This window comes from Burkholderia sp. BCC1638, from assembly GCF_902833195.1.
Taxonomy (GTDB): Bacteria; Pseudomonadota; Gammaproteobacteria; order Burkholderiales; family Burkholderiaceae; genus Burkholderia; species Burkholderia diffusa.
Window position 1 is genome coordinate 1 of sequence record NZ_CADFEC010000021.1, and the last position, 110,765, is coordinate 110,765.

98 protein-coding genes, 2 tRNA genes, 2 pseudogenes and 1 riboswitch are annotated in these 110,765 nt (G+C 67.6%); of the genes and pseudogenes, 62 read left to right on the forward strand and 40 right to left on the reverse strand.

The features are described 5' to 3' along the window. The first annotated feature begins 205 nt into the window (after positions 1–205). Complete coding sequence (locus HWX22_RS22270) at positions 206–367, forward strand: hypothetical protein (protein ID WP_006476417.1); 162 nt, start codon at positions 206–208, stop codon at positions 365–367. Positions 368–526: 159 nt separating this feature from the next. Here HWX22_RS22270 and HWX22_RS22275 read toward each other — a convergent pair whose 3' ends face one another. Together HWX22_RS22275 and HWX22_RS22280 are read right to left on the reverse strand one after the other, a co-directional pair. Further along, on the reverse strand, positions 527–1,894 hold the full coding sequence (locus tag HWX22_RS22275; RefSeq protein ID WP_059815875.1) for an amino acid permease: 1,368 nt from the start codon (positions 1,892–1,894) through the stop codon (positions 527–529). Positions 1,895–2,195: 301 nt separating this feature from the next. Continuing rightward, entirely contained in the window at positions 2,196–4,487 is a 2,292-nt protein-coding gene (locus tag HWX22_RS22280) for an FUSC family membrane protein (protein WP_175916406.1), read from the reverse strand. Positions 4,488–4,668: 181 nt separating this feature from the next. Between HWX22_RS22280 and recC the strand changes: the two genes are divergently transcribed. The 4 genes from recC to arfB are packed head-to-tail and all read left to right on the forward strand — an operon-like array spanning position 4,669 to position 14,394. Next, on the forward strand, positions 4,669–8,007 hold the full coding sequence (recC, locus tag HWX22_RS22285; RefSeq protein WP_175916407.1) for an exodeoxyribonuclease V subunit gamma: 3,339 nt from the start codon (positions 4,669–4,671) through the stop codon (positions 8,005–8,007). Continuing rightward, positions 8,004–11,708, forward strand: a complete 3,705-nt coding sequence (gene recB, locus HWX22_RS22290) for an exodeoxyribonuclease V subunit beta (RefSeq protein ID WP_175916408.1) — start codon at positions 8,004–8,006, stop codon at positions 11,706–11,708. The genes recC and recB overlap by 4 nt, the downstream gene beginning before the upstream one ends. Further along, entirely contained in the window at positions 11,705–13,993 is a 2,289-nt protein-coding gene (locus tag HWX22_RS22295) for an AAA family ATPase (protein WP_175916409.1), read from the forward strand. Before recB ends, HWX22_RS22295 begins: the two co-directional genes overlap by 4 nt. Beyond that, positions 13,990–14,394 carry an alternative ribosome rescue aminoacyl-tRNA hydrolase ArfB gene (arfB, locus tag HWX22_RS22300; protein WP_044848015.1) on the forward strand — a complete coding sequence of 135 codons (405 nt, stop codon included), beginning with the start codon at positions 13,990–13,992 and terminating at the stop codon, positions 14,392–14,394. Before HWX22_RS22295 ends, arfB begins: the two co-directional genes overlap by 4 nt. 55 nt (positions 14,395–14,449) lie before the next feature. Here arfB and HWX22_RS22305 read toward each other — a convergent pair whose 3' ends face one another. The 5 genes from HWX22_RS22305 to thiC form a co-directional block, all read right to left on the reverse strand. Then, positions 14,450–15,730: an EAL domain-containing protein gene (locus HWX22_RS22305; protein WP_059815862.1), complete on the reverse strand. Its 1,281-nt coding sequence runs from the start codon at positions 15,728–15,730 to the stop codon at positions 14,450–14,452. Between the two features lie 438 nt (positions 15,731–16,168). Continuing rightward, the gene (locus tag HWX22_RS22310) at positions 16,169–17,095 is read right to left on the reverse strand and encodes a DMT family transporter (protein WP_059815859.1); all 927 of its coding nucleotides are present in this window, start codon (positions 17,093–17,095) and stop codon (positions 16,169–16,171) included. Positions 17,096–17,239: 144 nt separating this feature from the next. Further along, positions 17,240–17,488: a hypothetical protein gene (locus HWX22_RS22315; RefSeq protein ID WP_059523584.1), complete on the reverse strand. Its 249-nt coding sequence runs from the start codon at positions 17,486–17,488 to the stop codon at positions 17,240–17,242. 209 nt (positions 17,489–17,697) lie between these two features. Continuing rightward, positions 17,698–17,913 carry a glycine zipper 2TM domain-containing protein gene (locus tag HWX22_RS22320; protein WP_059449419.1) on the reverse strand — a complete coding sequence of 72 codons (216 nt, stop codon included), beginning with the start codon at positions 17,911–17,913 and terminating at the stop codon, positions 17,698–17,700. Positions 17,914–18,171: 258 nt separating this feature from the next. Beyond that, positions 18,172–20,103: a phosphomethylpyrimidine synthase ThiC gene (gene thiC, locus HWX22_RS22325; RefSeq protein WP_059815853.1), complete on the reverse strand. Its 1,932-nt coding sequence runs from the start codon at positions 20,101–20,103 to the stop codon at positions 18,172–18,174. A gap of 124 nt (positions 20,104–20,227) precedes the next feature. Further along, positions 20,228–20,344: riboswitch (TPP riboswitch) on the reverse strand. A 269-nt stretch (positions 20,345–20,613) separates the two neighbouring features. Here thiC and HWX22_RS22330 point away from each other — a divergent pair. The 3 genes from HWX22_RS22330 to HWX22_RS22340 all read left to right on the forward strand — a co-directional run bounded on the left by HWX22_RS22330 (position 20,614) and on the right by HWX22_RS22340 (position 22,419). Further along, positions 20,614–20,880 (forward strand): pentapeptide MXKDX repeat protein, encoded by a 267-nt coding sequence (locus HWX22_RS22330; protein WP_175916410.1) that lies wholly within the window; start codon positions 20,614–20,616, stop codon positions 20,878–20,880. 88 nt (positions 20,881–20,968) lie between these two features. Further along, a complete protein-coding gene (locus tag HWX22_RS22335) occupies positions 20,969–21,601 on the forward strand; it encodes a cytochrome b/b6 domain-containing protein (RefSeq protein WP_059523575.1) in 633 nt (210 codons plus the stop codon). A 29-nt stretch (positions 21,602–21,630) separates the two neighbouring features. Further along, entirely contained in the window at positions 21,631–22,419 is a 789-nt protein-coding gene (locus HWX22_RS22340) for a molybdopterin-dependent oxidoreductase (RefSeq protein WP_175916411.1), read from the forward strand. 39 nt (positions 22,420–22,458) lie between these two features. Here the strand turns inward: HWX22_RS22340 and HWX22_RS22345 are convergent, their stop codons facing one another. Further along, a complete protein-coding gene (locus tag HWX22_RS22345) occupies positions 22,459–22,731 on the reverse strand; it encodes an XRE family transcriptional regulator (protein ID WP_059523570.1) in 273 nt (90 codons plus the stop codon). Continuing rightward, positions 22,728–23,081, reverse strand: a complete 354-nt coding sequence (locus HWX22_RS22350; protein WP_175916412.1) for a type II toxin-antitoxin system RelE/ParE family toxin — start codon at positions 23,079–23,081, stop codon at positions 22,728–22,730. The genes HWX22_RS22345 and HWX22_RS22350 overlap by 4 nt, the downstream gene beginning before the upstream one ends. A 495-nt stretch (positions 23,082–23,576) precedes the next feature. Between HWX22_RS22350 and HWX22_RS22355 the strand changes: the two genes are divergently transcribed. Beyond that, entirely contained in the window at positions 23,577–24,758 is a 1,182-nt protein-coding gene (locus tag HWX22_RS22355; RefSeq protein ID WP_059815837.1) for an EamA family transporter, read from the forward strand. Positions 24,759–24,779: 21 nt separating this feature from the next. Here the strand turns inward: HWX22_RS22355 and HWX22_RS22360 are convergent, their stop codons facing one another. From HWX22_RS22360 to HWX22_RS22390, 7 genes are all read right to left on the reverse strand, one after another. Further along, on the reverse strand, positions 24,780–25,979 hold the full coding sequence (locus HWX22_RS22360) for an MFS transporter (RefSeq protein WP_175909621.1): 1,200 nt from the start codon (positions 25,977–25,979) through the stop codon (positions 24,780–24,782). 214 nt (positions 25,980–26,193) lie between these two features. Further along, positions 26,194–27,018 carry a phosphodiesterase gene (locus HWX22_RS22365; protein WP_175909619.1) on the reverse strand — a complete coding sequence of 275 codons (825 nt, stop codon included), beginning with the start codon at positions 27,016–27,018 and terminating at the stop codon, positions 26,194–26,196. A gap of 38 nt (positions 27,019–27,056) precedes the next feature. Continuing rightward, complete coding sequence (locus HWX22_RS22370) at positions 27,057–28,088, reverse strand: ABC transporter ATP-binding protein (RefSeq protein WP_059691138.1); 1,032 nt, start codon at positions 28,086–28,088, stop codon at positions 27,057–27,059. 24 nt (positions 28,089–28,112) lie between these two features. After that, a complete protein-coding gene (locus tag HWX22_RS22375; RefSeq protein WP_059691139.1) occupies positions 28,113–29,009 on the reverse strand; it encodes an ABC transporter permease subunit in 897 nt (298 codons plus the stop codon). A gap of 10 nt (positions 29,010–29,019) precedes the next feature. Next, on the reverse strand, positions 29,020–29,844 hold the full coding sequence (locus tag HWX22_RS22380; RefSeq protein WP_175916413.1) for an ABC transporter permease: 825 nt from the start codon (positions 29,842–29,844) through the stop codon (positions 29,020–29,022). Between the two features lie 16 nt (positions 29,845–29,860). Next, complete coding sequence (locus tag HWX22_RS22385; RefSeq protein ID WP_175916414.1) at positions 29,861–30,889, reverse strand: ABC transporter substrate-binding protein; 1,029 nt, start codon at positions 30,887–30,889, stop codon at positions 29,861–29,863. 64 nt (positions 30,890–30,953) lie between these two features. After that, positions 30,954–31,979 (reverse strand): substrate-binding domain-containing protein, encoded by a 1,026-nt coding sequence (locus tag HWX22_RS22390; protein ID WP_175909617.1) that lies wholly within the window; start codon positions 31,977–31,979, stop codon positions 30,954–30,956. 1,042 nt (positions 31,980–33,021) lie between these two features. Here HWX22_RS22390 and HWX22_RS22395 point away from each other — a divergent pair. From HWX22_RS22395 to HWX22_RS22435, 9 genes are all read left to right on the forward strand, one after another. Continuing rightward, positions 33,022–34,170 (forward strand): porin, encoded by a 1,149-nt coding sequence (locus HWX22_RS22395; protein ID WP_175916415.1) that lies wholly within the window; start codon positions 33,022–33,024, stop codon positions 34,168–34,170. A 200-nt stretch (positions 34,171–34,370) separates the two neighbouring features. Then, positions 34,371–34,997, forward strand: a complete 627-nt coding sequence (locus HWX22_RS22400) for a flavin reductase family protein (RefSeq protein ID WP_175916416.1) — start codon at positions 34,371–34,373, stop codon at positions 34,995–34,997. 406 nt (positions 34,998–35,403) lie between these two features. Beyond that, positions 35,404–36,636, forward strand: coding sequence for a 3-methyl-2-oxobutanoate dehydrogenase (2-methylpropanoyl-transferring) subunit alpha (locus HWX22_RS22405; protein ID WP_175909611.1), 1,233 nt, complete (start codon positions 35,404–35,406; stop codon positions 36,634–36,636). Positions 36,637–36,638: 2 nt separating this feature from the next. Continuing rightward, positions 36,639–37,682, forward strand: a complete 1,044-nt coding sequence (locus HWX22_RS22410; protein WP_059465554.1) for an alpha-ketoacid dehydrogenase subunit beta — start codon at positions 36,639–36,641, stop codon at positions 37,680–37,682. A gap of 1 nt (position 37,683) precedes the next feature. Next, positions 37,684–39,021 carry a dihydrolipoamide acetyltransferase family protein gene (locus tag HWX22_RS22415; RefSeq protein WP_175909609.1) on the forward strand — a complete coding sequence of 446 codons (1,338 nt, stop codon included), beginning with the start codon at positions 37,684–37,686 and terminating at the stop codon, positions 39,019–39,021. 5 nt (positions 39,022–39,026) lie between these two features. Continuing rightward, complete coding sequence (gene lpdA, locus HWX22_RS22420) at positions 39,027–40,418, forward strand: dihydrolipoyl dehydrogenase (protein ID WP_175916417.1); 1,392 nt, start codon at positions 39,027–39,029, stop codon at positions 40,416–40,418. Between the two features lie 152 nt (positions 40,419–40,570). Beyond that, positions 40,571–41,209: an NAD(P)H-binding protein gene (locus tag HWX22_RS22425; RefSeq protein WP_175916418.1), complete on the forward strand. Its 639-nt coding sequence runs from the start codon at positions 40,571–40,573 to the stop codon at positions 41,207–41,209. 131 nt (positions 41,210–41,340) lie between these two features. Next, the gene (locus tag HWX22_RS22430) at positions 41,341–42,018 is read left to right on the forward strand and encodes an SOS response-associated peptidase family protein (protein ID WP_175909713.1); all 678 of its coding nucleotides are present in this window, start codon (positions 41,341–41,343) and stop codon (positions 42,016–42,018) included. Between the two features lie 315 nt (positions 42,019–42,333). Continuing rightward, positions 42,334–43,764, forward strand: a complete 1,431-nt coding sequence (locus HWX22_RS22435) for a cytosine permease (RefSeq protein ID WP_059523535.1) — start codon at positions 42,334–42,336, stop codon at positions 43,762–43,764. 66 nt (positions 43,765–43,830) lie between these two features. Here the strand turns inward: HWX22_RS22435 and HWX22_RS22440 are convergent, their stop codons facing one another. Further along, a complete protein-coding gene (locus HWX22_RS22440) occupies positions 43,831–45,036 on the reverse strand; it encodes an MFS transporter (protein ID WP_175916419.1) in 1,206 nt (401 codons plus the stop codon). Between the two features lie 479 nt (positions 45,037–45,515). Further along, positions 45,516–46,427 (reverse strand): LysR family transcriptional regulator, encoded by a 912-nt coding sequence (locus HWX22_RS22445; protein ID WP_175916420.1) that lies wholly within the window; start codon positions 46,425–46,427, stop codon positions 45,516–45,518. Between the two features lie 172 nt (positions 46,428–46,599). On the opposite strand from HWX22_RS22445, the gene HWX22_RS22450 reads away from it, so the two are divergent. After that, positions 46,600–47,520 (forward strand): pyridoxal-phosphate dependent enzyme, encoded by a 921-nt coding sequence (locus HWX22_RS22450; protein ID WP_175916421.1) that lies wholly within the window; start codon positions 46,600–46,602, stop codon positions 47,518–47,520. A gap of 273 nt (positions 47,521–47,793) precedes the next feature. On the opposite strand, the gene HWX22_RS22455 is transcribed toward HWX22_RS22450, so the two are convergent. Both HWX22_RS22455 and HWX22_RS22460 read right to left on the reverse strand, forming a co-directional pair. After that, the gene (locus HWX22_RS22455) at positions 47,794–48,921 is read right to left on the reverse strand and encodes a DUF2242 domain-containing protein (protein WP_175916422.1); all 1,128 of its coding nucleotides are present in this window, start codon (positions 48,919–48,921) and stop codon (positions 47,794–47,796) included. 129 nt (positions 48,922–49,050) lie between these two features. Continuing rightward, on the reverse strand, positions 49,051–49,944 hold the full coding sequence (locus HWX22_RS22460) for a LysR family transcriptional regulator (RefSeq protein ID WP_175916423.1): 894 nt from the start codon (positions 49,942–49,944) through the stop codon (positions 49,051–49,053). 109 nt (positions 49,945–50,053) lie between these two features. Between HWX22_RS22460 and HWX22_RS22465 the strand changes: the two genes are divergently transcribed. After that, on the forward strand, positions 50,054–50,809 hold the full coding sequence (locus HWX22_RS22465; protein WP_059523522.1) for a TerC family protein: 756 nt from the start codon (positions 50,054–50,056) through the stop codon (positions 50,807–50,809). A 60-nt stretch (positions 50,810–50,869) separates the two neighbouring features. Further along, on the forward strand, positions 50,870–51,172 hold the full coding sequence (locus HWX22_RS22470; RefSeq protein ID WP_059523520.1) for a zf-TFIIB domain-containing protein: 303 nt from the start codon (positions 50,870–50,872) through the stop codon (positions 51,170–51,172). Positions 51,173–51,280: 108 nt separating this feature from the next. On the opposite strand, the gene HWX22_RS22475 is transcribed toward HWX22_RS22470, so the two are convergent. Beyond that, the gene (locus HWX22_RS22475) at positions 51,281–51,691 is read right to left on the reverse strand and encodes an Hsp20/alpha crystallin family protein (protein WP_175909595.1); all 411 of its coding nucleotides are present in this window, start codon (positions 51,689–51,691) and stop codon (positions 51,281–51,283) included. Between the two features lie 16 nt (positions 51,692–51,707). Beyond that, entirely contained in the window at positions 51,708–52,148 is a 441-nt protein-coding gene (locus HWX22_RS22480; protein ID WP_175916424.1) for an Hsp20/alpha crystallin family protein, read from the reverse strand. A gap of 251 nt (positions 52,149–52,399) precedes the next feature. Here HWX22_RS22480 and HWX22_RS22485 point away from each other — a divergent pair, with 251 nt between their 5' ends. Then, on the forward strand, positions 52,400–53,317 hold the full coding sequence (locus HWX22_RS22485; RefSeq protein WP_175909591.1) for a 3-hydroxyacyl-CoA dehydrogenase NAD-binding domain-containing protein: 918 nt from the start codon (positions 52,400–52,402) through the stop codon (positions 53,315–53,317). Positions 53,318–53,356: 39 nt separating this feature from the next. Here the strand turns inward: HWX22_RS22485 and HWX22_RS22490 are convergent, their stop codons facing one another. Both HWX22_RS22490 and HWX22_RS22495 read right to left on the reverse strand, forming a co-directional pair. Beyond that, complete coding sequence (locus tag HWX22_RS22490) at positions 53,357–53,635, reverse strand: DUF4148 domain-containing protein (RefSeq protein ID WP_059523512.1); 279 nt, start codon at positions 53,633–53,635, stop codon at positions 53,357–53,359. Positions 53,636–53,811: 176 nt separating this feature from the next. Beyond that, positions 53,812–54,660 (reverse strand): LysR substrate-binding domain-containing protein, encoded by an 849-nt coding sequence (locus HWX22_RS22495; protein ID WP_175916425.1) that lies wholly within the window; start codon positions 54,658–54,660, stop codon positions 53,812–53,814. A gap of 333 nt (positions 54,661–54,993) precedes the next feature. Between HWX22_RS22495 and madL the strand changes: the two genes are divergently transcribed. From madL to HWX22_RS22550, 11 genes are all read left to right on the forward strand, one after another. Then, positions 54,994–55,389, forward strand: coding sequence for a malonate transporter subunit MadL (gene madL, locus HWX22_RS22500; protein WP_059449382.1), 396 nt, complete (start codon positions 54,994–54,996; stop codon positions 55,387–55,389). Between the two features lie 11 nt (positions 55,390–55,400). Further along, entirely contained in the window at positions 55,401–56,168 is a 768-nt protein-coding gene (madM, locus tag HWX22_RS22505; RefSeq protein ID WP_059523510.1) for a malonate transporter subunit MadM, read from the forward strand. Positions 56,169–56,322: 154 nt separating this feature from the next. Then, positions 56,323–57,969: a malonate decarboxylase subunit alpha gene (gene mdcA / locus HWX22_RS22510; protein WP_059691157.1), complete on the forward strand. Its 1,647-nt coding sequence runs from the start codon at positions 56,323–56,325 to the stop codon at positions 57,967–57,969. 10 nt (positions 57,970–57,979) lie between these two features. After that, the gene (gene mdcC, locus HWX22_RS22515; protein WP_059691158.1) at positions 57,980–58,294 is read left to right on the forward strand and encodes a malonate decarboxylase acyl carrier protein; all 315 of its coding nucleotides are present in this window, start codon (positions 57,980–57,982) and stop codon (positions 58,292–58,294) included. Beyond that, positions 58,291–59,226, forward strand: coding sequence for a biotin-independent malonate decarboxylase subunit beta (locus HWX22_RS22520; RefSeq protein WP_175909588.1), 936 nt, complete (start codon positions 58,291–58,293; stop codon positions 59,224–59,226). The genes mdcC and HWX22_RS22520 overlap by 4 nt, the downstream gene beginning before the upstream one ends. Then, positions 59,213–59,920, forward strand: a complete 708-nt coding sequence (gene mdcE / locus HWX22_RS22525; RefSeq protein ID WP_175909586.1) for a biotin-independent malonate decarboxylase subunit gamma — start codon at positions 59,213–59,215, stop codon at positions 59,918–59,920. Before HWX22_RS22520 ends, mdcE begins: the two co-directional genes overlap by 14 nt. Further along, positions 59,907–60,575, forward strand: a complete 669-nt coding sequence (mdcG, locus tag HWX22_RS22530; RefSeq protein WP_175909584.1) for a malonate decarboxylase holo-[acyl-carrier-protein] synthase — start codon at positions 59,907–59,909, stop codon at positions 60,573–60,575. Before mdcE ends, mdcG begins: the two co-directional genes overlap by 14 nt. Next, entirely contained in the window at positions 60,572–61,438 is an 867-nt protein-coding gene (gene mdcB / locus HWX22_RS22535; protein ID WP_175909582.1) for a triphosphoribosyl-dephospho-CoA synthase MdcB, read from the forward strand. Before mdcG ends, mdcB begins: the two co-directional genes overlap by 4 nt. Beyond that, positions 61,435–62,367 carry a malonate decarboxylase subunit epsilon gene (gene mdcH / locus HWX22_RS22540; protein ID WP_175916426.1) on the forward strand — a complete coding sequence of 311 codons (933 nt, stop codon included), beginning with the start codon at positions 61,435–61,437 and terminating at the stop codon, positions 62,365–62,367. The genes mdcB and mdcH overlap by 4 nt, the downstream gene beginning before the upstream one ends. 150 nt (positions 62,368–62,517) lie before the next feature. Then, a complete protein-coding gene (locus HWX22_RS22545; protein ID WP_059523496.1) occupies positions 62,518–63,039 on the forward strand; it encodes a phospholipase D-like domain-containing protein in 522 nt (173 codons plus the stop codon). Positions 63,040–63,214: 175 nt separating this feature from the next. Continuing rightward, on the forward strand, positions 63,215–63,883 hold the full coding sequence (locus tag HWX22_RS22550; RefSeq protein WP_175909577.1) for a phosphoribosyltransferase: 669 nt from the start codon (positions 63,215–63,217) through the stop codon (positions 63,881–63,883). Here the strand turns inward: HWX22_RS22550 and phaZ are convergent. After that, positions 63,870–65,093, reverse strand: a complete 1,224-nt coding sequence (phaZ, locus tag HWX22_RS22555) for a polyhydroxyalkanoate depolymerase (protein ID WP_175916427.1) — start codon at positions 65,091–65,093, stop codon at positions 63,870–63,872. The two genes, HWX22_RS22550 and phaZ, sit on opposite strands and share 14 nt — an antisense overlap. Before the next feature lie 145 nt (positions 65,094–65,238). On the opposite strand from phaZ, the gene HWX22_RS22560 reads away from it, so the two are divergent. Both HWX22_RS22560 and HWX22_RS22565 read left to right on the forward strand, forming a co-directional pair. Continuing rightward, complete coding sequence (locus HWX22_RS22560) at positions 65,239–65,868, forward strand: glutathione S-transferase (RefSeq protein WP_175916428.1); 630 nt, start codon at positions 65,239–65,241, stop codon at positions 65,866–65,868. 342 nt (positions 65,869–66,210) lie between these two features. Then, positions 66,211–66,408: a hypothetical protein gene (locus HWX22_RS22565; protein WP_044844954.1), complete on the forward strand. Its 198-nt coding sequence runs from the start codon at positions 66,211–66,213 to the stop codon at positions 66,406–66,408. 109 nt (positions 66,409–66,517) lie between these two features. Here the strand turns inward: HWX22_RS22565 and proP are convergent, their stop codons facing one another. Further along, positions 66,518–68,005 carry a glycine betaine/L-proline transporter ProP gene (gene proP / locus HWX22_RS22570; RefSeq protein WP_175916429.1) on the reverse strand — a complete coding sequence of 496 codons (1,488 nt, stop codon included), beginning with the start codon at positions 68,003–68,005 and terminating at the stop codon, positions 66,518–66,520. A gap of 539 nt (positions 68,006–68,544) precedes the next feature. Between proP and HWX22_RS22575 the strand changes: the two genes are divergently transcribed. Continuing rightward, positions 68,545–68,877, forward strand: coding sequence for a YnfA family protein (locus HWX22_RS22575; protein WP_175916430.1), 333 nt, complete (start codon positions 68,545–68,547; stop codon positions 68,875–68,877). Positions 68,878–68,911: 34 nt separating this feature from the next. Here HWX22_RS22575 and dnaQ read toward each other — a convergent pair whose 3' ends face one another. The 3 genes from dnaQ to HWX22_RS22590 are packed head-to-tail and all read right to left on the reverse strand — an operon-like array spanning position 68,912 to position 70,937. Beyond that, complete coding sequence (gene dnaQ / locus HWX22_RS22580; RefSeq protein ID WP_175916431.1) at positions 68,912–69,646, reverse strand: DNA polymerase III subunit epsilon; 735 nt, start codon at positions 69,644–69,646, stop codon at positions 68,912–68,914. A 38-nt stretch (positions 69,647–69,684) separates the two neighbouring features. Continuing rightward, positions 69,685–70,128 (reverse strand): ribonuclease HI, encoded by a 444-nt coding sequence (gene rnhA / locus HWX22_RS22585; protein ID WP_059815751.1) that lies wholly within the window; start codon positions 70,126–70,128, stop codon positions 69,685–69,687. Continuing rightward, positions 70,125–70,937 (reverse strand): class I SAM-dependent methyltransferase, encoded by an 813-nt coding sequence (locus tag HWX22_RS22590; RefSeq protein WP_059523482.1) that lies wholly within the window; start codon positions 70,935–70,937, stop codon positions 70,125–70,127. Before HWX22_RS22590 ends, rnhA begins: the two co-directional genes overlap by 4 nt. Positions 70,938–70,955: 18 nt before the next feature. On the opposite strand from HWX22_RS22590, the gene gloB reads away from it, so the two are divergent. The 8 genes from gloB to HWX22_RS22630 all read left to right on the forward strand — a co-directional run bounded on the left by gloB (position 70,956) and on the right by HWX22_RS22630 (position 81,483). Continuing rightward, complete coding sequence (gene gloB, locus HWX22_RS22595; protein ID WP_059523480.1) at positions 70,956–71,762, forward strand: hydroxyacylglutathione hydrolase; 807 nt, start codon at positions 70,956–70,958, stop codon at positions 71,760–71,762. A gap of 152 nt (positions 71,763–71,914) precedes the next feature. Further along, a complete protein-coding gene (locus HWX22_RS22600; protein WP_175916432.1) occupies positions 71,915–73,501 on the forward strand; it encodes a transglycosylase SLT domain-containing protein in 1,587 nt (528 codons plus the stop codon). A gap of 163 nt (positions 73,502–73,664) precedes the next feature. After that, the gene (locus tag HWX22_RS22605) at positions 73,665–74,897 is read left to right on the forward strand and encodes an MFS transporter (RefSeq protein WP_175916433.1); all 1,233 of its coding nucleotides are present in this window, start codon (positions 73,665–73,667) and stop codon (positions 74,895–74,897) included. A 361-nt stretch (positions 74,898–75,258) separates the two neighbouring features. Further along, positions 75,259–76,404 (forward strand): glutamine-hydrolyzing carbamoyl-phosphate synthase small subunit, encoded by a 1,146-nt coding sequence (carA, locus tag HWX22_RS22610; RefSeq protein ID WP_175916434.1) that lies wholly within the window; start codon positions 75,259–75,261, stop codon positions 76,402–76,404. A gap of 37 nt (positions 76,405–76,441) precedes the next feature. Next, entirely contained in the window at positions 76,442–77,101 is a 660-nt protein-coding gene (leuE, locus tag HWX22_RS22615; protein WP_175916435.1) for a leucine efflux protein LeuE, read from the forward strand. A 59-nt stretch (positions 77,102–77,160) separates the two neighbouring features. Next, the gene (gene carB / locus HWX22_RS22620; RefSeq protein ID WP_124667607.1) at positions 77,161–80,415 is read left to right on the forward strand and encodes a carbamoyl-phosphate synthase large subunit; all 3,255 of its coding nucleotides are present in this window, start codon (positions 77,161–77,163) and stop codon (positions 80,413–80,415) included. Between the two features lie 118 nt (positions 80,416–80,533). Beyond that, positions 80,534–81,010, forward strand: coding sequence for a transcription elongation factor GreA (gene greA, locus HWX22_RS22625; RefSeq protein WP_021163362.1), 477 nt, complete (start codon positions 80,534–80,536; stop codon positions 81,008–81,010). A gap of 14 nt (positions 81,011–81,024) precedes the next feature. Then, positions 81,025–81,483 (forward strand): DUF4149 domain-containing protein, encoded by a 459-nt coding sequence (locus HWX22_RS22630; RefSeq protein ID WP_059523468.1) that lies wholly within the window; start codon positions 81,025–81,027, stop codon positions 81,481–81,483. A gap of 58 nt (positions 81,484–81,541) precedes the next feature. Here HWX22_RS22630 and HWX22_RS22635 read toward each other — a convergent pair whose 3' ends face one another. Continuing rightward, positions 81,542–82,069, reverse strand: a complete 528-nt coding sequence (locus HWX22_RS22635) for a YhbY family RNA-binding protein (protein ID WP_059523466.1) — start codon at positions 82,067–82,069, stop codon at positions 81,542–81,544. 193 nt (positions 82,070–82,262) lie between these two features. Here HWX22_RS22635 and HWX22_RS22640 point away from each other — a divergent pair, with 193 nt between their 5' ends. The 11 genes from HWX22_RS22640 to phoR all read left to right on the forward strand — a co-directional run bounded on the left by HWX22_RS22640 (position 82,263) and on the right by phoR (position 94,503). Beyond that, complete coding sequence (locus HWX22_RS22640; protein ID WP_059523464.1) at positions 82,263–82,925, forward strand: RlmE family RNA methyltransferase; 663 nt, start codon at positions 82,263–82,265, stop codon at positions 82,923–82,925. A 166-nt stretch (positions 82,926–83,091) separates the two neighbouring features. Further along, on the forward strand, positions 83,092–84,987 hold the full coding sequence (gene ftsH / locus HWX22_RS22645; protein WP_059465595.1) for an ATP-dependent zinc metalloprotease FtsH: 1,896 nt from the start codon (positions 83,092–83,094) through the stop codon (positions 84,985–84,987). A gap of 28 nt (positions 84,988–85,015) precedes the next feature. Then, a complete protein-coding gene (folP, locus tag HWX22_RS22650) occupies positions 85,016–85,957 on the forward strand; it encodes a dihydropteroate synthase (protein WP_175916436.1) in 942 nt (313 codons plus the stop codon). Positions 85,958–85,993: 36 nt separating this feature from the next. After that, on the forward strand, positions 85,994–87,349 hold the full coding sequence (gene glmM / locus HWX22_RS22655; RefSeq protein WP_059523459.1) for a phosphoglucosamine mutase: 1,356 nt from the start codon (positions 85,994–85,996) through the stop codon (positions 87,347–87,349). Positions 87,350–87,804: 455 nt separating this feature from the next. Continuing rightward, positions 87,805–88,839 (forward strand): phosphate ABC transporter substrate-binding protein PstS, encoded by a 1,035-nt coding sequence (pstS, locus tag HWX22_RS22660; RefSeq protein WP_175916437.1) that lies wholly within the window; start codon positions 87,805–87,807, stop codon positions 88,837–88,839. Positions 88,840–88,933: 94 nt separating this feature from the next. Further along, positions 88,934–89,917, forward strand: a complete 984-nt coding sequence (pstC, locus tag HWX22_RS22665; RefSeq protein WP_059815732.1) for a phosphate ABC transporter permease PstC — start codon at positions 88,934–88,936, stop codon at positions 89,915–89,917. Then, a complete protein-coding gene (pstA, locus tag HWX22_RS22670; protein ID WP_175916438.1) occupies positions 89,914–90,807 on the forward strand; it encodes a phosphate ABC transporter permease PstA in 894 nt (297 codons plus the stop codon). The genes pstC and pstA overlap by 4 nt, the downstream gene beginning before the upstream one ends. A gap of 15 nt (positions 90,808–90,822) precedes the next feature. Then, on the forward strand, positions 90,823–91,671 hold the full coding sequence (gene pstB, locus HWX22_RS22675) for a phosphate ABC transporter ATP-binding protein PstB (protein ID WP_059815729.1): 849 nt from the start codon (positions 90,823–90,825) through the stop codon (positions 91,669–91,671). A gap of 18 nt (positions 91,672–91,689) precedes the next feature. Continuing rightward, a complete protein-coding gene (gene phoU / locus HWX22_RS22680) occupies positions 91,690–92,394 on the forward strand; it encodes a phosphate signaling complex protein PhoU (protein ID WP_059523442.1) in 705 nt (234 codons plus the stop codon). Positions 92,395–92,424: 30 nt separating this feature from the next. Further along, complete coding sequence (phoB, locus tag HWX22_RS22685; RefSeq protein WP_006750313.1) at positions 92,425–93,126, forward strand: phosphate regulon transcriptional regulator PhoB; 702 nt, start codon at positions 92,425–92,427, stop codon at positions 93,124–93,126. 57 nt (positions 93,127–93,183) lie between these two features. Then, positions 93,184–94,503 (forward strand): phosphate regulon sensor histidine kinase PhoR, encoded by a 1,320-nt coding sequence (phoR, locus tag HWX22_RS22690; RefSeq protein WP_059815725.1) that lies wholly within the window; start codon positions 93,184–93,186, stop codon positions 94,501–94,503. A gap of 120 nt (positions 94,504–94,623) precedes the next feature. On the opposite strand, the gene ppk1 is transcribed toward phoR, so the two are convergent. Next, positions 94,624–96,687: a polyphosphate kinase 1 gene (ppk1, locus tag HWX22_RS22695; RefSeq protein ID WP_059815721.1), complete on the reverse strand. Its 2,064-nt coding sequence runs from the start codon at positions 96,685–96,687 to the stop codon at positions 94,624–94,626. Positions 96,688–96,966: 279 nt separating this feature from the next. Between ppk1 and ppx the strand changes: the two genes are divergently transcribed. After that, positions 96,967–98,481: an exopolyphosphatase gene (gene ppx / locus HWX22_RS22700; RefSeq protein WP_059523436.1), complete on the forward strand. Its 1,515-nt coding sequence runs from the start codon at positions 96,967–96,969 to the stop codon at positions 98,479–98,481. A gap of 52 nt (positions 98,482–98,533) precedes the next feature. On the opposite strand, the gene HWX22_RS22705 is transcribed toward ppx, so the two are convergent. Both HWX22_RS22705 and HWX22_RS22710 read right to left on the reverse strand, forming a co-directional pair. After that, positions 98,534–98,974 (reverse strand): hypothetical protein, encoded by a 441-nt coding sequence (locus HWX22_RS22705; RefSeq protein ID WP_175909557.1) that lies wholly within the window; start codon positions 98,972–98,974, stop codon positions 98,534–98,536. Positions 98,975–99,134: 160 nt separating this feature from the next. Then, positions 99,135–99,211 (reverse strand) — tRNA-Pro (locus HWX22_RS22710). 161 nt (positions 99,212–99,372) lie between these two features. On the opposite strand from HWX22_RS22710, the gene sixA reads away from it, so the two are divergent. Beyond that, a complete protein-coding gene (sixA, locus tag HWX22_RS22715; protein WP_175916439.1) occupies positions 99,373–99,834 on the forward strand; it encodes a phosphohistidine phosphatase SixA in 462 nt (153 codons plus the stop codon). A 159-nt stretch (positions 99,835–99,993) separates the two neighbouring features. After that, positions 99,994–100,800 carry a GNAT family N-acyltransferase gene (locus HWX22_RS22720; RefSeq protein ID WP_059523434.1) on the forward strand — a complete coding sequence of 269 codons (807 nt, stop codon included), beginning with the start codon at positions 99,994–99,996 and terminating at the stop codon, positions 100,798–100,800. Positions 100,801–101,006: 206 nt separating this feature from the next. On the opposite strand, the gene HWX22_RS22725 is transcribed toward HWX22_RS22720, so the two are convergent. Continuing rightward, positions 101,007–101,177 (reverse strand): hypothetical protein, encoded by a 171-nt coding sequence (locus HWX22_RS22725; protein ID WP_162840567.1) that lies wholly within the window; start codon positions 101,175–101,177, stop codon positions 101,007–101,009. Between the two features lie 136 nt (positions 101,178–101,313). Here HWX22_RS22725 and HWX22_RS22730 point away from each other — a divergent pair, with 136 nt between their 5' ends. Beyond that, positions 101,314–101,499: a hypothetical protein gene (locus HWX22_RS22730; protein WP_059523432.1), complete on the forward strand. Its 186-nt coding sequence runs from the start codon at positions 101,314–101,316 to the stop codon at positions 101,497–101,499. A 25-nt stretch (positions 101,500–101,524) separates the two neighbouring features. On the opposite strand, the gene HWX22_RS22735 is transcribed toward HWX22_RS22730, so the two are convergent. The 5 genes from HWX22_RS22735 to HWX22_RS22755 form a co-directional block, all read right to left on the reverse strand. Further along, on the reverse strand, positions 101,525–102,895 hold the full coding sequence (locus HWX22_RS22735) for an MATE family efflux transporter (RefSeq protein ID WP_175916440.1): 1,371 nt from the start codon (positions 102,893–102,895) through the stop codon (positions 101,525–101,527). A 10-nt stretch (positions 102,896–102,905) separates the two neighbouring features. Next, positions 102,906–103,232 (reverse strand): DUF2288 domain-containing protein, encoded by a 327-nt coding sequence (locus HWX22_RS22740; RefSeq protein ID WP_175909553.1) that lies wholly within the window; start codon positions 103,230–103,232, stop codon positions 102,906–102,908. An 88-nt stretch (positions 103,233–103,320) separates the two neighbouring features. Next, on the reverse strand, positions 103,321–104,940 hold the full coding sequence (locus tag HWX22_RS22745; RefSeq protein WP_175916441.1) for an acyl-CoA synthetase: 1,620 nt from the start codon (positions 104,938–104,940) through the stop codon (positions 103,321–103,323). Positions 104,941–105,319: 379 nt separating this feature from the next. Further along, positions 105,320–106,012, reverse strand: a complete 693-nt coding sequence (locus HWX22_RS22750) for a peptidoglycan DD-metalloendopeptidase family protein (RefSeq protein WP_059523424.1) — start codon at positions 106,010–106,012, stop codon at positions 105,320–105,322. A gap of 136 nt (positions 106,013–106,148) precedes the next feature. Further along, positions 106,149–107,060 carry an aldose epimerase gene (locus tag HWX22_RS22755; protein WP_175909549.1) on the reverse strand — a complete coding sequence of 304 codons (912 nt, stop codon included), beginning with the start codon at positions 107,058–107,060 and terminating at the stop codon, positions 106,149–106,151. A gap of 484 nt (positions 107,061–107,544) precedes the next feature. Between HWX22_RS22755 and HWX22_RS22760 the strand changes: the two genes are divergently transcribed. The 3 genes and pseudogenes from HWX22_RS22760 to HWX22_RS22775 all read left to right on the forward strand — a co-directional run. Continuing rightward, a complete protein-coding gene (locus HWX22_RS22760; protein ID WP_059506104.1) occupies positions 107,545–108,375 on the forward strand; it encodes an undecaprenyl-diphosphate phosphatase in 831 nt (276 codons plus the stop codon). A 173-nt stretch (positions 108,376–108,548) separates the two neighbouring features. After that, positions 108,549–108,625, forward strand: a tRNA-Arg gene (locus HWX22_RS22765). Positions 108,626–109,059: 434 nt separating this feature from the next. Next, positions 109,060–109,587 (forward strand): annotated as a pseudogene (locus HWX22_RS22775) (IS3-like element ISBcen21 family transposase); the annotation flags it as partial. A 27-nt stretch (positions 109,588–109,614) separates the two neighbouring features. Here HWX22_RS22775 and HWX22_RS22780 read toward each other — a convergent pair. After that, a pseudogene (locus tag HWX22_RS22780) lies at positions 109,615–110,093 on the reverse strand (transposase); the annotation flags it as partial. Positions 110,094–110,765: the final 672 nt, after the last annotated feature.

The following is a 110,765-nucleotide window of genomic DNA, read 5'->3' on the forward strand; positions in this document are numbered from 1 at the left end:
CGATCACCAGCCACCCACCAGGCCCGGTGACAACACCCCCCGGATCATGACTGCGACTGGGGGCGAGAATCATGCCGGGCCTGGCTGGCCAAAGCCCCGATTATCGGGGCACGAAGATAGTAACGGGTGGCTACCGGGGCGTCGCAGCGCAGGCGCAAGCGCGTAGAATGCCCGCTTCAACGAAATCGACGGAGCCGTACCGACCATGAACGATCAGCGCAAGAAGAACCCTGTCCGCAACGTGAGCATCCTGATCGTCGTGGCCGTGCTGCTCGTGATCGGGACGATCCTGTATAACGCGATCTCGCAGAAGCACGCGTACGACGAGGCCCATCCGGCCGAGGCCGCGAGCGCCGCGTCGCACTGACTCCGGCGCGGATGCGCATGATCGCTGCACGGCCCGGTCGGGCCGCCAGCGATGCGCAGGAACGGCAGGAAGAGTGGAAGCGGTGGGCGGCGCGAGGCGTCGCGCCGCGATAGATGCGGGCGCCGAAGCCCGCGCGCCGCGTGGAAGGTCAGTCGCGCGTCAACGTGACGCAGGCGCAAATTTCGGGCGGATTCGTGCGTAGAACACGAGCGCGAGCAGCGCGAGCCATGCCGCGCCGACGTAAAGCGCGACGCGCGTATCTTCGAACCAGCCGAGCATCACGATCACGAAAGCCATGAACGCGATCGTCAGCGCGGGTGCGACGGGCCACAACGGCACCTTGAACTTCAGCGCCGCGACCTCCGTGCTTGACAGGCGGCGGCGCATCGCGACCTGCGACAGCAGGATCATCAGCCACACCCACACGGTCGCGAACGTCGCGATCGCCGCGACCACCAGGAACACGTCCTTCGGCATCAGGTAGTTGAGCAGCACGCCGATCAGCAGCGCGCCGGCCATCACGAGCACCGTGACCCATGGCACGCCGTGCCGCGACGTCGCCATCAGCACGCGCGGCGCCTGGCCCTGCCGCGCCATCCCGAACATCATCCGGCCCGCGCCGAAGATGTCGCTGTTGATCGCGGAGATGGCCGCGCTGATCACCACGAGGTTGAGAATGGTCGCGGCCGACTTCACGCCGAGCGCCGAGAAGATCTGCACGAACGGGCTGCCGTCGCTGCCGACGCCCGTCCACGGGCTGATCGACATCAGCACGACCATCGTCAGCACGTAGAACAACAGGATGCGCGCGGGCACCGCGTTGATCGCGCGCGGAATCACGCGCTCAGGATCCTTCGCCTCGCCGGCGCTCATCCCGATCACCTCGATGCCACCGTACGCGAAGATCACGACCGACAGCGACGCGATCAACCCGCCGATCCCGTTCGGGAAGAAGCCGCCATGGTTCCACAGGTTCGCGAATGTCGGCACGTCGGCCGAATGGCCGAAATGCATGCCGGTCAGCAGGATCGCGACGCCGCCGCCGATCATCGCGACGATCGCGCCGACCTTGATGATCGACAGCCAGAACTCGAGCTCGCCGAACACCTTCACATGGCACAGGTTCAGCCCGCAGATGATCGCGACGACGCCGAGCACCCAGATCCATTGAGGGACATCCGGAAACCAGAAGCCCATATAGATGCCGAATGCCGTGATGTCGGCGATCGCGACGATCACCATTTCGAGCGTGTAGGTCCAGCCGGTGACGAAGCCCGCGAACGGGCCGAGGTTTTCGGTTGCGTAGTGGCCGAACGAGCCGGCGACGGGCTCGCGCACGGCCATCTCGCCGAGCGCGCGCATCACCATGTAGACAGCCGCGCCGCCCAGGATATAGGCCAGGATTACCGCCGGGCCCGCGAGCTGGATCGCGGACGCCGAGCCGTAGAACAGGCCGGTGCCGATCGCCGAGCCCAGCGCGAGAAAGCGGATGTGCCGCGCGCTCAGATGGCGCTGCAAGTTCTTCATCGAGTCTCCGATATCGTTATGCGACGGACCGGGCGAACGGGGCCGGCCCGGTTGGCTCAAGTTGTATATACAACTTGAAGATGTCGGAATGATAACAAGCCGGAGCCAGCGACCGGAATCGGGTATTCCCTGACTGGCGCAACCGGTGTAATCGGAGGTGGGGCCGTCGCGCGGCGGACGCGTCGGCCGTATGTGGCGTGCGGGTCATGCTTCGGGAGGGAGTTGCGGGAGCGGGGAGCGCCGCCGGCCGGCCCGCTTGCGTGCGTGCGCGGGCGGCCGGCGGCGGAACGACGTCAGGGCCTCATGCGGGCAGGCGGATGACGCTCGCGTCCTTGCGAATCAGCAGCGACGACGCGAGCATCTGCTTGCACTGGTGCGCGAGCACCTTCAGGTCGTGCGTGAGCTCGGCGCCCACCGCGTCGGATTTTTCCGCGGACACGACCATTGCGTCGAGGTCGCGGGTGATCTGCTTCGTCGTGTCGAGCTGGTCGGCCGGCGGCGGCTCGCCGGCTTCCGCCTTCTCGAGGTTCTCGAGCACGGCGGACAGGCCGCGGCGCAACGCATCGTCGTGGACGATGTTCTCGTCGGCCGCGCACGCGCTGCGGATCAGCGGCGCGGCGGCTGTGATCTGGGCACCGAGCACGTGCGTCTGCACGAGCAGGTCGTTCAGCTCCGGCACGAAGCGCTGGTGCGCCTTTGGCTCGATCATCATTCGCTGGAACGCCTGGCCGAGGTTCGCGAACGCGATGTGCACGTCCTTGCGTGCGAGGCGGTAGCGGTAGTCGTCGTCGAGGGCGGTGGCCGGCGTCTCGATCGCCGCGGCGACGACCGGCACGACCGCTGCGCCGTCGGCGGCCGGCACGGGCGGCGGCGACACGCCGCGCCCGGCGCGCCACACGGCCTCGAAATACTTGCGGGTCGAGGTCAGCATGTCGGTGACGAGCTTGCCCATCAGCCGGTATTCCCAGTACGGGAACAGGCGGCTCGCTGCGATCGCGATCATGCAGCCGACCACGGTGTCGATCGCGCGCTCGCCGATGATCCGCATGCTGCCCGGCGCGAGCAGGTGGAACATCAGCAGCACGTAAGACGACGTGAACACGACGCTCGCCGCGTAGTTGAACAGCAGCAGGCTGTAGCTCATCACCATCGACCCGAACATGATCGCGATCAGCAGGTGCGGCTCCTTGACCGTGTAGATCAGCGCAATGCTCGCCGCGCAGCCGATCAACGTGCCGACGATACGCTGCGCGTTGCGCTGCTTGGTGAGCGAGTAGCCGGGCTTCAGGATGATGATGGTCGTCATCACGATCCAGTAGGCGTTCGTGAGCGGCAGCAGCCGGCCGAGCCAGAAGCCGACCGCGACCGCGATCGTCACGCGCAGTGCGTGGCGAAAGCTCGGCGAGCGCATGTTCAGGTTGGAGAAGATCAGCAGCGGCGACATCCGGCGCCGCTGCAGGAAGCGCGCGAGCGCCTTGTCGATCTTCAGTTCGGTCTGCTGCGGGTCGGCATGGCCCGACAGGTTGCGGCGCATCCGGTCGATCAGGCGCGTCGCGCTCCAGATGCGCCGGAACGTCGCGAGCACGGCTGCGTAGGCTTCCGCGTTGGTGGCGGGGAAGTTCTTCTTGCGCATCAGCTCGATCTCGTACTCGATCGCGCGCAGTTCGGCCTTGACGCTGATTCGCGAATGCGGCGCGCGATTCTCGAGCACGGCGAGGCCGATTTCCTCAAGGTCGCGGGCCGCCTTGCGGATCAGGTCGCGATAGAAAATGATCAGGTCGGAGCCGCCGAACGTGTTGCGCACGAGCGGGTAGTCGGTGTGCGCGCCGACGAACAGCTCGTGCAGGTCGACGCTGTTGATGAACAGGTTGTACATCGTCGTACGGCCGGGGTCGAGCTTGCCGCGGCGCAGCTTCGGCAGGTTGCGCAGCACGATGTCGCGCGCGGTTTCCTGCGTTTCGACCGCGGTGATCTGCTTCGCGACGAGATTGCGATAGCACTCGTCGAGATCGGCATCGAGATCGTAGAACTGCGCACGCGCGAGCAGGTAGTCGGCGCACGCGAACAGGCTTTCAGCGAGCGCCTGCTGTTCGATCCGGCGCGCCTGCCATTGCGACACGAGCGTCGCCCAGTACGTGTACCAGAGGCCGCCCGCGAGAATCCAGCCGGCATTGACGAACGCTTGCAGCGGCGTGAACTTCTCCTCGAGCGTCATTACCATCATGAACAGCGTCGCGAAGCTGATCTGCGGCCAGCGGTTGCCGTAGACGACGATCAGCGACAGCACGAACGTGAGCGGCACGATCGTCAGCCATAACGCGAAGATGTTCGGCGTGGCGAGGCCGGTCGCGAGCGCGGCCAGGAAGCCGATCACGCTGCACGCGAGCATTTCGTTGTGCTTGTACTTCAGCGGGCCCGGCATGTCGACGACGCACGCGCCGAGCGCGCCGGTCGAGATCGTGAAGCCGAGCTCCCGGTTGTGAAACACGATCAGGCACAGCACGGCCGGCAGCGATACGCCGACCGCGATCCGCAGGCCACCGAAAAAGTACTGGCTGTAGAAAAACTTTCTGATTTCGACCGAATAGCGCATCGATGGGCTGAATGACAGACGAAGACGCCCGGGGCGGCGTATTGACTGGCGACGAGTCTATCGTATTTCGTGGTCCGCAAAACCTGGCCTTTCGGACGAGGTTCGCCGCGACGGTCCTTTTGCTATCCTTGGTGCTCCCGTTCGCACGGCTTGGCCGGCGCGAGGCTCCGACACCCGCTTCATGCTCCATCTCTTCTATTCGAACCGTCACGAAACGCTGGCCGACGCGCTGCTCGACGACCTGGCCGCGTTTCCGGCCCGCAACGGCCCGTGGGCGCCGCAACAGGTCATCGTGCCGAGCGCGGCGCTGCGCCGCCGTCTGGAACTCGACATCGCCGTGCGCCACGGCGTGTGCGCGAACGTCGAGTTTACGTATCTCGCGCAATGGCTGTGGGCGCAGATCGGCCGCGTGCTGACGGTGCCCGCCCGCTCGCCGTTCGCACCGGACCGCCTCGTGTGGCGCTGCTACCGGCTGTTCGCGCAGCGCGCGAGCGGCGCGCCGTGGCTCGCGTCGCCGCGGCTGGCTGCGTATCTGTCCGCGTCCGACGACGCGATGCGCTACGAGCTCGCACAGCGCGTCGCGGCCGTGCTCGATCATTACCTGACCTATCGGCCCGAATGGCTGGCCGCATGGCAGGCCGGCGAGTCGGTGCTCGCGGGCGACGTCGCGCCGCGCGGAATCAGCGATGCCGCACGCGACGACGAGCACTGGCAGGCGGCGCTGTGGCGCGCGCTGCTTGCGGAGCTGAGCGACAGCGGCACGCCGCCCGCGCATCGCTTCCTCGTGGAGGCGCGCAACCTCGATCCCGAAACCGTCGCGCGTGCCGACTGGCCGGAATCGGTCAGCGTGTTCGCGCTGCCGACGATGCCGCCGCTGCACGTCGCGCTGCTGCGCGAGCTGTCGCGCTGGATCGACGTGCGCGTCTATGCGCTCAATCCGTGCCGCGAATTCTGGTTCGACATCGTCACCGCCGCGCATGCCGAGGCGCTCGACGCGGCCGGCCGGCTGGACTATCAGGAAGTCGGCCATCCGCTGCTCGCGGAGTGGGGCCGGCAGACGCAGGCGCAGCTGCACATGCTGCACGAACTGACTGAAAGCGCCGCGTCGGGCGATGCGTCGCGTTTCGTCGGGAATCCCGCGCCGACCTGGCTCGCGCGCGTGCAGAATGCGATCCTCGACCTGCAACCGGAGGCGGAGCTCGGCGAAGCGCCGGCCGAGCGCGGGATCGAGGTGCACGTATGCCACAGCCTCGCGCGCCAGCTCGAGGTGCTGCATGACCGCCTGCTCGCGTGGTTCGATGCGGACGCGACGCTGCAGCCGTCCGATGTGCTCGTGGCGGTCGCCGATCTCGCGGCGGCCGGGCCACTGATCGATGCCGTGTTCGGCACCGCGGGCGCCGGCGGCGCGCGCGTGCCTTACCGGATCACCGGCCTGCCGCCGTCGCAGGCGAACCCGGTCGCGCGCGTGCTGCTCGAATGGCTCGCGTTGCCGGAACGGCAGGTCGGCGCGCCCGAGTTGGTCGAATGGCTGCGCGTCGACGCGGTGGCGGCCCGTTACGGCATCGACGCAACCGCGCTCGAGACGGTTCAGACCTGGCTCGCGGCCGCCGGCGCGCGGCGCGGGCTGTCGCCGACGGTGAGCGACGATGCGGCGGTGCCTGCGCCGCGCCATACGTTTTCCGATGCGCTCGCGCGGCTCTTCCTCGGCTATGCGATGCCCGAGGGCGCGGCACCGGTCGGCGCGTGGCTGCCGATCGAGGCGGCCACCGGCAGCGAGGCCGAACTGCTCGGCCGGCTCGCGCGCTTCACGGACGATCTCGACGGCTTCTCGCGACGGCTCGCCGACGCGCACACGCCACGCGCATGGAGCGAACTGTTCGCCGACACGCTCGCGCGGTTCTTCGACTCCGGTGCCGCGTATGCCGATGCGCTCTCGGGCGTGCGCGACGCGCTCGACGCGATGCTGGCCGCGATGACGGAAGGCGCGCCCGACGAAGCGTTGCCCGCGGCCGTCGTCCGCGCGGGGCTGGCAGCCGCGCTCGACGATCCGGCGCGCGGCGGGGTGCCGTGGGGCGGCGTCACGTTCTCGTCGCTGACGAGCCTGCGCGGGCTGCCATACCGCGTCGTGTGCCTGCTCGGCATGGACGACGGCGTGCTGCCTAGCCTCGCGCGCGCAGACGAGTTCGACCTGATGGCCGTGTTGCCGAAGCTCGGCGACCGGCAGCGTCGCGACGACGAACGCAACCTGTTCCTCGACCTGCTGCTCGCCGCGCGCGACCGGCTGCTGATTGCCTATACGGGGCGCAGCATTCGCGACAACGCGCCGTTGCCGCCCGCGGCGCTCGTCGACGAACTGCTCGACCATCTCGCGCTCGTCACGGCCGGCGAGGATACCCCACCGGACGCGGTCGATGCCGCGCGGCGCGCGTTCATCGTCGAACATCCGCTGCAACCGTTCGCGGCCGAGTATTTCCGGCCCGGCAGCGAACTGGCTTCGTACGACGCCGAGCGCGCGACGCTGGCGTCGCTGCTGGCAGCCGAAGCCGCGCGCGACGCGACGCGCGAGCAGCCGTTCTTCACGCAGCCGCTGCCGGCCGAGCCGGTCGAACCTGTTGCGTTCAGCGAATTCGAACGGTTCTGGCGGCATCCGGCCCGCGCGCTGCTGCGTGCGCGGCTCGGCATCGTGCTGTCCGACGCGCAGGCCGAACTGCTCGACACAGAGCCATTCGCACTCGACTTTGCGGGCAGCGACGCGCTCGCCGAGCGCGTGCTGCCGCTCCTGATCGAATCGGACGAAGGCGGCGTGCACGATCATGCGCTGCGCATCGCGGACGCCAGCCCGGAACTACCGGGCGGCGCGACGGGCGCGGTCTGGCGCGACCAGGCGCTCGGCTCGATGACGCAGCTTGCGTCGAACGTGCGGCGTGCGCTGGCCGACGGCATGGAACGGCGGCCGTTCACGCTCGCGATCGCGCCTGCCTGGCCCGACACCGAACAGGCGCTGTTCGGTGCCGATGACGCGATGCTGTCGAGCGATGCGGTGAGTGCGCCGCTCGAACTGCACGGCATGCTGAACCGGCTGACGCCGGCAGGCCAGATCATCTATCGCTATGCACGGCCGAGCGCGCGCGACTACCTGTCCGCGTGGCTCGCGCACCTCGTCTACTGCGCGGTGGAGCCCGACGGTCCGCGCCGCACGCTGTGGTTCGGCAGCGGCGGCGCGTTCGAGCTCACGCCGGTCGCGGCACCGCTCGAGCGCCTCGCGCCGCTCGCCGCGCTGTTTCGCGCGGGGCGGCGCATGCCGCTGCGGTTCTTCCCGCGCAGCGCGTGGGCGCGCATTTCCGACGGCGAGGCGAAGGCGGCGAGCGTCTGGATCAACGAGCGCGTGGTGAGCGAAGCCGACGATCCGGCGATCGCGATCGCATGGCGCGGTGCGCATCCTTCGCTCGACGAGCCGTTCGGCACGCTCGCGCGGCTCGTGTTCGAGCCGATGCTGGAACATCTGAAGGAGGTCGCATGAGCGCCGCATCCCAGCCGCAGGCGGCGCTCGAACTCGATGTTTTCGCGTGTCCGCTCGACGGCGTCAACCAGATCGAGGCGTCGGCCGGTACCGGCAAGACGTGGAATATTTGTGCGCTTTACGTGCGCCTGCTGCTGGAGAAGGATCTCGGCGCGGATGAAATCCTCGTCGTGACCTTCACGAAGGCGGCGACGGCCGAGCTGCACGAGCGGATCCGCGGGCGGCTGGCGCAACTCGCGCATGCGCTCGATACCGGCGACGACGGCGGCGATCCGTTCGTCGCGCGCCTGCTCGAGACGACGCTCGGCGAAGCCGGCGCGCTCGACCCCGAGACCGCCGCGAAGCGGATCCGGCGCGCGCTGCGCGCATTCGACCAGGCGGCGATCCACACGATCCACGCGTTCTGCCAGCGTGCGCTGCAGGAAGCGCCGTTCGCGGCCGCGATGCCGTTCGCGTTCGAGATGCAGGCCGACGATGCGGCGCTGCGCTTCGAGCTCGCGGCGGACTTCTGGCGCACGCGCGTCGAGCCGATGGCCGCGCGCTGGCCCGGCTTCGCGACGTGGCTCGTCGATTCGGGCGCGGGCCCGGCCGCGCTCGACGCCCAGCTCGCGCGGCGGCTAAAGAAGCCGCTCGCCGCGCTACGCTGGGACGGCGTCGTCGAACCGGACGCCTCGGCGGAGGCCGCTGCCGTCGAATGCTTCGCGGAGGCCGCGCGGATGTGGGCCGACGAGCGGGAGGCGATCGACGCGCTGCTGCGCACCGCGCAGCCCGTGCTCAATCAGCGTTCGCACAAGCCCGACGCCGTCGCCGATGCGCTCGGCGCGTGGTCCGCGCATTTCGCGCAAAGCAATGCCGCCGCCGCGCTGCCGAAGGCGGCGCTCAAGCTCACGCGCACGGCGCTCGCGAAGGCGACGAAAAAGGGTGGCGCGACCCCCGAACACCCATTCTTCGACGTCGCCGACGCGCTCGAAGCGGCGGTGGCCGCCGCCGAGGCCACGCAGCGCGCGCGCTGGCTCGCGCTGGTCGCCGACTGGCTCGACACCGCGCCGGGCGAGCTGGCCGAACGCAAGCGTACGCGCCGCGTCGTGTCGTTCGACGATCTGCTCGCGAACCTGTATCACGCGCTGCATGCGCATCCGTGGCTCGCCGAGACGCTGCGCGCGCGCTATCCGGCCGCGCTGATCGACGAATTCCAGGATACGGACCCGCTGCAGTTCGCGATCTTCGACCGGATTTTCGCACCGGGCGGGCCGCTCTTTCTCGTCGGCGATCCGAAGCAGGCGATTTACAGCTTCCGCGCGGCGGATCTGCATACGTATCTCGCCGCGCGGGCAAGCGCGAGCGCGTGCTATACGCTCGCGGTCAACCAGCGTTCGACGCCGGCGATCGTCGATGCGTGCAACCGCTTCTTCATGTCGAACCCGCGCGCGTTCGTGCTCGACGGGCTCGACTATTACGCGGTGCGCGCCGGCACGCGCGTGCGTGCACCGTTCGTCGACGGCGCCGACCCGGCCCCGGGCGGCGATTTCCGGATCTGGGCGCTGCCGGGCGGCGACGGCACGCTGCTCAAGCGCGACGCGCAGGCACAGGCCGCCCAGGCGTGCGCGGCCGAGATTGCCCGGCTGATGCGCGGCGCGCGCGAAGGACATGTGCGGCTCGGCGATACGCCGCTGTCGCCGGGCGACATCGCGGTGCTGGTGCAGACGCACCGGCAGGGGAGTCTCGTGAAGCGCGTGCTTGCCACGTGGGGCATCGGCAGCGTCGAGCTCGCGCAGGCGTCCGTGTTTTCGACCGGCGATGCGGAGCAGCTCGAGCGCGTGCTCGCGGCGATCGATGCGCCGGGCGACCTGCGGCGCTTGCGCGCGGCGCTGGCCGCCGACTGGTTCGGCCTCGATGCCGGGGCGTTGTGGCGGATGGAGCAGGGCGACGGCGATGTGTCGCGTGCAGCGGCCGACAGCGCGGACGCGATGAGCTGGGTCGAGCGCTTCTCGCGCTATCGGCTGTTGTGGCGCGAACGCGGCTTCGCGGTGATGTGGCGCACGTTCACGCGCGAGCTGCGGATCGCCGAGCGGCTGATGGCCGGCGCGGACGGCGAACGCCGCGTGACCGACATCAACCATCTGGCCGAACTGACGCAGGCGCGCGCGTCCGCGCAGCCGGGCATCGCGCCGACGCTGCGCTGGCTCGCCGCGCAACGGCTCGACGGCGGCGGCGAGGAAGCGCAGCTGCGTCTCGAGTCCGATCGCAACCTCGTGCAGATCGTGACGGTGCACAAGTCGAAGGGCCTCGAATACGCGGTCGTGTTCTGTCCGTTCCTGAACGACGGCGGGCTGCGCGAGCCGCCCGCGTCGGCGCTGCCCGACGCGCGCGAGTATCACGACGATGCGGGCGACGCCGTGCTGCATTACGGGTGCGACGACGAAGCCGCCGAGCATGCCGCGCGCCAGGCGCTGCGCGAGCAGGCGGCGGAACGCGCGCGGCTCGTCTACGTGGCGCTCACGCGCGCGGTCTATCGGTGCTATCTCGTCGCCGGGCTTTATCTGTCGTCGCGCTCGACCCGCGAGGCGCGGCGCAGCGTGCTGAACTGGCTCGTGGCCGGGGCCGGCCAGTCGTTCGACGCGTGGCTCGACGAGCCGCCCGACGAAGCGGTGCTCGATGCTGCGTGGCAAGCGCTCGCCGGTGGACCCGTGAGCGTTGCACCGTTGCCGGTGCCGGCGCGCCGTGAGCGGCTGGCTGCCGGCCACGATGCATCGCAGACGCTCGCCGCCCGCCATGCGACGCGCGTGCTGCGCGACGCGTGGCGGATGGCGAGCTTCAGTTCGCTGACCGCGTCGATGGCGCGCGAGGAGGCGGGCGTCGCGGTCGTGCCGGACGACGAGCTGCGGCCCGATCACGATGCGCTTGCCGCCGTCGCGCCGGACGGCGCGCTTGCCGTGGACGACACCGTCGCGGTCGAGCCGCCGGACGACGACATCCTCGTGTTTCCGCGCGGCGCGGCAGCGGGCGAGTGTCTGCACCGCCTGTTCGAACTCAGTCGGTTCACCGAGCCCGATTCATGGCACCAGGCGGCGCTCGGCGCGCTGCATGACCGGCCAGTCGAGGCCGAGCCCGAACTCGCGACGCGCCTGCCCGCGATGATGGCGCGGCTCGTCGACGATGTCGTGCGCACGGAGCTCGTGCCGGGCATGCGGCTTGCGGATCTCGATCCCGCCAAGCGGCTCGACGAAATGGGTTTCCTGTTCCCGGCGCCGTCGCTCGAGCTGGGCGCGCTGCGCCGGCTGCTGGTCGCACACGGCTATCCGGACGTTGCGCTAGACGCTGGCGTGCTCGCCGGTTTCATCAAGGGTTTCATCGACATGATCGTCGAACACGACGGCCGCTTCTGGATCGTCGACTGGAAGTCGAACCATCTCGGCAATACGCCGGACGCTTACGGCCCGCGCGCGCTCGACGTCGCGATGGCCGATCATGCCTATCACCTGCAGGCGCTGCTCTATACGGTTGCGCTGCATCGCTATTTGCGCGGGCGGCTGCCCGACTATGACTACGACACGCATATCGCGGGCTATCTGTACCTGTTCGTGCGTGGCGTGCGGCCGGACTGGCGCAGTGCCGGCGAACCGGCCGGCGTGCATGCGCGGCGGCCCGCGCGCGAACTCGTCGACGCGCTCGACCGGATGATGGAAGGGGGCCGCACATGAACGTGTCCGACGATACGCTCGAATTCACCGGCGGCCTCGTCGCGCGCCTGCCCGAGCCGGCTGATTTCGGCATCGCGCTCGCGGAAGGGTTCGCGCGACGCATCGGCGACCTGTCGCGCCGTGCGGGTGCGCCGGCCGCGGCCGCGCGCTGGGCGGCGCGTGCCGCGTTCGCGACGAGCCGGGCGACCGCGGGCGGCCACGTATGCGTGTCGCTCGGCGCGCTCGCGCAGCGCTACGAGGAACCGGTCGACGACGTGCGCGCGGCGCTTGCAGCAAGCGGCGTGGTGGCGTTCGGCACGCTCGCGCGCGGCGACGAGCGGCCGCTGATCGTCGACCGGCACGACCATCTGTATCTGTCGCGCTATTTCGACTACGAACGGCGGCTCGCCGATGCGCTCGTCGCGCAGGCCGGCGTCGCCGCGCCGGGCGACGTGCTGTCGCCCGACCGGTTGCGCGACAGTCTCGCGCGTTACTTCGGGCCCGCGACGGGCGAAATGGACTGGCAGCGCGTCGCGGCGATCGTTGCGCTGACAGGACGCGTGACGATCGTCAGCGGCGGCCCCGGCACCGGCAAGACGACGACCGTCGTCGGCGTGCTGGCTTGTCTGCTCGACGCGCATCCGGGGCTGCGCATCGCGCTGGCGGCGCCGACCGGCAAGGCCGCGCAGCGGATGCAGGAAGCGCTGCACGCACGGGCGGGCGACCTGCCGCCGGAACTTGCCGCGCGCCTGCCCGACACGTCGTACACGTTGCATCGCCTGCTCGGCGGCGGCGGGGCGGCGGGCTTTCGCCATCAGCGCGACAATCCGTTGCCGTACGACCTGATCGTGGTCGACGAGGCGTCGATGATCGACGTCGCGCTCGCCGCGCATCTGCTCGATGCGCTCGCGCCGGGTGCACGGCTCGTGCTGCTCGGCGACAAGGATCAGCTTGCCGCGGTCGAAGCCGGCGCCGTGTTCGCCGAACTCAGCGCACGGCCGACGTTCACCGCCGCTGCGCGCACGCGCATCGCGGATGCGCTCGGGATCGACGAAGCGGCTTTCGTCGCGGCCTTGCCGGTGCCGGACGGCGAAGTGGCGGGGGCGGTTGCTGTTGCGGCTCAAGCCCCGGCCCCGGCTTCCGCGCCATTGTCGGCGAGCGCGGCGCGCAAGCCGCCCGCACGGCGCAACGTGGATACGCGACAGGCGTCGCTGTTCGATGACGACCCGCAGGACGAAGCGGTTTCCCCGGCTGATGCGGTGCCTCTGGCCGCTCCGTCGTCACCTGCACCGACAGACCTCGCTAGCGCATCCGCGGCCACCGATCCTGCATGGATCGAGGCCGACGAACTCACATGGCTCGACGCCGTCGAGCTCACGCCGCTCGATCAGGCCCACGCGGGAGGTTCGGCAACACGGGTGTCGACTGTTGCAACGGTGGCCGACGACATCGCCGCCGCGTCGCCCGCACCGCTCGCAGACTGCGTCGTGTGGCTCGAACGCAATTACCGTTTCGGTCTCGATTCGCCGATCGGCCGCCTGTCGCTCGCGATCCGCCGCGGCGACGTGCAGGGCGCGCTCGACGCGCTGCCGGCCGACGATGCCGCTGCCGCGTCGTTTCACGACGACGCGGGCGAGACGCTTGCGGCGTCAACGGTCGAGCGGCTCGCGCGCCGGTTCGGCGCGTACCTCGATGCGTTGCGCACCGCGTTGTCCGGGCCGGCGCCCGATCCGCTGCCGTTGTTCGATGCGCTCAACCGCTTCCGGATCCTCTGCGCGACGCGCACAGGATCGCGCGGCGCCGAGCACGTCAATGCGCTGGTGGCCACGCACGTGCGGCATGCCGCGCGCGTGCCGCTCGCGGTCGGCGCACACTGGTTCACCGGGCGGCCGATCATGGTGACGCGCAACGACTATGCGCTCGGGCTGTTCAACGGCGACATCGGCATCGCGTTGCCGGACGCGCAGGGCGTGCTGCGCGTATGGTTCCGCCGCGCGGACGGCACCGCGCGCGCCGTGTCGCCCGCGGCGCTGCCGCCGCATGAAACGGCGTTCGCGCTGACCGTCCACAAGTCGCAGGGCTCCGAATTCGACGAGGCCGCGCTCGTGCTGCCGGCATCGTTCGGCCGTGTGCTCACGCGCGAACTCGTCTACACCGCGGTCACGCGTGCGCGCACGCGCGTGCAGGTGATCGGCCCGCGGCGCGTGCTGGCGCAGGCGGTCGCGACACGTACGCAACGCGATTCGGGCCTGGCGGCCCGCGTCGACGAGGCGCTCGCGCGGCGCCGCAAGGAGACGTCGCGATGATGATCCGCTACACGCTCGATCCGGCCGAAGTCGAATGGACCGCCGTGCGCGCGCAGGGCGCCGGCGGCCAGAACGTCAACAAGGTGTCGAGCGCGATTCATCTGCGTTTCGACATCCGCGCGTCGTCGCTGCCGCCCGTCATCAAGGAACGGCTTCTCGCGCTGTCCGACCAGCGCATCACGCGCGACGGCATCGTCGTGATCAAGTCGCAGGAATACCGCACCCAGGAGAAAAATCGCGAGGCAGCACTCGCGCGGCTCGATGCGTTGATCGGCAGCGTCGCGTTCACGCCGCGTGCGCGGGTCGCGACACGGCCGACACGCGCATCGAAGGAGCGGCGGCTCGAACACAAGTCGCGCCGCAGCGTGGTGAAGTCCGGAAGAGGGAAGGTGATCGACTGATGAAACGAATCGCCGGCCGGCCTGCATGGCGGGCGGCGTCGTGCCGCCGTATGCGCTACCGCATCACGGTGCCCGCGCTGTCGAGCACGAAGTCGACGCAGAACACGACGAGACGGTTTTGCGCGCGAATCGCGACGGCTGCCGTGTAGCAATCGCGGCCTTCGGTCAGCGAGAAGTGCGGGCCCATGAGCGCGACGCGCCCCGGCGCCGCGATCGCGCGCTGGAAGTACGGGCGCCGCGACCAGTTGCTGTGCGTCTCCGGGAACAGCGGCGAGAGTCGCGTGCCGCTCGTCTGGCCGTCCTCGGGACGCGCGCCGATCGACGGCAGGAACTGTTCGCCGATCTCGTCCGTGACGAACACCCGGCGTGCGGCCGGCACCACGAATACGCGCTGCGCGGCGTCCTGCAGGCTGCCGCTCGCGGAAAACGCGGCCGCGCCGGCGAGCACGAGCCGCTCGATCGCGTCGAAGCCCGGCTGCTCGGCGATCGCCGGCGTATGCCGGTGGGCGATGTAGCGTTGCCACGCGGCGTCGAGCATCGCGGGCGCCGCGGCGCTCGCGTGCGCGATCGATGCGTCGGGCTGGCCGAACTGGAAACCCTGGACGAAATCGATATCGGCCTCCATCAGCGTCTGCAGCGCGTCGTCGCTTTCGACGCCCTCGGCGAGCACCATCGCGCCGGCCTGGTGGAGCATCGATACCAGGTGATGCATGATGCGGCGATCGTCGGCCGACGCGTTCGCGCGTTCGACGAGCGATCGATCGAGCTTGACGATATCGGGCCGTGCGCGCCACACACGGTCGAAATTGGAGAACCCGGTGCCGAAATCGTCGATCGCGATCAGGAAGTCCCGGTGCTGGATCATGTCGATCGTGCGGGCGAGCGCGGCTTCATCGCGCGCCGGCTGCTCGACGACTTCCAGCACGATGCGGTTCGGCGGCAGCGCGAAATGACGGCACAGCGCCTCGACGAATTCGCGCTGCACGAGGCCGGAATCGAGCACGCGCGGCGTCACGTTCAGGAACAGCCAGCCGTCGCCGATGCCTTGCGCGACGAAATTGGCCGTATGCAGGCAGCGGGCGAGCCGGTCGAGCAGCAACGCGTCGGCAGCGGCACGCGTCCTGTCGAATAGCGCGACCGGCGAAACCAGCGCGCCGTTCTCGTCCACGACGCGCAGCAGCGCTTCGTAGCCGACCACGCGCTTGTGCGTGATCGACAGCACCGGTTGAAACACGCTGCGCAGCGTCGTTTCGCGATAGGTGGCGATCCAGCCGCTGGGCGTCGGCGTGAGGCGTTCGAGCAGGGAGTCGAGCGAGAGGTCGCGGGAGGGCTTCATGTCAACGGTGCCCTGGGGCGATCGGGGGGCGGTATCGTGCGCGCCACGCAGAAGCCGTCGCACGCGCAGGTGGACGCGAAAGAACGTGGTGCATCGTAACCGCCTTCTGCGGATGAGTGATCCGAGTGTAACGGGAATGGTGCGGCGCGCGTATCAGGGTAACTCCAGACGCAAACGCTACACCGACGGCTGGAAGGGGCCGCCCGCCCGGCGCGTGATACGCAAGGACCACCGGCCGTGTATGCGGCGACGGCTCCAAATATGCCGCGTGCATCGCGTGCGAAGAATGCGGCAAAGCGGCAAAGCCGGGCGGTTGCATCGCCATCAGGCGAAATTCGCTATGCGCCGTCGCGCACCGGTCGACCCGCGGCGCTCGCGGATTGGGGGGCGGCGCGTCGCGGGCAACCCGCACCGGCGGGTGCCGGCCCCGCCTGCCGCTCAGGCCGCTTCGCCGCCGCGCGGGCGCAGCCCGGGAATCCGCTTGATCACGCCGGTGGCGAGCGCGGTGCCGACGAGCACGATCGCGCAACCTTCGATCATTACGAGCGATACGTGTTCGCTGAGGAACAGCGCGCCCCACAGCAGGCCGAACACCGGGATCACGAACGTCACGGTAATCGCGCGGGCCGGGCCGATGTGCGCGATCAGGTGGAAGAAGATGAAATACGCGATGCCCGTGCAGGCGATGCCGAGCGCGAGCACGGCGCCCCACGCATGCGCGCTGACGGCCGCGGCGGGCCAGGTCGCGATCGCGAACGGCGCCAGCAGCACGGTCGAGCCGATCATGCTGCCGGTCGCGTTGACGAGCGGATCGACGCCGCTGAGCGTGCGCTTCGTGTAGTTGGCCGCGATGCCGTACAGCAGCGTCGCGCCGAGCGCGGCGGCGGCGGCGAGCGCGGTCGCGTTGGCGCCGGTGCTGCCGTGCGCGTTCGCGATCTGATCCCACACGAGCGTGAGGACGCCGGCAAAGCCGATCACGAGGCCGAGCGCGCGCGGCAGCGACAGCTTGTCTTTCAGCCACAGATAGGCGACGAGCGCGCCCCACAGCGGCGTCGTTGCGTTGATCACCGACGTCACGCCGGCCGACAGCGTCAGTTCGGCGAACGCGAACAGGCAGAACGGGATGCCTGAGTTGAGCGCGCCAACGACGAACAACGGCCACGCGCGACGGCGCAGCTGCGCGCCGAGCTCGGCGGGCCTGAAGCGCGTCAGCGCGAAGCCTGCGAGAAACAGCGCGCCGATGCCCACGCGCAGCGCCATCAGCGGCGCGACGCCGAAGTCGGCGACGCCGATCCGGATGAACAGGAACGACGCGCCCCACAGGGCAGCGAGGACGGTCAGCAGAAGGGCGTTCTTGGGCGACATTGAGCGTGGCGGCGACGGGACGGGATGCGAGGAATCTTACACCGCGTTCCCGTGCCGTCGTTTCACGATCGGATGAAATGGCAAGAACCGGCAAGAACCGGGGAAATCCGCTGGCCTCCGCCGCGAACCGGCCCGTGCGGTCGTTCAGTGATGGTGCCAGCCGCCGCGTCCGCCGAAGCCGAAATTGAGCGACACCGCGGGGCCCCAGTAACCGCCCCAGGCCGGGGCATAGGCGGGCGCCGGATAGTAGTACGCCGGGCCCGGATCGACATAGACGGGCGCGGGCTGCACGGGCGCCGCCGTGTAATAGCCGGACGGATAGTAGCCGTAAGGGTAGTAACAGCCGGCGAGCGTCGTGCACGCGAGCGCCGCGGCGACGAGGGTCCTGTTCATGATGTCTCTCCGGCGGAGCCGGCAATCGGCAGATGCTTAAGCTTAGGCCGCGCGGCGATGACAAGGTGCGCTAAACGGTAACGGATCATTTCCGGGCCGCTGCGGCGTGTTGCGGCGCCGCATATGAAAAACGGCGCTTCCGCCGTGCGGAAACGCCGTCAGGCCGGAACTTGCCGCGCGTCGCGCGGCAGCCGGGTAAGCCGGTCGGCTTATTTGCCGACCTGGTTGCCGATGATGCCGCCGGCTGCCGCGCCGCCCAGCGTCGACAGCGCGTTGCCGCCGATCGCCGCGCCGGCGACACCGCCGACACCTGCACCGATCGCGGTATCGCGCTGGCGCCGCGTCATCGAATCGCAGGCTGAAAGGCTGGCCACCGTCGCGACGAGCAGCGCGCATACCCCAAAACGCCGAATCGAATGGTTCATGATCGCTGTCCTTGTGGTAGTGAACGGAGGTCGCGCGGCCGCCTGACGGCCGCGCATGAATCCAATCTACGCGTCGCCCCGTGGCGCTGCTGTAAGGACTTGTTAAGGCTCGAGCGGTTTCGTAATCAATTGTTTCGCTTGCGCCGGCGGGCACACGGCATGCGCGCGAATGCAAAAAAAGCCCGCTCGTAAGCGGGCTTCCTGCCGTGCTTCACGAGGCGAAGCGGTCCGCGCGGACCGCCGCGTTCGCTTGCCGACTTACTGACGGTGATAAATCTCGGCGCCGGTCTTCACGAACTCGACCGCCTTGACCTCCATCCCCTTCTTCAGCGCCTCGGTTTCCGACACGCCTTGCTGTGCCGCGAACTCGCGCACGTCCTGCGTGATCTTCATCGAGCAGAAGTGCGGGCCGCACATCGAGCAGAAGTGCGCGACCTTCGCCGAATCCTTCGGCAGCGTCTCGTCGTGGAATTCGCGCGCCTTGTCCGGATCGAGACCGATGTTGAACTGGTCTTCCCAGCGGAACTCGAAACGCGCCTTCGACAGCGCGTTGTCGCGCACCTGCGCGCCGGGGTGACCCTTGGCCAGGTCGGCCGCGTGCGCGGCGAGCTTGTACGTGATGATCCCTTCCTTCACGTCGTCCTTGTTCGGCAGCCCGAGGTGCTCCTTCGGCGTCACGTAGCACAGCATCGCGGTGCCGAACCAGCCGATCATCGCGGCGCCGATGCCCGACGTGATGTGGTCGTAGCCCGGTGCGATGTCGGTGGTCAGCGGCCCGAGCGTGTAGAACGGCGCTTCCTTGCACCAGTCGAGCTGGAGATCCATGTTCTCCTTGATCAGCTGCATCGGCACGTGGCCGGGGCCTTCGATCATCACCTGCACGTCGTGCTTCCACGCGATTTGCGTGAGCTCGCCGAGCGTCTTCAGTTCGCCGAGCTGCGCTTCGTCGTTCGCGTCGTAGATCGAGCCGGGACGCAGGCCGTCGCCGAGCGAGAAGCTCACGTCGTACGCCTTCATGATCTCGCAGATCTCTTCGAAGTGTTCGTACAGGAAGCTTTCCTTGTGATGCGCGAGGCACCACTTCGCCATGATCGAGCCGCCGCGCGACACAATGCCCGTCATCCGGTTCGCCGTGAGCGGCACGTACTGCAGGCGGACGCCCGCGTGGATCGTGAAGTAGTCGACGCCTTGCTCGGCTTGCTCGATCAGCGTGTCGCGGAAGATTTCCCAGGTCAGGTCCTCGGCCTTGCCGTTGACCTTTTCGAGCGCCTGGTAGATCGGCACCGTGCCGATCGGCACCGGGCTGTTGCGGATGATCCACTCGCGCGTTTCATGGATGTGCTTGCCGGTCGACAGGTCCATCACCGTGTCGCCGCCCCAGCGGATCGCCCACGTCATCTTGTCGACTTCCTCGCCGATCGACGACGTGACGGCCGAGTTGCCGATGTTCGCGTTGATCTTCACGAGGAAGTTGCGGCCGATGATCATCGGCTCGGATTCCGGGTGGTTGATGTTCGCGGGGATGATCGCGCGGCCGCGCGCGACTTCCTCGCGCACGAACTCGGGGGTGATCTCGGCGAGTGCGTTCGCGCCGAAGGCCGCGGCGCCGAACGCCTGGCCCGGGTGCTGGCGGCCCATCATCGCGGCGAGCTTCGCGCCGTTCGGGCCGCTCGACTTGAGGCTCTCGATGTACTCGGCGCGGCGCTGGTTCTCGCGGATCGCGATGTATTCCATTTCCGGCGTGATGATGCCCTGGCGCGCGTAGTGCATCTGCGTGACGTTCTTGCCGGCTTGCGCGCGGCGCGGGTTGCGGTGCAGGCCCGGGAAACGCAGGTCGGCGGTGGCCGGGTCGGCCGCGCGCTCGAGGCCGTACTGGCTCGACAGGCCGTCGAGCACCTCGGTGTCGCCGCGCGCCTCGATCCAGCGCTGGCGCAGTGCCGGCAGGCCGGCGCGGATGTCGATCTTCGCGTCCGGATCGGTGTAGGGGCCCGACGTGTCGTACACGTAGATCGGCGGGTTCTTTTCGCCGCCGAAGCCGGTCGGGGTGTCGGCCTGCGTGATTTCACGCATCGGCACGCGGATGTCGGGCTGCGAGCCGGTTACATAAACCTTTCGCGAATTGGGCAGCGGGGCGACGGCGGCGGCGTCGACGTGGGCGTCCGCGGACAGAAACTTCGGATTGGCGTTCATGCAATCTCCTGTGTGAGCGCCGGACAGGCGCCACGGCGCTTGCCCGGAGCCCTTGACGAATGTGGGGCTCGAGCTAAGCAGGAGACGAGGCTTGGTGAGGCGGCGGATTTCGTCAGAAGGATGGCGGCGAAATCCGTACGCTTCCCTGCGCTGGCATTATCCAGATCAGGTTCAAAGGGTATTTCTCACCCGCAATGCCGGTTGTTTGACCGAACGCATTGCAGGACCCCCGCGTTAGCAGCGCACACGATACACTGGCTTCGCGGCGGTTTCAACCGGTGGCAGACCGATGGCCGCGGTGCAGTTGCAGCAATGCGGGCGGCGCGCCCGCCGCGCAAGCCGCGATGCATGACACCGCCGCACGGCCCTGCGGCCCGGCTGACGATGACGGCGCGGTGCAGCATTGCAGCGGTTTCGGCAGTCCCCGAAAAAAAATCTCGAAACGACTGTCATATCCCGCGACGTCCTCCGTCTATTCGGCTCCTCAAACCCATGTTTCGGAGAGATGTCATGAAAAAAGTACTGATCGCAGCCTGTGTCGCCGGTTTCGCCATGGCCGCAACGGGTGCGTATGCGCAGAACGACGCGATGTCGAAGGAAGGCGCGTCGATGTCGAAGGATGCGATGGGCCACGACGCGATGGCGAAGGACGGCGCGATGAAGAAAGACGCCATGAAGAAGCACGCGATGAAGAAGGACGCGATGAAGAAGGACGCGATGTCGCACGACGCGATGGGCAAGTCGACGTCGGGCGACAAGATGGCGCCGTCGAACTGACCGACGCGGGCGGGGCGCGGCCCGCGCGTGCGGTACACGAGGCCGCCCGTGCATCGCGCACCGCCGCTACGTTCCGGGAGTCTTCACCATGCAAACCGTTCCCGCTGCCGGGCGCACGGCTGCCACGCCGCCCGCGCGCAACATTCATCCGCTGTGGGTGCGTGTGAGCCACTGGCTCAACGCGCTCGCGGCGATCCTGATGGCACTGTCCGGCTGGCGCATCTACGATGCGTCGCCGATCTATCCGCCGTTCACGTTCGCGCACGGCATCACGCTCGGCGGCTGGCTGGGCGGCGCGCTCCAATGGCATTTCGCGGCGATGTGGCTGCTGGTCGGCAACGGGCTGTTCTACCTCGCGATGTCGATCGCGACGGGCCGTCTCGCGCGCAAGATGCTGCCGGTCACGCCGGCGTCGATATGGCGCGACGTGCGCGCGGCGCTGGGCGGCCGGTTGTCGCACGACGACCTGAGCGTCTACAACGCGGTGCAGCGTGCCGCGTACCTGACCGCAATCGTCGATCTGATCGTGCTGGTGCTGTCGGGGCTCACGATCTGGAAGTCCGTGCAGTTTCCGCTGCTGCGCGAGCTGTTCGGCGGTTACGACAACGCGCGCGTCGTGCACTTCTGGGCGATGTCGCTGCTCGTCGCGTTTTTCGTCGTACACGTCGCGATGGCGCTGCTGGTGCCGCGCTCGCTGCTCGCGATGCTGCGCGGCCGCTGACCCGCACGCCGCGGGCGAAGGAACTCATCATGTCGGAATCCGAAAACAACCGCGGTCGGCCGAGCTGGACGCTCGACCGCAAGTCGCTCGAGCTCGACGTGCGCCGCGAACTCGAGATGCCGTCGCGGCGCCTCTTCAACCGGCGCGTGCTGACGCTCGGCGGCCTGACGATGCTGACCGGCTGCACGCTGCAGGACGACGCGTCGGTCAACGCCTTCCTCGAGAAGGTGTCGCGCATGAACGATCGCGTGCAGGCCTGGCTGTTCAGCGGCGAGCGGCTCGCGCCGACCTATACCGAGGCCGACATCACGCGGCCGTTCCCGTTCAACGCGTATTACGGCATCGACGACGTGCCGCACGTCGACGCATCGACGTACCGGCTCGTGCTGTCGGGCCGGGTGACGGGCAAGCGCGTGTGGACGCTCGACGAGCTGTATGCGCTGCCGCACGCGGAGCAGATCACGCGGCACATCTGCGTGGAAGGGTGGAGCGCGATCGGCCGCTGGGGCGGCACGCCGTTCGGCGCGTTTCTGGCACGCGTCGGCGCCGATACGCACGCGAAATACGTCGGCTTCAAATGCGCGGACGATTACTACGAAAGCATCGACATGCCGACCGCGCTGCATCCGCAAACGCTGCTCGCATTCGATTACGACGGCCGCCGCCTGCCGCCCGAATTCGGCTTTCCGATGAAGCTGCGGATGCCGACCAAGCTCGGCTACAAGAATCCGAAGCACATCATGGAAATCTTCGTGACCGATACCTACCCGGGCGGCTACTGGGTCGATCAGGGCTACAACTGGTTCGGCGGATCGTGAGCGGCGGGGCGCGGCCGCGCCCGCCGTGCTTCACGCGGATTAGCGCACTTGCAGATCGACGCGCAGGCCGACCGCCGCCGCCATGTTGACGAGCGCGTCGAGCCCGAACAGGTTGATCTTGCCGCGCAGCAGATCGGACACGCGCGGCTGCGTGACGCCGAGCTGTTTCGCGGCCTGGGCCTGGCTGAGTTCGAGCTGCGCGATGCGCTGCTTGAGCGCGATCATCAGCTCGGAGCGCAGCTTCATGTTCTCGGCCTCGGCCGGCTGGCCCTCGATGGCGTCCCAGACATTCGTATAGCGTTCGTTGCTCATCGTTTCCTCTCGATCGTCAATGCGCGATAGCGCCGGGTGGCCAGTTCGACGTCGGCCTTGCAGGTGCGTGCCGATTGCTTGCGGAAGCAGTGCAGCACGTAGATCGCGTCCGCGAAGGTCGCGACATAGATGATCCGGAATGCCCCGCTCGCATCGCGCAGGCGGATTTCCCGCACGCCGACACCGATGGTGCGCATCGGCTTCCAGTCGTCGGGCGTCAGGCCGCGCTGCACCTGGTCGATCTGGTGGCCGGCTTCGCGGCGCGCCGCCAGCGGAAAGCCGCGAAGCGCATCCAGCGCGCTGCCGACGAAGACGACCGGCTTCGGCGGAAGGATGGTGGAATTATACAAAATCTTGTATGGATGGTGTGCGGGTTGAACGGACAAAATGTCGGCGCCCGGATCGGCAGGCCGACCGTCACGATAAGCGCGAAGCAACCCCCGCGATGCATGACTGGCCGTCAGGCCGATGGATCGATCGCGATGGGCGGGGAAGGGCGTCGGGCGATGTCCGCGACGTCTGTGCAGCGCGTTTCCGGCCCCGGATTCGGTTCGTCCGGATGCCGAAAAATGTCGCGCCGAAACGTCAGTCGATATCCTTTCAGACAGGTCCGATGATGCTTTCGAATCCGTGATGCCATAATGCCGAGCGTGCGCAACCGAAGCGGTCTGCGCACGTTTTCCTGACCCTCTGCCGCCGCTTGCCGGTTCTTATTCGTCGCCGTTCGCACTGCCATGTCGTTCCGCACGTTCGTCTCCGCCTTCCTGGTCCCGTCAGGGCCGTTTGCCGGCATCGCCGGCGTCTTTCAGCGGAGCACGCGACACGTCGTGCGGGCGGGCTGATCGATGACACCGCTCGACCGCCTCCTCGATTTCCTCGCCCGCCTGCCGATCCGGATCCGCCTGCCGCAAAGCCGCGGCGGCCGTGTCGCACTGGCCCTGGTATTCATCTATTTCGTCTGGGGTTCGACCTACAGCGGCCTGCATTTCGCGCTGCAGTCGTTCCCGCCGTTGCTGCTGTCGGGGCTGCGCAACCTGCTCGGCGGGATCGGCCTGTTCATCTTCGCGCTGAGGCGCAAGCCCGAATGGCCGACGCTGCTGGAAATCCGCAACTCGGCGATCGTCGGCACGATGCTGGTCGCGCTGTCGTCCGGCACGATCGCGCTCGGGATGCGCACCGTCAGCAGCGGCTCGGCCGCGGTGATGGTCGCGACGGTGCCGCTGTTCGCGACCGTGATCGCGGCGGTCGCCGGGCGTCCGGTGACGAAGGGCGAGTGGGCGGCCGTCGCGCTCGGGATGGTCGGCATCGTCGTGCTGAATTCGGGCGGCGCGGGCGCCGCGAACTCGGCGCTCGGCACGATCTGCGTGCTCGCCGGCGCACTCTTCTGGGCGGGCGGCGCGCATCTCGCGACGCGGCTCAAGCTGCCGTCGGACCTGTTCCTGTCGACGTCGCTGCAGATCGGCCTGGGCGGGTTGATGTCCACGATCGCCGCATGGCTGATGGGCGAGCGCATCGAGCAGGTCGCGGTCGGCCCGGTGTTCGCGTTCGTGTACCTGATGGTGTTCTGCACGATGGCCGCGTACGTCGCGTACGGCTACCTGATCCGCCATACGAGCCCGATCATCGCGAGCAGCTGCATGTACGTGAACCCGATCGTCGCGGTCGCGCTCGGCGCGCTGATGCTCGGCGAGCCCGTGACGACGGCGACCGTGATCGCGACGGTCGCGATCCTCGGCAGCGTCGGGCTGTCGTTCGTGTTCGATCCCGCGCGCCGGCCCGCGGCGCGCGCGGCAGCCGACGCTTCATCGGCCCCGGTGACCGTGGCCGCCGAACCGGCGGCGGGGGCGGCGTCCGTGCCGGATCAGGCAGCGATGCCGGACGCGGCGCCGATCCTCGCGCCTTCCGCGGTACCGCTTGCGGTGCCGGCACCGGGCGCCGTCGTGGACCCGGCCGCGGTCATGGATCCCGCGCCGGCATTCACGCTTCCGCCGGCCGACGAACCGGCCGCGTCCCGCGCCGACGCGTGACGCCGGCGCGCGCGGCGGCGTTCAGCCGCGCCGTGCGCCGCGATGATGGGACCAGCCGGCGAGCGCGGCAAACAGCAGGCCGGTCGCGCACATGCCGGTCCAGCCGAACGCGTGCCACGCGGCGACGCCGGCCGACGAGCCGAGCGCGCCGCCGATGAAGTAGCACACCATGTACACGGTGTTGACGCGACTGCGCGCCTCGGGTTTCAGCGCATAGATGCGCGACTGGTTCGAGATCTGCGCGGCCTGCACGCCGACATCCAGCACGATCACGCCAATCACGAGCCCGACGAGGCTCGTCCCCGACAGCGCGAAAATCACGAACGACGCCGCGAGCAGTGCGATCGCGAGCGAGATGATCGCGCGCGGGCCGCGCTTGTCCGCGAAACGGCCCGCATATGGCGCGGCCAGCGCACCGGCCGCGCCGACGATCCCGAAGAGCCCCGCGGCCTGCGGGCCGAGGTGGAACGGCGCGCCGGCGAGCAGCAGCGTGAGCACCGGCCAGAACGCGCTGAACGCGGCGAACAGCGCGGCGCCGGTCAGCGATGCCTCGCGCAGCCCGCGCAGTTCGACCGCGAGGTGCCACATCGAGCCGAGCAGCTTGCCGTACGACAGCGTCGACGTTGGCGAACTGCGCGGCAGCCGCAGCACGATCACCGCGGCCAGCGCGACGAGCGCCGCGACCGATGCACCGAACACCGCCCGCCAACCAAAATATTCGGCGACGAAGCCGGCCGCCGTGCGCGCCAGCAGGATGCCGAGCAGCAAGCCGCTCATCACGGTGCCGACCGCATGCCCGCGCTCGGCCGGCGGCGCGATTTCGGCCGCGAACGGCACGGCCTGCTGCGCGATCGTCGCGAGCACGCCGATCGCGAGGCTCGCGCCGGCGAGTACCGCCAGCGATGGCGCGGTCGCGGCCACGATCAGCGCGATCGACAGGCCCGCGATCTGCATCAGGATCAGCCCGCGGCGATCGAAACGGTCGCCGAGCGGCGCGAGCAGGAACATGCCGGCCGCATAGCCGAGCTGCGTCGCGGTCGGCACCGCGCCGATCCACGACGCGCCGTCGGGAAAGGCCGAGCGGAAGCTGTCGAGCAGCGGCTGGTTGTAATAGATGTTCGCGACCGACACGCCCGCGATCGTCGCGAGCAGCAACAGCAGGCTGCGCGAGTAGTGGGGCGAGGCGGCGTCGGTCGGGCGGTCGGTGGAGGCGGCGGACATGGCGGCAACGGAACGGAGTTGGGCGGCGTGGGCGCGCGGCACGGCGTCGGCTGCGCAGGCGGCCGGGCGCCGATCGAGGCTGCCGATCATACCGGAGCACGGTGAATCCTGCCGGCCGTGCCGCCAGGCGGCCGGGCGGCGCGACAGGGGCGCGATCGACCACCACGGGCCGCGACCGCTCGCAGCCGCCCGTCATCGCGCGCGACGCGCGCCTTCAGTCGACCAGTTCGCCGCTCGGCTCATAGAACGGGTAAGGCCCGTCGCCTTCGTCCACGTACACGTGATGGGACATCATTCCCGCTTCCGGCGTATAAGCGTGCACCGCGAATGCGGGCGGCTCGAGCCGGAACGCGGACGGCGCGTCCGCGCGCAGGTCGAACGCGACCTGGTGCGCGGGCGCCGGCACGGCCGACGCAAGCGTGCCGCCGAAGCGCGTGAACATCGTCCGGTGCACGTGGCCGCACAGCACGCGTTCCACGTTCGGATGGCCGCGCAGCAGCGCATCGAGTTTCGCGGCGGCGGCGGGCGCGAGGCGCAGCGCGTCCATGTGCCCGATCCCGCATGCGAACGGCGGATGGTGAAGCGCGACGATCACCGGCCGGTCGCGTGCGGCGTCGAGCTGCGCGGCGAGCCACGCGAGCCGCGCATCGCACAGGTCGCCGGGGCTCGCGCCGGGCACCTGCGAATCGAGCGCGAGCACGCGCACGGCGCCGACGTCGAGCGCGTACTGCACGAATTCGCCGTCCTGCAATTCGGGACGATCGGCGAACGCGCGCCGCAACCCCGCGCGATCGTCGTGATTGCCGACCATCAGGTAATACGGAATCTCGAGCGGCGCGAGCAGGTCGCGCAGATGGCGGTATTCGTCGTCGTGACCGAAGTCGGTCAGGTCGCCCGTGACGAGCACCGCGTCGGGACGCGGCACCAGCGCGTTCAGCTTCGCGATGCAGCGCGCGAGCGCGGCGGCGGTGTCGACGCGCCGGTACGCGAGCTGGCCCGGACGCTTGATATGAAGATCGCTGATTTGAGCAAGCAGCATCGTCGTTCCTCGGAATGTCTGGTTATCGTGGGGCGGTGTTACGCGGCGAGTGCGATCAGGCCTTCCGCCGCGATCGTGAGGCCGACCGCCGTGCCGCGCGCGAGCTCGATGCGGCCCGGCACGTCGATCACGAGTGCATCGGGCGCCGCCTGCTCGATCGTGAGCCGCGTGCGCTCGCCGAGGAACGCGCACGCGCCGATCGCGCCGCGCAGCGGCGCATGCGCGGGATCGGCGAGCTGCGCATCCTCCGGGCGGAAGAACCACTCGTCGGCGGCGTGCGGCGTGACGATCGAGCCACCGGTCGTCACGAGCGCGCCGTCGCGCCATTGTCCCGCAAGCCGGTTCAGCGTGCCGATGAACTGCGCGACCGTGCGGTTCGCCGGCCGGTAATAGATGTCGCGCGGCGTGCCGATCTGCTCGATGCGGCCCGCGCCCATCACGACGATCCGGTCGCCGAGCTCCATCGCCTCCGCCTGGTCGTGCGTCACGTACACGGTCGTCACGCCGAGTTCGCGCAGCAGCGCGTTCATCTCGCGGCGCAGCACGTCGCGCAGTTTCGCGTCGAGCGCGGTCAGCGGCTCGTCGAGCAGCAGCACGCGCGGGCGCACCGCAAGCGCGCGCGCCAGCGCGACACGCTGGCGCTGGCCGCCCGACAGCTGATCGACCGGTTTGTCCGCATGCGCGTCGAGCCGCATCATCGCGAGCAATTCGTCGACGCGTTCGCGCAGCGCGCGCGGCTCGGTCTTGCGGATCTTCAGCCCGTAGCCGACGTTGCCGCGCACCGTCAGGTTCGGGAACAGCGCGTAGTTCTGGAACACCATGCCGACCTGGCGACGCTCGATCGGCAGCGCGGTCACGTCGTCGCCGCCGAACCGGATCGTGCCGCCGGCGTCCGGCGTGTCGAGGCCGGCGATCAGGCGCAGCGTCGTCGTCTTGCCGCAGCCCGACGGGCCGAGCAGCACGAGCGTCTCGCCCGCGCCGATCGACAGGTCGAGCGGTTCGAGCACGCGCGTGCCGCGGAACGTCTTCGCGCAGCGGGTCAGGGTGATGGGAGTGGAATCGAGTTTCATGGGAGCGGGAAAGTCAACGCAGGGTCAGCGCGGGCGACGCTTCGGCGCGCGCGTGCCGGACGGATCGACGCCGAGCCACTGCATCGCAACGAGAAGCGGCAGTGTCATCAGCAGGAACACGATCGTGTACGCGCTGCCGACTTCGAGGCGCAGCGATGCATAGGTGTCGGCGAGACCGACGGGCAGGGTCTTCGTATCGGGCGTATGCAGCATCCACGTCAGGTTGAATTCGCCGATCGACAGCGTGAGCACCGCGAGTGCGCCCGCGACGATGCCGGGGCGCAGGTTCGGCAGCACGATCGTGACGAAGCGCGTGACGAACGACGCGCCGAGACTCGCCGCGCCTTCCTCGATCGTGCGCAGGTCGGCGCCGGCGGCGACGGCCGCGACCGCGCGCACCATGAACGGCAGCGTGAACACGACGTGGCCGACGACGATGAACCACAGGCTCATCCGGAACGCGGTGAAGCCGCCGTACACGACCAGCAGCGCGAGCGCCGACGCGAGGCCCGGCAGCGCGACCGGCAGCACGAGCGCCTCCTCGATCACGCGGGCGACGCGGTTCTTGCTGCGCGCGAGCGCATAGCCGGCCGGCACGCCGACGACGAGCACGATCGCGAGCGTCGCGAACGCGACGCCGAGCGACAGCGCGACCGAGCCCTGGTATTGCTGCCACACCTGTTCGAGCCAGCGCAGCGTGAGGCCGCTCGACAGCCCGCGGAAATAGTTGACGGTGAGGCCCGCGAGCACCGACATCACGACGGGCACGATCAGGAACGCGCACAGCAGCAGCGTGACGCCCCATTGCAGCGCGGCGATCGCACGCGCGCCCGACACGCGCGGCGCGCGGCGTGCGGCGCCGTTCGCATGCGACGGGGCGGGCGCCGGCGACGGCGCGGATGAACCGGAAAGCGATTGCATGAAGAAATCCTCAGGCCGCGGCGGCGGCGGTGTGGCCGGTAAAACGGCGCGCGAGCGCGAGCACGGCCCAGGTGACGATGCCGAGCACGATCGACAGGCCTGCCGCCGTCGCGATGTTCGCGTTCAGCGTGAACTCGGTGTAGATCGTCATCGGCAGCACGTTCAGGTCGGTGGCGAGCGTGAAGGCGGTGCCGAACGCGCCCATCGCGGTCGCGAAGCAGATCGCGCCGGCCGCGATCAGGCCCGGCGCGAGCGCCGGCAGCACGATGTCGACAAAGATGCGCCACGGCGACGCGCCAAGCGAGCGCGCGGCTTCCTCGAGCGATGCGTCGAGCTTCGACGCGGCCGCGATCACCGTGACGATCACGCGCGGAATCGAGAAGTACAGGTAGCCGACGAACAGCCCGGCGACCGAATACGCGAACACCCACTTGTCGCCGGTCAGCTTCGCGGACAGCATTCCGATCAGCCCTTGCCGGCCGGCGAGCATGATCACCATGAAGCCGACCACGACGCCCGGGAATGCAAGCGGAAAGGTGAGCAGCGCGAGCAGCACGCGCTTGCCGGCGAATTCGCGGCGCGCGAGCAGCAAGCCGGAGATCGTCGACAGCGCGAGCGTCGCGAGCGTGACGCCGGCCGACAACGCGACCGTTTCGCCGAGGCTCTTCATGTAACGCGCGTTGCCGAGCAGCGCCCCGTACTGCGTGAGGAAGGCGCCGTCGGCGGACACCCGCACGAGTGCCGCCATCGGCAGCAGCCAGAACGCGGCGAACACCGCGAGCGCCGGCGCGGTGAGCGCGACGCGCCAGCGCAGCGGGAAAGTCAGGTCGAGCATGGCTTGAGTCCGGTGTTTACTGCATCACCTGCAGGTATTGCTGGCCGAACGCTTGCTGACCGGCCGCCATCTTGCCGAAGTCGACCGATTTCGCCCGGGCATATTCGCTCGCCGGCAGGAACTTCGCGGCGACGTCGGCGCCGAGCGTCTGCGCGCGCACCGGACGCAGGTATGCGTTGGCCCACAGCTTCTGGCCTTCGTCGGACAGCACGAAGTCGAGCACCTTCCTGCCGTTCGCATCGTGCGGCGCGCCCTTGACGAGGCTCATCACATACGGCACCGCGATCGTGCCTTCCTTCGGAATCACGAACTCGACGTTCGCGTGATCCTTGTACTTCGCGCGATACGCGTCGAAGTCGTAGTCGAGCAGGATCGGAATCTCGCCGGACACCACGCGCGCATACGCGGTCTGCTTCGGCACGATCGGCGCGTTGGCCTTCAGCTTGCGGAACCAGTCCAGCGCCGGCTTGAAATTGTCGAGGCTGCCGCCGAGCGCCTGGTTGACGGCGACCGCGCCCGCATAGCCGACGAACGCGCTCGACGGATCGAGGTAGCCGACCATGCCCTTGTATTCGGGCTTCAGCAGGTCGGCCCACGAGCGCGGGACCGGCTTGCCGTCGAGCGCGTCCTTGTTCACGAAGAAGCCGAGCGTGCCCGAGTGGATCGCGAACCAGTAGCCCTGCGGGTCCTTCAGGTTCGCGGGGATGTCGTTCCAGTGCGCGGGCTTGTACGGCGCGATCACGTCCTTGTCCTTCGCCTGGAAGGCCGACGACACGCCGAGATAGACGACGTCGGCGACCGGGCTCTTCTGCTCGGCGATCAGCTGCGCGATCGCCTGGCCCGAGTTCTTGTTGTCGAACGGCACGCGGATGCCGGTCTTCTGCTTGATCGCCGCGATCTGCGCGGCCCAGTCGGCCCATTCGGGCGGGCAGTTGTAGCAGATCGCGGTTTCGTCTGCGTGGGCAGCGGGTGCGAACGCGACGAGCGCGGCGCAGGCGATGGGTGCCGCGAGCACGCGCAGCAGCGAGGTCAGGCGAAAGGACACGGTGGGTCTCCGGGCGGGGTAAGGGTATGTCGCCGCGCCGCGCACGCTGGCGCGGCGCGCGCGTTCAGGCTTGGTGAAACTGAAGGTGGGCGGCCGGCGGCGCGACCGTCGCGCCGTCGCGCACCGTGTGCGGCAGGATCAGCGACGTACGCTCGATCGTCGCGCCGCCGATGCATTCGACGAGGCGTTGCCATGCATGGCGGCCGATGTCCTGGTTCGGCGTCGCGACGCTCGCGAGCGGCGGCGCGAGCAGCTCGCCGATCGCGATGCCGTCGAAGCCGAGCACCGACAGGTCGTCGGGAATCGAGAAGCCCGCGCGGCGCAGGCCACGCATGACGACCATCGCGAGCAGGTCGTTGCTGCAGAAGAGGGCGGTCGGGCGCGTGGCCTGCGCGGTGAGGTGCGCGAGCACCGCGTCGGGCAACTCGGCCGCGTTGAAGTCGACTTCGACCGGCGGCAGCGTCGCGACGCCGGCTTCCTCGAGTGCCTGCGCGTAGCCGAGATGGCGCTGGCGTGCGCGATCCGACGCGGCGAGCGAGCCGGCCAGCATCAGCACGCGGCGATGGCCGCGCGCGGTCAGCAGACGGACGCCGTCATAGGCGGCGCGGCGGTTGTCGACCGACACCGACGGGCGGCGTTGCGTGTCGTTGTGCATCAGCACGTAATGCGGGCCGTCGCGGTCGAGCATGTCGAGCAGCGGATGCGTGTCCGCATCGGCGACGGTCAGGATCAGCCCTTCGACGCGCTGTTCGCGCAGCGTCTCGATCGCATGGCGCTCGCGTGCCGCGTCGTATTCGGTCGTCATCAGGATCAGCTTGAATCCGGCCGCGGTCGCGAGTTCGTCGATGCCTTGCAGGCAGTCGGCGAATACCGGGTTCGACAGCGTCGGCACGACGACGCCGACGAGCCGCGTGCGCTCGCCGCGCAACTGCCGGCCGAGCGGGCTCGGGCGGAACTGCAGCGTGTCGATGGCGGTGCGGATCGTCGCCAGCGTGGCGGGGCTGACGGTGTGCGGCGCGTTGATCGCGCGCGAAACGGTGGCGATCGAGAAGCCGGCGAGCGCGGCGACGTCCTTGATGGTCGGGGTCATGAAGTTACGCGATGTAAACGTTTTCGGCGGGAAAATTATCGAAAACGTTTGTGACTTCGCGATGACGTCCGAGCCGTTTGTTTCGCCAAAAACACGATACAAACCTCAGACGTTTGACGCCCGGCGAGCGGGGCGGATTCGATTGTATCGGCGGATGCTGCGGCGCGGGACGAAATCGATGAAGGTGTCGCGTCGATGTCGACGACGGCGGATGAATCGGGGTGCGGACGGTGCGGGCCGACATGCTGCATCGCGATGCAATGCGCGTGAATCGGCTAACGCATGTGCAAGCAATGGTAGAATCGCGTCCGCCCTTTTGCCGGGGTGATGAAATTGGTAAACATAGCGGACTTAAACGATTGAGTGCCCGGCCGGAAACGGTCGGTGCAGAACCCTTCAAATTCGGCGAAACCCCTGACGCGCGAGGCGCATCGAGGCAACGCCGAGCCAAGCCTCGCGGTACAGCTCGCGCGAGGAAGGTGTAGAGACTAGACGGGGGGCGCCTAAGGCGCACGGGTGGCGATCACATCCGCGCGAGACGGCGAAGGCATAGTCCAGCGCACGAACGGTTTCGTTTCGACGACGCCGGCTTTGAAAGAAGCAGTGTGACGAAAATCCGCCGCCTTGATTGGCTTGCCGGTTCAAGTCCGGTCCCCGGCACCATATTCGCTTCGATGCGATTTCACGAAGCTCGGAAGACCCGCGAGAAACACGTTTCTCGCGGGTTTTTTTGTTTCCAGGTCCTGCTCGGATGTCATTCGCGTTCGCGGGCATGCGGGTGCATGCCGGCGTAGCGATACGGGCTGTCACGAATCGTACGTCATCGCCCTCGATGAAGTGGTCTTGGCCACCGTGCTATCCGGTTTCCGTACCGAAAAACAGTCTCCGTTCCGGAGAGCACCTTTCCGCTGCCGGTCACTAACAGTGGAAAAACGGCTCATTACACTGCGCCCGTCGCATCGCGGGATACATCGACGCGGCACGCATTCGCAGCGCGCAAGCATTGCGACCAGCAAACGAGAGACCTGGGGGGTAAATCATCATGAACAAGCGTTGGGGGATCATCGTGCCCGCCGTGTTGCTTGCCACCGCCGCGCATGCACAAAGCAGCGTGACGCTCTACGGCAAGATCGAGGACGGTATCAACTACACGAGCAACGCACGCGGTCACGGAACCGTGCAACTGCAAAGCGGCTACGATTACGGCAGCCGCTGGGGCATCAGGGGTACAGAGGACCTCGGCGGAGGCTACCAGGCCATTTTCACGCTCGAGAGCGGCTTCGACGTCAACAACGGGAAAATGAGCCAGGGCGGCCGGGAATTCGGCCGTCAGGCTTTCGTCGGCATCGCGTCGGAGCGTTACGGCACCGTGACGTTCGGCCGTCAGTACGATCCGAGCGTCGACATTTTCTCGCCGCTCACCGCGAACGGAAACTGGACGGGCTATCTGTTTGCGCATCCGTACGACAACGACAACACCGATTATTCGTTCCGGGTGAACAACGCGGTGAAATACGTGTCGCCCGTGTGGCACGGGATTACCGCGGAAGCCATGTACGGATTCAGCAATCAGGCGGGCGGCTTTGCGAACAATCGTCTGTACGGCGCCGCGCTGCAATACCAGCAGGGCGGGCTGACGGTCGGCGCGTCGTATTTGAAGATCAACAACGCACGCAATGCCGATACGACCGGTGCGATCACCGGCGACAACACGTTCGACGCGTCGTCGCAGCAGAACATCGGCATCGGCGTGAACTACGCGTTTGCGAATGCGCTCGTCGGGTTCGCCTACTCGCACGTGGATGTATACGATCCGACGTCGAATGCGTATTTCACCGGGACGACGCAGCCGACCGGCGGCGCATGGACTGCGTGGAAATTCGATAACTTCGAGGTGAACGGGCTCTATCACTTCACGCCCGCGTTGTACCTTGGCGCGGCTTACACCTATACGCAGGCTCGTGTCGCGTCGACGGTCGGCGCGTTCAATCCGAAGTGGCATCAGTTGAGCACGAAGCTGAATTACGACATGTCGAAGCGCACGTCGGTGTTCGTAGAAGGGGTCTATCAGCACGCGATGAACGCGCACACCGGGACCGACTTCGACTACGCGTACGTTCCGGGCGCGGCCGACATCTCGTCGGGCCCGAACCAGTACGTCGTGCGTGTCGCGCTGCTGCATCATTTCTGACATGGCTGCCGGTCGCGGGCGCCGTTCGCCAGCCATCGCATCGGCGTGTGCAACGCTGCCCGCGGTGCAGCGTCGCTGCGACGAACGTGACGCCATGTGATACTTGGAACACGCGTTGCGCCGCACGCATGTGCGTCACCGGCGCACGCACCTCCGCCGAGCGCTTTCAACACAACTTGCCTGTCGCAACACGTTCCGCCATGACCGATTCGAACTATCACTATTACGAACCCGCACAAGGCCACGGCCTCCCGCACGATCCGCTGAACGCGATCATCGGCCCGCGTCCGATCGGCTGGATTTCATCCCGTGGCGCCGACGGCACGGTCAACCTCGCGCCGTACAGCTTCTTCAACGCGTTCAACTATCGTCCGCCGATCATCGGCTTTTCGAGCACCGCCGCGAAGGACAGCCTGCGCAACGTGCAGGAAACCGGCGAGTTCGTCTGGAACCTCGCGACGCGCGACCTTGCCGAGCGGATGAACCAGACTTGTGCCGCGGTGCCGTACGGCGTCAACGAATTCGAACTCGGCGGCCTGACCGCGATTCCGTCGCGCCTCGTCGACGTGCCGCGCGTCGCGCAAAGCGGCGTGAACTTCGAATGCAAGGTGACCGACGTGATCCGGCTGCGCGATCATCGCGGCGTCGAGACGCCGGCGACGCTGGTGCTCGGCGAGGTCATCGCCGTGCATATTCGTCATGACCTGCTGAAGGACGGCATCTTCGACACGTTCGGCGCCGGCATCATCCTGCGCGCCGGCGGCCCGTCGGCCTACGTGCACGTGACGCCCGACAGCCGCTTCGACATCGCGCGTCCCGACGCGTGATTCATCGGCCGCCGGGCCACCCGGCCGGCCAGGCGGGCGCGGAAGCGCCCCGACGCACCGAGACCTCGCCGGGATCCAGGATTTCGCGGGGTCTTTTGCTTCGTATCGTCCGACATGACCGGCGTGTACCGATCGGCCCGGCCCGATACGCACGCTCCACCGGCCGTTGACGCAGCGCAGCACGGGCGACCTGCGTTCGCGCCGCCGCCACCATCGATCGTCCGTCGACATCCGCCATGGCAAATCTGCTCACCCGGAGCGAGCGGGTTGGTCATCGACGTTTCGCGCCATAAGGCATAGATTTCCAAGGTTGGCGTGCTTATCCGCGCGCCAGCTCGCGCGTGAGCCGGCAACCGGCCGCGCGCTTCCATCAGCGTGAGACACAATCGAGCGTGGAGACGACACGATGAGCCTGTCAGAGCCATTGCGTCTGCATGTGCCGGAGCCCACCGGGCGTCCGGGCTGCAAGACGGATTTTTCCTATCTGCATCTATCGCCGGCCGGCGCGGTTCGCCGCCCGCCGATCGACGTTGCGCCGGCGGACACCGCCCATCTCGCCCGCAGCCTGGTGCGCGTGCTCGACGACCACGGCGAAGCCCTCGGCCCGTGGGCGCCGGACCTCGACGATGCGCGCCTGATCGCCGGGATGCGCGCGATGCTCAAGACCCGCATCTTCGACGCGCGCATGATGATCGCGCAGCGTCAGAAGAAGATCTCCTTCTACATGGTGAGCCTCGGCGAAGAGGCGATCGGCGCCGCGCATGCGATGGCGCTGCGCCACGGCGACATGTGCTTCCCGACTTACCGCCAGCAAAGCATCCTGATCGCGCGCGAGGTGTCGCTCGAACGGATGATCTGCCAGTTGATGTCGAACGAAGGCGACCCGCTGAAGGGGCGCCAGCTTCCGGTCATGTATTCGGACCGCGAAGCCGGCTTCTTCTCGATCTCGGGCAACCTCGCGACGCAGTTCATCCAGGCGGTCGGCTGGGCGATGGCGTCGGCGATCAAGGGCGACACGAAGATCTCGTCCGCATGGATCGGCGACGGCGCGACCGCGGAATCCGACTTCCACACCGCGCTGACGTTCGCGCACGTGTATCGTGCGCCGGTCGTGCTGAACGTCGTCAACAATCAGTGGGCGATCTCGACGTTCCAGGCGATCGCGGGCGGCGAGGGGACGACGTTCGCCGGGCGCGGCGTCGGCTGCGGCATCGCTTCGCTGCGCGTCGACGGCAACGACTTCCTCGCGATCTACGCGGCGTCGACCTGGGCGGCCGAACGCGCGCGCCGCAATCTCGGCCCGACGCTGATCGAGTGGGTGACCTATCGCGCCGGCGCGCACTCGACGTCGGACGATCCGACGAAATACCGGCCGGCCGACGACTGGGCCCATTTCCCGCTCGGCGATCCGATCGCCCGCTTCAAGCAGCACCTGATCGCGAAGGGCATCTGGTCGGACAGCGCGCACGACGCGCTCACGGCCGAACTGGAAGCCGAGGTGATCGCCGCGCAGAAGGAAGCGGAGAAGTTCGGGACGCTGGCCGACGACCGGATTCCGTCGCCGGCCTCGATGTTCGACGACGTGTACAAGGAGCTGCCCGCGCATCTGCGCCGTCAGCGCCAGGAACTGGGAGCGTGATCATGGCGCAACATGAAACGACGACGGCATCGGCGCAGCCGATGACGATGATCCAGGCGCTGCGCTCCGCGATGGACGTGATGCTCGGCCGCGACGACGACGTGGTCGTGTTCGGGCAGGACGTCGGCTACTTCGGCGGCGTGTTCCGCTGCACCGAGGGCCTGCAGGCCAAGTACGGCAAGTCACGCGTGTTCGATGCGCCGATCTCGGAAGGCGGGATCGTCGGCGCCGCGGTCGGGATGGGCGCGTATGGATTGCGGCCGGTCTGCGAGATCCAGTTCGCGGACTACTTCTACCCGGCGTCCGACCAGATCGTGTCCGAAGGCGCGCGGCTGCGCTATCGCTCCGCAGGCCAGTTCACCGCGCCGATGACGATCCGGATGCCGTGCGGCGGCGGCATCTACGGCGGCCAGACGCACAGCCAGAGCCCGGAGGCGATGTTTACGCAGGTCTGCGGATTGCGCACGGTGATGCCGTCGAATCCGTACGACGCGAAAGGACTCCTGATCGCCTCGATCGAGAACGACGATCCGGTGATCTTCCTCGAGCCGAAGCGCCTGTACAACGGGCCGTTCGACGGCCATCACGAACGTCCCGTCACGTCGTGGCTCAAGCATCCGGGCAGCGCGGTGCCGGAAGGCTATTACACGGTGCCGCTCGATACGGCCGCCGTCGTGCGGCCCGGCAACGACTTGACGGTGCTGACGTACGGCACGACCGTGCACGTGTCGCTGGCCGCCGCCGAGGAGACCGGCATCGATGCGGAAGTGATCGACCTGCGCACGCTGTGGCCGGTCGATCTCGACACGATCGTCGCGTCGGTGCGCAAGACCGGCCGCTGCGTGGTGGTGCACGAAGCGACGCGCACCTGCGGCTACGGCGCCGAGCTGGTGTCGCTCGTCCAGGAGCACTGCTTCTACCATCTGGAAGCACCGATCGAGCGGACGACGGGCTGGGACACGCCGTATCCGCACGCGCAAGAATGGGCGTATTTCCCCGGCCCGGCCCGGGTCGGCGAAGCGTTGCGACGCGTGATGGAGGCCTGAGATGGGGATTCATGTCATCAAGATGCCGGATATCGGCGAAGGGATTGCCGAGGTCGAGCTGGTGGCCTGGCACGTGCAACCGGGGCAGACGATCGCCGAAGACCAGCCGCTCGCCGATGTGATGACCGATAAGGCGGCGGTGGAAATTCCGTCGCCGGTGGCCGGCAAGGTGCTGGAGCTCGGCGGGCGGATCGGCGAGATGATGGCGGTCGGCAGCGAGTTGATCCGTCTCGAAGTCGAAGGCGACGGCAACCTGAAGTCGGGCGCGAAGGCGCGCGAGGCCAGCGCGGAGGTGGCGCAGCCTCCGGCGGCGGTCGATGTGCGTGCGGAGTCGTCTTCCGTCGATGAGGGATCCGAAACACATGCGTCGCCGAAGGCGACGCCGCACGCCGCGTCCCGCGCGCCGGCCGAGCCGCGCCGCGCGGAACATGCGGTGCCGCCGCGCGCGGCACTGGCGCCGGGCGAACGGCCGCTCGCGTCGCCGGCGGTGCGCCAGCGCGCATGGGACATGGGCATCGAGCTGCGCTACGTGCGCGGCACCGGCGAAGCCGGGCGGATCCTGCATGCGGACCTCGATGCGTATGCACGCACGGGCGGCGGCGCGGCACGCGGATCCCAAGCGCGCGGCTACGACGAGCGCAACGACGAAACCGACGTGCCGGTGATCGGCCTGCGGCGCGCGATCGCGCGCAAGATGCAGGAGGCGAAGCGCCGCATTCCGCACTTCACCTACGTCGAGGAGATCGACGTCACCGAGCTCGAATCGCTGCGCGCCGAGCTGAACCTGCGCCACGGCGACACGCGCGGCCGGCTCACGCCGCTGCCGCTGCTGATCCGCGCGATGGTGATCGCGCTGCGCGACTTCCCGCAGATCAACGCGCGCTACGACGACGAAGCCGGTGTCGTCACGCGCTACGGCGCGGTGCACATGGGCGTCGCGACGCAGACGGACAGCGGCCTCACGGTGCCGGTGCTGCGTCATGCGGAAGCGCGCGACGTGTGGTCGATCTCGGCGGAAATCGCGCGGCTCGCCGACGCGGTGCGCGCGAACCGCGCGCAGCGCGACGAGCTGACCGGCTCGACGATCACGATCTCGAGCCTCGGCGCGCTCGGCGGCATCGTGTCGACGCCGGTGATCAACCATCCCGAGGTCGGCATCGTCGGCGTGAACCGGATCGTCGAGCGACCGATGATCCGCGACGGCGCGATCGTCGCGCGCAAGATGATGAACCTGTCGTCGTCGTTCGACCATCGCGTCGTCGACGGCGCGGACGCGGCCGAATTCATCCAGGCCGTGCGCGGCGTGCTCGAGCGTCCGGCGCTGCTGTTCGTGGAGTGAGAACGATGAAGAACGAACACACCACGTTGCTCGTGATCGGCGGCGGGCCGGGCGGTTACGTCGCCGCGATTCGCGCGGGGCAGCTCGGCATTCCGACGGTGCTCGTCGAGCGCGAACGGCTCGGCGGCACGTGCCTGAACATCGGCTGCATTCCGTCGAAGGCGCTGATCCACGTCGCCGACGCGTTCGAGCAGGCGTGCGGGCAGGCCGGCGACGGGATGCTCGGGATTCGCGTGCGCACGCCGGAGATCGACATCGCGAAAAGCGTCGCGTGGAAGGACGGCATCGTCGAGCGGCTCACGCGCGGCGTCGGCGCGCTGCTGAAGAAGCACGGCGTGCGCGTGCTGCACGGCGACGCGCGCGTGGTCGACGGCAAGACGGTCGACGTCGTGGCCGGCGACCACACGACGCGGATCGCCTGCGAGCATCTGTTGCTCGCCACGGGCTCGGAACCGGTCGCGCTGCCGTCGATGCCGTTCGGCGGCCACGTCGTCTCGTCGACCGAGGCGCTGTCGCCCGCGTCGTTGCCGAAGCGGCTGGTCGTCGTCGGTGCCGGGTACATCGGGTTGGAACTCGGATTCGTTTATCGCAAGCTCGGCGTCGACGTCGGCATCGTCGAGGTGGCCGAGCGCGTGCTGCCCGCATACGACGCGGAACTCGCGAAGCCGGTCGCCGATTCGCTCGCGCGGCTCGGCGTCGGGCTCTGGCTGGGCCACAAGGTGCTGGGCCTCGCGAGCGACGGCGCGGTGCGCGTGCAGGCACCCGACGGCGCGGAGAGGACGCTGCCGGCCGATCGCGTGCTGGTCGCGGTCGGCCGCCGGCCGCGCGTCGACGGCTTCGGGCTCGAATCGCTGCCGCTCGATCGCAATGGCCGCGCGCTGCGCATCGATGACGAATGCAGGACGTCGATGCGCAACGTATGGGCGATCGGCGACGTCGCCGGCGAGCCGATGCTCGCGCATCGCGCGATGGCGCAGGGCGAGGTGGTGGCCGAGCTGATCGCCGGACGCCGCCGCAAGTTCACGCCGGCATCGATCCCGGCCGTGTGCTTCACCGATCCCGAGGTCGTCACGTCCGGCTGGTCGCCCGACGACGCGAAGGCGGCCGGCGTCGACTGCATCGGCGCGTCGTTCCCGTTCGCGGCGAACGGCCGCGCGATGACGCTGCAGGCGACCGACGGCTTCGTGCGCGTCGTCGCGCGGCGCGACACGCATCTGATCGTCGGCTGGCAGGCGGTCGGGCGCGGCGTGTCGGAACTGGCCGCGGCGTTTTCGCAGTCGCTCGAGATGGGCGCGCGGCTCGAGGACATCGGCGGCACGATCCACGCGCATCCGACGCTCGGCGAAGCGATGCAGGAGGCCGCGTTGCGCGCGCTGGGGCATGCGTTGCATGTGTGAGCATGCGTCGGCATGCGCGGCCGCTCGAAGCCCCGCCACGGCGGGGCTTTTTTGCGTGCGCGGGTGACGGGCAGGACGCGGGTTGCGGTTGACCCTCCCGCGCGGACCGTTCATCGTGTCGATTCCACGCCGATTCACCGGCCTCACACGGAATGACTTGCCATGAACTGTTGCTCGTCGGCGCGACCGGACTCGTCGGGCGTCACGTCCTTGAAGCCGCGCTGGCCGATGCGCGGGTGGACCAGGTCGTCGTGCTCGCGCGCCGGCCGTTGACGCCGCATCCGAAGATGCGCGCGCTGGAGGTCGACTTCGATCACCTGCCCGAGGCGGCCGACTGGTGGCAGGCCGACGCGGTGATCTGCACGCTCGGCACCACGATGCGCGTCGCGGGCTCGCAGGCCGCATTCCGCCGCGTCGATCACGACTACCCGCTCGCGGTCGCGCGTCTCGCGCACCAGGCCGGCACGCCGACCTACGTGCTGAATTCGGCGCTCGGCGCCGATCCGGACTCGCGCATCTTCTACAACCGCGTGAAGGGCGAGGTCGAGCGCGCACTCGCGGGCATCGGGTTCGCGTCGCTCACCTGCGTGCGGCCGGGCCTGATCGGCGGCAGCCGCGACGAATTCCGGTTCGGCGAGAGGATGCTGGTGCTTGCGTTGAGCGTCGCCGGGCCGCTGCTGCCGCGGAAGTGGCGCGTGAATCCGGCGCCGCGCATTGCCCGCGCGCTGCTCGACGCCGCGCTCGATGCGCGTCCGGGCGTGCATGTGATCGGATCAGATCGGTTGGCCTGAACCGGAACGGGCGACGACGCCATCAAGCGGGCCGAACGGTTGTAAGACTGTTTCGTCACACCACGCAAAAGCGGCATATGACGCGCACGCTGACCTACGATGAAGACATCGCGTCCATCGTCTGCCCAACCGTGTGCACGCACTACCGCGCCCCTGATGAAGACCCGGGTATCAGCGAGCTGAGGATCGGCATCGGCGACCTGTTTCGCCGCGAGCCGTGGGAACCCGACGTATATCCGGATTACGCGGCACCCATCGCGCGCGCCGACGGCGACGGCCTCGCGGTCGTCGGCGCGGTGTTCGGCTTCTGGCCGAAGTTCATGCAGCCCGAGCGTCTCGACGAGAACGGCCGCAAGCGAAAGAAGCTCGATACGGTGAACGCGCGCGCGGAAACGGTCGGTTCGTCGCGACTCTACGGCAACGCCTGGCGCAACGGCCAGCGCTGCCTGATTCCGGTGCGCTGGATCTTCGAGCCGTGCTACGAAACGGGCCGCAATGTGTGGCACCGGATCGGCGTCGACGGCTGGCAACCGTACTGCGTCGCCGGCCTCTGGCGGCGTTACGAAACGGTCGATGGCCGCGAGCGAATCGGCATGACGATGCTCACGGTCAATGCCGACGATCATCCGCTGTTCGCGCGCATGCATCGGCCCGGCGACGAGAAGCGGGGCGTCGTGATCCTGCGCCGCGACGACTACGACGAATGGCTGCACGCGCGCGACATCGAGGCGGCGCGGCGCATGCTGACGCTCCTTCCCGCCGGCGACATGGTCGCCGCACCCGATCAGGCGTCGCCCGCCGGCGCCTGAGTTTTCGTTTTCCCGGCATTTTTCATACGGTCGACCGACACCTGCGATCGCCGGATGCGCTCCGTTTTCCCGGACGATCCGGAAAGCTGCCGGACACCGGGTAATCACCGATATCTGCCGGGTTGTATATACAAGATCATCCGCTGGCACTGTCGGCCACGGGGCGTGCCGGCTGCGCGCCAGCGTGCGCACCGTGCGTGGCGCGTGTCCCGGCGATTCACGGCGCGCCGCACCCGACGAGTCGAAAGGGCGGCTCGGCACGTTCCCCGTCTCGTCCAAACCGTTTGCGATCCTCAGTATCTTGGAGATTTTCCCGTGTCAACGAATCCCAGTGGAAAAGCCGGTGGTCTGATCGAGGTACGCTCGATCGATTTCATTCCCGACGCCGAACGCCACGGCGGCCTGTTGAGCCAGTTCACGCTGTGGCTGTCGGCGAACATGCAGATCACGGCCATCGTCACGGGGGCGCTGGCGGTCGTGCTCGGCGGCGACGTGTTCTGGTCGCTGGTCGCGCTGCTGCTCGGCCAGCTCGTCGGCGGCGCGGTGATGGCGTTGCACGGCGCGCAGGGGCCGCAACTCGGCTTGCCGCAGATGATCTCGAGTCGCGTGCAGTTCGGCGTCTACGGCGCGATGATTCCGATCGTGCTCGTGTGCCTGATGTACATCGGTTTTTCCGCCAGCGGCTCGGTGCTCGCCGGGCAGGCCGTCGCGCAACTGCTGCACGTCGACGACGCGGCCGGCATCCTGCTGTTCGCGGCCGTGATCGTCGTGCTGACGGTGTTCGGCTATCGCGCGATCCACTTCGTCGGCCGGATCGCGAGCGTGGTCGGCATCGTCGCATTCGTCTACATGTTCGCGCAGCTGTTCGCGAACCACGACGTCGGCGCGCTGCTCGCGAACCGGCACTTCTCGCTCGCGAGCTTCCTGCTGTCGATGTCGCTGTCCGCGTCGTGGCAGATCGCGTTCGGCCCGTACGTCGCCGATTATTCGCGCTACCTGCCGCGCTCGACGTCGTCGGTCGCCACGTTCCTCGCGGTGGGCCTCGGCTCGGTGATCGGCGCGCAGGCGGCGATGGTGTTCGGCGTGTTCGCGGCCGCGCTGGCCGGCAGCCAGTTCGCGCACCATGAGGTGTCGTATATCGTCGGGCTCGGCTCGACGGGCGCCGTGGCTGCGTTGCTGTATTTCACCATCGCGTTCGGCAAGGTGACGGTGACGGCACTCAACGCGTACGGCAGCTTCATGTCGATGGCGACGATCGTCAGCGGTTTCCGCGGCAAGGGCGCGGTGTCGTCACGCAGCCGTCTCGTGTACATCTTCGGGATGATCTGCGTGTCGACGCTGATCGCGCTCGCCGGCCGCCATTCGTTCCTGAAGGAATTCACGGCGTTCATCCTGTTCCTGCTCGCGTTCTTCACGCCCTGGAGCGCGATCAACCTGGTCGACTACTACTGCTTCACGCGCTCGCGCTACGACGTGCCGGCGCTGTCCGATCCGGACGGCCGCTACGGCCGCTGGAACGTGATGGCGATCACGATCTACGTGGTCGGCATCCTGGTGCAACTGCCGTTCATGTCGACCCACATCTACACGGGGGCACTCGTCGACGCGCTCGGCGGCACCGACATCTCATGGATTCTCGGCCTCGTCGTGCCGGCCGGGCTGTACTACGTCGGCGCGCGTGCGTCGCGACGCAGCATCCCCGAGCGCCTGATCCTGCCGCTCGAACGCGGCGAGGTTCACCACTGAACTGACTGACGCGTCGCGTTGCGTCGCCCGCCGTGCCGGCCGGCAGCCGTACGGATCGCCGCGTGCTTACGAACTCGCGGCGACCGGCGCGCGGCGGCGCTGGATCATCTGCAGCGCAACCAGCGCCAGCCCGGCCGCGGCGATCAGCCCGCCGACGAGCGGCACCGCCGCGTAGCCGAAGCCGGCCGAGATCGCCGCGCCGCCGGCTGCCGCGCCGACCGCGTTGCCGAGATTGAACGCGCCGATGTTGACGGCCGAGGCGAGGCCCGGCGCGTCGTGTGCGGCACGCATCACGCGCATCTGCAGCGGCGGGACCACCGCGAACGTCGCGACACCCCAGACCAGCAGCGTGACCGCCGCACCGACATGCGTGCGGGCGAGCAGCGGGAACGCGGCCATCGTCACGATCAGCAGCACAAGGAAGCCGATGAGCGTGCCGTCGAGTGAGCGGTCGGCGAGGCGGCCGCCGGCGATGTTGCCGATCGAGAAGCCGACGCCGATCAGCACGAGCATCGCGGTGACGAAGCCGGGTGTCGCGCCGGTCAGGTGTTCGAGCGTCGGGGCGACATACGTGTACAGCGTGAACATTGCGCCGGCGCCGAGCACCGTGGTCCCGAGCGCGCCGAGCACGACGGGGCGCGTGAGCACCGACAGTTCGGCACGCAGGTTCGGCATCTTGCCGGCTTCGCCCTTCGGCAGCGCGGCGAACAGGCCGGCGATGGCGATCAGGCCGAGCGCGGCGGTCGCCGCGAACGACATGCGCCAGCCGATCATCTGGCCGAGCCAGGTCGCGGCCGGCACGCCGCCGACGTTCGCGATCGTGAGGCCCATGAACATCGTCGCGACCGCGCTGGCCTGCTTTTCACGCGGCACGAGGCTCGCCGCGACTACCGAGCCGAGCCCGAAGAACGCGCCGTGGTTGAGGCTCGTGACGAGCCGTGCGAGCAGCAGCGTCGTGTAGTCCGGCGCGACGGCCGACAACAGGTTGCCGATCGTGAAGATCGACATCAGCGCGATCAGCGCCGAGCGACGCGACCATCGCGCGAGCAGCAGCGTCATCAGCGGCGCGCCGACCATCACGCCGATCGCATACGCGCTGATCAGCATGCCGGCCTGCGGAATCGACACGTGTACGCCGTCGGCGATCACGGGCAAGAGGCCCATCGGCGAGAACTCGGTCGTGCCGATGCCGAATGCGCCGGCGGCAAGCGCCAGCAGCGGCAGCGCGGCGCTGCCGCCCGGGCGGGAATGGGAAGAGGTCGTGCTGTTCACGCGATGGGCTCCTGCAAGCATTGGGCAACGGCACCGGGCCGTTGCGGACAGGGTGAAGTGTGCCCGCATTACTTTTGCGGAAAAAGCGGCGCTCGGGCGAAATTATCTTGATTCGATGTCAACAATACGGAGTCGAGGCGGCATACGCGTGCGGCCCGAGGGGAGCGGGTTTCAGCGATTCACCGGCGCGGCTCGCCGACGAAAAAAGCCCCGGTCACAGGGGGACCGTGACCGGGGCGAAAAGCATCCTCTCTTTGGCACGAGGGTTGGATGCGGGCGCAGTATATTTCGGGGCATAACATTTCGAAATGACGTTAAAGGGCCTCTTTTGGTGCCAATTTAAAAATTCCGACGTGACGGCGTCGTCCGTCATCGATCTGAAAGATTTTTCGTTTGTCCGAGCCAATGTTTAGTGCGCGATGACGACGAAGCCGACTGAATCCACCGTCGGCGCGCGGCTCGCGCGTGCCGTCGATCGATCATTCCGCTTGGCCGGCCGCGTCGCGCACCGCTTCGAGAAACCGCGCGACGACGGGAGACGTCGGCACCGCCGCACCGTCGAATACGAACTCGATATCGAAGCGGCTCGCGAGTTCGTCGAGCGCGACGAGCCGAACCGTGCGCGGGCATGTCGGCGACGCGCTTTCCGGCACGAACGCGCAGCCCATGCCGGCCGCCACGAGACCGATCAGCGTCGGGATGTCGCTGCCCACCTGCGCGATGCGCGGCGTGAAGCCGGCCCGTTCGCACTGCGCCATCAGGAAGCGGTGATGCGCGGCGGAGCGCCGCGCGTCGAACCAGACGAACGGCTCGTGCGCGACGTCGGCAAGCGTGCGCGGCGCGCGGAAGCGGCCGCCGGGCGGCGCGGGCATCGCGAGCACGAAGCGGTCGCTCAGCAGCCGCACGCCCGACAGATGCGGCGCTTCGTCTCGGCGCCACGCCATGATGCCGCCGTCGAGCTGGCCGCGCATCAGCGCTGCCGCCTGTTCGGCGGACAGCATCGGCGCGATCGACAACTTCACGTCCGGACACGCGTCGCGAAACGCCTTCAGCACGTTCGCGACGACCGGCAGCGGCAGGCAGTTCGGCAGCGCGCCGAGGCGCAGCTCGCCGCGCTGGCCGGATGCGCTACGCAATGCGCGTTCGCGGCTGTCCTGCAACGTCGCGAGCAGGCCCGTCGCATCCTGCAGGAAACTTGCGCCGGCCGCCGTCAGCGTGACGCCCGTCGTGCGGCGGATCAGCAGCGGCGTGCCGATCGCATCCTCGAGCTCGCGGATCTGCCGCGACAGCGCGGGCTGGACGATGCCGGCCGCGCGGGCGCCGGCCATCACGCTGCCGGCTTGCGCGACGGCCACGAAGTAACGCAGGTGACGCAGTTCGATCTGGCGCATGCGGTGTCGACTCCGGTTGTCGGACTTGATTTGGCGGATATGCCTGCCAAGCATGGCAAGCACCATCCGATGGTATTGGAAAAGCATGGCGGGCGTGCCGTACGATGATCGACGTTGCCGGGCCTGTTCACGGGCCGCGTGCGTTCCCTTTGTCCCGACCGTGTCCCGCACCATGCCGCTTCATATCCCGACCCCCTATGTCCGCTCGCAAATCGCGTCGCGCCGTCTCGGCAAGAACATTCGATTGAAGCTCGACGCGCTGCAGCCGTCCGGTTCGTTCAAATTGCGCGGCATCGGCGCGGTGTGCGAAGCGCGGCATGCGGCCGGCGCGCGCCGGTTCGTGTCGTCGTCGGGCGGCAATGCGGGCATCGCGGTCGCGTATTGCGGTCGCGAGCTCGGCGTGCCGGTGCTCGTCGCCGTGCCGGAAACCGCATCGGCTCGCGCGCGGGCGCTGATCCGCGCGGAGGGCGCGGAGGTGGTCGTACACGGCGCGAGCTGGGCCGAGGCGAACGCGTACGCGCTGTCGGCCGTCGACGCGCAGGACGCGTTCGTGCATCCGTTCGACGACCCCGTGCTGTGGCGGGGGCACGCGACGATGATCGACGAGATGGCGGCGGCCGGCCCGAAACCCGACGCGGTCGTGCTCGCGGTCGGCGGCGGCGGGCTACTGTGCGGCGTCCTCGAGGGGCTCGCACGCAACGGCTGGCACGACGTGCCGGTCGTCGCGGTCGGGACGGAAGGCGCGGACAGCTATGCGCGCTCGGTCGCGCAAGGTCGTCCGGTCGAATTGCCGGCGATCACGAGCATCGCAACCTCGCTCGGCGCGAAGCGGCCGTGCGACGCGGCGGTCGAATGGGCGAAGCGGCATGCGATCCATCCGGTCGTCGTGTCGGATGCGCAGGCGGTGGCTGCGTCGCTGCGGTTCGTGGACGAGCACCGGATCGTCGTCGAGCCGGCGTGCGGCGCCGCGCTGGCCGCGCTCGAACAGTCGGTGCCGGCGCTTGCTTCTGCGTCGGAAATCGCGGTGATCGTGTGCGGCGGCGTGACGGCGACGGTCGAGCAGTTGCAGGCGCTGAACGCGACGTTGCGGTAGCGCGCCAGTGCGCGTGCCGCGGCGCGGCCGGGCGGCGCTGCGGGGGCGAAGACGTAACGACGGAGTGATCGCGCGGCGGGAATGGTCGCGGGCGTCGGCGGAATCGGGATTCGTGTGGTTCGTCGCGACGGGCTGCGCTCGATCGCCGGTCGCGTCACGGCGCGCATGCGCAACCGGCCTTCGGGTGTACGACGATCAAGTGGGACGACGGGGAGGGGCGCACATGGCGCGCCGCGCGCGACGGGCGCACGACGCGGAGAGATGGTCTCGCGGTCAGTTCGCGGACGGTGCGCTGGCACCGGTCGGTGCGGACGACGCAACGGGATCGGCGGCAGCGGGCGCGGGCGTCTTGTCCGCCGATGCCGGAGCAGCGTTCGCGGAGGCAGGTGCGGAGGCTGCCGATGCGGGCACGGCCGATGCCGACGTTGATGCAGCCCGCATGACAGCGGCAGGTGCCGATGCGGGCGATGCCGAAGCAGACGCGGGCGTCCGCACGGAGGCGGGTGCCGAAGCCGACGTCGAAGCAGGCACGGCCGCCGACGCAGGTGCCGCAGCCGATGCCGAGGAGGAAGGCGGGACTGCGGCCGACGCCGACGCAGGTGCCGCGACCGATGCCGGCACGCCACCCCGCATCGCCCCCGGCGCGACCACGGCCGATGCCGCGGCAGGCGCAGCAGGCACGGCCGACGCGCCCGAAGCCGGCGCGACGCCCGGCCCCGACAGCGGCACCGGCGCGGCGGGCGGCGTCGGCACGACCGGCGTCGTCATCTTCATCGGCTCGCCCTGCGGCGTCGGCGCGGGTTCGGGCAGCGGCGTGACGGGTTCCTTCTCGGCCGCCTTCACGGTCGCGCGGTCGCGGCGGGCCGGATCAATCTTCAGGAAATGCTCGACGAGATTGAAGAAGCGCTCGTAGAACACGCCGGCGGGAATCGTCTCGCTGGCGGTCTTCACGAGCGCGTCGTCGCTCGACCCGATCGGCAGCGACAGCGAGCCGAACACGCTGAGCCCGACGCTCGCCGACGTATTCGACTTCTTCAGCGTGTAGCGGTCCTGCACCGCGTTCACGTACGCGATGCTCGACGAGCCGTCGGCATTCGCGTCCGCGCACACGACGTGAAACTCGATCACGACGTGCATGTCGTTGCTCGGCTGGAAATTCTTGCTGCCGTCGACCGCATCGTTGCGCGACGACGACACCACGTAGCCCTGGCTCAGCAGCGCGCGCCGCGCGGCCTCGCAGGCCGCGTCGGATTTCGAGCGGAACGTGTGCGCATACGGGCTGCTCGTCGCGTCGAACTGCTCCTGCTGGTAAATCGGCTTGGGCGGCGACGAGCACGCCGCCAGCACGGTCGCGGCCGCGAGCGCGCACGAAACGGAAAACAGGCGAAATCGGTTGTGCATGGCGTCTTTCAAAAGGCTCGGCGAGATGCCGCGCGGGGCTGCGGGCGCAGCGGCGGGGCCGGTGCGATGCGCGTGGCAATCTCGTATGGCCGGGGCGTCATTATAGTTTCGTTTGATGTCGCGCTCGCTTCAGGCGGCCGGCGCAGGCCGCGCGGCGGCGAGCAGTCGCGATGCCAGCGGGTGGTGTTCGCCGCGCCGCGAGCGGATCGCATGGATTTCCTCGGTCACGTCGCCCGCCCGGCCGAGTCGGCGCAGCCCACGCAGCAGCGATGCATCGTTCGCGCCGAGTTCGCTGAGCGGAAATACGCCGAGGCCCCGCGCCGCGAACACGGCCATCAGCGCGCTGTCCTCGAATTCCCCGGCCACGCGCGGCACGATCCGTTCCCGTTCCAGCCACAGGTCGAGGCGTGCGCGCAGCGCCGAGTGGGCGGTCGGCAGCAGCACCGGCAACTCGGCGAGGCACTGCGGAAAGCGCTGCCGCGCGGCCGTCGTGACGAGCGCCGCGGGCCCGTACCAGTCGACCGGCGACGCGACGAGCCGCTCGCTCGTCACGCGTAGATTCGACCCCGACGGCGCGCCCTGGCCGGCCAGCACGAGGTCGAGGTGATGCAGCGCCAGTTCCGCGAGCAGCGCGTCGTGCTCGCCCTCGTGGCACAGCAGCCGCAGCGTGGGCGTGTCGAGCACCGGCGCGAGGATCGCATGCGCGGCGAGCTTCGAGATCCCGTCGGCCAGGCCGACCGCGAGCCGCACGGTCGGCTGGCTGGCCGCCGCGCGCACCTCGTCGGGAATCAGCCGGCCCATCTCGAAGATGACCTCGGCGCGCGCATACGCGGCCTGGCCCGCATCGGTCATCGCGACGCTGCGCCCGACCGGGCGCAGCAACTGGTGGCCGAGCGCCTTTTCCAGTTCGCGGACCTGCGCGCTGATCGTCTGCACGGCCATGTCGAGCCGCTCCGCGGCGCGCGCGAAACCGCCTTCCTTCACGACGACCCAGAAATAGTACAGATGGCGAAAATTCAGCATCGGATCGATATTTCGGAAAAACCGAACCAAAGATCAGATTCTCTCTGATTTTTTCGAAGTCGTGGGGTGGCCTATCATCGGGCTTTCCACATTCGAATCGGCCCTTTTCATGGACTACCTGCTGACGCTTGCCGCCGACCCCGCCGTCTGGGCCGCGCTCCTGACGCTCGTCGTGATGGAAGTCGTGCTCGGCATCGACAACCTGATCTTCATCTCGATCCTCAGCAACAAGCTGCCCGAAGCGCAGCGCGCCCGCACGCAGCGCCTGGGCATCGCGCTCGCGCTCGTGATGCGCCTCGCGTTGCTCGGCAGCGTCGCGTGGATCGCGAGTCTCACCGAGCCCGTATTCACGCTGTTCGATCACGCGTTCTCGTGGCGCGACATGATCCTGCTGTCGGGCGGCCTGTTCCTCGTATGGAAGGCGACCACCGAGATCCATCACCACGTGTCGCACGACGGCGACGGCGCGGGTGCGTCCGGCGGCGCGGCCGGCCTGACGGTATGGGCCGCGATCGGCCAGATCGTGATGCTCGACATCGTGTTCTCGATCGACAGCATCGTGACCGCGATCGGCATGACCGAGCATGTCCCGATCATGTTCGTCGCGGTGATCGTCGCGGTGAGCGTGATGTTGTTCGCCGCGCAGCCGCTCGCACGTTTCATCGACCGCAACCCGACGATCGTGATGCTCGCGCTGTCGTTCCTCGTCGTGATCGGCATGACGCTGATCGCGGAAGGCTTCGGTTCGCACGTGCCGAAGGGCTATATCTACGCGGCGATGGCGTTCTCGGCGTTCGTCGAAGGCATGAACATGCTGGCGCGGCGTGCGAAGGCGAAGCGCGCGGCGCGGGTCGAAGGTCACTGAGAAAGCGGGCGGGCGAGGGCCCGCCCTTGGTTCGGAATGCTCAACGAAGGGAGAAGCGCGATGAAATGTCCGGTCTGCAAGACGCCCGACCTGCTGATGGCCGAGCGCCAGTCGATCGAGATCGATTACTGTCCGACGTGCCGCGGCGTGTGGCTCGATCGCGGCGAGCTCGACAAGCTGATCGCACGCGAAACCGGCGATGCGCCGCCGCGCCGCGACGAGCCGCCGGTGCGGCACGATGCGCAGGCGCCGCGCGGGCGCGACGACGGCTGGGGGCGCGACGGCCGCTCGCACGACGACCGCTATCGCCACGACGGCCAGCGTCGCAAGAAATCGGTGTTCGACCTGTTCGATTTCGATTGAGCGTGACGGCGGGCGTGCACCGCGCCGCACGATGAAACAAAGCCCCGCCGGGTGTCATGCCCGGCGGGGCTTTGTCATGCGAGTCGCGCGATCGGCACGCGCCAGCGCTTACGCGTTGCCGGCCGTCACGTCGATGCGGCGCGGGCGTGTCTCCTCGCGACGCGGAATCGTCAACGTGAGCACGCCGTCGCGCAGGCTCGCATCGATTCGCGACGTGTCGAGATCGGGGCTCAGCACGAACGTGCGCGCGAAGCGCGGCGCGCGGACTTCGGCATGCCGCACGCGCAGGTCGGCTGGCGTGTCGATGCGCGTGTCGGCTTCGATCGTCAGCGTGTTGTCGTGCACCTTCACGTCGAGATTCTCGCGCGGCACGCCCGGCAGGTCGGCGCGCAGCGTGACGCGCCGTTGGTCTTCGACGATGTCGACGGCCGGCGTGATCGCGGGCCGGCGTGCGGCCTCGGCGGCGGGCGCGTGGACGGCGCCGGCCTGGCGTTCCGTCAGGATCTGGCTCATATTCATGTCGTTCTCCTGAAGGTTACTGAACGTTGATCGCACGTGGCTTCGATGCCTCGCGCCGGCCGACGCGAATCAGCAGGCAGCCGTTTTCGTAGCGGGCGCTGACGTTGTCCGCGTCCGCGTTCTGCGGCAGCTCGACCACCCGGCGGAACGCACCGTGAAAGCGCTCCTGCGCATAGGTGCGCACGTCGTCGCCGGCGTCTTGCGGCACGGGCTTGCGCTCGCCGCTGATCGTCATCAGATCCCTGTCGATCGAGACGTCGAAATCGGCCGCGGCCATGCCGGGGGCGAACGCGACGATCTCGATCGCGTCGTCGGTCGCACCGACGTTCAGCGCGGGAAACGCGCTCGGCCGCACCGCGCGGATGCCGGTCGGAAGCTCGCCGAACAGGCTCGCCATCTGCCGCTGCACGCGGGCGAATTCATCGAACAGGTCGTGGCCGTGATGGATACCGCTCATGAAGGTCCTCCGGAACAGGAAACGCGAAAAACGCGCCGACGCGACGCCGATGGCGAGTGCGAGTGCGATGCGCGGCTTTCCGCCGAGTCGAAACGGGGGCAGTGCGTGTGACGGGCACCGCCTGGCAACCGGTAATTAGAGGCCGCCGCGGCGGTTTTCAAGAGAGGAAGTGCAACCGGCATCAACGCGTCGTGACGTGAATCGATGCGACAATCGTCGCGCTATCCACAGACCACGGAGACGGGACGGACATGGACATTCAACGCATCGCGATCGTCGGGGCCGGCGTGATCGGCGCGAGCTGGGCGGCTTTCTATCTGTCGAAGGGCTTCGACGTCGTCGCGACCGATCCCGCACCGCAGGCCGACGCGCGTCTGCGCGACGCGCTCGCCGCATTCCTCGGTGACCGGGCCGCCGAACTTTCCGCGCGGCTGTCGTTCGATGCGGATCTCGTGCGCGCGCTCGACGACGTCGATTTCGTGCAGGAAAACGGCCCCGAGCGGCTCGACCTGAAGCGCGCGCTGTACCGGCAGATGGACGACGTGCTGCCCGCGCGCGTGCCGATTGCGTCGAGTTCGTCGGGCCTGAAGATGTCCGAGATCCAGACCGCCTGCGACAAGCACCCGGAACGCTGCCTGATCGCGCATCCGTTCAACCCGCCGCACCTGATTCCGCTCGTCGAGCTGGTCGGCGGCGACGCGACCGACCGGAACGTGATCGCGCGCGTGAAGGATTTCTACGACGCGCTCGGCAAGCAGACGATCGTGCTCAACAAGGAAATGACCGGCCACGTCGCGAACCGGCTCGCGGCCGCGCTGTTTCGCGAGGTGTATCACCTCGTCGGCGAAGGCGTGGTGAGCGTCGCCGACGCGGACAAGGCGGTCGCATGGGGGCCGGGCTTGCGGTGGGGGCTGATGGGGCAGTGCCTGACCTATCACCTCGGCGGCGGCGCGGGCGGGATCGCGCACTTCCTCCAACACCTGGCGGGGCCGATCACCACGTGGTGGGACGACCTCGGCACGCCGTCGTTCGATCCGGCCGTCGATCGCAAGCTGAACGACGAACTGCGCGCGATCCAGGGCGAACGTTCGATGCAGGAACTGGCGGCCGAGCGCGATCGGCTGCTCGTCGAGCTGATCGACGCGCGGCGCCGCAGCTTCCTGCCCTGAGCGCGTTGCCGCGCGGCGTTCCGGTCGTGCCGTGAGCGGCTATTGCTGGACGGCCGTTTGCGGTGCCCGCGGCGTCTGCGCGAGCCACGCGGGCTGCGCGGCCTGCACCAGTTCGCGATTGCGTGCGCGCGTCGCGGCATTCGGCGGATAGTTGCCGTCGTTGGTCGGCAGTTCGCCGTCGAGGTACGCCTGCTTCAGCTGCGCGACGACTTCCGCGCGCGTCAGGCCCTGCGCGGGGGCAGCGGCATCGGTTTGCGCAAAGGCGGGGGACAGCAGTGCGGCTGCGGCGGTCGCGACGGCGAATCGCAAGACGTTCATGGTGTGCTCCGATCAAGGGGACGGGATAGCGGATGCGCGGCACATTGCCGTGCGTTCCGATGGGTCCCATTGTCGCGAGCGAGTGCTGCGCGGACGCTGACGCGTTCCGGGCAAGATTGTCAGTTGCGCGCTCACGCCGCGGCGGGGCGGCGTCGGCGTCACGGCGAAGACGATCGCTACAGCTCGGCCGCCGCCGCGATCAGCGTCGCCTCGAGCGCGAGCGTCGAGCGCGATGCGGCCGCCGGCCGGTCGATCACGTATTCGAGTTCGCCGAGTTCGGGGAGCCCCGCGTCGAGCCGCGCGAGCCCGGCCGGAATCACGTAGCCCGCAAACGCGCTGACGCCGAGCCCCGCGCTCGCGGCCGCGCGCAGCACCGCGATGCTGCTGCTCACGACGGTGATCCGGTACGGGCGGCCGACCGCCTCGAGCGACTCGAGCACGCGGCGGCGCGATACGCTCGGCTCCGGATGCATCGCGAGCGGCAGCACGGCCTCGTGGCCGGTGATCCGCGAATCGGGGCCGGTGCACCAGTACAGCGGTTCGCTGCGGATCACGCGGCCGCGCCGGCTGCCCGCGACACGCTTCGCGAACACCAGATCGTGGCGGCCTTCGTCGAGCGCGTCGAACAGGTCGCCCGACAACCCCGTCGAGATCGCAAGCTCGACTTCCGGATTGCGCTGCACGAAGCTCGCGAGCGCGGCCGTCAGGTGCGCGGACGCGAAATCCTCCGACATCGCGAGCCGCACCTTGCCCGACAGCGGCGGCCCGCACACCGACGTGACGGCCTCGTCCATCAGTTCGAGGATGCGCACCGCGTAGCGGAACAGCGCGTCGCCGTGCTGCGACAGATGCACGTTGCGCGTGTCGCGTTCGAACAGCGGCCGGTCGAGCAGCTCCTCGAGGCGGCGGATGTGCTGGCTGACGGTCGACTGCGACAGGCTCACGCGCTCGGACGCGGCGGTGAAACTGCCGGACTGGGCGACGGCGACGAAGCTGCGCAGCAGCTCGGGCGGTAATGGACGCATTGCTAAATCCACTGAATCGGTTTCGACAATTTCATAAATGGCCGGATCATGCGGCGCTAGTATCGGATCACGCCCCGGTGCGGCCCATGCAAACGGGGCGCACCGGACGCGTTGCCCGTGTCGTGCCGTCGGCTGCATCGGTCAGTCTAAGCCATCCGGCGTCCGGCCCGAAACCGCATCATCCCATCGACCGCCCGAGAACGCGCTCGCACGACGAGCCGCCGGGCCGCGGCGCACCGCCGCGGGAGACAGACCGTCCGCGCCCGGGATCGGCGTGCGGGCCTGGCTTCCGCACGCGTCAGGCGCCCGTCACGAAGAGACTGGAGACGACTCATGATCATCTACGGAACCGCGCTGCTGGCGTTCTGCCATCTGGCCGGACTGTTCCTCGGCGACCTGCTGGGCGCCGCGATCGGCGTGAAGACCAACGTCGGCGGCGTCGGTATCGCGATGCTGCTGCTGATCTGCCTGCGCCTGTGGCTGCACCGGCGCGGCTGGCTGCCGAAGGAAACCGAGGCGGGCGTCGGTTTCTGGGGCGCGATGTACATCCCCGTCGTCGTCGCGATGGCCGCGAACCAGAACGTGGTCGCCGCGCTGAAGGGCGGGCCGGTCGCGCTGCTCGCCGCCATCGGCGCGGTCGCGATCTGCGCGTGCTGCATCGCGGTACTCGTGCGCACGGGGCGCGACGACACGGCCTTCGCGGGCGTGCCGCAATTCGAACAACAGTGACGGAGGCCGCCATGCTGCAGATGCTCGAAAAAACCGTCGCCCACAACGGGCTCGTCGCGTCCTTCGCGCTGGTCGGCCTGATCATGTGGCTGTCGTCGATCGCGTCGCGCAAGCTTACCTTCGGCCGCGTGCACGGTTCCGCGATCGCGATCGTGATCGGTCTTGCGCTCGCGTATGTCGGCGGTGCGTTCACCGGGGGCGAGAAGGGAATCGCCGACGTGCCGCTGTTCGCGGGCATCGGCCTGATGGGCGGCGCGATGCTGCGCGATTTCGCGATCGTCGCGACCGCGTTCGAAGTGCAGCCGACCGAGGCGCGCAAGGCCGGCCTCGTCGGCGTCGTGTCGCTGCTGCTCGGCACGGTGCTGCCGTTCATCGTCGGCGCGTGCATCGCGCGCGCGTTCGGCTACACCGATGCGGTCAGCATGACGACCATCGGCGCGGGCGCCGTCACCTATATCGTCGGGCCCGTCACCGGCGCCGCGATCGGCGCGAGTTCCGACGTGATCGCGCTCAGCATCGCGACGGGCCTCGTGAAGGCGATCATCGTGATGATCGGCACGCCGGTCGCGGCCGGCTTCATGGGTCTGAAGACGCCGCGCTCCGCGATGATCTTCGGCGGCCTCGCCGGCACGGTGAGCGGCGTGAGCGCGGGCCTCGCCGCGACCGATCGCCGGCTCGTGCCGTATGGCGCGCTGGTCGCGACGTTCCATACCGGCGTCGGCTGCCTGCTCGGGCCGTCGGTGCTGTTCTTCACGACGCGCGCGCTGGTCGGCGCGTGACCGCGCATGGCGCGTCGCATGCGGCCGGCGCGCGCAGTTCCGCGGCGGCCCGCATCCATCGCGGTGTCCTCTGAGTCGGATTCGTCAACATCATCAATCGGCGGCGGCGCCAGGCTTAGAATGCCGCTGAACCATCGAAGCGGGAGAACTGTTCATGACGGGATGGAATCACGCGCGGCAGGCGCGCGATGCACGCCTCGCGGCCGGCGCGGCCTTCGCGCGCGGCAAGCGGGTCGATGCGCGCGACACCGTCGCGTTGCTCGAAGCGGTGCTGCGGCCCGGCGATCGCGTGTGCCTCGAAGGCGACAACCAGAAGCAGGCCGACCTGCTCGCGACGGCGCTCGCCGACGTCGACAGCGCGAAGATCCATGACCTGCACATGGTGCAGTCGGGTGTCGTGCTGCCGGAGCATCTCGACGTGTTCGAGCGCGGGATCGCGAAGCGCCTCGACTTCGCGTATTCGGGCCCGCAGTCGCAGCGGATCGCGAAGCTGCTGTTCGGCGGCAAGATCGCGCTCGGCGCGGTGCACACGTATCTCGAACTGTTCGCGCGCTACTTCATCGATCTCACGCCGCAGGTTGCGCTGATCGCGGCGGTCAGCGCGGATGCCGACGGCAATCTGTATACCGGCCCGAACACGGAAGACACGCCGACCGTCGTCGAGGCCACCGCGTTCAAGGACGGCATCGTGATCGCGCAGGTCGACCGCATCGTCGACAAGGTGCCGCGCGTCGACATCCCGGGCGACCGCGTGCATTTCGTCGTCGAGGCCGGCCGACCGTTCTACGTCGAGCCGTTGTTCACGCGCGACCCGGCCGCGATCACCGAGACCCAGATCCTGACCGCGATGCTCGCGATCAAGGGCATCTACGAACCGTACGGGATCAAGCGCCTGAATCACGGGATCGGCTTCAACACGGCCGCGATCGAGCTGCTGCTGCCGACCTACGGCGCGAAGCTCGGGCTGAAGGGCAAGGTCTGCACGCACTGGGCGCTCAATCCGCACCCGACGCTGATTCCCGCGATCGAATCGGGCTGGGTCGAGCAGATCCACTGCTTCGGCTCCGAAGTCGGGATGGACGACTACATCCGCGCGCGCTCCGACGTGTGGTTCACGGGCCCCGACGGGTCGCTTCGCTCGAACCGCGCGTTCTGTCAGACCGCCGGCCTTTACGCGTGCGACATGTTCATCGGCTCGACGCTGCAGATCGACCTGTCCGGCCATTCGTCGACGGTCACCGCCGAGCGCATCGCCGGTTTCGGCGGCGCGCCGAACATGGGCAGCGACGCGCGCGGCCGGCGTCACCCGAGCGAGCCGTGGCTGAAGGCCGGCGCGGAAGCCGACCCGGACACGCCGGCGGCGCTCAGGCGCGGCCGCAAGCTGGTCGTGCAGATCGGCGAGACCTTCGGCGACAAGAACGTGCCGATGTTCGTCGAGAAGCTCGATGCGCTGAAGCTCGCCGACAAGCTGCAGCTCGACCTCGCGCCGATCATGGTCTACGGCGACGACGTCACGCACATCGTCACCGAGGAAGGGATCGCGAACCTGCTGATGTGCCGCGACAAGGACGAACGCGAGCACGCGATCCGCGGCGTGGCCGGCTATACGGAAGTCGGTCGCGGCCGCGACCGCAGGATGGTCGAGCGGCTGCGCGAGCGCGGCGTGATCCGCCGCCCGGAGGATCTCGGCATCGATCCGCTCGACGCCGACCGCCGCTGGCTCGCCGCGCGCTCGATCAAGGATCTCGTGCACTGGTCGGGCGGTCTGTATGCGCCGCCGGCCCGGTTCCGCAACTGGTGAGGAAGAGGGCATGGAACAGTTGAACTATCGCTTCACCGCGCGCGGGCGTGCGCGGGGCGAACTGGCCACGGCGCTCGTCGGCGTGGTTGCGTCCGGCAATCTCGAGGTGCTCGTCGAGCGCGTGCTGCCGGGCAACGAATGCGAGATCGACATCCGCACCGCGGCGGTCGGTTTCGGCGCGGTGTGGCAGGCCGTCGTGTCGGACTTCGTCGAACGGCGCGCGCCGGGCGGCCTGAAGCTGTCGATCAACGACGGCGGCGCGCGGCCCGACATGGTGTCGCTGCGGCTCGCGCAGGCCGTGCGCGCGATCGAGGGGGAGGCATGATGACCGACACGATCCACGACGTCCCGGCGTTCGTCGCGAATGCCGCGAGCTGGTACGAGGCGTCGGCGCGCCAGCGCGTCGACGGGCTGCTCGACGCGGGCAGCTTCACGGAGTTTCTCGGGCCGGCCGAGCGCGTGACGAGCCCGCACCTGCCGCTGTTCGACCTGCCGCAGCAGTTCGATGACGGCATGGTGGTCGGCCACGGCCGGCTCGACGGCAAGGCGGTGTTCGTCGCCGCGCAGGAAGGCCGCTTCATGGGCGGCGCGTTCGGCGAGGTGCACGGCGCGAAGCTCACGGGGTTGCTGCGTGCGGCGCGCGAACGCGGCACGCCGGTGCTGATCCTGTTCGACACCGGCGGCGTGCGGCTGCAGGAAGCGAATGCGGGCGAACTCGCGATCGCCGAGATCATGCGTGCGCTCGTCGAGGCGCGCGCGACCGGCGTGCCGGTGATCGGGCTGATCGGCGGGCGCGCGGGCTGCTACGGCGGCGGCGGGCTGCTCGCTGCGTGCTGCTCGGCGCTCGCGGTGTCCGAGCAGGGCCGCATCAGCGTGTCGGGGCCCGAGGTGATCGAGACCAACCGCGGCGTCGAGGAGTTCGACGCGAAGGACCGCGCGCTGATCTGGCGCACGATGGGCGGCAAGCACCGTCGACTGATCGGCGGTGCGGATCGCTACGTGGCCGATACGCCCGATGCGTTTCGCGCGGCCGCGCTCGACCTGATCGGCCGTGCGCCGACATTCGACGCGGCGATGCTGCGCGTGGAGCAGGCGCGGCTCGAAGCGCGCGTCGCGCGGTTCGGCACGTGCAAGGATGCGCTCGACGTGTGGCGCGCGCTCGGCGCGAGCGAGCCGGAAGCGATTCCCGGCATGTCCGACGACGAATTCGCAAAGCTCGCCGACCAGCTACAGGAGCCACAGCATGACGCTCGATGAAGTTCTGAACTCGCTGTTTCCCAAGGGCCATTCGATCGAGCGAAACGGCGGCCTGCTGTCGGGCCACGCTGACCTGACCGGCACGCGCGTCGACGTGATCGGCGTCGCCGACCGCCTGCCATTCGGCATCGACGAAGCCCTCACGCTCGCGTCGCACGTGCTCGACACGATCGAGCGCGGCAGCGGCACGCCGCTTCTCGTGCTCGTCGACAGCGACAGCCAGCGGATGAGCAAGCGCGACGAACTGCTCGGCCTGAACGAAGGGCTGTCGCATCTCGCGAAATGCCTGATGCATGCGGAGCTCGTCGGGCACCGGACGATCGGGCTGCTGTACGGCCATACGGCCGCGGGCGCGTTCATCGCGACCGCGCTCGCGACGCGCACGCTGCTCGCGGTGCCGGGTGCCGAGCCCGAGGTGATGGACCTGCCGTCGATGTCGCGCGTGACGAAGCTGCCGATCGACGTGCTGAAGGAGATGGCGCGCTCGACGCCGGTGTTCGCGCCAGGACTCGACAATCTCGTGAAGATGGGCGCCGTCGACGCCGTGCTCGATCCGGCCCGCGCGCTCGACGCGCAGGTCGGCGAATGGCTCGGCAAGCCGGCCGATCGCACCGATGGTCGTGCAGCGCGCGGCCGGCCGGTCGCGGCCGACGTCGCGCGGCGCGTCGAGGCACTCGCGCGTGCCGCACGCTGACACGCCGCTGCGCCGCCACACGCTCGTCACGCTGACGGCGGCCGGGTGGGGCGCCGCATGCTCGCGCGATCCCGCGCTGGCGGCCGATCCGCTCGTGCAGGCGTGGGCCGCGCGCGGCTGGCCGCTGATCGTGCGCCGCGCGTCGCCCGACGAGGCCGATGCGCGGCGCGTGCCGCTCGGCGTGCCGCTGCCGCCTTCCGCGGGCAAGCGGCGCATCGCCCTGAACGTCGCCGCCGACGCGGTCGAGTCGGTCGGCCCGCTGCCCACGCTGGCCGACGTGCTGGTCGCCGCGCCCGACGCCTGGCACGCGACGCTGCGCGAGCTGGAGGCGCTCGGCAAGCGCTGCGGCGTGCAGGGTCGCGTGTTCGGCAGTCTCGCGTGGCAGGCGCTGACGGGCGAGTGCTATCTGAGCGCGTCCTCCGATCTCGACATCGTGTTCCCGCTGCCGGCCACCGCATCGCTCGCCGCGCTGCTCGACGGCCTGGCGGCACTCGACGCGCGCGCGCCGATGCGCGTCGACGGCGAACTGCTGCGCGACGACGGCGCGGGCGTGAACTGGCGCGAATTGCATGCGCGGCTGCCGGAAGTCGCGGTCAAGACGGCGGTGGCGGTCGAATTGATGTCTGCAGACGCATTCACGGGGGGCACGCGATGAGTGCATGGGCCGCTTGCCGCGCGGCGGCGCCGTCCGACGCCGAGCGCATCGCCGAACTCGCCGAGCGCAGCCTCGTGCTCGAAATCGAGACATATCCGAAACCGGGCCTCGTCAGTCACGTCGACACCGGCAGCCATGCGGACATGGACGCCGCGACGTTCGCGCGCAGCGCGGCCGTGCTTCGGCCGTACTTCGCAGAGCTCGCCGACGCCGGCGCGCGCGACGCGGGCATGGCCGTGCTGCGCAAGATCGGACTGCGCGCGGAACACGCGATGCTCGCCGCGACCGGCGGCGTCAACACGCATCGCGGCGCGATCTTCGGGCTCGGGCTGCTGTGCGCGGCCGCCGGCCGCCGCGCGGTGCCCGGCACGGCGGCACGCACGATGACGCTCGGCGCGTTCGTCGCGCGGCGGTGGGGCGCCGAGATCCTCGGTGGCCCGCGGCTGCCCGACAGCCACGGCGAGCGCGCGAGCCGCCGCTACGGCGTCGGCGGCGCGCGTCGCGAGGCGGCCGACGGGTTCGCGACCGTGTACGGCGTCGGATTGCCGGCACTGCGCCGCGCGCAGTGCCGCGTGCCGGACGATCCGGAAGCCGCGCGCGTCGACGCATGCTTCGCGCTGATCGCCGCGCTCGACGATACGAACCTGCTGCACCGGGGCGGGCAGGCCGGCCTCGATTTCGCGCGGGCCACGGCGCGCGCATTCGTCGCCCGCGGCGGCATACGCGCTCGCGACTGGCGATTGCGCGCGGCCGCCGCGCACCATGCGTTCGTCGCTCGCCGGCTGAGCCCGGGCGGCGCGGCCGACCTGCTGGCGATGAGCGTGTTCGTCGACGCACTCGAAGCGGCCGAGGAGGGGCGATGACGCTGGCGATCCTGTGTTCGGGGCAAGGCGCGCAGCGGGCGGACATGTTCGAGTTGACCGGTGCCGCGCCACAGGCTGATGCGCTGTTCGAGCATGCCGGCCGGCTCCTTGGCGACGATCCGCGCGACTGGGTGCGGCACGCTGAACCGGACGCGCTGCGCGAGAACCGCGCCGCGCAGATCCTTTGCACGGTGCAGGCGCTCGCGGCGGCCGCGTTGCTCGAAGCGGTGTGGCCGCGCCGGCGCTGTGTCGCCGGGTATAGCGTCGGCGAAGTCGCTTCATGGAGCGTCGCGGGGATGATCGATCCGCACGATGCGCTGGATCTGGCCGACGCGCGCGCGCGCGCAATGGACGCCGCGAGCGGCGGCGACGAACGGATGGCGTTCGTGCGCGGGCTGACGCGCGCGCAGCTCGCGCAACTGTGCGACGGCCGCGATGCGGCGATTGCGATCGCCAATCCGGGCGACGCATTCGTGGTGGCCGGACGGCAGGCCGACGTCGCCGCGGTGGCCGACGACGCGGCACGCGACGGTGCGCTGCGCGTCGCGCCCGTGTGTGTACGGATCGCGTCGCACACGCGCCGGCTCGCGTCGGCGGTGCCCGCGTTTCGCGCGTCGCTGGCTGCCGTGAACGTGCGCCGGCGGTTGCCTGGCACGCGGCTGTTTTCGGGGATCGATGGCGCGTCCGTGCTCGATGTTGATGCGGGGCTGGACAAGCTCGCGCGCCAGATCGCGGAGCCGGTCGAGTGGGCGGCCTGCCTGGCCGCGTGCGTCGAGGCCGGCGCGACCGCGTTTCTCGAGCTCGGCCCGGGCCGCGCGCTGACCGAGATGGCGGGCGGCGCGTATCCGGCGCTGCCGGCACGCAGCGTCGCGGATTTTCGTTCCGTCGACGGTATCGCGAGCTGGCTCGCACGCGTCGCGGCCGGCTGACGGGCGGCGTGCGAGCGGCCCGGAAACGCTCGGAAATCCCGGCAAGATCGATTCCGGAACCGGCCCGCCAGGCGGGCGTTGCGCATCGGGTGTTGCGCCGGCGCAGCACCGTCGCAGCAGGCGCTTGCCACGCGAATTGGCGTCGCTACAATGGCGCCCGCCATGAGACCCGCCGCCTTCCTCCTCGCCGTGCTTTGCTGCGCGGCGACCGCACACGCCAGCCCGATTCCGTCCGATGCCGCATCGGTCGGCACGTACTTTTCGTATGACAATGCGGCGGCCGACGCGACCGTCGACCTGATCGGTCAGGCGCAGCGCCGCGTGCTGCTGGCCGGCTACGCGTACGTGCCGCCCGCGGTCGCGGCGGCGCTGCGTGACGCGCGTTCGCGCGGCATCGAAGTGCGCGTCGTGCTGGTGCGTTCGTCGCGTGCGGGCAAATACAGCGGCGCGGGCTATCTGAAATCGGCCGGCATCGACGTCGCGATCGATTCGCGGCATGGCGATCCCGCGCCGCGCTTCGTGATCGTCGACGACAGCGTCGCGCTGACGACGCTGTCCGACGGCGCGCCCGCGCACGCGGAAACGGTGAACGTGTTCCAGCGCGCACCGGAACTCGCGCAGTCGTACGCGCAGTCGTTCTGGCGGCTGTACCGGCAGGCCGGCGGGCTCTGAGCGCCTGACGGCGAGTCCGCCCGGGCGAACGCCATCCATCCTTTTCCCGCCACGATCCGCATGCCGCGCGCGCCGGTATGACCCCGCTTGCATCGGCGCGTCCGATGGACCATGCTCGTTGAACAGGGTGCCGGTGCGGGTGTCTCGCATCCGGCGCAACGGCAGGGAGCCGATCGTGACCGAATGTTTTGTCGATCGCGCCGACGCGGGTCGCCGGCTTGCGCACGCGCTGCAGGATTATGCGGGGCGTCGCGACGTCGTCGTGCTCGCGCTGCCGCGTGGCGGCGTGCCGGTCGCATTCCCGGTCGCGCAGGCGCTGCGCGCGCCGCTCGACGTGCTGGTGGTGCGCAAGCTCGGCATGCCGTCCGATCCGGAATTCGCGATCGGCGCGATCGCGACCGGCGGAGCGATCCACCTGCAGCATTCGGCGATCCGCGCGATGGGCGTGACCGATGCGCAGCTGGCCGACGTGATCGCGCGCGAGACGGCCGAACTGCAGCGCCGCGAAGCGCTGTATCGCGGCGCCCGGCCGCCGCTGCCGGTCGACGGCCGTATCGCGATCGTCGTCGACGACGGCGTCGCGACCGGCGCGTCGATGCGCGTCGCGCTGCAGGCGCTGCGCGAGCGCCATCCCGCGCGCATCGTGGCTGCCGTACCCGTCGCACCGGACGGTGCCGGGCGTGCGTTCGACGATTTGGCCGACGCGTTCGTGACGGTGTTGCAGCCGCTGTCGTTCTTCGGGATCAGCCAGTTCTACGTGCGTTTCGACCAGACCGGGGACGACGAGGTGCGTGCGCTCCTCGACGCGGCCCGCGCGCCGGACGACGACGTCACGTCCGTCTGATACGGCGCCGGCGCGATCCCGGGCGACCGGCTTCGGCCTGCGCGAACACGCGCTGCAGCACCGGATGGACTTCGCTGCGCCAGCGCGCGCCCGTGAACAACCCGTAATGATCGCAGTCGTCGACATCGAGGCGCTGGCGCTCGCCGGCCTTGAGGCCGCGGCACATGGCGAGCGCCGCATGCGTCTGGCCGGTGCCCGTGACGGCGTCGCAACCGCCTTCGACCGTCAGCAGCGCGACGCCGCGCAGCGCGGCCGGCTCGACGCGCTGTCCGCCGACGTCCCACGTGCCGTTCGCGAGGCACATTCGCTGAAACACGATATCGACGGTATCCAGGAAATATTCGGCCGGCATGTCGAGCAGCGCCGTGTATTCGCGCAGCGCACGCCGCGCGTCCGCCAGCGCCGTCAGGTCGAAATGCGACGCCGCGCGCGCGTAGTCCTCGATCAGCGTCAGAAAGCGTTGCGGATACAGCAGCGCGATCTCGCCTTGCTGAAGATAGGTCGGGAACACGTGCCGGCCACGGCCGGGGAAGCGCGGCGGCACGATGTCGATCAGATGGCGGCGACACCACGCGAGCGACCGGGACGCGGCGGTGGTGCCGAGTGTGGTCGGCTTGACGCGCGCGTCGAGCGGCCCGCCGATCAGCGTGACGCTCGCGGGCGGGGCGAGGCCGCGCGCGGCGCGCAGCGCGAGTGCGCCGAGCGCGGGAACGGTGGCCTGGCACACGGCGACGACGTGCAGCGGCCGCGCGTCGCGGGCGAGCGCGTCGACGAAGCCGTCGAGCGTCGCCACGTATTCGTCGAGCCCGAAGCGACCCGCCGCGAGCGGGACGTCGCGCGCATTGACCCAGTCGGTCACGCAGACGTCGCCGTCCGCGAGCAGTGCCTCGACGGTTTCCCGCATCATCACGGCCGCATGTCCGGCGAGCGGCGCGCACAGCAGCACCGTGCGCCGCGTGTCGTCGCGCGCGAAGCGTCGCAGCTGGCAGAACGGCGTGCGCGCGACGATTCGCTCGTCGACCGCCGCGCGCCGAATCTCGAAGCGCGGCGGCCCGGCGGCGGGCCCGAGGAGCGGCTCGAACAGGTCGTCGTAGCACGATGACGCGGCGTGCGCCAGCGTCGCGGCTGGCCACACGTCGAACGCGTGGCACGTCGCCGCGCGCCAGGCGCGCATCCATTCCCGCTGCTGCTCGACGACGGCGTACCACATGGCGAACCTTGGTCGGAGGGGGCGTGAATCTGCATTATGGTCACTCTGGCCGCGCAGCGGGTGTCGGAAACGTGACTGGCCCTAGGCGGCGACATACGGCGCTGCTACAGTCATCGATCCCATCCCCTCAAGTGGAGCGTTCGCGATGAAGCTGATCGGCATGCTGGATTCCCCGTTCGTGCGCCGTGCCGCCATTTCGGCGAAGCTGCTCGACCTGCCGTTCGAACACGAGTCGATCTCGGTGTTCCGTCAGTTCGACCAGTTCCAGACATTCAACCCGGTCGTGAAGGCGCCGACGCTCGTGACCGACGACGGTGCGACGCTGATCGATTCGTCGCTGATCGTCGACTATTTCGACCATCGCGTTGCGCCCGAGCGGCGTCTGCTGCCCGACGCCGCCGACGCGCGGCTGCGCACGCTCGTGCCGGTCGGATTCGCGCTGGCGGCGGCGGAGAAGACCGTGCAGGTGGTGTACGAGCATGCGTTGCGGCCGGCCGAGAAGCAGCATGCCCCGTGGCTCGAGCGGGTGCTGGGCCAGATCGAGGCCGCGTATGACAAGCTCGAGCCGCTCGTCGCGGCCGCGAATGGCTGGTTCGGCGGCGCGCGCCTGCTGCAGTCCGACGTGACCGTCGCCGTCGTGTGGCGCTTCACGCAATTCACGAGCACCGAGTACCCGGCGCTCGCGCGGATCGATCCGGCCCGTTATCCGGCGCTCGCCGCACATTCGGCGCGGGCGGAAACGCTGCCGGCGTTTGTCGAGACGCCGCTCGACTGAAGCCCGGCGGCTGTCGCGTCGGCACGGGGGCGAGGGTGGCAGGCGACGCAACCGGCGTGTGATGTCGTCGGGACTCGAGCTGGCAGCCGGCACGGATCGACTCCGCCGCCATCGGCCGCGTGGTCACTCGTTTTCGCCTGGTGCGGCGTCCGCAAGACCCCGTCGCGCATGGTCCGTCTTGCGTTCCCGGGCCGTCCGCCGCCGGCCGCTCGGCCCTGTCCGCCAAAGGCGCGGCCGATTGTTATCCGCCGCTGACAAGTGACTTCGCATTCGCGCTGTTTATCCGGTTGCGGCCGATCCCTAGAATCCACTCCATCGAATATGCATTGCCTGATGGAGCCGATGATGAGAGCGCTGATCGAATCGAGTCTGTACCACCCGTCCGTCGTGTTGCCGCTTGCCGCGTTGACGCAGCTGATGGTCGAGCGCGATTTCAATCTCGGCCAGGTCGGCCTGATCGTCGCGGCGCGCGGTGCGCAGGCCGCGGTGTCGCGTTCGCGGGCGCTGATCTTCTGCCGCCACTGCGAAGCGCACGCATGATCGCGCGTCCATCCAACAGATGAAAAAAAGCCCGGCCGGCGCAAGCCGGTCGGGCGGATCGGGTTCGATCAAGCCCCGGCTTTTGCCGGGGCTTTTTCTTGGGCGATGCTCAGGCGCGTGCAGTCGACACGACGCCGTAAATTTCCGCGTCGTCGTCGTTCTCGCGCATCTCGCGCACCAGCTGGTGCGCCTCGCGGCGCGTCGCGACGGCCGGCGGCGAGCCCTTGAGCGGCTGGCGTGCGGTTTCGGCAAGCGCGACGACCGACACGATGCCGATCACGGCGGCGCCCATCATGTAGTACGCGGGCATCATCAGGTTGTGGGTCACGTCGACGAGCCACGCGGTGACGAGCGGCGTCGTGCCGCCGAACAGCGACACCGACACGTTGAAGCCGATCGCGAGCGCGCCGTAGCGGATCTCGGTCGGGAACAGCGCCGGCAGTGCCGACGGCATCACGCCGGTAAAGCACGACAGCAGCACGCCGAGAATCAGCAGGCCGCCGAACACCGACGCGGTGGTGCCCGCGTGGATCAGCATCATCGACGGGATCGACAGCACCAGCAGGCCGACGCAGCCGGCCAGCATCACGGGCTTGCGGCCAATCTTGTCCGACAGGCGGCCGGCGGCGAGCGTCAGCGGCATCATCAGCACCATCACGATCAGCACCAGCACGAGGCTGTGCGACTCGTCGAAGTGCAGCGTCGACGACATGAAGCTCGGCAGGTACGACAGCACCATGTAGTCGGTCACGTTGAAGATCAGCACGAGGCCGACGCAGAGCAGCAGCGCGCGCCAGTTGCGCATCAGCGTTTCGCGGAAGCGCGCCTTCGGCACGGCCTTGTCCTGCGCTTCGCGCTCTTCGGCCTGGCGCTTGAACGCCGGCGTTTCCTCGAGCTTCATCCGGATGTACAGGCCGATCAGGCCGAGCGGGCCCGCGATCAGGAACGGCACGCGCCAGCCCCACGACAGCAGCGCTTCTTGCGACAGCGTCGCCGTCAGTATCGCGACGGTCGCCGCGCCCAGCGTGTAGCCGATCAGCGTGCCGAATTCGAGGAAGCTGCCCATGAAGCCGCGGCGCTTGTCGGTCGAGAACTCGGCGATGAAGGTGGCTGCGCCGCCGTATTCGCCGCCGGTCGAGAAGCCCTGCACGAGGCGGGCGACGAGCAGCAGCACGGGCGCCATGATGCCGATCGACGCATAGCTTGGGATCAGGCCGATCGCGAAGGTGCCGACGGCCATCATGATCATGGTGGCGGCGAGCACGCGCTGGCGGCCGATGCGGTCGCCGAGCGGGCCGAACACCATGCCGCCGAGGGGTCGCACGAGGAACGCGGCGGCGAACGTGCCGAAGGTCGCGAGCAGCTGCGCGGACGGGCTGCTGGACGGGAAGAACACCTTGCCGAGCGTGACGGCGATATAGCTGTAGACGCCGAAGTCGAACCATTCCATCGCATTGCCGATGGCCATCGCGCTGACGGCGCGCTTGAGCAGGCTCTGGTCGACGACGGTAATGTCGTCCGCGGCGAGCGGGGCCTCGCCGGACGACGTGGTGGAAGAAGCAGCGGTCGGGCTGACGTGTGTTGCGGTCAAGGTCATGCACTCCTTTGACTGCGCCGGAACGGGCGGGCCGTCCGACACGGTTTGCCGGCGAGCGCGATGTCGCGTGCTGCGCGTCGGGGCAGGCCATTTAAGCGCTTACTGCACATGAGGCGGTAAAGAGCCGTAAGGGACTGCTTCGACGCGGGCCCGATGGGCCGTCGCGACGGTGCGCTCATGAAGAATGGGCCGCGTGATGCGAGCGGCAGATGCCGGCGCGGACGTGTCCGACGTTCCGGCAAGCGCCCCGGAGGGGCAACGAAACGAGAAAAGCGGGCCTGTCGGGCGGGCTTTCCTGTGGATGCAATTCCGGTCGAAGCACCGGCCCGCAACGCGCGGACGGACTCCTATCGAAATTGAGTAGACAGAGATTGAATGTTGAAACAGGCGACATGATAGCACGATGGCAGACGATCGTGCAAATTGCCCGGAATCCCCGGCCTGGCGGCGGTTCCGGCGAAGCCGGCTCCGGTATGATCGGCGGCGCGCGGCGGGGTCGCGCGGCCCGCCGGTTGGGGGCCGAATCTGCGAGGAACCGGATGACCGAACTGATCAGGATTGCGGCGCTGTTCGCCGTCACTGCACTGGCCGAAATCGTCGGCTGCTACTTGCCGTGGCTCGTGCTGAAGGGCGGCCGGCCCGTGTGGCTGCTGGTGCCGGCCGCGCTGTCGCTTGCATTGTTCGCGTGGCTGCTGACGCTGCATCCGAGCGCGGCGGGGCGCACGTATGCGGCGTACGGCGGCGTGTATATCGGGGTGGCGCTGATCTGGCTGCGGGTGGTCGACGGCATTGCGCTGTCCCGCTGGGATGTGGCGGGGGCGGTGCTCGCGCTCGGCGGGATGGCGATCATCGCGCTGCAGCCGCGCGCGTGAGCGCGGCTGCAGGCGCCGGTCGGGAGATGCCGCGTCAGGCGGCCTCGGCGGCGTCCGCGTCGGCGGACTTGCGCCACACGCAGGTGCCCTTGACCGACTTGTCGAGTTCGTCGAGCTGGGTCTGGTGGGCGGCGAGTTCGTCGCCGCTCGCCGCGAGAACCGGCAGGTCGAGCGACGCGAGCGACACGCGCTGGCCGTTCGCCGCGCCGCCGTCGGCGCCTGCGTCGTCGAGCATGTCGATCACGAGGCTGTCCTGGCCGCGTGTCATCGCGAGATAGACTTCGGCGAGCAGTTCCGAGTCGAGCAGTGCGCCGTGCAGCGTACGGTGCGCGTTGCTGATGCCGAACCGGTCGCACAGCGCGTCGAGCGAATTGCGCTTGCCGGGGAACATCTGCTTGGCCTGCACGAGCGTGTCGATCACGCCGCCGCAATGCTCGGTGAACGGCGGCAGGTCGAGCCGCGCGAATTCTGCGTCGAGAAACCCGAGGTCGAACGGCGCGTTGTGGATGATCAGCTCGGCGTCCTTCACGAAGTCGCGGATCTGGTCGACGACTTCCGCGAACTTCGGCTTGTCGCTCAGGAATTCGGTCGTGAGGCCGTGCACGGCCAGTGCGCCCGGATCGCTGTCGCGCTCGGGGTTCACGTAGATGTGCAGGTTGTTGCCGGTGAGCCGCCGGTTCAGCAGCTCGACGCAGCCGATTTCGATCAGGCGGTCGCCCGTGCGGGGATTCAGGCCGGTGGTTTCGGTATCGAGAATGATCTGGCGCATGTCGGATAAATCGGGAAAGACAGTGGGGTGGCCTGCGTTCAGGCCACGAGCGATTCGACGCCGCGATTCGCGAGCGCGTCCGCGCGTTCGTTTTCGGGGTGGCCCGCGTGGCCCTTCACCCAGCGCCACTCGACCTCGTGCTGTGCGACGAGCGTGTCGAGGCGCTTCCACAGGTCGGCGTTCTTCACCGGGGTTTTCGCCGCGGTGACCCAGCCCTTTTTCTTCCAGCCGTGGATCCACTCGCTGATGCCTTTCTGCACGTATTGCGAGTCGGTATGGACGATCACGCGGCACGGCCGTTTCAGCGCCTCGAGCGCGGCGATCACGCCCATCAGTTCCATGCGGTTGTTGGTCGTGTCGGGCTCGCCGCCGAACAGCTCCTTTTCGCGGTCGCCGTAGCGCAACAGTGCGCCCCAGCCGCCGGGGCCGGGATTGCCCTTGCAGGCGCCGTCGGTATAGATGTCGATGGTGTCGGTGGTCATGAGTGTTCTTGATGGGTGGTCGGGGTGGCCGCCGGCGTGAGGCCCGGCGCGAGCACGGGCTTCTTCATCTTGATCGGGCCGACGAGGCGCATGCCGCGCACGCGCTTGACGGCCGTGACCATGTAGACGGCGCCGAAGATCGGCCACCAGCGGTCGCCGGCGGCTTCCATGAAGCCGTAGCGGGCAAGCCATTTGTCGGTGACGAGCGGCGGCCGGTAGCAGCCGAAGCGGCCGCGCTCGAGATCGAAGCCGAGCAGCTTGATCCAGTCCTTGAGCCGGATGAACGCGATCTGGTCGCGCGCGGCCGGCACGAATGGACGGTTCGCCATGCGTCCGAACGATTGCCGCATGCCCCACAGGCTCAGCGAATTGAAGCCGGTGATCACGAGCTGGCCTTCCGGCATCAGCACGCGCTCGGCTTCGCGCAGCAGGCGGTGAGGGTCCGACGTGAATTCGAGCGTATGCGGCATCACGATCAGGTCGACGCTCTGCGACTCGAACGGCAGGTCGAGCAAGTCGCTCCACGTCGTGCTGCGACCGGCCGGCGCATGTTCGGGCGCGTGCGCCTCGCGCGCCCACGGATACTGGTAGGGCGCGCTCGCGCCGCTCGCCGGGTCGAGCACGAGGCCGCGATACGGCATTCGGTTTTCGCGCAGCGCATCGAGCTGCGGCAGGCCGAGCTGCAGCGCGTGAAACCCGAAGACGTCGGAAACGATCCGGTCGAGCTGCGCCTGCTCCCAGTCCAGCACGTAGCGGCCGGGCGGCGAGTCGGTCCAGGCGGGCCAGTCTATAATTTGACGATCGGACATAACGATGATTGCGCGCCCATGAACGAGCTGGAATACGTGCCGGTTCCGGCATTCGAAGACAACTATATCTGGCTCGTCTCGGACGGCCGCGATGCGATCGCCGTCGATCCGGGTGAAGCCGCGCCCGTACGCCGTGTTCTTGCCGAACGCGGCTGGCGGTTGACCGCTATTTTACTCACGCACCATCATGCCGACCATGTCGGCGGTGTCGCCGCGCTGCGCGATGGCCAACCGGACGATGTGCCGCTGGTCGTTTACGGCCCGGCGGCCGAGTCGATCGGCGTGGTCATGCGGCCGCTCGCGGGCGGCGATCGCGTGACGCTCGACGCACCGGCGCTCACGTTCGACGTGCTTGACGTGCCGGGGCATACGCGCGGTCACATCGCCTATTTCCAGGCGGCCGGGCAGGGCGCCGCGACCCCTCATGTTTTCTGCGGCGACACGCTGTTCTCGTGCGGCTGCGGCCGCCTGTTCGAAGGCACGCCCGCGCAGATGCTCGCGTCGCTCGACGCGCTCGCGGCGCTGCCCGGCGACACCCGTGTGCATTGCGCGCACGAATATACGCTGTCGAACATCCGCTTCGCGCTCGCGTGCGAACCGGGTAATGCGGCGCTCGCCGCCTGGCGCGACGACGCGCAGGCGCTGCGCGCGCGCGGCGTGCCGACGCTGCCCACCACGATCGCGCACGAACGCGCCGTCAACCCGTTCATGCGGTCGGACAGCCCGGCCATCCATGCGACGCTCGAGGCCGAGCTGCACGAAACGGTGCCGGATCGCCTCGCGGCGTTCACGCTGATGCGGGAGTGGAAAAACCGGTTCCGATGACGATTTCCGGAGGACTCCAAAAGCTCAAGCGGAGTCTGTAAAAATTGCTCCAAATGTAGGATTTGGCTGAGTTTTCGGTGTTTTTATTGACGTGAAGCACGCACTTCCGTAGTATCGCCAGCAATTTCCAGCCGTCGGAAGCCGAGATTTTCATGCGACTTATATTGAGTGCGATGGTGGTCCTGCTACTCGCCGCTTGTGCGAGCCAGGCTCCTGTCGCCAACAACGCCGCCGATTCGCAGGCGGCGTCCAACTACCTCCGTAAATCAGCCACCGCCAAAGAAACTGTCGACGTCGACAAGCAATCCGTCGGCGATCTGACCAGTGCAGATTCCGATCTCTGGGGCCGCATCCGTCGCGGCTTCCAGATGCCCGACCTGCAGAGCGACCTCGTCGACATGCAGACGACCTGGTACACGCAGCGTCCCGATTACGTGCAGCGCATGACCGAGCGCTCGCAGAAGTACCTGTATCACATCGTCGAGGAACTCGAGGCGCGCCATATGCCGACCGAGCTCGCGCTGCTGCCGTTCATCGAATCCGCGTTCAACCCGCAGGCGCTGTCGGTCGCGAAGGCGGCAGGCATGTGGCAGTTCATGCCGGGCACGGGCCGCACGTACAACCTGAAGCGCAACATGTGGCAGGACGAGCGCCGCGACGTGCTCGCGTCGACGAGCGCCGCGCTCGACTACCTGTCGCGCCTGCATGACATGTTCGGCGACTGGTATCTGGCGCTGGCCGCGTACAACTGGGGCGAGGGCAACGTGCAGCGTGCGATCGCGCGCAACCAGGCGGCCGGCCTGCCGACCGACTACCAGAGCCTGCGGATGCCGAACGAGACGCGCAACTACGTGCCGAAGCTGCAGGCGGTGAAGAACATCATTGCGAATCCGCAGCAGTTCGGCCTGACTCTGCCGGAGATCCCCAACCACCCGTATTTCGTGACGGTCACGACGTCGCGCGACATCGACGTGGCGGTGGCCGCGAAGCTCGCGAACCTGTCGCTCGACGAGTTCCGTTCGCTGAACCCGTCGTTCTCGAAGCCGGTGATCCTCGGCGCGACCGAGCCGCAGATCCTGCTGCCGTTCGACAATGCGGCAGCGTTCGAGAAGAACCTGAAGGCCTATAACGGCCAGTTGTCGACGTGGACCACCTATACGGTCAGCGAGCGCGCGCGCCCGGCCGCGATCGCCGAGAAGATCGGTGTCGACGCCGATACGCTGATGTCCGTCAACAAAATTCCCGCCGGCATGCGCCTGAAGCCGGGCTCGACCATCGTTGTGCCGCGCGGCGATGACGACGACGAGGACATCAGCGCGGACGTTGCGGAAAATGGTGCGCTCGCGATGGAGCCCGACGTACCCGACACGCGCAAGATGCTGATCCGCGTGCGCCGCAAGCAGTCGATGGCGGCGATCGCCGGCCGCTACGGCGTGTCGGTCAGCCAGCTGAAGGCATGGAACCGCACGCATCGCGATCTCGCAATGCCGGGCCAGGCGCTCGTGCTGCACGTCCCGGTCGGTCGCGCGGTGCCTGCCGAGCCGGGTCCGGAGCGGATCGCGACGTCGACCGCCGGCGCGCGTGTCGAGCGCGCGAGCCTGTCCGTCGGCGGCAAGTCGCGCGGCGCGAAGCACGGTGCCGCGAAGCCGGCGGCCCGCGCGACGAAGGCTGCTTCCGCGAAGGCGGCGCCGGCCAAGGCCGCGCCGAAGGCCGCTGCAAACAAGGGCAAGAAGAAGTAACGCGGTCGCGACTGCAGCGCGGCGGTCCGGCCGGATCGCGCGCTTGCGTTATCATCCGATGAAACCCGAAGCAACGCCGTCACCGAGGTGACGGCGTTTTCGTTTGTGCGCGGCAGCGGCGGCGTTGCTTCGCGCGGCCGGGATCGGATCACGAGGAGGAGCGATGTCGTCGGTGCAGGTGAGGGTGCTCGCGCTGTTTGCGGTCGGATATTTCGTGTCGTATGTGTTCCGCGGCGTCAATCTCGGCTTCGCGCCGTTCGTTACGCACGAGCTCGGGCTCTCGGCCGCCGATCTCGGGCTGCTCACCAGTCTCTATTTTCTCGGCTTTGCCGGCGCGCAGATTCCGGCCGGCGTGCTGCTCGACCATTTCGGCCCGCGCCGCGTGACGGCCGGGATGCTGCTGTTCGCGGCCGCCGGTGCCGCCGTGTTCGGCGTCGCGCACGACCTTGGCACGATGATGGTCGGCCGGCTGCTGATCGGCGTCGGCGTATCGGTCTGTCTCGGTGCGGCATTCAAGGCGCTCGCGCAGCATTTTCCGGTCGGCCGGCTGCCGCTCGTCAACGGTCTCGTGATGGCTGTCGGCGGCCTGGGCGGCGTCGCGGTCGGCTCGCCGTTGACCTGGCTGCTCGGCGTGACGAGCTGGCGTGTGATCTGCGGCGGCCTCGCGGTGCTGACGATCGTCGTCGCGGCCGCGATCGGCTTCGGCGCGCCGGATGCCGAGCGGCCGCGCCATCAGGGCGGACTCGTCAGCCAGTTCCAGGGCACGTGGCACATCCTCGGCAGCCGTGCATTCTGGAAGATCTCGTCGTTCTCGATCGTCACGCAGGGCGTGTTCTACGCGATGCAGTCGCTGTGGGTCGGTCCGTACCTGCGCGACGTCGCGGGGTTCGATGCGCCGCACGCCGCACGGCTCGTGTCGGTGCTCGGCTTCGCGATGATGGCCGGCTGTGTCGGTTTCGGCGCGGCGGCGCGCGTGCTCGAGCGCCGCGGCGTGTCCGTCCAGGCGTTTTGCGGCGTCGGCATGGTGCTGTTCGTCGCCACGCAAATCGCGATCGTCGCGCGCGTGCCGCTGCCGCCGGCCGTGCTGTGGGCGGCCTACGGAATGTTCGGCGGCGTCGGGATTCTCACCTATGCCGTGCTGGCCGGCCACTTCCCGGCCCAACTGATCGGCCGCGCGAACACGACATTGACGCTCGTGATCTTCGTGCTGATCTTTGCGTTCCAGATCGGTATCGGCGCGGTGCTGTCGCACTGGCCGGCCGTCGACGGCCATTACCCGGCTGCCGCGCACGTCACGGCTTGGAGCATGCTGCTCGTGCTGCAACTCGCAAGCGCGGTCTGGTACGTATGGCCCGCGCGCAGCGCTGGCAAGCATGTTGATCCGGCGGTACGCTGACGGGTAAGGCGGCTGCGGAAACGGGGCCGCAGCAACGAACGGCGCGCGTGATGCCATGGCATTGCGCGCGCCGCATGCGTGATCGGACGGCCATATCGATTGAAGATAAGGCCATTTTCGGGCTATAATTTGAAAGTTTGTGCTGATCAACCTCGCACCCTAGCGCCTACCTCACTCATCCCGTTCATCCGCCGCACGCCGCCTGTCGGGCGATGCCGCGAAGCCTCGTGCGCCACGCGCCGGGTTCGCGTGCCGACACCGCAGGTCGCGTCCAGCTAGCGACTCCGCGCGCCTACGCAGCGCGGCGCTCGCGCGGCAGGGTAAACAGGTCGGCAGCAGGGTGTTCCCCAAGGAGCCTCCCGTGTTGCCGTCTTTTTCTCCCGCCTTGCTTGCACTCGCCGACGGCACGGTCTTTCGTGGTTATTCGATCGGGGCCGAAGGCCACACGATCGGTGAAGTCGTGTTCAACACCGCGATTACCGGCTATCAGGAAATCCTGACTGATCCGAGCTACGCGCGTCAGATCGTCACGCTCACCTACCCGCATATCGGCAACGTCGGCGTCAACGCCGAAGACGTCGAAGCCACGAAAGTCCATGCCGCCGGCCTGATCATCCGTGATCTGCCGACGCTCGCATCGAATTTCCGCATGGACCGCACGCTCGGCGACTACCTGCGCGACGAAGGCGTCGTCGCGATCGCCGGCATCGATACCCGCAAGCTGACCCGCATCCTGCGCGACAAGGGCGCGCAGAACGGCTGCATCCTGGCCGGCTCGAACGACGAGGCGAAGGCGATCGAACTCGCGCGCTCGTTCCCGGGCCTCGCGGGCATGGATCTCGCGAAGGTCGTGTCGACCACGAAGCCGTTCGAGTGGAGGCAGACCGAATGGCGCCTCGGCAGCGGCTACGGCATGCAGGAAGCGCCGAAGTACCGCGTCGTCGCGTACGACTTCGGCGTCAAGTACAACATCCTGCGCATGCTCGCGGAGCGCGGCTGCCACGTGACGGTGCTGCCGGCCGAGGCGAGCGCGGCCGACGCGCTGGCACTGAATCCGGACGGCATCTTCCTGTCGAACGGCCCCGGCGATCCGGAGCCGTGCGACTACGCGATCGCGGCGGCCAAGGAATTCATCGAGCGCGGCGTGCCGACCTTCGGCATCTGCCTCGGCCACCAGATCATGGGCCTCGCGGTCGGCGCGAAGACGCTGAAGATGAAGACGGGCCACCACGGCGCGAACCACCCGGTGAAGGATCTCGGCGACGGTCGCGTGGTGATCACGTCGCAGAACCACGGTTTCGCGGTCGACGCGGATTCGCTGCCGGCCAACGCGCGCGTGACGCACGTGTCGCTGTTCGACGGCACGCTGCAGGGCTTCGAGCTGACCGACAAGCCGGCATTCTGCTTCCAGGGCCACCCGGAAGCGTCGCCCGGCCCGCACGACATCGCGTATCTGTTCGACCGCTTCACCGCACTGATGGACGCGGCGAAGCAGCGCAACGCCTGACGCAACTGAAGCAACCGAAGAACGGGAGATTCGCATCATGTTCGGCCACGCACTCGGCATCACGGATATCTGGACCTACGTGTTCGGCGTGATCTTCATCATCCTGCTGCCGGGGCCGAACTCGATGTACGTGCTGTCGCTCGCGGCGCAGCGCGGCGTGAAGGCCGGATATCGCGCGGCCTGCGGCGTGTTCCTCGGCGACACGGTGCTGATGGTGCTGTCCGCCGCGGGCGTCGCGTCGCTGCTGAAGGCGAACCCGCTGCTGTTCTCCGTCGTCAAGTACGGCGGCGCCGCGTACCTGCTGTACATCGGTGCCGGGATGCTGCGCGGCGCGTGGCGAAAGCTGCGCACGCGCGCCGATGCGCCGGCCGATGCACCGCGTGCGGTCGATGGCGAGCGGCCGTTCCGCAAGGCGCTGATCGTGAGCCTCCTGAATCCGAAGGCGATCCTGTTCTTCATCTCGTTCTTCATCCAGTTCGTCGACCCGGCGTTCCCGCATCCCGCGCTGTCGTTCGTCGTGCTCGGGGCGATCGCGCAATGCGCGAGCTTCCTGTACCTGAGCACGCTGATCTTCGCGGGCGCGCGGCTCGCCGAGCATTTCCGCCGCCGCCGCAAGCTCGCGGCGGGCGCGGCGAGCAGCGTGGGCGGCCTGTTCATCGGTTTCTCGGTGAAGCTCGCGCTCGCCACCATGAGCTGAGCGCAGCCGCCGATCCGTGACAACGCCACGACAAAGATTACTTACTGAATTCACAAGCCATGCCAAAACGCACAGACATCAAAAGCATCCTCATCATCGGCGCCGGCCCGATCATCATCGGCCAGGCTTGCGAGTTCGACTATTCGGGCGCGCAGGCTTGCAAGGCGCTGCGTGAAGAGGGCTACAAGGTCGTCCTCGTGAACAGCAACCCGGCGACGATCATGACCGACCCGAACACGGCCGACGTCACCTACATCGAGCCGATCACGTGGGAAGTCGTCGCACGCATCATCGAGAAGGAGCGCCCGGACGCGATCCTGCCGACGATGGGCGGCCAGACCGCGCTGAACTGCGCGCTCGACCTGCACCACCACGGTGTGCTCGAGAAGTTCGGCGTCGAGCTGATCGGCGCGTCGCCGGAAGCGATCGACAAGGCGGAAGACCGCCAGAAATTCAAGGAAGCGATGACCAAGATCGGTCTCGGCTCCGCGAAGTCGGGCATCGCGCACTCGATGGAAGAAGCGACCCAGGTGCATGCCGAGATCATGGCCGGCACCGGCGGCAGCGGCTATCCGGTCGTGATCCGTCCGTCGTTCACGCTCGGCGGCTCGGGTGGCGGCATTGCGTACAACCGCGAAGAGTTTGAAGAGATCTGCAAGCGCGGTCTCGACCTGTCGCCCACGCGCGAGTTGCTGATCGAAGAGTCGCTGCTCGGCTGGAAGGAATACGAGATGGAAGTCGTGCGCGACCGCGCCGACAACTGCATCATCGTGTGCTCGATCGAAAACCTCGACCCGATGGGCGTGCACACCGGCGACTCGATCACGGTCGCGCCGGCGCAGACGCTCACCGACAAGGAATACCAGATCCTGCGTAACGCATCGCTCGCGGTGCTGCGCGAGATCGGCGTCGACACCGGCGGCTCGAACGTGCAGTTCTCGATCAACCCGAAGGACGGCCGCATGGTCGTCATCGAGATGAACCCGCGGGTGTCGCGTTCGTCGGCGCTCGCGTCGAAGGCGACCGGCTTCCCGATCGCGAAGGTCGCGGCGAAGCTGGCGGTCGGCTACACGCTCGACGAGCTGAAGAACGAAATCACCGGCGGCCAGACGCCGGCATCGTTCGAGCCGACGATCGACTACGTCGTCACGAAGATCCCGCGTTTCGCGTTCGAGAAGTTCCGCGAAGCCGATTCGCGCCTGACCACGCAGATGAAGTCGGTCGGCGAAGTGATGGCGATCGGCCGTACGTTCCAGGAATCGTTCCAGAAGGCGCTGCGCGGCCTCGAAGTCGGCGTCGACGGTCTCGACGAGAAGTCGACCGACCGCGACGAGATCGCGATCGAGATCCACGAGCCGGGCCCGGACCGCATCTGGTACGTCGGCGATGCATTCCGCATCGGCATGACCGCCGAGGAAATCTTCGCGGAAACCGCGATCGACCCGTGGTTCCTCGAGCAGATCGAGCAGATCATCCTGAAGGAAAAGGCGCTCGCGGGCCGCACGCTCGCGTCGCTGACGTTCGACGAGCTGCGCTTCCTGAAGCAGAGCGGCTTCTCCGACCGTCGACTCGCGAAGCTGCTCGGCGCGACGCCGGAAGACGTCCGCCGCCGCCGCGTCGAACTGAACGTGCGCCCGGTCTACAAGCGCGTCGACACCTGCGCGGCCGAGTTCGCGACCAAGACGGCCTACATGTACTCGACCTACGAGGAAGAGTGCGAGGCGCAGCCGACCACCAACAAGAAGATCATGGTGCTGGGCGGCGGCCCGAACCGGATCGGCCAGGGCATCGAGTTCGACTACTGCTGCGTGCACGCGGCGCTCGCGATGCGCGAGGACGGCTACGAAACGATCATGGTCAACTGCAACCCGGAAACGGTGTCGACCGACTATGACACGTCCGACCGCCTGTACTTCGAGCCGCTGACGCTGGAAGACGTGCTCGAGATCGTCGACAAGGAAAAGCCGGTCGGCGTGATCGTCCAGTACGGCGGCCAGACGCCGCTGAAGCTCGCGCTCGACCTCGAGGCACACGGCGTGCCGATCGTCGGTACGTCGCCGGACATGATCGACGCGGCCGAAGACCGCGAACGCTTCCAGAAGCTGCTGCAGGACCTCGGCCTGCGCCAGCCGCCGAACCGCACCGCACGCGCCGAAGACGAAGCGCTCGCACTGGCGGCCGAAATCGGCTACCCGCTCGTCGTGCGCCCGTCGTACGTGCTGGGCGGCCGCGCGATGGAAATCGTCCATGAGCCGCGCGACCTCGAGCGTTACATGCGCGAGGCCGTGAAGGTGTCGAACGATTCGCCGGTGCTGCTCGACCGCTTCCTGAACGACGCGATCGAATGCGACGTCGACTGCATCTGCGACGGCGAGTCGGTGTTCATCGGCGGCGTGATGGAACACATCGAGCAGGCGGGCGTCCACTCGGGCGACTCGGCATGCTCGCTGCCGCCGTACTCGCTGTCGAAGGAAACCGTTGCCGAACTGAAGCGCCAGACGGGCGCGATGGCGAAGGCGCTGAACGTGGTCGGCCTGATGAACGTGCAGTTCGCGATCCAGCAGGTGCCGCAGGCGGACGGTTCGAAGCAGGACATCATCTACGTGCTCGAAGTGAACCCGCGCGCATCGCGCACGGTGCCGTACGTGTCGAAGGCGACCAGCCTGCCGCTCGCGAAGATCGCGGCGCGCGCGATGGTCGGCCAGAAGCTCGCGCAGCAGGGCGTGACGAAGGAAGTCGAGCCGCCGTACTTCAGCGTGAAGGAAGCGGTGTTCCCGTTCGTCAAGTTCCCGACCGTCGATCCGGTCCTCGGGCCTGAAATGCGTTCGACCGGCGAAGTGATGGGTGTCGGCCAGACGTTCGGTGAGGCGCTGTTCAAGTCGCAGCTCGCGGCGGGCTCGCGCCTGCCGGAGTCGGGCACGGTGCTGCTGACCGTGATGGACGCCGACAAGCCGAAGGCGGTCGAAGTCGCGCGCATGCTGCACGACCTCGGCTACCCGATCGTCGCGACCAAGGGCACGGCTGCCGCGATCGAAGCGGCCGGCGTGCCGGTGAAGGTCGTCAACAAGGTGAAGGACGGCCGTCCGCACATCGTCGACATGATCAAGAACGGCGAGATCGCACTCGTGTTCACGACGGTCGACGAGACGCGCCAGGCGATCGCCGATTCGCGTTCGATCCGCATGAGCGCGCAGGCGCACAAGGTCACGTACTACACGACAATGTCGGGCGCGCGCGCGGCCGTCGAAGGCTTGCGCTACCTGAAGGATCTGGAAGTCTATGATTTACAAGGTCTTCATGCTCGCCTAAACTAAGCGTTCAGTTACCTGTCGAAGCAACACGTGCCGCGATTAAGCGGTGTTTCCGGTTCGCCGGAAATGCGCTTAATCGCGGTGATTTTTTTTATAGCCGTTTTTAGCGATTGAGCCGTTTATGAGCACCATTCCGTTGACAAAGCGTGGCGCAGAGCAACTGCGCGATGAATTGCAGCGCCTCAAGTCCGTCGAGCGGCCGGCCGTGATCAACGCGATCGCGGAGGCCCGCGCACAGGGCGATCTGTCCGAAAACGCCGAATACGACGCTGCGAAAGAAAAGCAGGGCTTCATCGAGGGTCGCATCGCGGAAATCGAATCGAAGCTTTCGGCCGCGCAGGTCATCGATCCCACCGTGCTCGACGCTGAAGGCCGCGTGGTCTTCGCATCGACGGTCGAACTCGAGGATCTCGAGTCCGGCGACACCGTCAAGTACCAGATCGTCGGCGACGACGAAGCCGACATCGATCACGGCCTGATCTCGGTCAGCTCGCCGATCGCGCGCGCGCTGATCGGCAAGTCCGAAGGCGACGTCGCGGCCGTGCAGGCGCCGAGCGGCGTGCGCGAATACGAAATCATCTCGGTCAGCTACATCTGAAGCGGGGCGACGTGATGCCGCATCGCGTGTTCCGTCTGCTGTCGGCCGTGTGGGTCGGCAGCCTGCTGACGATCGGGTATGCGGTCGCGCCCGTGCTGTTCAAGACGCTGGAGCGGATGACGGCCGGCTCGGTCGCTGCCCAGTTGTTTCGCATCGAGGCGATCCTCGGTGTCGTATGCGGCGTGTTGCTGCTCGCGCTGTCGAACCAGCAGGTGCGGCGCGGCAGCGGCGATTACCGGCGCGTGCGCTGGATCGTCGCGGCGATGGTCGCGTGCGTGCTGGTCGGGTATTTTGCGCTGCAGCCGTTCATGAACGCGCTGCGGGTGGCCGCGATGGAGGCGGGCACCGATATCGCGAACTCGCCGTATGCGAGCCGCTTCGGGATGCTGCACGGCGTGTCGAGCCTGTTCTATCTCGTCGAGAGCGTGCTGGGGCTGATGCTGATCTGGCGTTTGCCGGCGCGAGACGCCTGAACGGCGTGTGCGCCGCACCGGCAGGGCGGCACGGGGTGCCCCGTGCCGCGCGGCAGGATTACTTGCCTTGGTGCGGCCGCTTCGTGCTGGCCTGACGCTTTTTCGCACGCTTCACGGTGCCGCCCGCCGTCACGCGCTCGTTGCCGCGCACCGTGACCTTTACCGGCCTCGGACGGCGCACGGGGCTCGCGTTCGGCGACACCTTGACGACCTTGACGGTGCGCGGCGCACGGCCTTTCTTGTCGTCGACGGCTTCGGCCGCGCTCGGCAGCGCGCCGGCACGACGGCCGCGGGCCGGGGCCGCCACGGCAGCCTCGGGCTTCCAGATCACCAGCAGCTTGCCGATGTGCTGGATCGGCGCCGCGTTCAGGCGGTCGCAGATCTCGTCGTAAATGGCGACGCGCTCGTCGCGCTCGTCACCGAACACGCGGATCTTGATCAACTGGTGCGCGGCGAGGTGCACCTTGATTTCCTTCAGCACGGCGTCGGTCAGCCCGTCGGCGCCGATCAGCACGACGGGCTTGAGCGCATGGGCCTGGGAGCGCAGCGCGGAGCGCTCGGCGGGGGAAAGCGAAAGGGCGGGCATGGAAATGTCGAAATCTAAATAGGGGCGCGCTGCATCAGAAGCGAATCGCGGGAAGTTACCGCATCAGCCGCGCGCCGAAACCACGTAAAATCGCGGCTTGGGCCCGGAAGGGGCCGCAGCCGCGCGAAGAAGACGCGTATTATCCGCCAAAAGCACGGCTTCACGAAGCAAATAGCAGCAATCTCTCTCTCGAATGGCAAAAAACCGCTTTAACCAGCACTGGCTGCACGACCACATCAACGACCCGTACGTCAAAATGGCGCAGCGGGAGGGCTATCGCGCGCGTGCCGCGTACAAGCTGAAGGAAATCGACGAGCAGGACAAGCTGATCCGTCCGGGCCAGGTGATCGTCGATCTCGGCGCGACGCCGGGCAGCTGGAGCCAGTATGCCCGCAACAAGCTCGCGCAGGGCAAGAAGCGTGACGCGGAGCGCGAAGGCGGCATCGACGGCACGATCGTCGCGCTCGACATCCTGCCGATGGAACCGATCGCCGACGTCCACTTCCTCCAGGGCGACTTCCGTGAGGACGAGGTCCTTCACCGGCTCGAGGAAGTGCTCGAAGGCCGCTCGGTGGACCTTGTTATTTCGGACATGGCCCCCAACCTCTCGGGCGTGGCCTCGGCGGACGCGGCGCGCATCGAGCATCTGTGCGATCTGGCGCTCGAATTTGCGCAGAATCATCTGAAGCCGGAAGGTGCGCTGCTCGTGAAGTGTTTCCACGGCAGCGGCTACAGCCAGATCGTCGAAAAGTTCAAACAGCAGTTTAAGATCGTCGCGCCGCGCAAGCCGAAGGCGTCCCGCGACAAATCGTCCGAAACGTTCATTTTGGGCCGGCAACTGAAGCATCCGCGGTGACGCGGGGCGCGGTGCCGCAAACGGGCTCCGGCCCTTGCCAGACAAGCGAAGCGCTATCGCGACGGTTGTCAATGCTTATGGCAGGGGTGGTCGGACTGGATTAGAATGACCGAGGAGCGCCGCAAGGAAAATGTAGGCGCTCGTCTACGAGTGAAGGAGTGGTGCTTTGAACAACAATATGTTTTCGAAGGCAGCAGTGTGGCTGGTGATCGCACTGGTGCTGTTTACGGTGTTCAAGCAGTTCGACAAGCCCCGCGTCCAGGAAGGTGTGTCCTATTCGCAGTTCATGGACGACGCCAAGAACGGCAAGGTCAAGAACGTCATCGTGCAGGGGCGCAACCTCACCGTCACTCCGGCTGATGGCCAGAAATACCAGATCGTGTCGCCCGGCGACATCTGGATGGTCGGCGATCTGATGAAGTACGGCGTGCAGGTCAGCGGCAAGGCCGATGACGAGCCGAACGCGCTGATGTCCGCGTTGTACTACCTCGGGCCGACGATCCTGATCATCGTGTTCTGGTTCTACATGATGAGGCAGATGCAGGGAGGCGGCAAAGGCGGCGCATTTTCGTTCGGGAAATCGCGTGCGCGGCTGATCGACGAGAACAACAACGCGGTGAACTTCTCCGACGTCGCAGGCTGCGACGAAGCGAAGGAAGAAGTGTCCGAGCTCGTCGACTTCCTGCGCGACCCGCAGAAATTCCAGAAGCTGGGCGGTCGCATTCCGCGCGGCGTGCTGCTCGTCGGCCCTCCGGGTACCGGCAAGACGCTGCTCGCCCGCGCGATCGCCGGTGAAGCGAAGGTGCCGTTCTTCAGCATCTCGGGTTCCGACTTCGTCGAAATGTTCGTCGGCGTCGGCGCGGCCCGTGTGCGCGACATGTTCGAGCAGGCGAAGAAGCACGCACCGTGCATCGTGTTCATCGACGAAATCGACGCGGTCGGCCGTCATCGCGGCGCCGGCATGGGCGGCGGCAACGACGAGCGCGAGCAGACGCTGAACCAGATGCTGGTCGAGATGGACGGCTTCGAAGCGAACTCGGGCGTGATCGTGATCGCCGCGACCAACCGTTCCGATGTGCTCGACAAGGCGCTGCTGCGTCCGGGCCGTTTCGACCGCCAGGTCTATGTCGGCCTGCCGGACATTCGCGGCCGCGAGCAGATCATGCGCGTGCACCTGCGCAAGGTACCGATCGCGAACGACGTCGACGCGGCGGTCATCGCACGCGGCACGCCGGGCTTCTCGGGCGCCGATCTCGCGAACCTCGTGAACGAAGCGGCGCTGTTCGCCGCCCGCCGTGGCAAGCGCATCGTCGAGATGCAGGATTTCGAGGACGCGAAGGACAAGATCTTCATGGGTCCGGAGCGCAAGTCGGCGGTGATTCGCGAAGAAGCGAAGCGTGCGACGGCTTACCACGAGTCGGGCCACGCTGTGATCGCGAAGCTGCTGCCGAAGGCCGACCCGGTGCACAAGGTCACGATCATCCCGCGCGGTCGCGCGCTGGGTGTCACGTGGCAGCTGCCCGAGCATGACAATGAGACGTACTCGAAGGACTACCTGCTCGACCGTCTGGCGATCCTGTTCGGCGGCCGCGTGGCCGAGGAGCTGTTCCTGAACCTGATCAGCACCGGCGCGTCGGACGACTTCAACAAGGCGACGCAGACGGCGCGTGCGATGGTGGCGCGTTTCGGCATGACCGACGCGCTCGGACCGATGGTCTACGTCGACGACGAGAACGACAGCGGCCCGTTCGGCCGCGGCTTCACCCGCACGATCTCGGAAGCGACGCAGCAGAAGGTCGACGGCGAAATCCGCCGCGTGCTCGACGAGCAGTACGGCCTTGCGCGTCGCCTGCTCGAAGAGAACCGCGACAAGGTCGAGGCAATGACAGCCGCGCTGATGGAGTGGGAGACGATTGACGCCGATCAGATCAACGACATCATGGAAGGGCGTCCGCCGCGCTCGCCGAAGAGCTCGCCGGCCGTTGGCGGCGATTCCTCGGGTGGCGGCACGGCCGCCGAAGTGAAGCCCGGCAACGCGCCGGCGCCTGCTTCGCCGGCCTGACCTTCGCCGTAGCACCGTTCACGGGCTGGTGTGGCTTCACACCGGCCCGTTTTGCATTCATCAACACCTCCCGCCCGTGCCTGAATCCGCAGTTTCAGCCTCCATTCCCGCGCCGCTCCAGTGCGGCCGTTTCTCGCTGACGTTCGAACGCCCGCGCGTGATGGGCATTCTCAACGCCACCCCCGATTCGTTTTCCGACGGCGGCCGCTTCCTCGCGCGCGACGATGCGCTGCGCCAGGCCGAGCGGATGATCGCCGAAGGCGTCGACCTGATCGACATCGGCGGCGAGTCGACGCGCCCCGGTGCGCCGCCCGTGCCGCTCGACGAGGAACTCGCGCGCGTGATCCCGCTCGTCGAAGCACTGCGGCCGTTGAACGTGCCGCTGTCGATCGACACCTACAAGCCTGCCGTGATGCGTGCGGCGCTCGCTGCCGGCGCGGATATGATCAACGACATCTGGGGGTTCCGCCAGCCGGGTGCGATCGACGCGGTTCGTGAAGGTAACAGCGGACTGTGCGCGATGCACATGCTCGGCGAGCCGCAGACGATGCAGGTCGGCGAGCCCGACTACGGCGACGTCGTGACCGACGTGCGCGACTTTCTCGCCACACGCGCACAGGCGCTGCGCGACGCGGGCGTCGCAGCGGAACGGATCTGCGTCGATCCCGGGTTTGGATTCGGCAAGGCGGTGGTCGACGACAACTACGCGCTGCTGGCCGCGTTGCCGGACACGGCGCCCGCGCGGCCCGACGGGCGCGCATATCCGATTCTCGCGGGCATGTCGCGCAAGTCGATGCTCGGCGCGGTGATCGGCGGCAAGCCGCCGATCGAACGCGTCGCGGCGAGCGTCGCGGCAGCATTGTGCGCAGTCGGGCGCGGCGCGGCGATCGTGCGTGTGCACGACGTCGCGGCGACGGTCGATGCGCTGAAGGTCTGGAACGCCGTGCGCGAAGCCGCGCGGCAACGATAAGTCAGAAGTCAGAAAGACGAAGGAGGAAGGTTCGCCATGGGACGTCGATATTTCGGCACGGACGGCATTCGCGGCACGGTGGGCGAGGCGCCCATCACGCCTGATTTCGTGTTGCGTCTCGGCTATGCGGCCGGCAAGGTGCTGGCCGGCGCGGCCGACGTCGCGGCGGGTGCGCGTCCGACGGTGCTGATCGGCAAGGACACGCGCGTGTCGGGCTACATGCTCGAGGCCGCGCTCGAGGCCGGTTTTTCGGCGGCTGGCGTGGACGTGATGCTGGCCGGCCCGATGCCGACGCCGGGCGTCGCGTACCTGACGCGCGCGCTGCGCCTGTCGGCCGGTGTCGTGATCAGCGCATCGCACAACCCGTATCAGGACAACGGGATCAAGTTCTTCTCCGCCGACGGCAACAAGCTGCCGGACGATACCGAGGCCGAGATCGAGGCATGGCTCGACAAGCCGCTCGAATGCGCGTCGTCGGACCGGCTCGGCAAGGCGCGTCGCCTCGACGACGCGGCCGGCCGCTACATCGAATTCTGCAAGAGCACGTTCCCGGCCGCATACGACCTGCGCGGGCTGAAGCTCGTGATCGACTGCGCCCACGGCGCCGCGTACCAGATCGCGCCGCACGTATTCCACGAACTCGGCGCGGACGTCATCCCGATTGGCGTCGCGCCGAACGGCTTCAACATCAACGACGGTGTCGGCGCAACGGCGCCCGACGCACTGGTGCGTGCGGTGCGGGCGAACCATGCGGACCTCGGCATCGCGCTCGACGGCGATGCGGACCGCCTGCAGGTCGTGGATGCGACGGGCCGGCTGTACAACGGCGACGAATTGCTCTACGTACTCGTGAAGGACCGGATTGCGACCGCCGGCAAGGTCGACGGCGCGGTCGGCACGCTGATGACGAACCTCGCGGTCGAGGTCGCGCTGCAGCGCGAGGGCGTGCAGTTCGTGCGGGCGGCCGTCGGCGATCGCTACGTGCTCGAACAGTTGCGCGAGCGCGGCTGGCAGCTCGGTGCGGAAGGCTCGGGCCACATCCTGTCGCTCGACCGCCATTCGACCGGCGACGGCATCGTGTCGGCGCTGCTCGTGCTGGCCGCGCTCAAGCGCAGCGGCCGCACGCTTGCACAGATGCTTGACGGCGTCACGCTGTTCCCACAGAAGCTGATCAACGTGCGGATGAAGCCGGGTGCCGACTGGAAGGGCAGCGCATCGATTCGCGCGGCGATCGACGCAGCCGAAAGCGCGCTCGCCGGCCGCGGCCGAGTGCTGATCCGCGCATCGGGCACCGAGCCCGTGCTGCGTGTGATGGTCGAGGCCCAGCATGCGGCGGACGCGACCCGCCACGCGGAAGCGATCGCCGACGCGGTGCGCGCGGCGACGAGCTGAGCCGAATCGGTGACGGCGCGCGACCGGTCCGGCCGTGCGCGCGCCGCCTCTCCGATGATTCGACAAGCGGCGCCCTCGGGCGCCGCAATTCGTCAGACGCAAAGGTTTGCGCTATTAAATAGAGGATGACTTCGGCGCGGATTTCGTCTGACGCAAGAAAACATCCGACCCTGAATCGTGATGACCGCCGCAAAGGGTTTCCTGCCCCATGTGCGGTGAACACGATTCGCTCCGGACCTCGCATCGGCGGGTGCCGCACAGCCCTTCCTGACCGGCAATTCTTGCCGTCATTTCCCGCCGCGCTGCCCCTGCGCGGCCGCCCGCACAGGGCCCGATACACCCTTTCAACCAGTCATGTTACTGTCACGCCAGTTTCATCGATTGTCACATTATCGTCATGAGGAGCCCCTAACCTTCGCGGTGCCGTAGTCATCCGCTCACACACTGGAGGTCTCATGAAATTGATGCAAACCGCGATTGCCGGCCTGACTGGCGCGCTTTTCGCAGTCGCCGCGCAAGCTGCCGACATCACGGGCGCAGGCAGCACGTTCGCGATGCCGATTTATACGAAATGGGCTGCTGACTACCAGCAGGCCGGCGGCGCGAAGGTGAACTACCAGGGTATCGGTTCGTCGGGCGGCCTCAAGCAGATCAACGCGAAGACGGTCGATTTTGCCGGTTCGGACGCTCCGTTGAAGGATGAAGAACTCGCGAAGGAAGGCCTGTTCCAGTTCCCGACGGTGGTCGGCGGCGTGGTGCCGGTCGTCAACGTGCCGGGCGTGAAGGCCGGCGAACTGACGCTGTCGGGCCCGGTGCTCGGCGACATCTACCTCGGCAAGATCAAGAAGTGGAACGACCCGGCGATCGCCGCGCTGAACCCGAAGGTCAAGCTGCCGGATACGGACATCGCGGTCGTTCGCCGTGCTGACGGCTCGGGCACGAGCTTCATCTGGACGAACTACCTGTCGAAGGTCAACGACGAGTGGAAGTCGAAGATCGGGGAAGGCACGACGGTCAACTGGCCGACGGGCACGGGCGGCAAGGGCAACGACGGCGTCGCGGCCTTCGTGCAGCGCCTGCCGGGCGCGATCGGCTACGTCGAGTGGGCGTATGCCAAGAAGAACAACATGACCTATACGGCCCTGAAGAACTCGACGGGCACGGTGGTCGAGCCGAAGACCGAAACGTTCAAGGCCGCTGCTGCCGGCGCGAACTGGTCGAAGTCGTTCTACCAGATCCTGACGAACCAGCCGGGCAAGGAAGCATGGCCGGTCGTCGGCGCGACGTTCGTGCTGCTGCACGCGAAGCAGGACAAGCCGGAGCAGGGCGCCGAAACGCTGAAGTTCTTCAGCTGGGCGTTCAAGAACGGCGAGAAGGCAGCCGACAGCCTCGACTACATCTCGCTGCCGGCGACGGTCGAGACGGAAATCCGCAAGCAGTGGAAGACGAAGGTGACGGACGCATCGGGCAAGCCGGTCGCCACGGAGTAAGCAATCCAGCGGTTCGCTGCCCGGCCGTGCCGGCCGGGCAGTGCGTGCGGTAAGGCCGGGCGTCACGGCGCCCGGCGATCCAGAACAGGCGCCCATGTCTGATATTTCCTACACGTCTTCCCGGTCCGATGCCGCGCAGCAACGCGCGCCGAGCCGTCTCGGAGACGTTCTGTTCGGCGGCCTCGCACGGCTGGCCGCGATCGTGACCCTGCTGCTGCTGGGCGGGATCATCGTTTCCCTGATCATTGCGTCGATGCCGACCATCCAGAAGTTCGGCCTCGGCTTCTTGTTGCAAACCGAGTGGGATCCGAACTCGGATATTTACGGCGCGGTCGTGCCGATCTACGGCACGATCGTGACGTCGCTCATCGCGCTCGTCATCGCGGTGCCCGTCAGCTTCGGCATCGCACTGTTCCTCACCGAATTGTCGCCCGTGTGGCTGCGTCGCCCGCTCGGCATCGCGATCGAGCTGCTCGCCGCGATTCCGTCGATCGTGTACGGCATGTGGGGCCTGCTCGTGTTCGCGCCGATCTTCGCCGAATACTTCCAGAAGCCGATCGGCCGTCTCTTCAAGGACGTGTGGGTGCTCGGTCCGCTGACGTCGGGCCCGCCGATCGGCATCGGCATTCTCGCGGCCGGCGTGATCCTCGCGATCATGATCATCCCGTACATCGCGTCGGTGATGCGCGACGTGTTCGAAGTCACGCCCGTGCTGCTGAAGGAATCGGCTTACGGGATCGGCTGCACGACGTGGGAAGTGATGTGGAAAGTCGTGCTGCCCTACACGAAGACCGGCGTGATCGGCGGCGTGATGCTCGGCCTCGGCCGCGCGCTCGGCGAAACGATGGCCGTGACCTTCGTGATCGGCAACACCAACCTGCTCGACAGCGTGTCGCTGTTCGCGCCGGGCAACAGCATCACGTCGGCGCTCGCGAACGAATTCGCGGAAGCGCAACCGGGCCTGCATACGTCCGCGCTGATGGAACTGGGCTTGATCCTGTTCGTGATCACGTTCATCGTGCTGTCCATCTCCAAACTGCTGCTGCTTCGTCTCGAGAAGGGAGAGGGCAAGAAATGAGCGAGCCCGTCATGAATTTCCCGGGACCGAATGGCGCCGCGCTCGACGCGATGCGCAACCGCCTGCAGCGCAAGCGCAAGGTGACCAACGCGATCGCGCTGACCGCGTCGCTCGCCGCGATGGCGTTCGGCCTGTTGTGGCTCGTGTGGATTCTCTACACCACGGTGCATCTCGGCGTCGGCGGTCTGTCGCTGCAGCTGTTCACCGAATCGACGCCGGCACCGAACACGGAAGGCGGCGGCCTGGCGAACGCGATCGTCGGCAGCCTGCTGCTGTGCGGTTTCGGCACGCTGGTCGGCACGCCGATCGGCATCCTCGCGGGCGTCTATCTTGCCGAATACGGCCAGAAGAACCTGCTGGCGAGCACGATCCGCTTCATCAACGACATCCTGCTGTCGGCGCCGTCGATCGTCATCGGGCTGTTCGTCTACGCGATCGTCGTCGCGAAGTCGGGGCGCTTCTCGGGCTGGGCCGGCGTGATCGCGCTGGCGCTGCTGCAGATTCCGATCGTGATCCGCACGACCGAGAACATGCTGAAGCTGGTGCCGAACGCGCTGCGCGAAGCAGCCGTCGCGCTCGGCACGCCGAAGTGGCGGATGGTGTTGAAGATCACGCTGCGCGCGTCGGTCGGCGGGATCGTGACGGGCGTGCTGCTCGCGGTCGCGCGGATCGCCGGCGAAACGGCGCCGCTGCTTTTCACCGCGCTGTCGAACCAGTTCTTCTCGTGGGACATGAGCCAGCCGATGGCGAACCTGCCCGTCACGATCTACAAGTTCGCGATGAGCCCGTTCGCCGAATGGCAGTCGCTCGCATGGGCGGGCGTGTTCCTGATCACGCTCGGGGTGCTCGGACTTAACATCCTGGCGCGTTCGATCTTCTCGAAAAAGTAACGGCGGAGCAATCCGATGAATATGGCAGAAAGCCACCTGAATCCCGTCGAGCGCACCGCTGCGCCCGCCGGCACGCAAGATGCGGCACATGGCCGTCCGCTGGCGCCGCTGAACGCGAAGATCGAGGTCAACAACCTCAACTTCTTCTACAACAAGTTCCACGCGCTGAAGAACATCAACCTGCGCATTCCCGAAGGGAAGGTGACGGCGTTCATCGGTCCGTCGGGTTGCGGCAAGTCGACGCTCCTGCGCACGTTCAACAAGATGTACGCGCTCTATCCGGAGCAGCGCGCCGAAGGCGAAATCCTGATGGACGGCGAGAACCTGCTGACCACCAAGCGCGACATCTCGCTGCTGCGCGCGCGGATCGGCATGGTGTTCCAGAAGCCGACCCCGTTCCCGATGTCGATCTACGACAACATCGCGTTCGGCGTGAAGATGTTCGAGAAGCTCACGCGCTCGGAGATGGACGATCGCGTCGAGTGGGCGCTGACGAAGGCCGCGCTGTGGAACGAAGTGAAGGACAAGCTGAGCCAGAGCGGCTACGGGCTGTCCGGCGGCCAGCAACAGCGTCTGTGCATCGCGCGCGGTATCGCGATCCGTCCGGAAGTGCTGCTGCTCGACGAGCCGTGCTCGGCGCTCGACCCGATCTCGACGGGCCGCATCGAGGAGCTGATCGCGGAGCTGAAGAGCGACTACACGGTCGTGATCGTCACGCACAACATGCAGCAGGCCGCGCGCTGCTCGGACTACACGGCCTACATGTACCTGGGCGAGCTGATCGAATTCGGCGAAACCGAAAAGATCTTCATCAAGCCGGTGCGCAAGGAAACGGAAGACTACATCACCGGCCGTTTCGGCTGATGACGGAGAATCACAACCATGTCGGATAAACATCTGTCGAGCCAGTTCGACGCGGACCTGAATGCCGTGTCGTCGAAAGTGCTGGAAATGGGCGGGCTCGTCGAGTCGCAGATCGTCGGCGCGATGCATGCGCTGAACGAATTCGACCGCGAGACGGCCGAGAAGGTGATCGCGGCCGAGGAAACGCTGAACGCGATGGAAGTCGACATCGACCAGGAGTGCGGCAACATCATCGCGCGGAGGCAGCCAGCCGCGCGCGACCTGCGTCTTCTGATGTCGATTTCGAAAACGATTACGAACCTCGAGCGCGCCGGCGACGAGGCCGAGAAGATCGCGAAGCGCGTGCGCCGCCTGATCGACGAGCCGGCCGCGCGTGCGGTGAACATCGCCGAGATCAAGGTGTCGGGCGAGATGGCCGTGACGATCCTGCGCCGCGCGCTCGACGCGTTCGCGCGCCTCGATACGGTGGCGGCCGCGCAGATCGTCAAGGACGACAAGGAAATCGACCTCGAATTCCGCGCGTTCGTGCGCAAGCTCGTGTCGTACATGCAGGAAGACCCGCGCACGATCTCGGTCGGCCTCGAGTACCTGTTCATCGCGAAGGCGATCGAACGGATCGGCGACCACGCGAAGAACATCGCCGAATTCATCATCTACATCGTGAAGGGCACCGACGTGCGGCACCAGCCGCGCGACACGCTCGATCGCGAAGCCAACAGTTAATCGACTCCGTAAGGAAGAACAGAGGTGCCGATGCCCAGCAACATTCTCGTCGTCGAAGATGAGCCCGCGATTTCCGAACTGATCTCGGTGAATCTCCAGCATGCCGGTCACTGCCCGATCCGCGCGTACAACGCCGAGCAGGCGCAGAACCTGATCAGCGACGTGCTGCCCGATCTCGTGCTGCTCGACTGGATGCTGCCGGGCAAGTCCGGCATTGCGTTCGCGCGCGACCTGCGCAACAACGAACGGACCAAGCACATCCCGATCATCATGCTGACCGCGCGCGGCGACGAGCAGGACAAGGTGCTCGGCCTCGAAATCGGCGCGGACGACTACGTGACGAAGCCGTTCTCGCCGAAGGAACTGATGGCGCGCATCAAGGCCGTGCTGCGCCGCCGCGCGCCGCAGCTGACCGAGGACGTCGTGTCGATCAACGGGCTGCGCCTCGATCCGGCCACGCATCGGGTTGCCGCGCACGGCGACGGCAGCGAGATCAAGCTCGATCTCGGCCCGACCGAATTCCGCCTGCTGCATTTCTTCATGACGCATCCGGAGCGCGTGCACAGCCGCACGCAACTGCTCGATCAGGTCTGGGGCGATCACGTGTTCGTCGAGGAGCGCACCGTCGACGTCCATATCAAACGATTGCGCGCGGCCTTGAAACCGGCCGGTTGCGATGCGATGATCGAGACCGTGCGCGGCAGCGGCTACCGGCTCGCCAAGCACGCGTAACGTATCCGGACATGCCGTGTGCCACGGCATGCCGTTCATTCTTTCGGGCGCTGAATCATGAACATCATCTGGGCGCGCTTTCTCGTGTCGCTCATGCTGCTCGTGCTGATCAGCGTATTGGTCGGCGTGTTCGCCGGCCCGATCGCAGGCCTCGGGTTCGCGGTCGTGATGCTGGTCGCGCAGGGCTTCTTCAGCACCTTCCATACGCAACGCCTGTGGCGTCTGCTCGATGCGCCCGTCTACGGCGAGGTGCCGAGCGCACCGGGCATCTGGGGTGAAATCTACTACCGGCTGCACAAGCTCGCGAAGCAGTGGCATGCGCAGGTGCGGCAGGTCGAGCAGCAGCATTCGCGCTTCATCCAGGCGATCCAGGCGTCGCCGAACGGCGTCGCGATGCTCGACGACCATGACCAGATCGAGTGGTGCAACGCGATCGCGGAGGTGCATTTCGGCCTCGACGCGAAGCGCGACCTGCGGCAGCACATCACGAATCTGGTTCGTCATCCGGAGTTCGTCCGCTACCTGAATGCGCAGCATTACGACGAGACGCTCGTGATGCGCGGGATGGGCGACTCGCGGCAGAACGTGCTGGAAGTGCAGGTGTTTCCGTACGGCGAGAACCGCAAGCTGCTGCTCACGCAGGACATCACGGAGCTCGAGCGGACCGACGCGATGCGGCGCGACTTCGTCGCGAACGTGTCGCACGAACTGAAGACGCCGCTCACCGTGCTGTCGGGCTTCCTCGAGACGATGCGCGAACTGCCGCTGAACGAGGAGGATCGCGCGCGCTATCTCGAGATGATGGAGCAGCAGGCGTCGCGGATGCGGCACATCGTCACCGATCTGCTGGTGCTCGCGAAGCTCGAGGGCGAAAGCAAGCCGCCGATGGATCACGCGATCGACATGCGTGCCGTATTCGACCATCTGAAGGAAGATGCGCAGACGCTGTCGAACGGGCATCACGAGATCGCGTTCACGATCGACGAGACGCTCGGCGTCACGGGCGCGCAGACCGAAGTGTTCAGTGCGTTCGCGAATCTCGTGACCAACGCGATCCGCTATACGCCGGACGGCGGCAAGATTCTCGTGTCGTGGCGGCGCGAGGGCGCGCAAGGCGTGTTTTCCGTCACCGACAGCGGCTTCGGCATCCCGGCGGCCGACCTGCCGCGCCTGACCGAACGCTTCTATCGCGTCGACCGCAGCCGCTCGCGCGATACGGGCGGCACGGGGCTCGGCCTCGCGATCGTCAAGCACGTGCTGCAGCGGCATGACTCGCACCTGTACGTGCAGAGCGAGGAAGGACGCGGCAGCACGTTCACCGCACGCTTCCCGGCCTCGCGGATCATCGCGATCCGGCCGGCGACGTTCGAAGCGTGAGCGCATGACGCGAATCGGGTGCCTCACGTCGGCATCCCGCCGCAAATAAAAAAGCACAGCCCTCGGGCTGTGCTTTTTTATTTGGTGACGCGGCACGCGAACCCGCGCGCCGCCCCGTGTTTACGAACAGAACTTCGCGAGCAGCCCGAGCTGCGCGTTGCGGATCGTCTTGCCCGCACGACGCCGGCGGTAGTGGCCGTCGCTGAGCATCTGCCAGGCCGACTGGTTGTCGCCGAGGCAGACCGACAGCCCTTCGGCGATCACGCGGCGCTTCAGCTTGCGCTCGCGGATCGGGAACGCGACTTCGACGCGGCGGAACAGATTGCGGTCCATCCAGTCGGCGCTCGACAGATAGACGTCCTCGGCGCCGTCCGCGTGGAAATAGTAGATGCGGTGGTGTTCGAGGAAGCGCCCGACGATTGAGCGCACCGTGATGTTGTCCGACAGCCCCGGCACGCCGGGCTTCAGCGCGCACACGCCGCGCACGATCAGGTCGACCTTGACGCCGGCCTGCGACGCTTCGTACAGCGCGGCGATCACCGACGGCTCCAGCAGCGCGTTCATCTTCGCGACCACGCGCGCGCGCTTGCCGGCGCGCGCGTTGTCGATCTCCGCGCGGATCGATTCGATGATGCGCGGATGCAGCGAGAACGGCGACTGCCACAGTTCGTGCAGCGTGAGCTCGCCGCCGATCCCGGTCAGTTGCTGGAAGACGTGGTGGACGTCCTCGCAGATCTTCTGATCGGCCGTCATCAGCCCGAAGTCGGTGTAGAGGCGGGCGGTGCGCGGGTGATAGTTGCCGGTGCCGAGGTGCACGTAGCGGCGCAGCGACGCCTTGCCGTTCTGCACGACGCGCCGCACGATCAGCATCATCTTCGCGTGGCACTTGTGGCCGACCACGCCGTACACGACGTGCGCGCCGACGGCTTCGAGCTGAGACGCCCAGTTGATGTTGGTTTCCTCGTCGAAGCGCGCGAGCAGCTCGACGACGACGGTCACTTCCTTGCCGTTGCGCGCGGCTTCCATCAGCGCGTCCATCAGCGGCGAATCGGTGCCGGTGCGGTAGATCGTCTGCTTGATCGCGACGACGCTCGGGTCTTTCGCGGCCTGCTGCAGCAGTTCGAGCACCGGCTGGAAACTTTCGTACGGATGGTGCAGCAGGATGTCGCCGTCGTCGATCGCGTCGAACATCGTCGGCGCGTTGACGATCGCGGGCGGGATCGATGCGGTGAACGGCGAGAACTTCAGGTCGGGGCGATCAACGAGATCGGGAATCTGCATCAGCCGCACGAGGTTCACGGAGCCGGCCACGCGATAGCAGTCCTTCTCGCCGAGCAGGCTTTCCTCGAGCAGGCGCCGCACGATATGCGCCGGCGTGTCGGCCGACACTTCGAGCCGTACCGCGTTGCCGAGGTGGCGCGCGGGCAGTTCCCCCTGCAGCGCGACGCGTAGGTTGGTGATTTCGTCCTCGTCGACGAACAGCTCGCTGTTGCGGGTGATGCGAAACTGGTTGCAGCTCTTCACGACCAGTTGCGGGAACAGTTCGCCGACGAAGCGCTGCATGAACGAGCTGAGCAGCACGAAGCCGTGCTCGAAGCCCGACAGCGCCTGCGGCATGCGCACGACGCGCGGCAGCGCGCGCGGCGCCTGCACGATGCCCATCACCGCCTGGCGGCCGAACGCGTCGCGGCCCTCGAGCTCGACGACGAAGTTCAGGCTCTTGTTCAGCACGCGCGGGAACGGGTGCGCGGGGTCGAGGCCGATCGGCGTCAGCACCGGCAGCAGTTCATCGAGGAAGTAGCGGCGCGCCCATTCGAGTTGTTCTTCGTTCCACGTGTCGCTCGCGTGGAAGTAGATGCCTTCCTGTTCGAGCGCGGGCAACACGGTTTCGTGCAGCATCGTGTACTGGCGGTGCACGAGCCGTTGCGCGCGCTCGACGACGAGGTCGTAAGCGTGCTGCAGCGACATGCCGTCGGGCGTCAGAGCGCCGGGGTTGTCGCGGATCTGTTCCTGAAGGCCGGCCATCCGGACTTCGAAAAATTCGTCGAGGTTGCTGCTCGTGATGCAGATGAAGCGCAGGCGCTCGAGCAACGGAATCTGCGGGTCAGCCGCCTGGGCCAGCACGCGCTCGTTGAAACCGAGGATGCCGAGTTCACGATTGAGAAGCGGATAACGGACGGACATCGGCAGAGTAGGGGATGATTCGGGCGATGATTCGAAAGGACGCTCGGAAACTCTCACGGTACGATGACGTGCTGATGACGATAATGTATTTATATCGGGAAATTCTACGCCTGAACCGTTTCGTCTCATAAATGTTTCGGCCATATACAATCTACCCGTGTACATGCCCGTGAAGCGTGGCAATGGCAAGCGTTCCACGCTTAAAATGTCGCCTTTGATTGATCGTCCAGCGTGGCCGGACCGGCTGCCGCGGGCGAACGCGCACGGAGCCCCCTTCTGATGGTTACATCCCCCCACTTGCTGGCTGCCGTCGATCTCGGCTCGAACAGCTTTCGGCTGATCGTCGGGCGCGTCGAGGAAACGCCGGCGGGCAGCCAGATCTATCCCGTCGATGCGCTGCGCGAGCCCGTTCGACTGGCCGCGGGCCTGTCGAGCGACAAGATGCTCGATCGCGCGTCGCAGGAGCGTGGCTGGGAGGCGCTCAAGCGGTTCGGCGAACGCCTGCGCGATTTCCATCCCGATCATGTGCGCGCGGTGGCGACCAACACGCTGCGCGTCGCGAAGAATGCGGGCGAATTTCTCGGCGAGGCCGAAGCGGCGCTCGGTTTCCCGATCGAAGTGATCGCGGGCCGAGAAGAGGCGCGCCTGATCTATGCAGGCGCCGCGCATTCGGTGCCGGCGAGCGCGGGCAAGCGGCTCGTCGTCGACATCGGCGGCGGCTCGACAGAATTCATCATCGGCTCGCACTACACGCCGATCGTGATGGAGAGCCTCTACATCGGCTGCGTGAGCCATAGCCGTGCGTTCTTCCCGGCCGGCAACGTCGACGAATACACGATGCGGCAAGCCGAACTCGCGGCCAAGCGCGAGATCCAGATCATTTCCAGCGAATACAAGAAGGCCGGATGGGACCAGGCGATCGGTTCGTCCGGCACCGCGCGCGCGCTCGCGGAACTTGTCGAGGCGAACGGCTTCAACGACGCGGGCATCACGCACGGCATTTCGCGCGGCGGGCTCGAACGCCTGAAGCGCGCGCTGATCAAGTCCGAGAACGTGAACCGGCTGAAGCTGATCGCGCTGAAGCCCGATCGCGTGCCGGTGCTCGCCGGCGGCCTCGCGATCATGCTCGCGGTATTCGAGGAACTGGGCGTCGACTACGTCGATACCACCGACGGAGCGCTGCGTCTCGGCGTGCTGTACGACCTGCTCGGCCGGACCCAGCACGAGGACATGCGCGCGGTGACCGTCGAGGGCTTCACGCGCCGCTACGGCGTCGATCGCGCGCAGGCCGAGCGCATCGGCGCGCTCGCGGTGCGGTTCTACGACGAGCTTGACGATTCCGACGACGAAGAACGCGAGGAAGGCCGGATGTTCCTCGGTTGGGCCGCCGCGTTGCACGAGATCGGCTTGTCGATCTCGCACAGCTCGTATCACAAGCATTCGGCCTATATCGCGAGCAACGCCGACATGCCGGGTTTCTCGCGCACCGATCAGGCGCGCCTTGCCGCGCTCGTGCTCGGGCATGCGGGCAAGCTCGGCAAGCTGTCGCAGGCGCGCGACGTCGAATGGCCGCTGCTGTTCTGCCTGCGGCTCGCGGCGCTGCTTTGCCGGCGCCGGACCGATGCCGGGCTGCCGGACATTTCCGTGTCGCAGATGAAGAAGGGCGGGTATGAAGTGCGCCTGCCGAGCGCGTGGGTCGAGCAGAACCCGCTGACCGATTACAGCCTCAGCCAAGAAGCGGCCGAGTGGGAGAAGGTTGGCATTCCGTACCGCGTGGTTTATACGGGCGCGTGACGCGCCGGCACGGCGGCGGCGCGCTCGCGCCGCCAGATTGCCTTGGACGCGCTCAGTCCGAGCACACGATCGCCGTCAGGAACGGGAATGCCTGCTTGACGGTCGCGTCGCTGCCGGCCTTGCGCACGGCCTGTTCGACCGCGTTCTTCGTGCCGCGCACCACGACGCCGTACGCCCAGTCGCCGATCGGCGTGCCGTCGCCGGGCTGGAAAAGCGGATCGTTCGCCTGGTAGCCGAGCACGACATAGACGCCGAAGCCGTAGGCGGTCAGCGGATGGTTCGTGCGGAATGCGTTCACCGAATTCGATTCGACGTGCATCGGCTCCGACTGGATGTCGCCTGCCGCGAGCAGCGGCGCGACGAACTTGTGGCCGTTCGAATGGCAGTCGAGCGCGTCGTCGAGCGACTTGGCCGATGCGACTCCGGGCGCGCCGAGAGTGCCGATTGCGAGCAGCGCGCCGAGCACGGCGGTCTTGAAAACGTGATTTTTCATGCGCGATTGCGGATTGGTCGCGGACATTATCGCGTGTTCGCGCAATTTTCGTGCGCGGGCTGCGGGCGGTGGCACCGGTGGCGGACGCGGACGGCGGACCAAACACCAAACGAAAAAGGGCTGCAAGCGCGATGGCTTGCAACCCTTGTCGTGTATCTCGTGGTCGGAGCGATAGGATTCGAACCTACGACCCTCTGATCCCAAATCAGATGCGCTACCAGGCTGCGCTACGCTCCGACGAGCCAGAGATTCTATCGTCTAATGGGTAACCGGGTCAATCACGTTTTGCATACGGCGCATATCATCACGAACCGCTCACGATTGGCGACAATTCGAAGCGTGATCGTCCGGCCCGCGGGTGTGCGGCCGGATCATTCGTCGAAGCATGGAGAGACATCATGATGAACCTGATCCTGTGGCGCCACGCCGAAGCCGAAGACTACGCGGCAACCGACCTCGCGCGCCAGTTGACGGCCCGTGGGCGCAAGGATGCGCAGGCCATGGCCAAATGGCTGCGCGGCCGGCTCGAGTCGAGCAGCGTGATCCTCGCGAGCCCGGCGGCGCGCACCGTGCAGACCGTCGAGGCGCTGACGGACCAGTACCGGACCATCGATGCGCTCGCGCCGGGCGGCAGCGTCGACGACGTGCTGGCGGCCGCCGGGTGGCCCGACGGCATCGCGCCGACGGTCGTGATCGTCGGGCACCAGCCGACGCTCGGCTGCGTCGCGGCGCAGTTGATCGCCGGCAACGACGATAGCTGGAGCGTGAAGAAGGGCGGTATCGTGTGGCTTGCGAGCCGCACGCGCGACGGCAGCCGTCAAGCCGTGCTGCGCGCGGTATTGACGCCGGACCTTGTCTGAAGCGGTTCGAAGGCATTGATCATACGGTTTCGCAGGCTTTCTGCTAAAGTCAATTCGGCGACACGTCATTGAAAGGACACGGTCGTGCCACAGAACGGTAACGACCGGTTACTACATTGGCTGGCATGTCGTCCTATTCCTTACGATCAGGAAAGCCTAATGCGAGAACTGCCGACGCCTACGCTCCCCTTTGCCTCGCTTCCCCTCGACACGTCGCGGCGTCACCTGCCGCGCGCTGCTGAAACCGTCACATCCGAGTACCGTCTGCGTGCCGCCTGGGCGCGCACGGAAGACGAACTGCGCGAGGCCCAGCGCCTGCGTTACACCGTGTTCGCCGACGAGATGGGCGCGCAGGTCAGCGGTCCGTCCGGTCTCGACGTCGATCCGTTCGACGCCTATTGCGATCATCTGCTGGTGCGCGACCTCGATACGCTGAAGGTGGTCGGCACGTACCGTGTGCTGCCGCCGCATCAGGCCGCGCGTGTCGGCCGTCTGTACGCCGAAGGCGAATTCGACCTGTCGCGCCTTACGCACCTGCGCGGCAAGATGGTCGAGGTCGGCCGCTCGTGCGTGCACAGCGACTACCGCAGCGGCGCCGTCATCATGGCGCTGTGGGGCGGTCTCGGCGCGTACATGATGCAGAACGGCTACGAGACGATGCTCGGCTGCGCGAGCGTGTCGATGGCCGACGGCGGGCACTATGCGGCGAACCTGTATCAGTCGCTGCCGGCCAACTCGCTGACGGCGCCGGAATATCGTGCGTTCCCTCATACGGCGCTGCCGGTCGACGAACTGCAGACGGGCACCGTCGTTGCACCGCCGCCGCTGATCAAGGGCTACCTGCGTCTCGGTGCGAAGATTTGCGGCGCGCCGGCGTGGGATCCCGACTTCAACTGCGCGGACTTCCTGACGCTGTTCCGGCTGTCGGACATCAACGCGCGCTACGCCCGGCACTTCCTGGGCTGAGCCATCCCGATCGCGGCGCGCCGCTCAGGCACGCACACAAGCGAACGCCGTCGCGCGGCAATCTGCCGCGCGACGGCGTTTGTTCGTTCCGCGGAAAGCGTTTTATCCGGCCCTGTTAATTTTGGCGAACCGTACTGACCACCGTGCGGGCAGACGCACGTTCGGCGTGGGCCGCGCGGGCGGCCCGGACAACGGGGCGGGCTTGCCTAGTGCTTGCGCCGCCAGTCGAGCAGGTGATGTTCGGCCATCCAGTGATGGATCATTCCCTCGCCGCCGTGGCTGCGCTTGTATTCGCGCGACTCGAAATAGGACAGGGCGACGAGCACCATCAAACCGATGAACAGGCCGATCAGGCCGGCGATCTCTTCAGATGACATGGCAGCCTCCTTTCAACGGCACAGCGCCATCTGCTACATGGTAGAACATGCGCGGGACAACCCCTAACCCGGAATTCCGCTAGACTCGGCGCGGTCCTGGCGCGCGATGGGCGCGCCGTTTTCCGGAGCCTCACCGATGACCCGTTTCATGCTGGCCGTGCTGGCCGCGTCCATTCTCGCCGGCTGTTCCAGCGATCCCCGCCAGGCTCGTCGCGGCCACCCGCCGCAAGATCCGGCCGATTATCACGGCGTGCCGACCGACATGACGCCGCCGTCGATGCTCGGTGAGCCGGCGCCGTCGGCACCCGCATCCGCGCAATAACGAAACCGGCCGGCCTGCCCGGCCGTCAGGTGCCGGCTGCGGGTGCGTCGGCGCCGATCCGCCGCGTCAACGCTGGCAAGTAGCGCGCGAGCGTCGCGCCACGCGCGACCATGAACAGCAGCAGCGCGAACCACAGACCGTGGTTGCCGAACGGGCCGACAGCCGCCAGCGTCGCGGCAATGAAGATCGCGAACGACACGACCATCGCGCGCATCAGCGACTGCGTCTGCGTCGCGCCGATGAACACGCCGTCGAGCAGGAACCCCCACACGGACACGATGGGCGAGATTGCCGCCCACGGCAGGTATTGCAGCGCGACCGCGCGGATCCCTGCCTGGTCGGTCAGCCGTGCGACGATCCAGCCGCCGGCCGCCCAGTAGACGAGCGCGAACAGCAGCGCGCCGAGCGCGGACCACAGCAGCGTGACCCGTACGGCCTGCCGGAATGCGGTGCGGTCGCGTGCGCCGGCTGCGGCGCCGACGAGTGCCTCGGCCGCATGCGCGAAGCCGTCGAGCCCGTAAGCCATGAAGGTCTGGAAATTCAGCAGCAGTGCGTTGGCCGCGAGCGTCGCGTCACCCTGCGTGGCGCCCAGGTGCGCGAACCAGCCGAATGCGCCGAGCAGGCACAGCGTGCGCAGGAAGATGTCGCGATTGAGCGCGATCAGCCGCTTGAGCGCCGCACGATCCGCCAATGCACCCGCGGCCAGCGGCGCGAGGCCGCGCGGGCGCAGCCGCCACAGCATCCATGCGCCGAGCGCGAAGCCGCACGCGTCCGCGGTCGCGGTTGCCGCGCCGATCCCGGCGATGCCCCAGCCGAAGCCATACACGTACAACAGCACGGCACCGATGTTCACCGCATTGATGAAGACCTGCGTGACGAGCGCGAGCCGCACGCGCTGCGCGCCGAGCAGGTAGCCGAGCACCACGTAGTTCGCGAGCGCGAACGGCGCGCTCCAGATGCGTGCGTGGCCATAGGCCAGCGCCGTCGCGCGGACGGCGTCGCTGCCGCCCAGCGCGGTCAGCGCGAACGACAGCAGCGGCACCTGCAGCGCGAGCACGGCGGCGCCGAGCGCGAACGCGACGATCAGCGCGCGCAGCACGTTGAGCCGGATGCCGGCGGCGTCGCCGGCGCCGTGCGCCTGCGCGACGAGGCCGGTCGTGCCCATGCGCAGGAAGCCGAAGCCCCAGAACACGAAGTTGAAGAACAGTCCGCCGAGCGCGACGCCGCCGAGATACTGCGCGCCGTCGAGGTGGCCGGCGACGGCCGTGTCGACCGCGCCGAGGATCGGCTGGGTCAGGTTCGCAAGGACGATCGGGAAGGCGAGCGCGAGGACGCGCCGGTGCGAGACGGCGGCCGATCCGGTGCCGGCCCCCTGCGGTAATGCGGATTCGGACATGGCGAACGCGTCAGGCGCGTTCCTGCACGCAGACCCACGGCGACACGACGACCGCCCACAGCTCCGGATTGCGCGCCGCGAAATCGGCGGCGGTTTCCGCCGGCATGCGCGCGACTAGACCGGACGACAGCCAGCGCGTGACCTGGTCGGCGTCGTCGCCGGCGATCGCTTCCGCGACGCTGACGAGATCGAGATCGCGTGCGACCGACAGCAGCTTGCCCTGCGCGAAGAAGCGCTCGAGATCGCACCAGTCGATCTTGGCGGTTTCGCCGAGGAGTTTGGCGTAGAGCGGGCTGTGCGACGCGCCCGAGGCGGATTCGTGTTGGTCGGAGGACATCGGAGGTGTGCTGAAAAGACTGCGTGGGCGCCACTATAAACCATCCGGGCGCGCGGCCGGCCGCCCGACGTGGCGGGGCGTGCCCGGTTCACGCGTCGCGCAGCGCGCGGCGCACGATCTTGCCGGTTGCCGTCATCGGCAGGCCGTCGACGAACGCGATCGCGCGCGGGTACTCGTGCGCGGCCAGGCGCGTCCGCACGTGGACCTGCAGCGACTGCACGAGCGCGTCGTCGCCGACATGGCCGGGGTTCAGCACGACGAACGCCTTGACGATTTCGGTGCGCGTCGGGTCGGGCACGCCGACGACGGCTGCCATCCGCACCGCCGGGTGCGTGAGCAGGCAGTCCTCAATCGGCCCCGGGCCGATCCGGTAGCCGGCGCTCGTGATCACGTCGTCGTCGCGGCCGACGAAGCGCACGAAGCCGTCGGCATCGATCGTGCCGGTGTCGCCGGTGAGGAGGTAGTCGCCCGCGAACTTGTCGCGCGTCGCGGCGGGATTGCGCCAGTATTCGAGGAACATCACCGGGTCCGGGCGGCGCACCGCGATGCGTCCCTCGACGCCGGGCGGCAGCGGTGTGCCGTGCTCGTCGACGATCGCGACCGCATGGCCGGGCACGGCCTTGCCGATCGCACCGGGCTGCGCATCGAACAGCGCAGCGCATGACGACAGCACCATGTTGCATTCGGTCTGTCCGTAGAACTCGTTGATCGTCACGCCGAGCGCGTCGCGTCCCCACGCCGTCAGCTCGGTGCCGAGCGATTCTCCGCCGCTCGCGACCGATTTCAGCGCCAGCGCGTGGCGCTCGCGCGGCGCGGGCACCGCGCGCATCAGCTTCAGCGCGGTCGGCGGCAGGAACGCGTGAGTCACGCCATGTCGCGCCATCAGCGCGAACGCGGCTTCGCCGTCGAACTTCTCGAAGCGGCGCGCGAGCACCGGCACGCCGTGGTGCCATGACGGCAGCAGCACGTCGAGGAGCCCGCCGATCCATGCCCAGTCGGCGGGTGTCCAGAACAGGCGCGCGTCGCGCGGGAAGCATTGCTGCGACATCTCGACGCCCGGCAGGTGGCCCAGTAGCACGCGATGCGCATGGAGCGCGCCTTTCGGCTTCCCGGTCGTCCCGGACGTGTAGATGATGACCGCCGGGTCGTCGGCGGCGGTGTCCGCCGGCACGAAATCCGGCGATTCGGCGGCGAGTGCGGTGTCGAAGCGCAGCACACCGGGCGCATCGGGCGCATCGTCACCGATGCAGTAGCACGTGCGCAGCGCCGGCAGTTGTGCGCGCAGCGGCGCGATCTTCGCGTAACCGGCCGCGTCGGTGACGAGCGTGGCGGCTTCGCTGTTCGCGAGCCGGTATTCGAGCGCGTCGGCTCCGAACAGCGTGAAAAGCGGCACCGCGATTGCGCCGAGCTTGTACGCGGCGAGATGGGCGATCGCCGTTTCCGGACCTTGCGCGAGGAAGATCGCGATGCGGTCGCCACGTTGCAGACCCGCCCGCGCGAGGCTGTTCGCGAAACGGTTAGAAACATTCCTCAGGTCGTCGAACGTGAGGCGGGACACGTCGCCTTGCGTCGTCTCGTGAATCAGCGCGAGCCGCCCGCTGCCGTCGGCCCACTTGTCGCAGACATCCACGCCGATGTTGTAGCGGGCCGGAACGTCCCACGCGAAGCGGGAGAGGAGGTTGTCGTAGCGGTCGGCGGCGGGCAGCATCGCAAGTCTCCTTGGCGTCTATCGTCGGCATCGGTCGCTGGATTACATCGGCATTTCACGCGACCGAAACCACAATGGCGCCTGATGGATAGGGGAATGTGCGGACTCGTGCAACGGGGGCGGCTCAGTGCACGATTCCGCTATGACGCATAAGATCATGACAAGACAGTGATATGACCATGGATTTGCTTCTGATAGCTGCGGGGTTCAGCCTGTTCGGAATCGGCGCGCTGGTGGCGTTTGCCAGCCGCGTCGATCCGTTGTCCGGCCGGTTCACTGGCCGTCTGCGCAAGCGCTGACACGACCTTCCCGATCTCCCTCGCGACGACATGCGATGCATGCCGGCATCGCGTGTCGTCCTCCTTCGGCGGTGGCGCGCTCAGCGCGCCGGCAGGTAGCGCGCCGGATCGATCGAGCGGCCGCCGTAGCGCAGCTCGAAGTGCAGCGCGACGCGATCGCTGTCGCTGTTGCCCATCTCCGCGATCGTCTGCCCCTGCGTGACCGACTGGCCTTCCTTCACGAGCAGCGCACGGTTGTGCGCGTAGGCCGTCAGGTAATCGGCATTGTGCTTGAGGATGATCAGGTTGCCGTAGCCGCGCAATCCGTTGCCCGCATAGACGACGGTGCCCGGCGCGGCGGCCAGCACCGGCGTGCCCGTGGCGTTCGCGATATCGATGCCCTTGGATTTCGAGCCGTCGAAGCTGCGCACCACGTTGCCGGCGGCCGGCCAGATCAGCGCGATGCTGGTGGCCGGCTTGACGGCCGATTCGACCGGCGCGGAAGGCGCGGGGCGGCTGCGGCCCGCACTGCCGGTGCCGGTGGTCGACGCGGTCGTCGTGCCGGGCGGCGGCGCGATGCGCAGCACCTGGCCGACCTCGATCGCGTCGGGATTCGTGATCTGGTTCCAGCGCACGATGTTCGCCATCGACGTGCGATTCTCGCGCGCGATCTTGTAGAGCGTGTCGCCGCGCTCGACGCGGTAGTAACCCGGGCCGACGGGTGCGGAGCCGCACGCGACGAGCAGCGCGGCGCAGGCGGCCGCGAAGAGCCGCTTCGTTGTTGTTCCGAACATTGAACCTCGCAAAACCCCGCCGCGCGGGACGCGGCAGGCGATACAAAACGTCCGATTTTAACGGGTTCGACCCGAGCACCGCAGTTTCGGGCCGCGGGCGCGGCCGGCGCGCACCGGTTCGCCGATGCGGCCGACGTCAGCCGGCGAGCGGCAGCACGCGAATCCGCAGCGTGGCCGTTTCGGTCGCGCCCGGTGCGAGCATCCGCAGCCCGAGGCCGTTGTGGATCGCGTCCGGCAGGCCGAGCCACGGCTCGACGCAGTAGAAGTCCGATTCCGGCTGTTCCGTCCAGGTCGTGATCGCGTACCACGGGATCGAGCCCGGGACGTCGAGCGCGATCTCGATCGTGCGGCGGCGACCCGGCATCACGATGCGCACCGGCGTGGAGGGCGCGCCGTCGAGGCAGTGGAAGCGGTCGAGAATGTCCGGATCGCCGAGGCAGTACGATGCTTCGCCGGGCTCCAGCGGGCTGATCGAGCCATCGGCGCGCTGCATGCAGCGGCGCGTCGGCGGCAGTTCGAGCGTGGTTTGCGCGCGCTCGCCGTGCGGCAGCGCGAAGTAGAAATGGTGGCCCGCGTAGTAGGGCAGCGGCGTGTCGCCGCGGTTGGTCGTGGTGAGCGCGACGTCGAGCGTGTGGGCGTCGGCGAGCCGGTAGGTCGTCTCGAACCGGAAATCGAATGGATAGCTGTCGCGCAGCGCGTCGTTCGCATCGAGCGTCATCGACAGCGCGGCGCCGTCGGCCGACGGTTGTGCCGCGAACGGCAGGTCGCGCGCGAAACCGTGCATCGGCAGGTCGCGGACCACGCCGGCGGCATCGCGCCAGCGGCCCAGTTCGCCGTCGACGCGATGGCGGCCGAGGAACGGGAACAGCAGCGGATTGCCGCCGCGCACGCGCGCGAGGTTGCTCCAGTCGGCGGCTTCCGGCCAGAAAATGACCGGCTCGCCGTCGACGTGCCACGACAGCAGGCGGCCGCCGAATTGCGGGGCGACCCGGACGAGTGACGAGCCGGCGTGAAGTTCATGAATGTCGTGCTGCTGGAAGATCGGCATGGCGAATCGGTATGAACGGGTGGGCGGGGTGCGCGATGGCGCGCTCCATTATCGGGCCGCGACGCGGTCGGGGAAAACCCTTCTCGGGAAATCGCGAGTTTTTCAGACTGCCGACGGTCTGGATAATGCCTGTAAACCGGTGATGTTGCCGGGTCATGACACTTCGTGGAGGGGGCCATGGATCTGGCAATGGCAATGGGAATCGCACTGTTCGGCATGTTCACCGGCAGCACGGTATTGTTTTTCTATCAGCTCGGCCGCTGAGGGCAATTTCTGCCGGAATCGAAAGGCCCGCCATGCAAATGGCGGGCTTTTTGCTTTCTGTACGCTTACAAGTTGCAAGCGTTTGTGTGCATTGCCGCAATAACCAGCCAAATGCCTTGGCGCAGTAATCCTGGCTGGGCATAATCGGGGCGCGTTTTTCGGACGCGCGATGCGTCGTCCGCTTTTCTACCCGATTGATCACCACTAAAAGGACCGACGCGTGAGTCTCTGGTTTCTGGTATTCCTGAGCGTCCTGCAGGGCGTCACCGAACTCTTCCCCGTCAGCAGTCTCGGCCACACGCTGCTCGTGCCGGCGCTGTTCGGCATGCACATCGACAAGCACGCGCCGCAGTTGCTGCCGTTCCTCGTGGCGCTGCACCTCGGCACCGCGCTCGCGCTGCTTTGGTATTTCCGCGCGCGCTGGATCGCGCTGATCAGCGGCTTCTTCGCGCAGCTCGGCGGCCGCAAGAACGACGACGGGCACCTGATGTGGGCGCTGATCATCGGCACGATCCCGACCGGGATTGTCGGTCTGCTGCTCGAGAAGCGCATCGAGCGCGTGTTTCACGACCTGCGGATCGTCGCGATCGCGCTGATCATCAACGGCGTGCTGCTGTGGATCGGCGATCGGATCCAGCGCAGCCGTGCACACCAGCCGCCCGAAAAGATGACGTTCAAGCAGGCGTTCTTCGTGGGCCTTGCGCAGATCGGCGCGCTGATTCCGGGTTTCTCGCGCAGCGGGCTGACGATGATCGCCGGTAACGCGGCCGGGCTGACGGCGGAGAAGGCGGCGGAGTTTTCGTTCCTGCTCGGCACACCGATCATTTTTGCGGCGGGCGTGCTCGAACTGCCGAAGCTGTTCCATGCGCGCGACCAGCTCGCGGATGCGCTGCTCGGTGGCGTGCTGACGGCGATTGCCGCTTATCTGAGTGTGCGGTTCTTGATGCGCTATTTCGAAGGGCGCGGGCGGCTGGCTTCGTTCGGCTTGTATTGCGTGATTGCCGGGGTGTTTTGCCTTGGGTGGTTCATGCTGCATCCGCAGCCGGTTTGATGGTTGCGACGCCGGTCGCGCGTCGCGCGTGATATGACGCGATGATCGGGTATAATTTCGGGCTCGGCTTCATGCCGGGCCCGTTTCGTTTCGGGGCTTTGAGTGCGGTTTGTGCTCGAAGCCTTTCGCGTCAAATGCGGCCCGGGTTGTGTGGCCGTGTCTTTTCCCCTCGACCGCCCTTAGCTCAGTTGGATAGAGCAACGGCCTTCTAAGCCGTAGGTCACACGTTCGAATCGTGTAGGGCGGGCCAGTCAGATCAAGCTTCTGCGGTTGTCTACCTCGACTCGCGACTCCGTACCGGAGTTCCATGTAACCGCCATGTAACCTGATTTCGTCAATTCGGGGCGAGGACTACGCCGTACACACGTTTTGAAATGCACGCGCCGCGCTCGGTGGATTCCATGATCGCGTCTCGAAATTGACGGGGCCTTTGTGTACCGTAGTGTGTACCAAACACGTGCTGTGGGGACGTTGCGGATCGATCAGAATGGCTTAAAGAATGACAACTCCGAGTCAATCGATGTGAGGCGCGCATAAAATTCGACTGCGTAGCGATCGGTCATGCCAGCAACGAAATCACAAACCACCCGCTTTCGCGAACTCACGTCATCCCCCGAAAGGGCAAGATACTTAGTCCGCCAATCGTCCGGTAGAAGCATGTACCCTGCATCGCTAGCCAAAGCTGACGTGCTGAACCGTGAGTTCGCGCCAACTGCACCGAACCGGGTCTGGGTAACGGACATCACGTACATCCGGACTTACGAGGGCTGGCTGTATTTGGCGGCTGTTATGGATCTGTACTCGCGCCAAATCGTCGGTTGGGCTACGCGCTCGACGATGACCAGCGATCTGGTTTTACAGGCGCTGTTGGCTGCGGTTTGGAAGCGCAAACCGCGACCCGGTGTCATGGTGCATTCCGACCAGGGCAGTCAATTCACGAGCGATGACTGGCAGTCATTCCTGGAGGCGCACCATATGGTGCCAAGCATGAGTCGGCGCGGTAATTGCCACGACAATGCCGTGGCCGAGAGCTTTTTCAGCGCCCTAAAAAAGGAGCGAATCAAGCGGCGCATCTATCCGAGTCGGGCGACGGCGACCTCGGACCTGTTCGATTACATCGAAATGTTTTATAACCCGGTTCGTCGGCATGGTTCCGCCGGCGATCTTTCACCGATTGAGTTTGAGCGGCGCTACGCGTTAAACGGCTCGTGAGTGTCTATGAAACTCTGGCCGGTCCACCCGTCGCAGGATCACGTGAACGCGCCGATACCCGTAGTGCACGCGCGTAGCGGTGATCTCCTTGATACGCATCAGCAGCGCCGATGAATCACGCGCAACCGACTGATACCGATACAATGAGCGAGACATGCCAAACAACGCGCAGGTCTTCGTCAGACTCGTTCGATAGCGATCACGCAATTCATCGATCAACATGGGCCGTCGGGAAGGCTTCAGAGCTTTTTTGCGAGTACGTCCTGCAGCATGGCCTTGCCCAGGCTCAGGTCCGCCACGAGCCGCTTCAGCTTCTCGTTCTCCTCTTCGAGCTGGCGCAAGCGGCGCAACTCAGAAGGCCCCAACCCTCCGAATTTCTTCTTCCAGTTGTAGAAAGTCGCCTCGCTGATTCCGAGCGTGCGACAGATCTCTTCGACCTTCGTACCCAGCTCGGCTTGCTTCAGTGCAAATGCGATCTGCTCTTCCTTAAACTTGCTCGTCTTCATGACATGGCCTTCGTGTCCGCTTGGACACATCCTGCCGAATTTCTCTACTTTTGAACCGGACTATTTCTTGGGGCAGGGTCAAGTCGGGATGGCATCAGTCTCAGTTTGTGTTGTAAATCTGACACGCGGTGAGGTGATGTGCCAATCTTGGTCAACATGGCGCCATCTGATTATTCACGTGGTCCAAAATGTCAAGAGATAATGTTTGATCTGCCCGTCTTCCATCATCCGATCAAGATACCTTCGTAGTTCTAATGTTTGTTTCGAGTAGCCGGTATTGATTCAAATTTAAAGGCGAAGATGCAGGCGTCATCACGTGTGTTTATCGGCATATTATCGTCTGCGCGGCAATTGAGCGGGCGGCGAAGTGGCTCGTCGGCATCGATAGGTGCATCGAGAATTTCGGCTGCTTGAAGCTTCAATAAAACGTATTCGAAGTGTCAAATTTTTATTGTGGAAGACAAGTGTTTCGGCCGGTATTTGGCTTTGGCGTATTTTGATTGAGTGTATGTACGGTGACCTGCGTCGATCTTCGTCGGGGGAGGCGAGTACTTTCCAAAACCAAAAGGAGCCTGGCGGGAGCGGAGTACTTGGAGCTGGATGGTCGTTAAAGGAAGCTGCATTTTAGGGTACGGGGAGTCTCGGTTGCGAAGGGGAAGCCGTGAAGGGCGT

What these genes read in the sequence shown, in the direction of transcription:
- phoU (WP_059523442.1), top strand. Translation starts at nt 91,690, where the DNA reads ATGTCGGATAAACATCTGTCGAGCCAGTTCGACGCGGACCTGAATGCC.
- HWX22_RS22640 (WP_059523464.1), top strand. Translation starts at nt 82,263, where the DNA reads ATGGCAAAAAACCGCTTTAACCAGCACTGGCTGCACGACCACATCAAC.
- mdcB (WP_175909582.1), top strand. Translation starts at nt 60,572, where the DNA reads ATGAGTGCATGGGCCGCTTGCCGCGCGGCGGCGCCGTCCGACGCCGAG.
- HWX22_RS22400 (WP_175916416.1), top strand. Translation starts at nt 34,371, where the DNA reads ATGACCGATTCGAACTATCACTATTACGAACCCGCACAAGGCCACGGC.
- HWX22_RS22280 (WP_175916406.1), bottom strand. Translation starts at nt 4,487, where the DNA reads ATGCGCTATTCGGTCGAAATCAGAAAGTTTTTCTACAGCCAGTACTTT.
- HWX22_RS22475 (WP_175909595.1), bottom strand. Translation starts at nt 51,691, where the DNA reads ATGAATATGAGCCAGATCCTGACGGAACGCCAGGCCGGCGCCGTCCAC.
- HWX22_RS22410 (WP_059465554.1), top strand. Translation starts at nt 36,639, where the DNA reads ATGGCGCAACATGAAACGACGACGGCATCGGCGCAGCCGATGACGATG.
- HWX22_RS22745 (WP_175916441.1), bottom strand. Translation starts at nt 104,940, where the DNA reads ATGCTGCCCGCCGCCGACCGCTACGACAACCTCCTCTCCCGCTTCGCG.
- HWX22_RS22755 (WP_175909549.1), bottom strand. Translation starts at nt 107,060, where the DNA reads ATGCCGATCTTCCAGCAGCACGACATTCATGAACTTCACGCCGGCTCG.
- HWX22_RS22345 (WP_059523570.1), bottom strand. Translation starts at nt 22,731, where the DNA reads ATGAGCAACGAACGCTATACGAATGTCTGGGACGCCATCGAGGGCCAG.
- HWX22_RS22335 (WP_059523575.1), top strand. Translation starts at nt 20,969, where the DNA reads ATGCAAACCGTTCCCGCTGCCGGGCGCACGGCTGCCACGCCGCCCGCG.
- HWX22_RS22630 (WP_059523468.1), top strand. Translation starts at nt 81,025, where the DNA reads ATGCCGCATCGCGTGTTCCGTCTGCTGTCGGCCGTGTGGGTCGGCAGC.
- dnaQ (WP_175916431.1), bottom strand. Translation starts at nt 69,646, where the DNA reads ATGCGCCAGATCATTCTCGATACCGAAACCACCGGCCTGAATCCCCGC.
- HWX22_RS22720 (WP_059523434.1), top strand. Translation starts at nt 99,994, where the DNA reads ATGCGAGAACTGCCGACGCCTACGCTCCCCTTTGCCTCGCTTCCCCTC.
- arfB (WP_044848015.1), top strand. Translation starts at nt 13,990, where the DNA reads ATGATGATCCGCTACACGCTCGATCCGGCCGAAGTCGAATGGACCGCC.
- HWX22_RS22370 (WP_059691138.1), bottom strand. Translation starts at nt 28,088, where the DNA reads ATGAAACTCGATTCCACTCCCATCACCCTGACCCGCTGCGCGAAGACG.
- HWX22_RS22315 (WP_059523584.1), bottom strand. Translation starts at nt 17,488, where the DNA reads ATGAACAGGACCCTCGTCGCCGCGGCGCTCGCGTGCACGACGCTCGCC.
- HWX22_RS22455 (WP_175916422.1), bottom strand. Translation starts at nt 48,921, where the DNA reads ATGCACAACCGATTTCGCCTGTTTTCCGTTTCGTGCGCGCTCGCGGCC.
- ppx (WP_059523436.1), top strand. Translation starts at nt 96,967, where the DNA reads ATGGTTACATCCCCCCACTTGCTGGCTGCCGTCGATCTCGGCTCGAAC.
- HWX22_RS22425 (WP_175916418.1), top strand. Translation starts at nt 40,571, where the DNA reads ATGACTTGCCATGAACTGTTGCTCGTCGGCGCGACCGGACTCGTCGGG.
- mdcE (WP_175909586.1), top strand. Translation starts at nt 59,213, where the DNA reads ATGACGCTCGATGAAGTTCTGAACTCGCTGTTTCCCAAGGGCCATTCG.
- carB (WP_124667607.1), top strand. Translation starts at nt 77,161, where the DNA reads ATGCCAAAACGCACAGACATCAAAAGCATCCTCATCATCGGCGCCGGC.
- HWX22_RS22320 (WP_059449419.1), bottom strand. Translation starts at nt 17,913, where the DNA reads ATGAACCATTCGATTCGGCGTTTTGGGGTATGCGCGCTGCTCGTCGCG.
- HWX22_RS22310 (WP_059815859.1), bottom strand. Translation starts at nt 17,095, where the DNA reads ATGTCGCCCAAGAACGCCCTTCTGCTGACCGTCCTCGCTGCCCTGTGG.
- HWX22_RS22520 (WP_175909588.1), top strand. Translation starts at nt 58,291, where the DNA reads ATGATGACCGACACGATCCACGACGTCCCGGCGTTCGTCGCGAATGCC.
- HWX22_RS22270 (WP_006476417.1), top strand. Translation starts at nt 206, where the DNA reads ATGAACGATCAGCGCAAGAAGAACCCTGTCCGCAACGTGAGCATCCTG.
- HWX22_RS22565 (WP_044844954.1), top strand. Translation starts at nt 66,211, where the DNA reads ATGATGAGAGCGCTGATCGAATCGAGTCTGTACCACCCGTCCGTCGTG.
- HWX22_RS22470 (WP_059523520.1), top strand. Translation starts at nt 50,870, where the DNA reads ATGAAATGTCCGGTCTGCAAGACGCCCGACCTGCTGATGGCCGAGCGC.
- HWX22_RS22360 (WP_175909621.1), bottom strand. Translation starts at nt 25,979, where the DNA reads ATGTCCGCCGCCTCCACCGACCGCCCGACCGACGCCGCCTCGCCCCAC.
- HWX22_RS22380 (WP_175916413.1), bottom strand. Translation starts at nt 29,844, where the DNA reads ATGCTCGACCTGACTTTCCCGCTGCGCTGGCGCGTCGCGCTCACCGCG.
- HWX22_RS22705 (WP_175909557.1), bottom strand. Translation starts at nt 98,974, where the DNA reads ATGAAAAATCACGTTTTCAAGACCGCCGTGCTCGGCGCGCTGCTCGCA.
- pstC (WP_059815732.1), top strand. Translation starts at nt 88,934, where the DNA reads ATGTCTGATATTTCCTACACGTCTTCCCGGTCCGATGCCGCGCAGCAA.
- mdcA (WP_059691157.1), top strand. Translation starts at nt 56,323, where the DNA reads ATGACGGGATGGAATCACGCGCGGCAGGCGCGCGATGCACGCCTCGCG.
- HWX22_RS22560 (WP_175916428.1), top strand. Translation starts at nt 65,239, where the DNA reads ATGAAGCTGATCGGCATGCTGGATTCCCCGTTCGTGCGCCGTGCCGCC.
- HWX22_RS22490 (WP_059523512.1), bottom strand. Translation starts at nt 53,635, where the DNA reads ATGAACGTCTTGCGATTCGCCGTCGCGACCGCCGCAGCCGCACTGCTG.
- gloB (WP_059523480.1), top strand. Translation starts at nt 70,956, where the DNA reads ATGAACGAGCTGGAATACGTGCCGGTTCCGGCATTCGAAGACAACTAT.
- HWX22_RS22330 (WP_175916410.1), top strand. Translation starts at nt 20,614, where the DNA reads ATGAAAAAAGTACTGATCGCAGCCTGTGTCGCCGGTTTCGCCATGGCC.
- recC (WP_175916407.1), top strand. Translation starts at nt 4,669, where the DNA reads ATGCTCCATCTCTTCTATTCGAACCGTCACGAAACGCTGGCCGACGCG.
- HWX22_RS22725 (WP_162840567.1), bottom strand. Translation starts at nt 101,177, where the DNA reads ATGTCATCTGAAGAGATCGCCGGCCTGATCGGCCTGTTCATCGGTTTG.
- HWX22_RS22740 (WP_175909553.1), bottom strand. Translation starts at nt 103,232, where the DNA reads ATGTCCTCCGACCAACACGAATCCGCCTCGGGCGCGTCGCACAGCCCG.
- phoR (WP_059815725.1), top strand. Translation starts at nt 93,184, where the DNA reads ATGAACATCATCTGGGCGCGCTTTCTCGTGTCGCTCATGCTGCTCGTG.
- thiC (WP_059815853.1), bottom strand. Translation starts at nt 20,103, where the DNA reads ATGAACGCCAATCCGAAGTTTCTGTCCGCGGACGCCCACGTCGACGCC.
- leuE (WP_175916435.1), top strand. Translation starts at nt 76,442, where the DNA reads ATGTTCGGCCACGCACTCGGCATCACGGATATCTGGACCTACGTGTTC.
- HWX22_RS22575 (WP_175916430.1), top strand. Translation starts at nt 68,545, where the DNA reads ATGACCGAACTGATCAGGATTGCGGCGCTGTTCGCCGTCACTGCACTG.
- HWX22_RS22635 (WP_059523466.1), bottom strand. Translation starts at nt 82,069, where the DNA reads ATGCCCGCCCTTTCGCTTTCCCCCGCCGAGCGCTCCGCGCTGCGCTCC.
- sixA (WP_175916439.1), top strand. Translation starts at nt 99,373, where the DNA reads ATGATGAACCTGATCCTGTGGCGCCACGCCGAAGCCGAAGACTACGCG.
- HWX22_RS22275 (WP_059815875.1), bottom strand. Translation starts at nt 1,894, where the DNA reads ATGAAGAACTTGCAGCGCCATCTGAGCGCGCGGCACATCCGCTTTCTC.
- HWX22_RS22545 (WP_059523496.1), top strand. Translation starts at nt 62,518, where the DNA reads ATGGCGCCCGCCATGAGACCCGCCGCCTTCCTCCTCGCCGTGCTTTGC.
- HWX22_RS22375 (WP_059691139.1), bottom strand. Translation starts at nt 29,009, where the DNA reads ATGCAATCGCTTTCCGGTTCATCCGCGCCGTCGCCGGCGCCCGCCCCG.
- HWX22_RS22480 (WP_175916424.1), bottom strand. Translation starts at nt 52,148, where the DNA reads ATGAGCGGTATCCATCACGGCCACGACCTGTTCGATGAATTCGCCCGC.
- HWX22_RS22605 (WP_175916433.1), top strand. Translation starts at nt 73,665, where the DNA reads ATGTCGTCGGTGCAGGTGAGGGTGCTCGCGCTGTTTGCGGTCGGATAT.
- pstB (WP_059815729.1), top strand. Translation starts at nt 90,823, where the DNA reads ATGAATATGGCAGAAAGCCACCTGAATCCCGTCGAGCGCACCGCTGCG.
- HWX22_RS22340 (WP_175916411.1), top strand. Translation starts at nt 21,631, where the DNA reads ATGTCGGAATCCGAAAACAACCGCGGTCGGCCGAGCTGGACGCTCGAC.
- HWX22_RS22305 (WP_059815862.1), bottom strand. Translation starts at nt 15,730, where the DNA reads ATGAAGCCCTCCCGCGACCTCTCGCTCGACTCCCTGCTCGAACGCCTC.
- phaZ (WP_175916427.1), bottom strand. Translation starts at nt 65,093, where the DNA reads ATGTGGTACGCCGTCGTCGAGCAGCAGCGGGAATGGATGCGCGCCTGG.
- glmM (WP_059523459.1), top strand. Translation starts at nt 85,994, where the DNA reads ATGGGACGTCGATATTTCGGCACGGACGGCATTCGCGGCACGGTGGGC.
- mdcC (WP_059691158.1), top strand. Translation starts at nt 57,980, where the DNA reads ATGGAACAGTTGAACTATCGCTTCACCGCGCGCGGGCGTGCGCGGGGC.
- HWX22_RS22395 (WP_175916415.1), top strand. Translation starts at nt 33,022, where the DNA reads ATGAACAAGCGTTGGGGGATCATCGTGCCCGCCGTGTTGCTTGCCACC.
- HWX22_RS22365 (WP_175909619.1), bottom strand. Translation starts at nt 27,018, where the DNA reads ATGCTGCTTGCTCAAATCAGCGATCTTCATATCAAGCGTCCGGGCCAG.
- greA (WP_021163362.1), top strand. Translation starts at nt 80,534, where the DNA reads ATGAGCACCATTCCGTTGACAAAGCGTGGCGCAGAGCAACTGCGCGAT.
- HWX22_RS22590 (WP_059523482.1), bottom strand. Translation starts at nt 70,937, where the DNA reads ATGTCCGATCGTCAAATTATAGACTGGCCCGCCTGGACCGACTCGCCG.
- pstS (WP_175916437.1), top strand. Translation starts at nt 87,805, where the DNA reads ATGAAATTGATGCAAACCGCGATTGCCGGCCTGACTGGCGCGCTTTTC.
- HWX22_RS22485 (WP_175909591.1), top strand. Translation starts at nt 52,400, where the DNA reads ATGGACATTCAACGCATCGCGATCGTCGGGGCCGGCGTGATCGGCGCG.
- lpdA (WP_175916417.1), top strand. Translation starts at nt 39,027, where the DNA reads ATGAAGAACGAACACACCACGTTGCTCGTGATCGGCGGCGGGCCGGGC.
- HWX22_RS22465 (WP_059523522.1), top strand. Translation starts at nt 50,054, where the DNA reads ATGGACTACCTGCTGACGCTTGCCGCCGACCCCGCCGTCTGGGCCGCG.
- HWX22_RS22730 (WP_059523432.1), top strand. Translation starts at nt 101,314, where the DNA reads ATGACCCGTTTCATGCTGGCCGTGCTGGCCGCGTCCATTCTCGCCGGC.
- HWX22_RS22600 (WP_175916432.1), top strand. Translation starts at nt 71,915, where the DNA reads ATGCGACTTATATTGAGTGCGATGGTGGTCCTGCTACTCGCCGCTTGT.
- HWX22_RS22295 (WP_175916409.1), top strand. Translation starts at nt 11,705, where the DNA reads ATGAACGTGTCCGACGATACGCTCGAATTCACCGGCGGCCTCGTCGCG.
- rnhA (WP_059815751.1), bottom strand. Translation starts at nt 70,128, where the DNA reads ATGACCACCGACACCATCGACATCTATACCGACGGCGCCTGCAAGGGC.
- recB (WP_175916408.1), top strand. Translation starts at nt 8,004, where the DNA reads ATGAGCGCCGCATCCCAGCCGCAGGCGGCGCTCGAACTCGATGTTTTC.
- HWX22_RS22460 (WP_175916423.1), bottom strand. Translation starts at nt 49,944, where the DNA reads ATGCTGAATTTTCGCCATCTGTACTATTTCTGGGTCGTCGTGAAGGAA.
- HWX22_RS22495 (WP_175916425.1), bottom strand. Translation starts at nt 54,660, where the DNA reads ATGCGTCCATTACCGCCCGAGCTGCTGCGCAGCTTCGTCGCCGTCGCC.
- ppk1 (WP_059815721.1), bottom strand. Translation starts at nt 96,687, where the DNA reads ATGTCCGTCCGTTATCCGCTTCTCAATCGTGAACTCGGCATCCTCGGT.
- HWX22_RS22415 (WP_175909609.1), top strand. Translation starts at nt 37,684, where the DNA reads ATGGGGATTCATGTCATCAAGATGCCGGATATCGGCGAAGGGATTGCC.
- madL (WP_059449382.1), top strand. Translation starts at nt 54,994, where the DNA reads ATGATCATCTACGGAACCGCGCTGCTGGCGTTCTGCCATCTGGCCGGA.
- madM (WP_059523510.1), top strand. Translation starts at nt 55,401, where the DNA reads ATGCTGCAGATGCTCGAAAAAACCGTCGCCCACAACGGGCTCGTCGCG.
- HWX22_RS22750 (WP_059523424.1), bottom strand. Translation starts at nt 106,012, where the DNA reads ATGTTCGGAACAACAACGAAGCGGCTCTTCGCGGCCGCCTGCGCCGCG.
- HWX22_RS22445 (WP_175916420.1), bottom strand. Translation starts at nt 46,427, where the DNA reads ATGCGCCAGATCGAACTGCGTCACCTGCGTTACTTCGTGGCCGTCGCG.
- phoB (WP_006750313.1), top strand. Translation starts at nt 92,425, where the DNA reads ATGCCCAGCAACATTCTCGTCGTCGAAGATGAGCCCGCGATTTCCGAA.
- HWX22_RS22450 (WP_175916421.1), top strand. Translation starts at nt 46,600, where the DNA reads ATGCCGCTTCATATCCCGACCCCCTATGTCCGCTCGCAAATCGCGTCG.
- pstA (WP_175916438.1), top strand. Translation starts at nt 89,914, where the DNA reads ATGAGCGAGCCCGTCATGAATTTCCCGGGACCGAATGGCGCCGCGCTC.
- HWX22_RS22405 (WP_175909611.1), top strand. Translation starts at nt 35,404, where the DNA reads ATGAGCCTGTCAGAGCCATTGCGTCTGCATGTGCCGGAGCCCACCGGG.
- proP (WP_175916429.1), bottom strand. Translation starts at nt 68,005, where the DNA reads ATGACCTTGACCGCAACACACGTCAGCCCGACCGCTGCTTCTTCCACC.
- mdcH (WP_175916426.1), top strand. Translation starts at nt 61,435, where the DNA reads ATGACGCTGGCGATCCTGTGTTCGGGGCAAGGCGCGCAGCGGGCGGAC.
- HWX22_RS22390 (WP_175909617.1), bottom strand. Translation starts at nt 31,979, where the DNA reads ATGACCCCGACCATCAAGGACGTCGCCGCGCTCGCCGGCTTCTCGATC.
- HWX22_RS22735 (WP_175916440.1), bottom strand. Translation starts at nt 102,895, where the DNA reads ATGTCCGAATCCGCATTACCGCAGGGGGCCGGCACCGGATCGGCCGCC.
- HWX22_RS22355 (WP_059815837.1), top strand. Translation starts at nt 23,577, where the DNA reads ATGACACCGCTCGACCGCCTCCTCGATTTCCTCGCCCGCCTGCCGATC.